The 115,343-nt window shown below is 46.7% G+C and carries 87 protein-coding genes and 3 tRNA genes (2 of these 90 cut by a window edge); 47 read left to right on the top strand and 43 right to left on the bottom strand.

Features of this window, described 5'->3' with window-relative positions; translation table 11 throughout:
• Positions 1–1,168 carry the 3' portion of a D-xylose transporter XylE gene (xylE, locus tag DWW91_RS12290; RefSeq protein WP_007653153.1) on the top strand. 380 nt of this gene lie to the left of the window's left edge, so the window shows 1,168 of its 1,548 coding nt (coding positions 381–1,548); its start codon lies off the left edge, out of view; its stop codon occupies positions 1,166–1,168.
• 92 nt (positions 1,169–1,260) lie between these two features.
• Positions 1,261–3,084 carry an AraC family transcriptional regulator gene (locus DWW91_RS12295; protein ID WP_122327981.1) on the top strand — a complete coding sequence of 608 codons (1,824 nt, stop codon included), beginning with the start codon at positions 1,261–1,263 and terminating at the stop codon, positions 3,082–3,084.
• Positions 3,085–3,312: 228 nt separating this feature from the next.
• On the opposite strand, the gene DWW91_RS12305 is transcribed toward DWW91_RS12295, so the two are convergent.
• Positions 3,313–3,627 (bottom strand): nucleotidyltransferase domain-containing protein, encoded by a 315-nt coding sequence (locus DWW91_RS12305; RefSeq protein WP_010803712.1) that lies wholly within the window; start codon positions 3,625–3,627, stop codon positions 3,313–3,315.
• Positions 3,628–3,685: 58 nt separating this feature from the next.
• Positions 3,686–5,236, bottom strand: a complete 1,551-nt coding sequence (locus DWW91_RS12310; protein WP_122327901.1) for an ATP-binding protein — start codon at positions 5,234–5,236, stop codon at positions 3,686–3,688.
• Between the two features lie 183 nt (positions 5,237–5,419).
• Here DWW91_RS12310 and DWW91_RS12315 point away from each other — a divergent pair, with 183 nt between their 5' ends.
• The 6 genes from DWW91_RS12315 (at position 5,420) to DWW91_RS12350 (ending at position 15,606) form a co-directional block, all read left to right on the top strand.
• A complete protein-coding gene (locus tag DWW91_RS12315; protein WP_007653156.1) occupies positions 5,420–5,617 on the top strand; it encodes a hypothetical protein in 198 nt (65 codons plus the stop codon).
• Between the two features lie 44 nt (positions 5,618–5,661).
• A complete protein-coding gene (locus tag DWW91_RS12320) occupies positions 5,662–6,450 on the top strand; it encodes a DUF4469 domain-containing protein (protein WP_122327902.1) in 789 nt (262 codons plus the stop codon).
• Positions 6,451–6,610: 160 nt separating this feature from the next.
• On the top strand, positions 6,611–9,883 hold the full coding sequence (locus DWW91_RS28060) for an InlB B-repeat-containing protein (protein WP_233584477.1): 3,273 nt from the start codon (positions 6,611–6,613) through the stop codon (positions 9,881–9,883).
• 100 nt (positions 9,884–9,983) lie between these two features.
• A complete protein-coding gene (locus DWW91_RS12335; RefSeq protein ID WP_122327903.1) occupies positions 9,984–11,387 on the top strand; it encodes a metallophosphoesterase in 1,404 nt (467 codons plus the stop codon).
• A 109-nt stretch (positions 11,388–11,496) separates the two neighbouring features.
• Complete coding sequence (locus DWW91_RS27640; protein WP_158599445.1) at positions 11,497–14,601, top strand: GLUG motif-containing protein; 3,105 nt, start codon at positions 11,497–11,499, stop codon at positions 14,599–14,601.
• Between the two features lie 66 nt (positions 14,602–14,667).
• Positions 14,668–15,606 carry a DUF1848 domain-containing protein gene (locus DWW91_RS12350; protein WP_122327904.1) on the top strand — a complete coding sequence of 313 codons (939 nt, stop codon included), beginning with the start codon at positions 14,668–14,670 and terminating at the stop codon, positions 15,604–15,606.
• A gap of 35 nt (positions 15,607–15,641) precedes the next feature.
• Here the strand turns inward: DWW91_RS12350 and DWW91_RS12355 are convergent, their stop codons facing one another.
• The gene (locus DWW91_RS12355; RefSeq protein ID WP_048316398.1) at positions 15,642–16,586 is read right to left on the bottom strand and encodes an NADP-dependent oxidoreductase; all 945 of its coding nucleotides are present in this window, start codon (positions 16,584–16,586) and stop codon (positions 15,642–15,644) included.
• Between the two features lie 184 nt (positions 16,587–16,770).
• Here DWW91_RS12355 and mtgA point away from each other — a divergent pair, with 184 nt between their 5' ends.
• Genes mtgA through DWW91_RS12370 form a run of 3 tightly spaced genes read left to right on the top strand, consistent with a single transcriptional unit; the run spans position 16,771 to position 19,111 of the window.
• Positions 16,771–17,565: a monofunctional biosynthetic peptidoglycan transglycosylase gene (gene mtgA, locus DWW91_RS12360; RefSeq protein WP_010803704.1), complete on the top strand. Its 795-nt coding sequence runs from the start codon at positions 16,771–16,773 to the stop codon at positions 17,563–17,565.
• The gene (gene lipB / locus DWW91_RS12365) at positions 17,511–18,176 is read left to right on the top strand and encodes a lipoyl(octanoyl) transferase LipB (protein ID WP_122327905.1); all 666 of its coding nucleotides are present in this window, start codon (positions 17,511–17,513) and stop codon (positions 18,174–18,176) included. Before mtgA ends, lipB begins: the two co-directional genes overlap by 55 nt.
• Positions 18,176–19,111 carry a tRNA-dihydrouridine synthase gene (locus tag DWW91_RS12370; protein WP_122327906.1) on the top strand — a complete coding sequence of 312 codons (936 nt, stop codon included), beginning with the start codon at positions 18,176–18,178 and terminating at the stop codon, positions 19,109–19,111. The genes lipB and DWW91_RS12370 overlap by 1 nt, the downstream gene beginning before the upstream one ends.
• On the opposite strand, the gene DWW91_RS12375 is transcribed toward DWW91_RS12370, so the two are convergent.
• On the bottom strand, positions 19,074–23,543 hold the full coding sequence (locus tag DWW91_RS12375) for a translocation/assembly module TamB domain-containing protein (RefSeq protein WP_199722577.1): 4,470 nt from the start codon (positions 23,541–23,543) through the stop codon (positions 19,074–19,076). The two genes, DWW91_RS12370 and DWW91_RS12375, sit on opposite strands and share 38 nt — an antisense overlap.
• Before the next feature lie 143 nt (positions 23,544–23,686).
• Between DWW91_RS12375 and tsaD the strand changes: the two genes are divergently transcribed.
• The 4 genes from tsaD (at position 23,687) to DWW91_RS12395 (ending at position 27,878) form a co-directional block, all read left to right on the top strand.
• The gene (tsaD, locus tag DWW91_RS12380; RefSeq protein ID WP_010803700.1) at positions 23,687–24,706 is read left to right on the top strand and encodes a tRNA (adenosine(37)-N6)-threonylcarbamoyltransferase complex transferase subunit TsaD; all 1,020 of its coding nucleotides are present in this window, start codon (positions 23,687–23,689) and stop codon (positions 24,704–24,706) included.
• 680 nt (positions 24,707–25,386) lie between these two features.
• Positions 25,387–25,878, top strand: coding sequence for a CinA family protein (locus DWW91_RS12385; RefSeq protein WP_010803699.1), 492 nt, complete (start codon positions 25,387–25,389; stop codon positions 25,876–25,878).
• Positions 25,871–26,425 carry a Crp/Fnr family transcriptional regulator gene (locus DWW91_RS12390; protein ID WP_007653179.1) on the top strand — a complete coding sequence of 185 codons (555 nt, stop codon included), beginning with the start codon at positions 25,871–25,873 and terminating at the stop codon, positions 26,423–26,425. The genes DWW91_RS12385 and DWW91_RS12390 overlap by 8 nt, the downstream gene beginning before the upstream one ends.
• Positions 26,426–26,513: 88 nt before the next feature.
• A complete protein-coding gene (locus DWW91_RS12395; RefSeq protein ID WP_122327907.1) occupies positions 26,514–27,878 on the top strand; it encodes an MATE family efflux transporter in 1,365 nt (454 codons plus the stop codon).
• Here DWW91_RS12395 and DWW91_RS12400 read toward each other — a convergent pair.
• Positions 27,855–29,585: an SGNH/GDSL hydrolase family protein gene (locus DWW91_RS12400; protein ID WP_122327908.1), complete on the bottom strand. Its 1,731-nt coding sequence runs from the start codon at positions 29,583–29,585 to the stop codon at positions 27,855–27,857. The two genes, DWW91_RS12395 and DWW91_RS12400, sit on opposite strands and share 24 nt — an antisense overlap.
• A gap of 123 nt (positions 29,586–29,708) precedes the next feature.
• Here DWW91_RS12400 and DWW91_RS12405 point away from each other — a divergent pair, with 123 nt between their 5' ends.
• Positions 29,709–31,697, top strand: a complete 1,989-nt coding sequence (locus DWW91_RS12405; protein WP_007653182.1) for a glycoside hydrolase family 97 protein — start codon at positions 29,709–29,711, stop codon at positions 31,695–31,697.
• On the opposite strand, the gene DWW91_RS12410 is transcribed toward DWW91_RS12405, so the two are convergent.
• On the bottom strand, positions 31,688–32,149 hold the full coding sequence (locus tag DWW91_RS12410) for an N-acetyltransferase (RefSeq protein ID WP_010803696.1): 462 nt from the start codon (positions 32,147–32,149) through the stop codon (positions 31,688–31,690). The genes DWW91_RS12405 and DWW91_RS12410 overlap by 10 nt on opposite strands.
• A gap of 3 nt (positions 32,150–32,152) precedes the next feature.
• Positions 32,153–33,625 (bottom strand): RimK family protein, encoded by a 1,473-nt coding sequence (locus tag DWW91_RS12415; protein WP_010803695.1) that lies wholly within the window; start codon positions 33,623–33,625, stop codon positions 32,153–32,155.
• Between the two features lie 837 nt (positions 33,626–34,462).
• Between DWW91_RS12415 and DWW91_RS12420 the strand changes: the two genes are divergently transcribed.
• Genes DWW91_RS12420 through DWW91_RS12430 form a run of 3 tightly spaced genes read left to right on the top strand, consistent with a single transcriptional unit; the run spans position 34,463 to position 35,985 of the window.
• The gene (locus tag DWW91_RS12420) at positions 34,463–34,876 is read left to right on the top strand and encodes a phage integrase SAM-like domain-containing protein (RefSeq protein ID WP_122327909.1); all 414 of its coding nucleotides are present in this window, start codon (positions 34,463–34,465) and stop codon (positions 34,874–34,876) included.
• Positions 34,779–35,141: a tyrosine-type recombinase/integrase gene (locus tag DWW91_RS27645; protein WP_122327910.1), complete on the top strand. Its 363-nt coding sequence runs from the start codon at positions 34,779–34,781 to the stop codon at positions 35,139–35,141. Before DWW91_RS12420 ends, DWW91_RS27645 begins: the two co-directional genes overlap by 98 nt.
• Positions 35,134–35,985 (top strand): D-Ala-D-Ala carboxypeptidase family metallohydrolase, encoded by an 852-nt coding sequence (locus DWW91_RS12430; RefSeq protein WP_122327911.1) that lies wholly within the window; start codon positions 35,134–35,136, stop codon positions 35,983–35,985. The genes DWW91_RS27645 and DWW91_RS12430 overlap by 8 nt, the downstream gene beginning before the upstream one ends.
• 87 nt (positions 35,986–36,072) lie before the next feature.
• Here the strand turns inward: DWW91_RS12430 and DWW91_RS12435 are convergent, their stop codons facing one another.
• The 7 genes from DWW91_RS12435 to DWW91_RS12465 all read right to left on the bottom strand — a co-directional run bounded on the left by DWW91_RS12435 (position 36,073) and on the right by DWW91_RS12465 (position 45,345).
• A complete protein-coding gene (locus DWW91_RS12435; RefSeq protein WP_122327912.1) occupies positions 36,073–39,363 on the bottom strand; it encodes a DUF4906 domain-containing protein in 3,291 nt (1,096 codons plus the stop codon).
• 12 nt (positions 39,364–39,375) lie between these two features.
• Positions 39,376–40,542: a BF2992 family fimbrillin-A clan protein gene (locus DWW91_RS12440; protein ID WP_122327913.1), complete on the bottom strand. Its 1,167-nt coding sequence runs from the start codon at positions 40,540–40,542 to the stop codon at positions 39,376–39,378.
• Positions 40,543–40,553: 11 nt separating this feature from the next.
• Positions 40,554–41,699, bottom strand: coding sequence for a fimbrillin family protein (locus tag DWW91_RS12445; protein WP_007653197.1), 1,146 nt, complete (start codon positions 41,697–41,699; stop codon positions 40,554–40,556).
• A gap of 15 nt (positions 41,700–41,714) precedes the next feature.
• The gene (locus DWW91_RS12450) at positions 41,715–42,656 is read right to left on the bottom strand and encodes a fimbrillin family protein (RefSeq protein ID WP_122327914.1); all 942 of its coding nucleotides are present in this window, start codon (positions 42,654–42,656) and stop codon (positions 41,715–41,717) included.
• A gap of 68 nt (positions 42,657–42,724) precedes the next feature.
• Positions 42,725–43,756, bottom strand: coding sequence for a hypothetical protein (locus DWW91_RS12455; RefSeq protein ID WP_122327915.1), 1,032 nt, complete (start codon positions 43,754–43,756; stop codon positions 42,725–42,727).
• A gap of 48 nt (positions 43,757–43,804) precedes the next feature.
• Positions 43,805–44,683, bottom strand: coding sequence for a DUF5119 domain-containing protein (locus tag DWW91_RS12460; protein ID WP_122327916.1), 879 nt, complete (start codon positions 44,681–44,683; stop codon positions 43,805–43,807).
• Positions 44,680–45,345: a DUF3575 domain-containing protein gene (locus tag DWW91_RS12465; RefSeq protein WP_052716727.1), complete on the bottom strand. Its 666-nt coding sequence runs from the start codon at positions 45,343–45,345 to the stop codon at positions 44,680–44,682. The genes DWW91_RS12460 and DWW91_RS12465 overlap by 4 nt, the downstream gene beginning before the upstream one ends.
• Before the next feature lie 292 nt (positions 45,346–45,637).
• Between DWW91_RS12465 and DWW91_RS12470 the strand changes: the two genes are divergently transcribed.
• Positions 45,638–46,615 carry a hypothetical protein gene (locus DWW91_RS12470; protein ID WP_007653209.1) on the top strand — a complete coding sequence of 326 codons (978 nt, stop codon included), beginning with the start codon at positions 45,638–45,640 and terminating at the stop codon, positions 46,613–46,615.
• A gap of 155 nt (positions 46,616–46,770) precedes the next feature.
• On the opposite strand, the gene DWW91_RS12475 is transcribed toward DWW91_RS12470, so the two are convergent.
• Together DWW91_RS12475 and DWW91_RS12480 are read right to left on the bottom strand one after the other, a co-directional pair.
• Positions 46,771–46,842, bottom strand: a tRNA-Cys gene (locus DWW91_RS12475).
• Between the two features lie 68 nt (positions 46,843–46,910).
• Positions 46,911–46,982: transfer RNA gene (locus DWW91_RS12480), tRNA-Cys, on the bottom strand.
• Between the two features lie 156 nt (positions 46,983–47,138).
• On the opposite strand from DWW91_RS12480, the gene rfbC reads away from it, so the two are divergent.
• Positions 47,139–47,699: a dTDP-4-dehydrorhamnose 3,5-epimerase gene (rfbC, locus tag DWW91_RS12485; protein WP_122327917.1), complete on the top strand. Its 561-nt coding sequence runs from the start codon at positions 47,139–47,141 to the stop codon at positions 47,697–47,699.
• A gap of 8 nt (positions 47,700–47,707) precedes the next feature.
• Complete coding sequence (gene rfbB / locus DWW91_RS12490) at positions 47,708–48,853, top strand: dTDP-glucose 4,6-dehydratase (RefSeq protein ID WP_122327918.1); 1,146 nt, start codon at positions 47,708–47,710, stop codon at positions 48,851–48,853.
• Here the strand turns inward: rfbB and DWW91_RS12495 are convergent.
• Positions 48,848–52,147, bottom strand: coding sequence for an AsmA-like C-terminal region-containing protein (locus DWW91_RS12495; RefSeq protein WP_122327919.1), 3,300 nt, complete (start codon positions 52,145–52,147; stop codon positions 48,848–48,850). The two genes, rfbB and DWW91_RS12495, sit on opposite strands and share 6 nt — an antisense overlap.
• 87 nt (positions 52,148–52,234) lie before the next feature.
• Here DWW91_RS12495 and DWW91_RS12500 point away from each other — a divergent pair, with 87 nt between their 5' ends.
• Positions 52,235–53,119 carry a LysR family transcriptional regulator gene (locus tag DWW91_RS12500; protein ID WP_010803658.1) on the top strand — a complete coding sequence of 295 codons (885 nt, stop codon included), beginning with the start codon at positions 52,235–52,237 and terminating at the stop codon, positions 53,117–53,119.
• 1 nt (position 53,120) lies between these two features.
• On the opposite strand, the gene DWW91_RS12505 is transcribed toward DWW91_RS12500, so the two are convergent.
• Complete coding sequence (locus tag DWW91_RS12505; protein WP_010803657.1) at positions 53,121–53,582, bottom strand: Lrp/AsnC family transcriptional regulator; 462 nt, start codon at positions 53,580–53,582, stop codon at positions 53,121–53,123.
• A gap of 179 nt (positions 53,583–53,761) precedes the next feature.
• Between DWW91_RS12505 and DWW91_RS12510 the strand changes: the two genes are divergently transcribed.
• The 8 genes from DWW91_RS12510 to DWW91_RS12545 all read left to right on the top strand — a co-directional run bounded on the left by DWW91_RS12510 (position 53,762) and on the right by DWW91_RS12545 (position 64,325).
• Positions 53,762–55,048 carry an O-acetylhomoserine aminocarboxypropyltransferase/cysteine synthase family protein gene (locus tag DWW91_RS12510; RefSeq protein ID WP_122327920.1) on the top strand — a complete coding sequence of 429 codons (1,287 nt, stop codon included), beginning with the start codon at positions 53,762–53,764 and terminating at the stop codon, positions 55,046–55,048.
• Positions 55,049–55,178: 130 nt separating this feature from the next.
• The gene (locus DWW91_RS12515) at positions 55,179–56,120 is read left to right on the top strand and encodes a YeiH family protein (protein ID WP_007653224.1); all 942 of its coding nucleotides are present in this window, start codon (positions 55,179–55,181) and stop codon (positions 56,118–56,120) included.
• 193 nt (positions 56,121–56,313) lie between these two features.
• Positions 56,314–58,659 carry a transglycosylase domain-containing protein gene (locus DWW91_RS12520; protein WP_122327921.1) on the top strand — a complete coding sequence of 782 codons (2,346 nt, stop codon included), beginning with the start codon at positions 56,314–56,316 and terminating at the stop codon, positions 58,657–58,659.
• 129 nt (positions 58,660–58,788) lie between these two features.
• The gene (glpK, locus tag DWW91_RS12525; protein ID WP_048316890.1) at positions 58,789–60,300 is read left to right on the top strand and encodes a glycerol kinase GlpK; all 1,512 of its coding nucleotides are present in this window, start codon (positions 58,789–58,791) and stop codon (positions 60,298–60,300) included.
• 175 nt (positions 60,301–60,475) lie between these two features.
• Positions 60,476–62,425 carry a hypothetical protein gene (locus tag DWW91_RS12530; protein ID WP_122327922.1) on the top strand — a complete coding sequence of 650 codons (1,950 nt, stop codon included), beginning with the start codon at positions 60,476–60,478 and terminating at the stop codon, positions 62,423–62,425.
• Positions 62,426–62,583: 158 nt separating this feature from the next.
• Positions 62,584–63,567, top strand: coding sequence for a substrate-binding domain-containing protein (locus tag DWW91_RS12535; protein ID WP_122327923.1), 984 nt, complete (start codon positions 62,584–62,586; stop codon positions 63,565–63,567).
• Between the two features lie 123 nt (positions 63,568–63,690).
• A complete protein-coding gene (locus DWW91_RS12540; protein WP_122327924.1) occupies positions 63,691–64,026 on the top strand; it encodes a hypothetical protein in 336 nt (111 codons plus the stop codon).
• Positions 64,011–64,325: a type II toxin-antitoxin system RelE/ParE family toxin gene (locus DWW91_RS12545; protein ID WP_007653236.1), complete on the top strand. Its 315-nt coding sequence runs from the start codon at positions 64,011–64,013 to the stop codon at positions 64,323–64,325. Before DWW91_RS12540 ends, DWW91_RS12545 begins: the two co-directional genes overlap by 16 nt.
• Here DWW91_RS12545 and DWW91_RS12550 read toward each other — a convergent pair whose 3' ends face one another.
• The 7 genes from DWW91_RS12550 to DWW91_RS12580 all read right to left on the bottom strand — a co-directional run bounded on the left by DWW91_RS12550 (position 64,326) and on the right by DWW91_RS12580 (position 70,995).
• Positions 64,326–64,772 carry a HyaD/HybD family hydrogenase maturation endopeptidase gene (locus DWW91_RS12550; RefSeq protein WP_007653237.1) on the bottom strand — a complete coding sequence of 149 codons (447 nt, stop codon included), beginning with the start codon at positions 64,770–64,772 and terminating at the stop codon, positions 64,326–64,328. It abuts the gene before it with no gap.
• Positions 64,772–65,512, bottom strand: coding sequence for a Ni/Fe-hydrogenase, b-type cytochrome subunit (gene cybH, locus DWW91_RS12555; protein ID WP_010803650.1), 741 nt, complete (start codon positions 65,510–65,512; stop codon positions 64,772–64,774). Before cybH ends, DWW91_RS12550 begins: the two co-directional genes overlap by 1 nt.
• Positions 65,513–65,523: 11 nt before the next feature.
• A complete protein-coding gene (locus DWW91_RS12560) occupies positions 65,524–67,245 on the bottom strand; it encodes a nickel-dependent hydrogenase large subunit (RefSeq protein ID WP_122327925.1) in 1,722 nt (573 codons plus the stop codon).
• Between the two features lie 16 nt (positions 67,246–67,261).
• Positions 67,262–68,359 carry a hydrogenase small subunit gene (locus DWW91_RS12565; protein ID WP_122327926.1) on the bottom strand — a complete coding sequence of 366 codons (1,098 nt, stop codon included), beginning with the start codon at positions 68,357–68,359 and terminating at the stop codon, positions 67,262–67,264.
• 141 nt (positions 68,360–68,500) lie between these two features.
• On the bottom strand, positions 68,501–69,547 hold the full coding sequence (gene hypE / locus DWW91_RS12570) for a hydrogenase expression/formation protein HypE (protein ID WP_122327927.1): 1,047 nt from the start codon (positions 69,545–69,547) through the stop codon (positions 68,501–68,503).
• A 138-nt stretch (positions 69,548–69,685) separates the two neighbouring features.
• Complete coding sequence (gene hypD / locus DWW91_RS12575) at positions 69,686–70,771, bottom strand: hydrogenase formation protein HypD (RefSeq protein ID WP_010803646.1); 1,086 nt, start codon at positions 70,769–70,771, stop codon at positions 69,686–69,688.
• Positions 70,768–70,995 (bottom strand): HypC/HybG/HupF family hydrogenase formation chaperone, encoded by a 228-nt coding sequence (locus tag DWW91_RS12580; protein WP_122327928.1) that lies wholly within the window; start codon positions 70,993–70,995, stop codon positions 70,768–70,770. The genes hypD and DWW91_RS12580 overlap by 4 nt, the downstream gene beginning before the upstream one ends.
• Positions 70,996–71,173: 178 nt before the next feature.
• Here DWW91_RS12580 and hypF point away from each other — a divergent pair, with 178 nt between their 5' ends.
• The 4 genes from hypF to DWW91_RS12600 all read left to right on the top strand — a co-directional run bounded on the left by hypF (position 71,174) and on the right by DWW91_RS12600 (position 76,682).
• Positions 71,174–73,441, top strand: coding sequence for a carbamoyltransferase HypF (gene hypF / locus DWW91_RS12585; RefSeq protein ID WP_122327929.1), 2,268 nt, complete (start codon positions 71,174–71,176; stop codon positions 73,439–73,441).
• A 2-nt stretch (positions 73,442–73,443) separates the two neighbouring features.
• Complete coding sequence (locus tag DWW91_RS12590; protein ID WP_007653250.1) at positions 73,444–73,785, top strand: hydrogenase maturation nickel metallochaperone HypA; 342 nt, start codon at positions 73,444–73,446, stop codon at positions 73,783–73,785.
• A 16-nt stretch (positions 73,786–73,801) separates the two neighbouring features.
• Entirely contained in the window at positions 73,802–74,542 is a 741-nt protein-coding gene (gene hypB, locus DWW91_RS12595) for a hydrogenase nickel incorporation protein HypB (protein WP_122327930.1), read from the top strand.
• Positions 74,543–74,621: 79 nt separating this feature from the next.
• Positions 74,622–76,682, top strand: a complete 2,061-nt coding sequence (locus DWW91_RS12600; protein ID WP_122327985.1) for an acetate--CoA ligase family protein — start codon at positions 74,622–74,624, stop codon at positions 76,680–76,682.
• An 81-nt stretch (positions 76,683–76,763) separates the two neighbouring features.
• On the opposite strand, the gene DWW91_RS12605 is transcribed toward DWW91_RS12600, so the two are convergent.
• Positions 76,764–77,402, bottom strand: a complete 639-nt coding sequence (locus DWW91_RS12605; protein ID WP_007653257.1) for a recombinase family protein — start codon at positions 77,400–77,402, stop codon at positions 76,764–76,766.
• 216 nt (positions 77,403–77,618) lie between these two features.
• On the opposite strand from DWW91_RS12605, the gene DWW91_RS12610 reads away from it, so the two are divergent.
• The 6 genes from DWW91_RS12610 (at position 77,619) to rho (ending at position 85,775) form a co-directional block, all read left to right on the top strand.
• Positions 77,619–77,693: transfer RNA gene (locus DWW91_RS12610), tRNA-Pro, on the top strand.
• A gap of 795 nt (positions 77,694–78,488) precedes the next feature.
• Positions 78,489–80,246: an aspartate--tRNA ligase gene (gene aspS, locus DWW91_RS12615; protein WP_010803569.1), complete on the top strand. Its 1,758-nt coding sequence runs from the start codon at positions 78,489–78,491 to the stop codon at positions 80,244–80,246.
• A 3-nt stretch (positions 80,247–80,249) separates the two neighbouring features.
• A complete protein-coding gene (locus DWW91_RS12620; RefSeq protein WP_046146809.1) occupies positions 80,250–81,347 on the top strand; it encodes a Nif3-like dinuclear metal center hexameric protein in 1,098 nt (365 codons plus the stop codon).
• A gap of 1 nt (position 81,348) precedes the next feature.
• Complete coding sequence (locus tag DWW91_RS12625; protein ID WP_007653268.1) at positions 81,349–82,113, top strand: zinc ribbon domain-containing protein; 765 nt, start codon at positions 81,349–81,351, stop codon at positions 82,111–82,113.
• Between the two features lie 104 nt (positions 82,114–82,217).
• The gene (gene tilS, locus DWW91_RS12630; protein ID WP_122327931.1) at positions 82,218–83,558 is read left to right on the top strand and encodes a tRNA lysidine(34) synthetase TilS; all 1,341 of its coding nucleotides are present in this window, start codon (positions 82,218–82,220) and stop codon (positions 83,556–83,558) included.
• Between the two features lie 189 nt (positions 83,559–83,747).
• Positions 83,748–85,775, top strand: coding sequence for a transcription termination factor Rho (rho, locus tag DWW91_RS12635; RefSeq protein WP_010803566.1), 2,028 nt, complete (start codon positions 83,748–83,750; stop codon positions 85,773–85,775).
• A 194-nt stretch (positions 85,776–85,969) separates the two neighbouring features.
• Here rho and DWW91_RS12640 read toward each other — a convergent pair whose 3' ends face one another.
• A complete protein-coding gene (locus tag DWW91_RS12640) occupies positions 85,970–87,265 on the bottom strand; it encodes a DEAD/DEAH box helicase (RefSeq protein ID WP_007653271.1) in 1,296 nt (431 codons plus the stop codon).
• Between the two features lie 183 nt (positions 87,266–87,448).
• On the opposite strand from DWW91_RS12640, the gene DWW91_RS12645 reads away from it, so the two are divergent.
• Positions 87,449–88,591 (top strand): ATP-binding protein, encoded by a 1,143-nt coding sequence (locus DWW91_RS12645; RefSeq protein ID WP_122327932.1) that lies wholly within the window; start codon positions 87,449–87,451, stop codon positions 88,589–88,591.
• A 10-nt stretch (positions 88,592–88,601) separates the two neighbouring features.
• On the opposite strand, the gene DWW91_RS12650 is transcribed toward DWW91_RS12645, so the two are convergent.
• The 10 genes from DWW91_RS12650 to DWW91_RS12690 form a co-directional block, all read right to left on the bottom strand.
• Positions 88,602–89,420, bottom strand: a complete 819-nt coding sequence (locus tag DWW91_RS12650) for a transporter substrate-binding domain-containing protein (protein ID WP_122327933.1) — start codon at positions 89,418–89,420, stop codon at positions 88,602–88,604.
• A gap of 5 nt (positions 89,421–89,425) precedes the next feature.
• The gene (locus tag DWW91_RS12655) at positions 89,426–91,561 is read right to left on the bottom strand and encodes a putative porin (protein ID WP_046146813.1); all 2,136 of its coding nucleotides are present in this window, start codon (positions 91,559–91,561) and stop codon (positions 89,426–89,428) included.
• A gap of 70 nt (positions 91,562–91,631) precedes the next feature.
• Positions 91,632–92,174: a 2-oxoacid:acceptor oxidoreductase family protein gene (locus tag DWW91_RS12660; RefSeq protein WP_122327934.1), complete on the bottom strand. Its 543-nt coding sequence runs from the start codon at positions 92,172–92,174 to the stop codon at positions 91,632–91,634.
• 17 nt (positions 92,175–92,191) lie between these two features.
• Positions 92,192–92,956 carry a thiamine pyrophosphate-dependent enzyme gene (locus DWW91_RS12665; protein WP_007653276.1) on the bottom strand — a complete coding sequence of 255 codons (765 nt, stop codon included), beginning with the start codon at positions 92,954–92,956 and terminating at the stop codon, positions 92,192–92,194.
• Positions 92,957–92,969: 13 nt separating this feature from the next.
• On the bottom strand, positions 92,970–93,140 hold the full coding sequence (locus DWW91_RS27845; RefSeq protein WP_016213001.1) for a hypothetical protein: 171 nt from the start codon (positions 93,138–93,140) through the stop codon (positions 92,970–92,972).
• Between the two features lie 16 nt (positions 93,141–93,156).
• Positions 93,157–94,242 carry a 3-methyl-2-oxobutanoate dehydrogenase subunit VorB gene (locus DWW91_RS12670; protein ID WP_007653279.1) on the bottom strand — a complete coding sequence of 362 codons (1,086 nt, stop codon included), beginning with the start codon at positions 94,240–94,242 and terminating at the stop codon, positions 93,157–93,159.
• Positions 94,243–94,249: 7 nt separating this feature from the next.
• The gene (locus DWW91_RS12675; protein WP_007653280.1) at positions 94,250–94,477 is read right to left on the bottom strand and encodes a ferredoxin family protein; all 228 of its coding nucleotides are present in this window, start codon (positions 94,475–94,477) and stop codon (positions 94,250–94,252) included.
• A gap of 139 nt (positions 94,478–94,616) precedes the next feature.
• Positions 94,617–95,984 carry a sigma-54 dependent transcriptional regulator gene (locus tag DWW91_RS12680; protein ID WP_122327986.1) on the bottom strand — a complete coding sequence of 456 codons (1,368 nt, stop codon included), beginning with the start codon at positions 95,982–95,984 and terminating at the stop codon, positions 94,617–94,619.
• Positions 95,981–97,225, bottom strand: a complete 1,245-nt coding sequence (locus DWW91_RS12685; RefSeq protein WP_122327935.1) for a GAF domain-containing sensor histidine kinase — start codon at positions 97,223–97,225, stop codon at positions 95,981–95,983. The genes DWW91_RS12680 and DWW91_RS12685 overlap by 4 nt, the downstream gene beginning before the upstream one ends.
• 40 nt (positions 97,226–97,265) lie before the next feature.
• Positions 97,266–99,563 (bottom strand): GH92 family glycosyl hydrolase, encoded by a 2,298-nt coding sequence (locus DWW91_RS12690; protein WP_122327936.1) that lies wholly within the window; start codon positions 99,561–99,563, stop codon positions 97,266–97,268.
• A 300-nt stretch (positions 99,564–99,863) separates the two neighbouring features.
• Here DWW91_RS12690 and DWW91_RS12695 point away from each other — a divergent pair, with 300 nt between their 5' ends.
• The 5 genes from DWW91_RS12695 (at position 99,864) to DWW91_RS12715 (ending at position 107,180) form a co-directional block, all read left to right on the top strand.
• Positions 99,864–101,381, top strand: coding sequence for a TolC family protein (locus DWW91_RS12695; protein ID WP_122327937.1), 1,518 nt, complete (start codon positions 99,864–99,866; stop codon positions 101,379–101,381).
• A 220-nt stretch (positions 101,382–101,601) separates the two neighbouring features.
• On the top strand, positions 101,602–103,017 hold the full coding sequence (locus tag DWW91_RS12700) for an NEW3 domain-containing protein (RefSeq protein WP_224264898.1): 1,416 nt from the start codon (positions 101,602–101,604) through the stop codon (positions 103,015–103,017).
• Between the two features lie 470 nt (positions 103,018–103,487).
• The gene (locus tag DWW91_RS12705) at positions 103,488–104,207 is read left to right on the top strand and encodes an ABC transporter ATP-binding protein (protein ID WP_122327938.1); all 720 of its coding nucleotides are present in this window, start codon (positions 103,488–103,490) and stop codon (positions 104,205–104,207) included.
• Between the two features lie 27 nt (positions 104,208–104,234).
• A complete protein-coding gene (locus DWW91_RS12710) occupies positions 104,235–105,770 on the top strand; it encodes an ABC transporter permease subunit (protein ID WP_122327939.1) in 1,536 nt (511 codons plus the stop codon).
• A 15-nt stretch (positions 105,771–105,785) separates the two neighbouring features.
• Positions 105,786–107,180 (top strand): ABC transporter permease, encoded by a 1,395-nt coding sequence (locus DWW91_RS12715; RefSeq protein ID WP_122327940.1) that lies wholly within the window; start codon positions 105,786–105,788, stop codon positions 107,178–107,180.
• Positions 107,181–107,590: 410 nt separating this feature from the next.
• Here the strand turns inward: DWW91_RS12715 and DWW91_RS12725 are convergent, their stop codons facing one another.
• The 6 genes from DWW91_RS12725 to DWW91_RS12750 all read right to left on the bottom strand — a co-directional run.
• The gene (locus DWW91_RS12725; RefSeq protein WP_010803556.1) at positions 107,591–108,502 is read right to left on the bottom strand and encodes a DUF368 domain-containing protein; all 912 of its coding nucleotides are present in this window, start codon (positions 108,500–108,502) and stop codon (positions 107,591–107,593) included.
• A 2-nt stretch (positions 108,503–108,504) separates the two neighbouring features.
• Positions 108,505–109,947: a tetratricopeptide repeat protein gene (locus DWW91_RS12730; RefSeq protein ID WP_048314702.1), complete on the bottom strand. Its 1,443-nt coding sequence runs from the start codon at positions 109,945–109,947 to the stop codon at positions 108,505–108,507.
• Positions 109,948–110,072: 125 nt separating this feature from the next.
• Complete coding sequence (locus DWW91_RS12735; protein WP_010803554.1) at positions 110,073–111,821, bottom strand: glutamine--tRNA ligase/YqeY domain fusion protein; 1,749 nt, start codon at positions 111,819–111,821, stop codon at positions 110,073–110,075.
• Positions 111,822–112,134: 313 nt separating this feature from the next.
• Positions 112,135–113,388, bottom strand: a complete 1,254-nt coding sequence (locus DWW91_RS12740) for an Nramp family divalent metal transporter (protein WP_007653312.1) — start codon at positions 113,386–113,388, stop codon at positions 112,135–112,137.
• Positions 113,389–113,569: 181 nt separating this feature from the next.
• A complete protein-coding gene (locus DWW91_RS12745) occupies positions 113,570–114,886 on the bottom strand; it encodes a PAS domain-containing sensor histidine kinase (RefSeq protein WP_010803553.1) in 1,317 nt (438 codons plus the stop codon).
• A gap of 103 nt (positions 114,887–114,989) precedes the next feature.
• Positions 114,990–115,343: the end of a sigma-54 dependent transcriptional regulator gene (locus DWW91_RS12750; RefSeq protein WP_010803552.1), read on the bottom strand. Its footprint extends 999 nt past the window's final position; only the last 354 of its 1,353 coding nucleotides appear in the window; its start codon lies off the right edge, out of view — the gene reads right to left on this strand; it ends in the stop codon at positions 114,990–114,992.

A 115,343-nucleotide genomic window follows, 5' to 3' on the forward strand; every position in this document is an offset into this window, starting at 1 on the left:
TGGCGGTATCGGGGTCGGTTTGGCTTCGATGGTTTCGCCGATGTACATTGCCGAGGTTGCTCCGGCAGACCGTCGTGGTAACCTGGTTTCGTGGAACCAGTTTGCGATCATCTTCGGTATGCTGGTCGTTTATTTTGTGAATTATACGATTGCGTTGCAGGGCGATGCTTCCTGGTTGCACACGGTTGGATGGAGATGGATGTTCGCTTCTGAAATTATTCCTGCCGTATTCTTCTTTACCCTGCTGATGTTTGTTCCTGAAACGCCCCGTTACCTGGTGATGCGCGGAAAGACGGAAAAAGCATTGACCATTCTCGATCGTCTGATGGGAAAAGACGAAGCGGCGAAAGAACTGGTCGACATAAAAGAAAGTTTCAAGGAAAAGGCACCCTCCATGCGTCCTTACTTCCGTTTTATGGGAGCATGGCTCGTTTTGTTCCTGTTGGCCTACGGAGCTTTGGAACTGGCGGGAAATACAAGTGCCCTGGAGATTGCCCTGATCGGCAGTTTCTTCGTTTCGCTGGCATTCCCGATTCGTTCTTACGGGGTACTTATTATTATGGTAGGTATTTTGCTGTCCGGATTCCAGCAGTTTGTCGGTATCAACGTGGTGCTTTATTATGCACCGGAGATATTTAAGACGATGGGAGCTGCTACAGATGCTGCTTTGTTGCAGCAGATCGTTGTCGGTGCCGTGAACCTGTCGTTTACCGTGCTCGCCATCTTTACGGTCGATAAGTTCGGCCGCCGTCCGTTGATGATTATCGGTGCGTTGGTGATGGCTGTTTCCATGATTATCCTGGGAACAACATTCTATACACACTCTGTCGGCATAGGCTCGTTGGTTTGTATGCTGGTGTATACTGCCGGTTTCGCTATGTCATGGGGACCTGTTTGCTGGGTATTGCTGGCGGAAATCTTCCCGAACTCGATCCGTTCGACGGTGATGAGTATTGCCGTTGCCGGACAGTGGATTGCCAACTTCCTCGTATCGTGGACTTTCCCGATGCTTGACAAGAACCAGTACCTGACGGAAACGTTTAATCACGGTGTCGCTTACTGGATTTACGGCCTGATGGGTATCTTGGCCGCTGCCTTTATCTGGAAATTCGTTCCCGAAACGAAAGGTAAGACATTGGAACAGATGGAACAATACTGGAAAAGGTAATAATAGAATGATTGATTTTCCGGCCTTCCATGTTTGTGCCTAACTAAAAAACCTTATATTTGCATTTCCAGTTAATCTTAAAAGAGAACGGAATGCATACAAGTAAAGCAATACATATACTAATTGGTATCGGCCTTTTACTTTCTGTTGCCCTCGGAGCAGTAGAGAGTAAGGCCGATACTCTTTTTCAGGATCAATTCGTTTCCGATCTGCGTTATATCCCTGAAATGAAGGCCCGTGCAGCCGACAGCATCTATCTTCCGGAAAACAACGAAACGAAAATCCCCGATCGCGATAGCCTCCTGGCCCTTTGTGCTAAAGTCGGCTACGAAGCGATAGCGGATATGATGCAACGCTATTACGAAGAAGCCATCGACGCCATCCCCGAAGATGCCGACCGCCATGATGAATTTCTCCGGATGCGCGAAACAGTCGAACGGATCGGAGGGAGCATCCTCCGACGCGAACTGGAATACGGCGAAGCGATTGCTCTTCCCGATAATACGCCGGAAAAGCGCGCTAAGAAAGTAAAGGTCTTTTATGCTCTTGCCGATAAATCTGTTGCCCGCAATGATCCTTCCATGGAAATGAGAGCGCTCATCTATATTCTTCGCAGACTGTATCTGCATGAACAATATTACGCCGCTTTCCTCTGTGCCGAACGTATTGCCAAACGCCTGGAAGTGGTCGGCGGTGATATCGATCCCGCGGAAGAGAAAAACATCTGGTACGACCTGGGTCGCCTTTATTTCGACTTTCGCGATTACGAGAACGCTATCCCTTACCTGAAATCCGCTTTACAGAATACCCCTGTTTCCCGCTATTACAATCTCTATAACCTTCAGGCACGCAACGCACTGGGGCTTTATTACCGTAGTATCGGCGAACTGGATACTTCCGACTACTATTTTCGCTCCATGCTCGAATGTAAAGACCGTGTCAAGCTGCGTCCCATGTTCGACTGCATCGCCTTGAGCAACCTGGCCTCCAACTATCGCAAACGTGGTTTGTACCGCGAAGCGTTGGAACTGCACAAAGGCGCCTTACCCTTTTCGCAGGCGGAGGGCGATCATAGCTTTACCTCGGGTATCTATGTCGGGCTGGCAGACTGTTATCTGGAAACAGGCAAGCCGGATAGTTGCAAGGCAATGATCGACAGTACCCTTTACCATATCGAACAATGGCCCTGGGTGATGTCGTACCGTTCGTGCGACCTTTATCCGGTGATGGCTCGCTATTATGCCCGCATCGGCGACCGGGAACGTTCGATCGCTTATATGGACTCGACGACGGTGGCAAATCGTCGGCAGGACGAAAAGTACAGTGGCCTGCTGGTTCTCCGCGCCAAACAGGAGTTATTCGAGTCGGAGCGTGCCCGTAAGGAGGCGCAGCTCGTTACCTTCTGGCACGTTTCGGTCAGTATGGGTGTGACGGCGGGGGTAATCTTTGTCGCCTTGCTTATCATCTCCGTTCTTTACCGGAAAAAGCATCAGGCTTACCGCAGGCTGGTTGCCCGTAGCCGTGAATGGGCGGAGCAGGTCCCGGCTGTCGTGCCTCCGGCAGAGGCAGATGCTACCGACAGGACCCTGATGGAAAATCTCGGCCGCCTGACCGACGAAGAGCATATCTACCTCGACCCGGATCTCGATCTCGAAACCCTGTCGCAACGCATGGGTGTTCACCGTAACATGATCTCGAAAGCTGTAAATACCGTCCACGGCAAACCATTCTCCGCATATATCAACGAATGCCGGGTTCGTCAGGCCATCCTGCTGCTTTCCGATCCGGCCAACGACAACCTTTCGCTCGAAACCATCGCCTTCGACTCCGGCTTCTCCACCCGCCAAACCTTCTACCGCGCCTTCAAGGCACAAACAGGGCTTAGCCCGGCTTCTTTCAGGAAGAATAGGGGGTAGGGAGGAAATTATTGTTTGATAAGTTTTTCAATAGCATCTATGAAAGACACTGCCTGAGGATACAGAAAATCGATATCTTCTGAAGTGTAGTTGACAAAATCTTCGTAGTCGCTGTTCTGCCGTTTATTGAAAATATCAGTATAAAACTTGCTTAATTCACGTGGTAACAGGCCGGGAAGTACAAATTCCTTACCCAGTATATGACGAACGCCATTGTGTGTATGTGCTTCATAATACGATCCCTTCTTTCATTACATTATAATAAAACATAGACCGTGCTTTGAGTTCTTCCCATTTTTTACGGGTGACAACCATCGGGTTGATCATTACCCCGGTATTGAATTCTACATCATAAAGAGGATAAGTAATTTCCCGTTCCTCTTTTAGTGTCAGACTCTCTTTATCGACCAGGATTAACAGATCGATATCACTGTCGGAACGTGCATCGCCACGCGCTTCGCTTCCGTATAGGATGGCAGTCGCAGTCGGGGCAATACGATGTATAATCTCTTTCAACGTTTTTACTACTTCAGGTCGTTTCATCTGTAACTCCTTTCTTTAATTTTGATTCTTAATATTTCTCTTTCTGCTCGCGTTTCTCTTATTTTTCTACCACCCACTGCTCGATATTCCGCATCTCATTGCTAAAATTGATACCGATCTTGAACAGCTTGCGCGGGTCGGAGGCGAAGGGGAGGGCATAATTCTTTTCATTGATCTGCCGGAGAGCTTCCTCGGCGGTTCCCTCGAATTTGAACTCCATTACATAGATGAACTTGTCCGTTTGCAGCAGCAGGTCGATACGCCCTTGCGAAGTATGGTATTCCGCCTTTACATAGAAACCGATCAGCTTGTAGACGATGAACAGCACGTTCTGGTAATGCAGTTCCAGGTCGCGCACCAACTCGTAAGGCGTGTCGGCAAAGAAGGATTGCAGGCGGCGGAAGAAAGCGTCGTAATCGCCGCTGCGCACTTCGCGAACGAATTTGTTGATATGGAAAGCAACGTTCACCTTGTCGGTATCGGTGTAGAAAGGCAGCAGGAACTTCATAAACCCTTCATCCACTTCGCGGTTGGGGAAACCCAGGTAGTACGTGCCGAACTCGCGGTCGTAGTCCTTGATCGTCAGGTAGCCGCTCTGGTAAATCACCGGTATCGGGTTGGTCGAAGACGAGTCGATGCTGTTGAGCGTATCTTCGTCGGTTTCTACATTCTCTATGTTGTGGAGGTCGTAATTATGCATTTTCAGCAGCTCCACCAGATAGGTCGGCGTACCGGTTTCGAACCAGTAGTTGCCGAATTTTTGCTTGGCAAAAGTGTTCAGCAGGCTGAAAGGATTGTAGATGCCAATGGAGTTTTCCACAAAATGATAGCCGTCGTAGCACTCTTTCAGTTCGGAGCATACTTCATCGTAAGTCATGCCTTGTGCCTGTGCCAACTTGTTGATACCCTCTTCAAAGTTGTCGTGCAACTCCTGTTCGGTGATGCCGCAGAGCGCAACGTATTCATCCCACATCGACAGGTCGTTCAGGTTATTGAGTGCGCTGAACACGCTTATCTTACCGAACTTGGTGACGCCCGTTAAGAAAGCGAATTTGATGCTCCCGTCCATCGTTTTGATCACGGAATAAAAAGCCTGCAAGATGCTGCGGAACGACTTTTGCAATTCTTCATTGCCGATAGCCTGCAACATCGGTTTGTCGTATTCGTCGACCAGGATAGCCACGCGATGTCCTGTTTGTTCATGGGCACGTCGGATGATACCTTTGAAGCGAAGCGGCAGGGACGTTTCCGAAGGTTCCGTTCCGTAGATTCTTTCCCAGTAGCAGAGCGTGTCATTCAGTATATTTTCGAGGCTTTCCGGGTCTTCATACTTTTCGGTGTTCAGATCCAGATGCAACACCGGCCGTTTCACCCAGTCTTTTTCCAGCTTTTCTACCGCCAGCCCTTCGAACAGTTCGCGCTTGCCTTCGAAGTAGGCTTCGAGGGTGGAGATCAGCAGGCTTTTGCCGAAACGGCGCGGGCGGCTGAGGAAGTAGTAACTGCCACGATCTACCAACTGATACATTAAAGCCGTTTTGTCGACATAGATATATCCGTCTTTGCGGAGTTTCTCGAAGTTCTGTATTCCGATAGGATATTTTACGCTCATGATCTTTGACGGGTTTTTAGGATTTCACAGTTACAAAGATACATTTTCCCCTCGTAATCCCCTTCAGTCTTCCCGCATATTCTTCCCCCGGCACGTTTTTTCCCCCACTATTTTGTCGCATTTTGCAAAATGTTACAACATTCTCCCCTTTTTTCTTCACCTTGCGGCATAAAAATAAAGCATATGATAGGAATGCAACACATCGATGAGAGGAATACCGCCGTGCCCGACTGGTTCGTCGGTTATTACGATTCAGGGTATTTTTGGGTAGGTGTGGCGGTGCTGAGCCTGCTGACGGTCGTGCTGATCGTGCTGGCGTGCCGGCTCTATTACGAGATGAAAGAAGCGCAACGCATCCTCGACGAACACGAAAAGGAATAAACAAACAGAATGATCGCTAGTAATAATATTTAAAACAAATTACCATGGCAACAAAAAAGTACGTGTGGAAATTCGATCTCGAAGAGTACCTGATGACAAAAGACGTGAAGGAAGACTTCGCCGCTAAGGTGAAACCCATCCAAACCTTCTACATGGCCGATGTGGCGCGTTTGATCGCTGAAGAACGCACCGAATACCGCATCGACACGATCGTGAACATCACCAAGCTCGTGGAAGCGAAAATCCGCCAGCTTGCCTGTGGCAACAACATTGTAGTAACCGACAACGTGCAGTATTCACCCGGCATCCTCGGCCTCTTCCTCGGAAAGACAGGCGTGGTAGACCCGGCGAAGAATAAGGCAGTTATCAACATGATCGCCACTGCCGCCCTGCGTGCCGAAACGGATCAGGTGGCGCTCGAATTTTCGGGTGTCGTGCGCGACATGGGCGGCGCCAACATCAGCCTGGTGAAAGACGTCACCACGGGCAAGACCGACGGAACCGTCACCCCCGGCGGCATCCTCGATGTCACAGGCTCGAAGATACGCAGTGTCAATGCCGACGGCACGGGGCTGGGCTTGCTCACGCTGGTCAACACCACCGACCAGAGCGTGGCCGCCACCATCACGCTGCTGGCTATCAACGATCCCAAACGACTGATGTTCAACATTCCTGCCGACCTGGCCAAGGGCAGCTACCAGCTTACGCTCGAAACCTGGTTCAGCACCAACAGCACCCAGCTCAAGCAATCGCGTACCCTTACGTATGCCATTCCGCTGGTGGTGGGCGGCACGAGCGGCGGCGGCGGTGACGACCGTCCGGAGATCGAGTAAACCTCTTTCGCAGGGCAAGGATCTGTTCGATGCTGTCGAACCGCCCGATTCGATGGCGTCGAAGCGTCCTTTTCGATGGCGTCGAACCGACCGCTTCGATTTCACCCGGTAGGCAAACGGCTCTTCCGGTATTCACAAACAAGCTAAAATGATATCACTTATGAAACATGTTACATCTTATATATTTCTGATTATAGCCTTCCTGCTTTTCGGAGTAAACGGGGCGGCGGCACAAAAGGACGACTGTCCTTTTAAGGTTACCGATAGGATTAATGCTAATATTTCCTACGATAAAGAAAATAAAGTACTTTCCATTGAAGGTAGTGATAAGGTAACCATTGAGGGGGATGGAACTTCTACCGGCTGGGGGATTGAAATAGAATCTCAAAGCATCCATTTCCAAGTGACAATAAAAGACCTGAGTATCGAAAGAGAAGGGGTGCCTCTGAAAATAAAGGGGGTGTTTAACTGTTCTATCACAATAGAAGGAACGAACCGGTTTGTTTCGACAGGCTCGTCGGGAACTGCCGGGATAGAGGTCAAAGGCCCTCTCTCCTTACGAGGAAGCGGCTCCCTGACTGCCATAGGGGCAAAAGGAACCGGCGATACTCCCGGAGGGGCAGGGATCGGTGGTGGTGGAGGATATCTGACCATAGATGGTGGCATCATCCGTGCCGAAGGCGGGGCAGGTGCGCCCGGTATCGGTGTAAGCGATCCTCAAGAGGGCATGACGATTCAGATCTTTGGAGGCACGGTAACCGCCATCGGCAGTGGCGGCAAAAATCCGGCTCCCGGCATATATGGCGGTACCTCCTCCAATTCTACTACCATCGCAGGAAACGCCTTTGTCATAGCCATCGACGGGACGGATGATGATGAGGTCATTGCGACGACTACCCAGATAGAGAATCATACGAAAGGCCTGTTTATCCGGGGCGAGCAAGAGTCCGATGGCTCCATCGTGTGGGCCTCTTCCGACCTGGTAGGCGACATCACATTGGAGAGCAACGCCGAAATCCCCGATTGGGCAACGGTCACTATTGCCGACAACCAAACCTTTACCATCGTCGATGGCATCACTCTGACTAACAACGGCGTCCTCACCAACAAGGGAACCCTCACCAACAACGGCACGTTCAGCGGTACCGGCACCGTTGAAAGCAACACATCCCTTAATATAGGGGGGAAAGATGGGTTCGATGTAATTAATACCGATGGTGGAGCAACTTTTAGCTATAATGGCACGGAGAAATTGCTTACCATTAGCGGAAGTGACAGAGTCTTAATCAAAGGCAGAAATAAGGATAAAGCTGTCGGATGCGGGATTGTAATTGCGCAGGGTGCGAGCCCCACACTGACCATTGAAGACTTGAATATTGAAGCTGCTGAAGCTTTGGTGTATAGGGGTAGAAGTGACGGGATTCTGTTGCAGTATAATCTTACCTTGCAAGGAACAAATAGACTAACGTCTACCAGTGGGGGTGGGATAAACTTAAACGGTAATAATATAACCTTTGCCGGCTCCGGCTCCCTGACAGTTACAGGAGGAAACGGTTGTGCCGGTATACAAGGTCTGGAAAGTTTGTGTATCAATGAAAATGTCTTCGTTGTCGCCATCGATGGCAAAGGTGCAACAAGCGGCATAAGCGGCTCTCTCCAGCACGATAGTGGCCTCCTTATCTACGGCTCGCAAGACGATACCGGTAACTTCTCGCAGGAATACTCCAAACTGATAGGCAGCGACTTTACCCTGGGCGGCGACGCCGAAATCCCCAAGGGGGCAACGGTCACTATTGCCGCCGGGCAAACCTTTACCATCGCCCCGGGTGTAACTCTTACGAACAACGGCACTCTCGAAAACAACGGCGCCCTCACCAACGAAGGCACCTTCACCAACAACGGCACGTTAAGCGGCACCGGCACCGTTGAAAGCAACACATCCCTTAATATAGGGGGAAATGAGGGGTTCGATGTTTCCAATTTCGGTGGTGGTGTAACTTTTAGCTATGATGGCACGGAGAAATTGCTAACCATTAGCGGAACAATTGGCGATGTCTTAATCAAAGGCAGAAATAAGGATAACGCTGTCGGATGCGGGATTGTAATTGCGCAGTATGCGAGCTTCTATCTGACTATTGAAGACTTGAATATTGTGACTGATGAAGCTTTGGTGTTTAGGGGTATAAGTGACGGGCAGCTGGCTAATTATAATCTTACCTTGCAAGGAACAAATAGACTAACGTCTACCAGTGGGGGTGGGATAAACTTAAACGGTAATAATATAACCTTTGCCGGCTCCGGCTCCCTGACAGTTACAGGAGGAAACGGTTGTGCCGGTATACAAGGTCTGGAAAGTTTGTCTATCTATAAAAATGCCTTCGTTGTCGCCATCGATGGCAAAGGTGCAGCAAGCGGCATAAGCGGCAATCTCCACCACGATAGTGGCTTCCTTATCTACGGCTCGCAAGACGATGCCGGTAACTTCTCGCAGGAATACTCCAAACTGGTAGGCAGCGACTTTACCCTGGGCGGCGACGCCGAAATCCCTAAGGGGGCAGAGGTCATTATTGCCGAAGGCCAAACCTTTATCATCGACGCGGGTGTAACTCTTACGAATAGCGGCACTATCGATAACGAAGGCACTATCAATAACGAAGGCATTATCTACAACAAAGGAACCCTTACAGGCAATCCCGTCAAGGGTCATTTTCCGTACCATTACATCACTTTCGATGCCAACTATCCGGCATCCCCTGCTGTTGATGAAAGATATATCCTTCAAGGCGAAACGCTCCCTAGCGATATCTTCACCCGTTCGGGCTACACCTTCCAGGGTTGGTACGACGCTCCCTCTGGCGAAACAAAAGTAGAAACCAGCGCCGAGCCGCAAACTCTCTATGCCCGGTGGGAGGCGGTGCCAGTGCCCGAACCCGAGCCAACGGTCTACTACACAGTCACCTTGCCCTTTGTAGAGGGCAAGGTGACCGACCCCGTGGCAGGCGATTACGACGTAGAATCGGGGAGCACCTTCCGCTTCTACCTCACGCTTGACACGGCTTACAGCCAGTCGCAACCCGTAGTCACCACCAGCCGCGGCGAAACGCTTACGCCCCGCACCTCCGACGGTGCCTACCTGCTGAAGTACGTGTGCACCGACGTGGAAGTCTACATCGACGGCATCGAGAAGAACAACCCGGTAGCCAACGAACCGATCCGTGCCGCCGCCCCCGAGCCTGAGATATGGAGCGAAGACGCCTGCCTCTGCATCCGCCTGTCCGAAGGCCTGCCGACGTCGCTCGTCCGCATCTTTACGCCCGAAGGCCGCCTGCTCGACAGCTTCCGTTCAACCCCGGGGTTGAACCGTCGGCAATTGCCGACGGGGATCTATATCGTACAGGTGGGGGCGACGGTGCGAAAAGTGGCAATACGCTAAAAGAATATATTTATTAATCTTGCCCGTCAATAAAGGAGGATATACGAAAACGGGCCAATTGGATAGAATAGTTTTATTAATAACTTAAATTTTAGAAATCATGAGTCAAGGAGCATATTTGGAATTTGCTAACAGAGCATTCGACAAAGTTGATGTAACTGTTGATTTTTGTAATAAAAAGGACTGGGAACATGGGAAATATCCTCAATGGGTAAATCCTGTGTTGACCGAGAAGTGTTATTTGAGTAGTACTCGACTGGAAATGGCGAGTGGAAAAGTTCATGGATATTTCAGAGTAACTATCACGATTGATGGCAAAAGTGAAAACTTTGGTTCAAAGGAATTCGATTTGAACGATGCTACTAATGGTACACGAAATTGGTCCTATTATTATTCGGGAGGTATAAACGATTGTGTCATTCTGGTAACTTATGGAAGAGGTTTGGATACGCTTGGCGGTGAGAAAATGAAAGATAAGAGAAGCTGCTACCGCTTTGAAATGTTCAGAACCTCTAAACGCCGTATCGGCGTTATGACTGATTATCACTACGGATGCGAAGAAAATGGCAATACCGGCAATCAGGTTAATGTGGTAAATGAAATAAACAGACTGCGCAACCGTCCCGAATTTCTTGTCATGACGGGCGACTTGCTTCACAATCCGACCGAATCGAAAGACAATGATATATGGAAAAACTTCATAGACCCGTTGGAGTTGAAGAATATCCCGGTGGCTGATGGATTTGGCAACCATGACCTTTGGACGGGTGTCGGAGCGAAAGATGTGAAGAAGGAGATCAAAAAGCGCAATGACATGAGAAGAAAGGAATGGAATGCGTTCGGATACTGTGATAAATACAACTCGGACAAAGCAGAGAATAAGGGATATCACTATGCATGGAAAGTATTCCTGCAGAAAAGAATGTCGAACGGAGAGTTGAAGCAAAAGTCTGTTGAATGTATTATGCTCAACAATGTGCCCGGAAGTGACAATGTAAAAGATGCCGTAGATACTAGCGGTAGTCATAAAAAAGGTACTTACTGCTATGACTCGGTGGGTTTTCTGGGTGTTTATCTTGCTTCATTAGGAATGCAATCTTCCTGCAATGACAGAATAGTTTTGTTGTTCTTCCATATCAATTATGAGAGTGAAAGGCTCGAAACATCGAATAACTTTTACAGATGGTGGCCTAAAGATGCGAGATATCAATTAAACTATTTGATTAATAATAAATATAAGTGTCCTACACATGCTTTCTTCGGTCATATTCACGAAAGTAGAATGGTTAAAGAAGAATTACATTTCTCTCCCCAGGATGCTTCCGGTTTGGAAGGGTATAGATGCGCGGTGTCCAAAACCAACCGCTATCTGAATGTAATCGACCTGGAGCTGGTGGAAGAAAACGGAGAATGCAAATTAAGAATGACCACCTCGTATGGCAAAACAGCCGATCTCACCGTCGACGACGGCGGACTGAGAGAATTTGAAACAAAAGACTTTTGATTGGCTCCGGCCGTGTCGTTATTGGGCGGGAAAGCCTAATAACGACAATGGCTGTTCGATAATGAAAGCGATAGCCCTGTAAGGCGTAACAAAAAAGAAAATTACATGTATGGAAACAACAACAAAGACAAAACAGCAATCCGTTTTCCGCCTTCTGGCGGCTCTGTTCTTCCTCTGCCTCTTTGCCCCGATGGCGGCAGGGCAGGATAACTGGAACGACCATTGTGCAAACCGGATAGCAAACAAAGACGGTGGCAACGGCTCATTCTGGGACAACGCCATCGAGATAGCCACCGCCGAAGAGCTTGCCTACTTTGCGCAGCAGGTGAATAGCAACCAGTCTATCAGTTATGGTGACGGCAATTCGATCGGTCCGGCCGATAAATATCAAGCAGGAGGCTTTATATCCTATTACTTCGCCCTCTCCGCCGACATCGACCTGTCGGATTATGATTGGACGCCGATAGGGAACGCTACTTATCCTTTCAAAGGTAATTTCGATGGCCGGGGGCATTGTGTGAACGGCCTGAAGGTGATGAAGATCGAAACCGTTAGTGGGGCTGCCTATGCCGGCTTGTTCGGTTATGCGTCTGTCGGAATCCTCCGTAACCTCGGTGTCCGTCTGGCGGATGCGGGGATACAGGCAAATTCGACGGGTGGTTCTGCTTATGCCGGTGGAATAGCCGGGTACGCTCATAATATCTTTAACTGCTATGTAGTGGGAGAGGGCACTATTGGGGCAAGCATTTCAGGAATGGGTAATAATATCTATGCCGGTGGGATCGTAGGATATCTTGACGATAATGGTTCGCTTATTAATTGTTATGCTACTGTAAATGTAAAGGTAGAACCAGGTGTGGTTTATGTTGGTGGTATTGTCGGGTTTGGTAGTTATAAATCAACGATCTCCCACACCTATGCCACGGGAGATGTTGAAACGGAAACAGGAGATTATAACCGTTACGTCGGCGGTATCTGCGGATATTTGCTGAACGAGGGCACTCTCACAAACAGTTTGGCCGTCAATGGACGGATAATAGGAGGCGACTCATTCAGTAACCGGATAGTTGGGGAAAAGGGGAGTAAGGCCACTCTCGACGCCAACTACGCCTCCCCCGAGATACAGGTGAACGGCAGCGTTGTCAACGATGGAGCCGGGGACGACGTGAATGGCAATCCAAGTGTCAATCTTGGTAACTTTGGTTCTGTATTGACTTGGGGTGATGGTTGGGATACAAGCGATAACACGCACCTGCCGCAATTGAAGATGCAGACAGGCGATGGCTCTAATTACTCTGACTGGCCTACCGGTGAAGGCTTCACCCCCCAATCCCCGCCCGTAGCCTCCGATTACCTGATAGCCGTAAAGTTCGCCTCTGCCAATGACCCCTACCTGATAACCAACCGGGCCGAACTGGCCTATTTGGCGAAGCAGGTGAATAGTGGAGAAGACTACAACGGCAAGAACTTCGCTCTCACCGCCGACATTGACCTGTCGGCCTATTATTGGACGCCGATAGGGAGCGATACTAATCCTTTCAATGGTAATTTCGACGGCCGGGGGCATTGTGTGAGCGGGCTGAAGGTGATGAAGGGCGAAACCGTTAGTGGGAGTGCCTATGCCGGCTTGTTTGGTTGTGCGCCTGTCGGAATCCTCCGTAACCTCGGTGTCCGTCTGGCGGATGCGGGGATACAGGCAAATTCGACGGGTGGTCCTGCTTATGCTGGTGGAATAGCCGGGTACGCTCATAACATCTTTAACTGCTATGTAGTGGGAGAGGGCACTATTGGGGTAAGCTCTTCAGGAGAGGGTAATAATATCTATGCCGGTGGGATCGTAGGATATCTTGCCCCTGATGGTTCGCTTACTAATTGCTATGCTACTGTAAATGTAAATGTAAAGGTAGAACCTAAAGGTATAGTTAATGTTGGTGGTATTGTTGGGTATGGTAGTTCTAATTCAACGATCTCCCACACCTATGCCACGGGAGATGTTGAAACGGGAACAGGAGCGAAATACTATTACGCCGGCGGTATCTGCGGATATTTGCAGAACAATGGCACACTCACAAACAGTTTGGCCGTCAATGGACAGATAACAGGAGGCGACTCATATAGTAACCGGATAGTTGGTAATAAGGAAAGTAATTCCACTCTCACCGGCAACTACGCCTCCCCCGGGATACAGGTGAACGGCAGCGTTGTCAACGATGGAGCCGGGGACGACGTGAACGGCGATCCGGATGTCGATCTTGATAATTTTAGTACTATATTTTCCTGGGGCGATGGTTGGGATACAAGCGATAACACCCACCTGCCGCAGTTGAAGATGCAGACAGGCGATGGCCCCTCTTACTCTTACACCGCCTGGCCTACCGGCGAAGGCTACACCCTGCAACCCTTGCTCGATGCCGCCACCTATTTCCTTCCGAAGCATATCCTTCACATCGTTTCTCCCACCGGAGGAACCCTGAAGGTAACAGGCAAAGACGGAAACGAACTATCTGACGGCAGCAAGATAGTTTCCGGCACCCTCTTGACGCTTTCGTATACGGAAAGCCCTAATTACCGTTTCTCGGAGTACCTTTCCGGCAGCAGTGCCGACAATCTGCGTACTCTTTCCGGCAACACGATTCAGATCTCCGATGCCGACCTCTACCTGAGTGCCCGCTTCAATTACGAGGATCCCACGCCTCCACCGCCACCTGCCCCGATTTACTACTCCGTCTTCCTTCCCAGCGTGGAAGGTGCCGTAACTGATCCCGTAGCCGGAACTTACGACGTAGAGTCGTGGAGCACCTTCCGCTTCTACCTCACGCTTGACACGGCCTACAGCCAGTCGCAACCCATAGTCACCACCAGCCGCGGCGAAACGCTTCAGCCCCGCACCTCCGACGGTGCCTATCTGCTGAAGTACGTGCGCACCGACGTGGAAGTCTACATCGACGGCATCCTGCTGAACCCGCCGCCCGTCGCCAACGAGCCGATCCGTGCCGCCACCCCCGAGCCGGAGATATGGAGCGAAAACGCCTGTCTCTGCATCCGCCTGCCCGAAGGCCTGCCGACGTCGCCCGTCCGCATCTTTACGCCCGAAGGCCGCTTGCTCGACAGCTTCCGATCAACCCCGGGGTTGATCCGTCGGCAATTGCCGACGGGGATCTATATCGTACAGGTTGGGGCGACGGTACGAAAGGTGGCGGTAAAAGTTAAATGATTGTGTCGTACCTGCGGGTACCTATGGGAGCAACAAACGTGGCACGTTTTTTGTTCCTATAGGTATATGATTATAAGTGCAAGTAGACGAACCGATATTCCCGCTTTCTATTCGGAATGGTTCTTCAATAGGATTAAAGAGAAATATGTATTGGTACCCAATCCGTACAATCCCAAAATGATCAGCAGGATCGATTTGAGCCCTGCGGTAGTGGATTGTTTTGTGTTCTGGACGAAGAATCCGAACCGGATGATCGACAAGCTGGAGGGGATAAAGGATTACAACTATTATTTTCAGTTTACCCTCAATCCTTATAGCGAAGATGTGGAAAATCATTTACCGGCGGTGAAGGAACGTATCGAAATATTCAAACGGCTTTCCGATAAGATAGGCCGGGAAAAGGTCGTTTGGCGATACGATCCCTTATTGACTAATAAGAAATACGACACCTCTTTTCATAAAGAAGCATTTGCCGGGATAGCATATGGCCTCCAAGATCATACGGAGCGGTGTATGCTCGGCTTTATCGACCATTATCAGCATATTCGCGGCGAAGTGAGCAAATTCGACATACAGCCTCTGAAGCAGGAAGAGATCGAAGAAATGGCCGTTTCTTTCAAACAAACTATGGATCAGTATCCGTCTATCGAGTTCGATACGTGCACAAGGAAAGTGGACTTGACCCATCTGGGAATACCCAGTGGCCTGTGTGTGGATAAAAAACTGATCGAAAAGATCATTGGCTATCCTATCTCCGCCAGGAAGGACAAGAACCAGCGGGATATCTGCAATTGTATCGAAAGCATCGATATAGGCACTTACGAAAGTTGTCTGAACGGCTGCATTTATTGCTATGCTATCAAGGGTAACTACAATACCGCCGGGTTCAACAATCGGAAGCACGATAAAAACTCTCCCATGCTGATCGGTAATGTTGTAGCGGGGGATGTGATAAAAGACAGGCTGATGAAGAGCCTGAGGGATGATCAGCTTTCGCTGTTTTAGAGTTTATATTTTATCAGACACAGATTGTTTTCTTACTATACCGTTATCACAATCTTCCCTTTCACCTTGCCATTTTCCATCTCCTGATGAGCTTGTGGTATCTGCTTGAAGGGGAAGGTTTTGTCGATATGGACTTTCAAACTGCCGTCGGTCAGCATGGCGGCGATATGTTGCATATCTTCTCCATCGGAATGCATCAGTATATGCCGGTAGTTTTTGATGTGATGTTCCCGGGCGGCCTTGTCGGCCTCTTCTTTCTTGTTGGAAGGTAACAAAACGATTATGCCGTCGGGTTTGAGTACCTGGAGCGACCGGACGAAGTTTTCGCCGCCTACCGTGTCGAGTATGAAATCGAGGTCTTTCACCATCTCTTCAAACTTCTGGTTTTTGTAATCGATTACCTCATCCGCACCGATACTTTTTACGAAATCCATATCTCCTGTCCCCGCCGTTGTTATGACATGGCAGCCTATGTGCCTGGCTATCTGGATGGCATAATTACCTACGCCGCCAGCTCCTCCGTGAATCAAAACCTGATCTCCTTTCTTGATATGTCCCGTATCGACCAGCGCCTGCCAGGCCGTAAGTGCAGATAAAGTAGATGCGGCAGCCTCTTCAAAAGAGATATTAGCCGGCTTTTTGGCAATCTGAGCGGCCGGACAGAGGGCGTATTGCGCATAGGCGCCGCCCGTCCCCGGAAAGTTGATTGTTCCGAACACTTCGTCGCCTACAGCAAAGCCGGTGACATCATCCGCCGCCTTGGTGACGATGCCGGCCACGTCCCAGCCGATTACGATCGGTTGGTTTTCCTTGTATTGCGCTGCCTGTCCGCCTCCGGCACGTGTTTTTACATCTACCGGATTGATGCCGATAGCCTTTACTTGTATCAGGACTTCCCCTTTACCTACCTGAGGTTCGGAAATCTCTTCCATAGAGAAATTCTCCGTGCCGCCGAACTGTTTCAATACTAATGCTTTCATATTAATGATTTTATTTCATTTACCACTGTTTTAATAACATGCCTGCCTTAGAAAGGGTTTTGAATTTGTTCAGTAATCTTTAAACGGTGTTGAATGGAACTAACGGAATGGTTTTTGTTTATATTGGACGGTTTATTAATCCGGATTTTTATGTAAGTTTGTCCGGATTAAAAAGATTTCGGATATGCCTATTATAAAACGGATATTGATCTGGTGCAGGAACATACTTATCTTTCTGTTCATATCCAGCATTCTGGCGGTGGTGGTGTATAAGTTCATCCCCGTTTACTATACGCCTTTGATGCTGACACGTCTGTATGACCAGCATAAGGCCGGCAAACCCTTTAAGCTCGATCATACATGGGTGCCATTGTCGGAGATCGCCCAGCCGTTGGTGCAGGCGGTGGTCGCTTCGGAGGACAACCTGTTCCTCGACCATAACGGCTTCGATATCGAGCAGATACAGAAGGCCCGCGACGAAGCCGAGAAAGGGAAACGTGTCCGTGGTGCCAGCACGATCTCACAGCAGACAGCCAAGAACGTATTCCTTCTCCCCGCTAAAAGCTATATCCGGAAAGGGATCGAAGCCTATTTCACCCTGCTGATCGAATGGATATGGGGAAAAGAACGGATCATGGAAGTCTATCTCAACTCCATAGAGATGGGGGATGGTATCTACGGGGCCGAGGCGGTGGCACAGGCTCATTTCAAGAAGCCGGCAGCCAGGTTGAGTGCGGGCGAGGCGGCGTTGATAGCTGCTTCACTACCCAATCCGCGGAAATTCAATTCCGGCAAACCTTCTCCCTATATGCTGAAACGGCAGGGGCAGATCCTTTCCCTGATGGGTAAGCTGATAAAGATACAGATGGGCCACGGTGCCGGAGAGATAGAAAATAAAGATGGTAAAATAAAAAAGAGAAAGAAATGGAGAGCTTCACTTTTCACGACCTCGGACGTATCGCTTATGCCGACGCTTTAAAGGTTCAGACGGAAGCGTTTGAGACACTGTTGCATGCTAAGGTTTGGGGCGGACAGGGAGAGAATAAACTGTTTTTCTGCGAACATGAACCCGTGCTGACGATCGGCAAGAGCGGGAAAGACGCTAACCTGCTGATCCCTGCCGAGCTGCTGAAACAGCGGGGCATTTCCTTCTTCCATACGAACCGGGGAGGGGATATCACCTATCACGGTCCTGGACAGATCACTGGCTATCCGATATTTGACCTCGGACACTGGCAGTTGGGGCTGAAGCAGTATATCCATACCCTGGAAGAGGTCATTATGCGCTTCCTGTCTCTCTACGGGATAAAAGGGGAACGGTTGGAAGGAGCGACCGGTGTCTGGATCGACCCATTGGTAAAAGGCCGTGCCCGTAAGATATGTGCCATCGGGGTGAAGAGCAGCCGGTACGTCACCATGCACGGTTTTGCGCTGAACATCAATACCGACCTGAGCTATTTTTCCCTGATCAATCCTTGTGGCTTCACTGATAAAGGTGTCACTTCGCTGGAAAAGGAATTAGGTGGAAAGCAGGACTTCGAACTGGCTAAAACACAACTTCATTCATTATTCTCAGAACTGTTTCCCTGATGGATTATAAAATACATTTCGCTCCCTTGCAAGGATATACCGATGCCGTGTACCGGGAAGTCCACCACCGTATATTCGGTGGGGTGGAGAATTATTACACCCCTTTTGTGCGTGTGGAGAAAGACGGTTTCCGTAACAAAGATATCCGTGATATCGCTCCGGACAGAAATTCGGAAACACCTGTGATTCCCCAACTGATTGCTGCTACTCCCGATGAGTTCCGCCGTCTGGCAGCATTGTTTCGGGAAAAGGGATACCGGCAGGCGGATATCAATATGGGTTGTCCTTACCCTATGCAGGCGCGTTTGCACCGGGGGGCGGGGATTCTTCCTTTTGTTGAAGAGGCGGAGGCTTTGTTACAGACGATCCGGGAGTTCCCGGAGATGAACTTTTCGGTTAAACTCCGGTTGGGCTGGAATGCTCCGGATGAGGTCTTTGCCTTGCTTCCGGTAATGAACTCCTTGCGGCTGGCTCATGTTACTTTGCATCCCCGGATAGGTACGCAACAATACAAAGGAAATGTGGATACAGATAGTTTCGCCCGTTTCTATGAGGCATGCAGGCATCCGCTTTTCTATAACGGAGATTTGAACAGCCTGGAAGATATAGACCGGATTCTCTGCCGGTTTCCCCGTCTGGCGGGTGTGATGTTGGGGCGTGGTTTGTTATCCTCTCCCTGGCTGGCTGCGGAATATGCAGTAGTAGGCAATGGTTTTACGGATGAAGAAAAGAAAGCGAAACTGCTACATTTCCACACGTTGTTGTTTGAAAAATATAGCAGTGCGCTTGAAGGAGGCGACCATCAGATACTGGCCAAAATGAAAACCCTTTGGGATTACCTGTTGCCGGAGGCGGAGAAACGTCTGCGGAAGAAGATACTGAAAAGCAACCAACTGCCTACTTATCTTCAGGCCGTGAAGGAACTGTTACAATAGTTGAATCAGCCTTTGCCGGTGCGATTGTATCGGCTGGGGCAAGCGGGATAATCGGTACTAATTTCCTTCTCCGGCGGAAAAACTCGGAGAGATGGGAGAAGTCTTTCTTGAACATGACACCTACGCCCTGAGTTGTTAACGCCCCGTTGAGGTATTTGTACATATCATTTGCATGATTGTATGCTTTCAGGCGGATTTCTCCGCTGGGAGTTAACTTGTATTCCAGGTCGAACTCACCGACAAAGTCATTCTTTTGCTGATACGTATTGTTCCTGTATCCGAAACTGCCGTTGAACAGCAGGCGGTTGTCGAGCAATTGGCTGGAAAGCAACATTTCCACTTCCGTATCCTGTATGCCGTCTTCGCTGGTACGGATATTCGTTCCGATCTGTACCTTGTCGGTCAGGCTGTTCAGAATGCTTGAAATCTGGGAAGAGATGGCAGAAGAAGCTACTGCGCTGAATTCGCTCGAACGATACGCATTCTGAGAATAGTCGGGTGTGTAGAACTTATTCAATACCAGCAGATAGATGATCTGGCGCGTCATCATATCTTCGGTATCGACCAATGCCTTCATCTGTCGTTCTATCTCTTCGTTGGTGCCGGGCAGCTCCAGGTCGAATGAGATTGCCGGACTGCGCAACATACCATCCAGGTTAAGCACGCAGTTGACGGGGACGTTGGTTCGTGGACTTTCCCTGGCAAGTCCGTCATCCAGATCACGCAAGTTGGCGGTCAGGTTATAAATAGCATTTATATGCATCGTCGCGTCGAAAGGATCGCCACGGAAGTCGATTGCACTGCCTTCACGTATCTTAAAGTCTTTATGGATAATCTGCTGTAAGCTGAAATTATAGTTACCGCTGACGATTCCCATGTTGCCATACATGCGTAAGTCTGTTTTCGTCCCGTATTCTATCTGCATGCTTCCGCTGCAATTACCGGTTATTTTGTCGCCGGCAATCGGGTCCATAATCAGTTCGATTTTGGCATCGGGGGTGATATCGAGCAGGAAGTTCATGCGCATTTCGGCCCCTTCCTCTTCTTCATTGTTTACAATCTTCAGGGAATCCCGCGATAATGTACCGTTGGCCAGATCTTTCAATTGTTTTTTATCCACAAAAGTGATAAAGTCATAGTCGGCAGCAGTAGTATTATTGATGAAGTCGAGGGTAATGGACGTCTTGGGATCGCTCCGCATATTGATATCGAAGTTGATCAGCTTGTCATTTCCTTTGATGGAGGCCGAACCGCTACCGAAAACGGTACCGTAGATCAGTGGATTCAGTTTGCGGGTAGCGTTGAATACCAGCATATTCTTTGTCTTGACATTCACGTCGAAGCTGACATCTTTGAAGTGGTTATGGTAGACGCTCATGTTGACGGTACCCGGATTGCCGAACTCGTCGTGAACTGTCAGGTCGCGCATATTTATGGAACCGGCATCCATGTAGATGGAGTCGGAGAATGTATAATACGTATTGGTATATTCGATACCCAGGCCGCCGTCCAGCACGTATGCGTCGCCCTCTACGGTCAGCGCTTTGAACGGGCCGTGCAGGTGGACGTTTCCGAATCCCCGTCCTTTCATGTTTTTGGCCACCTTTTCCACAAAAGGATGGAGGAATCCCAGGTTGATATCGTTGGCATCGAAGAACAGGGAGAGTCCGGCATTTTGTCCGACCGGGAAGATATAGCCGCTTACGTCGGTCCATGTCGTATCGTTTTTATAGATGCTGCCCAGCATCAGGATACCTTTTTGGGCATCGTCCCACTCGCTGAACAGATTTAGCCGGCCAAGGGGAGTCTGGTTGAATGAAAAGTCATTTATTTCAAGGTCGGTGTTCAGCATGCGGCTTCCGTAAAGGTCGCAGATGTTGAATGTACCCGTTGCTTTCCCGGCAAACTGTAATACCGGAATGTTCAGTATATCGAATATATAACTGAGTTCAACCTGTTTCAGATCCATTAAAAGGGTATCTGCCGGATTTTTGGAGATGCTTCCGTCCAGCAACAACGATTGTTTTTCGTTGCCTACCCTGAATTTATGGATATCTATTTTACCGTCGGCTATTCTGATATCCGACGGGTGGATGATCCATAGAGAATCGTTCAGCACCAGCTGGCTCTCTTTCACGGCAATATCGGTTCGTAGCACGGCAGGCTTTTTCTCCTGTTCCTCTTCCGTAAAGAGGGCGGAAGCCGAAAGTTCGGCACGAAATTCTTTTTCCTTGTTGTTTGCCCATCCGATCAGCGTATTGATCCGGTTATCCTTGGCATCCACTTTCAGATCGAGGTAGTTGCGAAGTCCTTTCTGGTTGTAGTTGATCGCTTTTAATAGCAGGTTGATGTTTTCCTGCGGGTTGTCGCATGTCAGATAACCGGATTCGAACATGGATTTGCCCAGTCTGAACTTGGGGAGGAAGGCTTCGATGCGGAATTTGTTATACAGGTTGTTGTAATGTCCCGTGATACGTGCCTGGTTTACTATTGTTACCGGCAATTTGAGTGTTTCGGATATCTTCTCCGTGTTTTCCACAGTCAGCAACAGCGAGAAATTGTTTTCTTCTACTTTCTGCTTTTTCTGCGTGGCATTGATAAGCGCCGGAATATATCCTTTGAAGGTATTCATGAAACTCGGGATGATCGTTTTGAACGAGTAAGCACCCGTCACTTCCCCGTTCAGAATGTCGGACGAGATCGTCAGATGGCGATCCAGCGAATGACCGGAGGCCGTTACCTGAAACTTTTTCAGGAAAAAGCTGCTGGGTGCTGTGATGAAGGACAAACTGTCTATCGTGATGTTCCCCTCCAGGTTATCTATATTGTTGCCGGTGAAGTCGGCGTTCAGGGATAACGAGATATCCGGCGATTCGTATTTATCGATCAGGTGGAGGCTGTCCGGGCGGAAATGCTCCAGATTGGCGGTGAAGTTGAACATGGAGTTCTTTCCTTCGTGGCGGAACATACCCTCTGCATACAACTTACCGTTCGGATCGTTTACCTGTACCATCCCGTCAAAGCTGTTTTTCTTGAAATTTCCGGATAACTGAATATCTTCGTATTTGTATTTCCTGTATTCGAATTCGTCGATATTTGCTTTGATATTACCAAAGAAACTGCTGTTTTTATGCCGTTTGGCATCGACCGATATGTTCAGCTTGGCGTTACCGTAAGGGTTGCCTTCGTCGAAAAGTTCGTTCAGAAGCAGGCCGGAGGTGGAAACATGTCCTTTCAGGTAGGCTGCGATATTATTTTCTTTATCACTACCGAATATCATATCGGTTTGTACGGAGCCGATAGCCGAAGAGAACTTGCCGAAAGCCACCAGGTTATCGAAGAAGCCGGATATCTCTCCGGTAAAGTTGATCGTACCCAACCGGATAACCGGATCGGGCAGGACGACCGGTTTTTTATTGAAATTGTTTATCAGTCCGCTCAGTCCGTCGGTGGTAATATACATTTTGTTCACCTGTCCGAAGATATAGGCGTCTTCCGGGTGGTTGATTCCTTTTAGGTCCATTTTTCCGATAAACAGCATCTTGTCGCTGTATCGTAATGTCAACTGTTTCAGGTTGATATTGTTGATGGCTCCGGAGGCTTCGGCCGAAAGTTCGATGGTTTCGGTGAAATTACTAAAGGCCGGAACGAAGGACGAAAGGTCTTTCAGGCAGATTTGCGACGGAGATATGTTCAGTGCCAGCGGCGCATGGTTCAGCAGCTCGGAAGCATTGCTGATTTCGCGCATGTCTATCCTGGCCTTGCTGATTTTCAAATCGGTTTCCGGCAACTTGATTTCGAAGTTATTGATAAATGTGCTGTCGCGGTTGCCGATGATATTCATCGAGAGTTTATTCAACGTAAAGCCGGAAGCCTCGTCGAAACTCATCTTTTTGATGTTCGCGTTGAGACTGTCCTTATTGAACGCTTTCATGGAAATCTTGGCACTCAGGTTCTTGATGTCCACATGTTTGGCGTTGAACTTACCGGGCGTTTGCGCCTCGCTCTCCACATCAAACCGAAAATTACCGCGGCGTATCAGGATGGAGTTGAAGCGCAGGTCGATATTCGGATTCTTCTTCATCGTATCTTTGCTGGCGAAAGCGTCGATAACGAACTGGAGGTTCAGCGGACTGTCGGGAGTCTTTTTATTGAGATTGACCGAAAAGCCGAATAACCGGACCGTAGAGAATACGAATTTGCCTTTGAGCAATGGGAGGACTTCGAAACCGGCAGCCACATGATTTGCCTCGAATAAGGTCTTACCTGTCTCGTCTTCCAGGTATAAGTTGTCGAGTACCACGCGGTTGAACCACTCGATATTTACATTTCCTATCTTTACGGGCACACCGAGATGGCTGGATAATTCTGTCGATGCAATGCCGGAAACCTGAGATTGGATATAAGGTATCTTCAATAAAATGAAAGGCATTGCATAGAATATCCAGAACAAAACAAGTAGGGTAATGATTATGTATTTTAGTCCTCTGATATCTTTACTATATTTTAAACGCAAATCTACAACAATATCGCGATAGATTTCATTAAATTTGCACAAAAAAACGAGAGAAGAGTATGAGTGTAACAATATTGGGGATAGAATCATCCTGTGATGATACTTCCTCTTCTGTAATACGCGACGGCGTGATGCTGTCGAACGTGATAGCCAGCCAGGCCGTTCACGAGGCTTATGGCGGTGTCGTTCCCGAACTGGCTTCGCGGGCACATCAGCAGAATATTATCCCGGTGGTTGCCGAAGCCATCAAACGGGCCGGTATCGATAAATCGGAACTGAGCGCCGTCGCTTTCACACGAGGACCGGGACTGATGGGTTCCTTGCTCGTCGGGACCTCTTTTGCCAAAGGATTTGCCGCCTCTCTGGATATTCCGATGATCGAGATCAACCATTTGCAGGCCCATGTGCTTGCCCATTTCATCAAGGAAACGCCGGAAGACGATCATGCGCCTTCTTTCCCTTTCCTTTGCTTGCTGGTGTCGGGTGGCAATTCGCAAATCATCAAGGTGAACGCATATAACGATATGGAGGTGATAGGCCAGACAATAGACGACGCGGCCGGCGAAGCCTTCGACAAATGTGCCAAGGTGATGGGATTGGGTTATCCCGGCGGTCCGGTGGTGAACCGTCTGGCCAACGAAGGAAATCCGAAAGCCTTCGCTTTCAGTAAACCGCATATTCCGGGGTACGATTACAGTTTCAGCGGGTTGAAAACCTCTTTCCTTTATACGTTGAGGGATCGGTTGCAGGAAGATCCCGATTTTATCGAAAAGAACAAACAAGACCTCTGTGCTTCCTTACAGTCTACAGTGGTTGATATCCTGATGAATAAGTTGCGTAAAGCAGCGAAAGGCCTGAATATAAAAGAGGTAGCAGTGGCCGGAGGTGTATCGGCAAACTCCGGTTTGCGTGATGCTTTCCTGGATCATGCCAAGCGGTATGGTTGGAAGGTACATATCCCGAAGTTTGCGTTTACAACAGACAACGCAGCGATGGTCGCCATTACAGGTTATTATAAATACCTCGATAAGGATTTCTGCCCGATGGATGCAGTTCCTTTCTCTAGGGTTGTTATTTAAAGAAGAATACAAAGGTTGGAAGAAATATACTATCATACTATCATATTTCGATATAAGTAGTTGTATACATGTTTGTTATAGTATGATAGTAGCTGTTTTCAACGATCATTTATCTATCATACTACTATCATTTCCTACTTAAAAAATGGGACAGACAGTATGCTGTTTTCACTAAGTATATGGCTAAAAGACAAGCAGATAGTGACAAAAGTTGCTCGACACCCGGGTCTTGAAACCTTTGACACCCGGGTGTAGGCATCGTCGAGATGGGGGTGTAAAAAGGGGTGAAACGGGCATCCCGGCAACAAAAAGTCTGTGTTCGAGTGAAATTAAGTCATAGTTTTGGGATAAAAAGGAAGTAATCTGACGAATTATAAGATGCCGTAGGCGGTTGTAACAAACGTCTTTATCAGTCTTAAAAAGACTGTCCGTTGGTTAAAATAGAGTTAAAATGATGGTTGCATGATAGGTAAATGATAGTATAAAAGACGTACTGTCATAGTTTAAATGATTGCTATATAGTTATTTACATGTCGTAATGACAGTATGATAGTATATTCCGTGAAAACCTCTTATATTGAGGGGGCTATTCACAATTAGTCCTTTCAGGACAAGCTAAGACAATTAATTAGTTTAAATCTGATAATTATTAAAACATTTAAACCTGATAATAAAACGATATGAATAATAATAATTCGCTCAGCGAACAACTTGGCGGACTTCTCCGTTCGAAAGGATTGTTAATGGGTACGGCGGAAAGCTGTACGGGCGGACGTATTGCCAATATGGTTACCCTGGTGGCTGGTAGTTCCGATTATTTTGTCGGGGGCGTTGTTTCTTATAGCAACGAGGTGAAACATAATGTGCTCGGAGTTTCGGAAGACAGTTTGCGTCTTCATGGTGCCGTGAGCCGTGAAGTGGTGGAACAGATGGCGCAGGGAGCTATCCGTACGTTGGGATGCGATTGCTCGGTGGCGACGTCGGGAGTTGCCGGACCGGGCGGGGGAAGTCCCGAAAAACCGGTAGGAACGGTCTGGATCGCTGCCGCTTTGAAGGAACAGGTCGTTTCACATTGTTATCATTTCGGTACGGTGCGGGCCGAAAACATACAGTCGGCAGCCGATACCGCTTTGACAATGTTACTGGAACTTTTACAGAAGTCCGATGGATAAATTCATAGAACAACAGCGATTGATCTATCCGATGTCGGACGAAGCCATCCGGCTTCTGATCGATGAGATGGACGAGGTTTCTTTCCCGAAGGGCGATCTTCTTATCAGGGAGGGCGACCGTGACCCGTTCGTGTGGTTCGTCAGGAAGGGATTGATCCGTTCTTATGTCGAAAGGGAAACGAAAGACATCACGTTATGGTTCGCTTCGGATGGCGAAATGATAAATTTCGTCTACCGGGATATTGCCGCTTATAATATCGAGATGGTGGAGGATTCGGACTTGCTCCGTATCCCTGCCCGCAGACTGGAAGAGCTTTTCGAGCAGTCGCACGACATAGCTGTCTGGGGACTCAAACTGCTTGATTATTACCTCCGGGAATATGAAAATTATTTTATTAATGATAGTTGGAGTGATGCCCGCGAGCAATACGAAGCCTTGTTGCGCAGCAATCCCGAACTTTTCCAGCGAGTGCCTCTCAAGCATATCGCTTCTTATCTCCAGATCACTCCTCAATCGTTGAGCCGTATTCGTTCTTCTTCTAAATAAAAAGAGCAGACCGAAATTATCCTATGGTAATTTTTCTCTGAAAAGACCTCCCTACCTTTGCAGCCGGAAACCAAAAGTGAGTTGATTTATGAATAAAGACAAAGCTCTCTTCCGCCTGGAAAGGGAGAAATTATTGTTGACAGGTGAGATTCCCCGCTTATTTATGAAGTATGCACTTCCCGGTGTTGCGGGATTGTTGTTCCTGGGTATACAATCCGTGATCGACGGGATTGTGTTGGGACGTTTTGTAGGAGCCAATGCGCTTGCCAGTGTGAATCTGGTTTTGCCGTGTTACAGTCTGATTTCGGCATTTGCAATCGTGATGGGTATCGGGGGGCAAACCCTCGTCAGTATCAGCCTCGGAAGAGGGGATAAGCAGGAGGCTAATAACGCTTTGCGCTCGGTATTCGTGTTTTTGCTGGGGATGTCCGTGGTGGTGAGCCTGGTTATTTTTCTGTCAGCAGGAAAGATTGCTTCTTTTTTGGGGGCGAACGAAGTGTTGTTACCCGATGCGGTACATTATATACGGGCACTCGTTCCTTTCTTCCCGCTGCTGTGTGCGATATTTTTCGGCGACTACATAATCAAGGCGATGGGGCATCCGTTGTATGCGACTTCTGTTATGGGGATGACTGTGGTTCTGAATATTGTTCTGGACCTCGTGTTTGTTGCCGTTCTGGGGTGGGGCGTTATGGGAGCCGGACTGGCTACCGGTATTGCTTTTACGATGGGAGCCTGTTTCAATGTGCCCCGTCTGTTTTCACGTCATGAAGTGGTTGCCGTGCAGCGTGGACGCTATGACCGGCGGCTGGTGTGGAATGCTTTCTATAACGGTTCGTCCGAAGGTATGTCGGAGTTGTCGGTGGCGATTACGGTATTTCTTTTCAATATTACCATGATGAGGTATCTGGGAGAGAGTGGGGTGGCTGCATTTACGGCAATCAATTATATATTGTTTATCGGAACGACCGTATTCCTTGGCATATCGGATGGGATCATTCCTATTATCGGGTATAATTACGGGGCCAGACAACAGGAACGTATCAAATCTATCCTGAAATTGGCGGCGCGGACGAATTCGCTGATCGGGATCGGTTTGTTTTTGCTGTTGTTGCTGTTTGGCGAGCAGGTGATCGGACTCTTTTTTAAGGATCATGGGAGCGAGGCTTTTGAGATTGCTTCGAGGGGTGTTTCGATTTACTGTTTCGCCTTCTTGTTGTGCGGGTTGAATATATTGGCTTCCAGTTATTTTACGGCGATAGGGAATGCTAAGATATCTATTATTATCTCAGCTTTGAGAGGACTCGTATTTGTGGGAATCGGCATACTTGTCCTCCCTGCCGTGTTCGGTATCGATGCCATCTGGTATGATGTACCGATCGCTGAGATATGTACCTTGTCCGTTTCTTTCTGGCTGGTACGTAGGTCGTTATTTAATAATCGGAGCAATTAACCGGTATCCTTTTTCATTCGGATGCAATCCGTCGGAGAAGAGGGATTCGTCTATCTTTCCGTTGGGAAGGAGCAAGGCTGGCCCTGCATCGCCGAACAGGCAGTTTTCCTCCTCGGCCATCGTCCGGATATTCCGGTTGATGTTTTTCACCCAGTCCTCATGTTCGCGACGGGGAAGGATACCCATTACCTGGATCGTTGCTTTCGGCTGGCGGTTACGAACGGCTATGATAAGGAATCGTAGACCTTCTACAATGTCTTCGTCCGTACTGGAACCCATGTTGTTTGTTCCGATCATCAGGACGACCTTCTTTGCTTCGTAACCGTCCAGTTCATCGTGGTAGATACGCCAGAGTGCGTTTTCGATGCGGTCGTAACCATATCCCAGGTTCTGGAAACCGGCGGCTGCCATGTATTTCTTCCAGCTTTCCGGACCTCTGTTTAATGGGCCGGCAGGTTCGCCTCCCCAGAAATGCGTAATCGAATTGCCTATGATAACGGCTTTGGGAGGGTGCTGTTTGATATGGCTTATTATTTCGCGATGGCGTTTTTGCCATTCGTAATTGTTCGGTTCGCGGCGTTGGGTTACCGGCTGGCAGGTTGGGCGGTTACCTTCCGGGATACGGAGTATTTCACGTACTTTCTTTTCTACGGCTGTTGCCTGAGCCTGTGCACCCAGGTCGGAGGGGTGTACGTAATCAACCCAGGCATCCGGCGAGTAATCGAGCTCGTCGTGTGTCAGGTAGTAGAGGTCTTTCACTCCTTCCGATTGTAGTATTTCGAAGCCTTTTTGTGAACCTCTGTTGAGGCGGGTATATAGTTCATATTGTCCCTTGTCGGTCGGTGCATTGCTGTATCCGGCGTGTTCGACAAGCAGGATGGGAGCGTTGCGGGTCGCCCTGATTTGTTTTACGGCGGCAACGACCAGGTTTGTAACTTCCTGTTCGGTATTTGGTGTCAGGTTAGGCAGGCAATCCAGGATATATATACGTGCATCCTGCTCTATGATGTAGTTCAGCACTTCCTTTTCCAGTTTCCCGTTTCCGGAAAATCCCAGGTTGATAAGCGGATAGCCCAGCGAACGTTGCAGGATATTGGCCCAGGCCATAGCCGGACGGGAGGAACAGGCTCCTTGTGCGATGGAGGTTCCATAGAGTACGACCGGCTTTTCCGGCGATTGCGGGATAAAGGTCAGTTCGCTGTCTTCGGGAGTGCCGATCTCCATCCATTCTACCGTATTATATAAAGGTAAGTAAAGACGGTATTCAAATCCACGGTTATGATAGCTGTCCTGACCTAAATTTCTGTAACTGTATGTAATGGTATCTCCGAAAGAATAGTTTCCGAAGCAAAAGCCCCATTTCCCGTCGCTGTCGATACTGTACAGGTCGACGCCGGATACACCGGTACTTTGCATGTGCGGCATATTCAATCCGCCACTCACTTTGTAGCGGACGGTGATCTGTGGGGCATTACTATAAAAGTGGATCGCTAACCCGGCCGAGTTGCGGGAGAGGTTCCATACGGCGGGTCTTATTTCCTTCTCTGCCCGGTCAGGCAGGCGGACATATTTGTAACCTATTTCATCAGGCCAGCCCTGGTTTTGTACTACAGGAAAACCTGCATCCATCGGATTCTGCCATTTCCATTGTGCCCCGGCAGAAAGGCATGCCATACAGAAAAATAGTAGGCAAAAGAGTCTTTTCATGGTCGTTATTATGTGTTTATGTTACTTTTTGATACGATATTGACAAAGATAAAACAATTTCAGGAATTCTATTTTTATTTATTCATGTATATTTGCCACTGTTAAACAAAAAGTAAAAATACCATGAAAGTACAAGCACTGCTCGTATTCCTTCTGGCCGGAAGCATGTCGTTGATGGCTCAGAAGAGTTATCAGTTACAATCGCCGGACAGAAAACTGCAAACGGTAGTTACCGTAGGTGATAATGTAGAATTTTCCCTGACTCATGACGGAACAGAGGTCCTGGCCCCATCCGCAATCTCCATGACTTTACAGAATGGAGAAGTTTTGGGAGCAAAACCGAAAGTATCGAAAGTAACCAAAGGGTCGGTAGACAAAGTGATTCCTTCTCCTTTCTATAAGAAGGCGGAAGTAAGCGATATCTATAATGAAATGACGATTTCTTTCCGTGGAGATTACAGTATCGCCTTCCGCTTATATAACGATGGACTGGCTTATCGTTTCATTACCCGTAAGAAAGGGGAGATTGTCGTTGCAGACGAAGCGGCAACCTACAACTTCTCGACAGACCATAAGACATTTTCTGCTTATGTAAACAGTACGAAGCCGACATTCGAAGAACAGTTCTCCAACTCGTTTGAGCAACCTTATGTGAATGAAGCTATCACCAAACTGAACGACAAACGTTTGATGATCCTCCCTTATCTGGTGGATCTGGGCAATGGAAAGAAACTATGTATCACCGAAGCCGATTTGGAAGACTATCCGGGTATGTTCCTGAACAATGCAACAGATAAACCCTCTCTGAAATCTGTGCATGCCCCTTATCCGAAGGTAAAACAGCAGGGGGGACATAACCGCCTTCAGATGCTGGTCAAGGAACGTGAAGATTTTATAGCTAAAACGAAAGGAAACCGTTCGTTCCCGTGGCGTGTGTTTGTCGTTTCTGAAAATGACAAGCAGCTGGTCGATTGCGATATGGTGTATCGCCTGGCTTCTCCTTCCCGTGTAAGTGATGTTTCCTGGATCAAACCGGGTAAGGTTGCCTGGGACTGGTGGAACGATTGGAACATTTACGGAGTGGACTTCCGTGCCGGTATCAATAACGATACTTATAAATATTATATCGACTTCGCTTCCGAACATGGCATCGAATATGTAATTCTGGATGAGGGTTGGGCTGTTAACCTGGAAGCAGATTTGTTGAAAGTCATCCCGGAAATCGATCTTCCAACCATCGTATCGTACGCCAAATCGAAGAATGTGGATATTATTTTGTGGGCAGGTTTTTATGCTTTCGACCGTGATATGGAGAATGTTGTGAAGCATTATGCGGATATGGGTGTCAAAGGTTTCAAGGTTGACTTTATGGACCGTGACGATCAGGAACTTATTAATTTCTTGTACCGCTCGGCAGAAACTTGTGCCAGATATAAGATGTTGGTCGATTTTCACGGCATATGTAAACCGACCGGTTTGCAGCGTACTTATCCGAACGTGATCAATTATGAAGGGGTGAATGGTTTGGAACAGTTGAAATGGTCGCCTGCCTCTTACGATATGGTTACTTACGACGTAACATTCCCGTTCATTCGTATGGTTGCCGGTCCGGTAGATTATACACAGGGTGCCATGCGGAATGCAACCCGTGCCAACTATCGTCCGGTCAACTCCGAACCGATGAGCCAGGGTACCCGTTGCCGCCAGCTGGCTACTTATGTGATTTTCGAATCGCCTCTGAATATGCTTTGCGATAATCCGACCAATTATATGCGTGAAAAAGAATGTACCGAATTTATCGCAAACATCCCGACCGTTTGGAACGAAACACAGGTGCTCGATGCAAAAGTATCCGAATATATTGCTATGGCCCGCCAGCACGATGATATCTGGTATCTGGGTGCCCTGACCAATTGGGAGCCGCGCGAGATGGAACTGGATCTTTCTTTCCTGGGTGACGGCGATTACAAACTGGAACTTTTCAAAGACGGTATCAATGCCGACCGTGCCGCCTGCGATTATAAAAAAGAAATCATCCCGGTTCCCGCCGACCGTAAGCTGAAGATCAAAATGGCTCCGGGCGGCGGATATGCTGCAAAGATCTATAAATAACCGACTTCCAGGTGCATGGAATAAGCGTTCGAACCGTCCGCATAATAATTGTTTATTGTGCGGACCGGTTCGAATTTGTTTTTTTGGTAAAGACGGAGCGCTGCCGGGTTTGATACGTTTACTTCGAGCGTAATCTTTGGATGATTATGCTGTCTGGCAAATTCGATCGTTTTGTCTATCAGGTGTTGCCCTAACTTCTGCTTTCTGAAACCGGGATGTACGGCTAAAGAATAGATGCGCAGATTAGGGGTATGATCGTTTTGCAAGAGAGAAACGTAAGCGACTATTCTCTCTTGGTATTCAACGACATAAAACATTCCTTTGGCTTTTGTGATCAGATAGACGAATTGTTTTTTGGAAAAGCTGTCCGGACCGAAACAGGATGTCTCTATTCTCATAATCCCGTCCAGGTCTGCCCGGGTTGCCTGCCTGGTTATAATCTCCTGTTCCATCTTTTAGAAGTGTTTCATATCCAACATACGCCCGAAATGATTCAGTATCCTGTAATACAGGTCATCGCCCAGTACAGCGTCTTCGATACCGTGGTCGATACTCGGATTGTCGTTGATCTCGATAACCATGGCGCGGTCGTTGACCATTTTCATATCGACTCCGTATAATCCTTTTCCGATAAATGAAGTCGCTTTGACTGCCGTGTCGAGCACTTTGCGGGGAACCTGATAAATAGGAATGGTATCGACCAGTCCGCACCGGCTTCTTCCCGAATCATAATGACAGTAGATTTGCCAGTGTCCTTTGGCCATATAATACTTGCAGGCAAACAACGGCTCACCGTTCAGGATACCGATCCGCCAGTCGAACTCAGTCGGAGTAAATTCCTGGGCGAGGAGGATGGATGATTTTTCAAACAGCAGGTCGAGTGCTGCTTCCAGCTCCGTTTCGTTGGTCACCTTCTTCATCCCGAAAGAGAAAGAACCATCCGGAATCTTCAGGATGAACGGTGATCCCAACTGGCTGCTGATCTGTTCGAATGTGTTTTCGTTTGACTTGAATATCAGCATCGAGAGGGGAGCCGGTATCTTTTCCTTTTCAAATAATTCATTCAGGAATACTTTATTTGTGCACCGGATGATGGATAACGGATCGTCTATCACGACCATTCCGTTCTGCCTTGCCAATTGCGAAAGCCGGAAGGTGTAATGGTTCAGTGAAGTCGTCGTACGTATAAATAAAGCATCGAACTCCATCAGACGGGTGGCATCTTCTTCCGTGATCAGTTCGGCATGTATATCCATCTTTTTGGCTACTTCCAACAGTTTGTTTATGGCCTGTTTGTTGCTGGGGGGGAACTTTTCCTCCGGATCGTATAATACAGCCAGGCTATAGCGGGCGGATTTAACGGTTTGGGGTGCACGCCATACCTTTTTGTTGAAACGGTCGAGCGCTTCAGCGAAGAAACTTTGTTCTTCATCGTTCAGTTGTTCCAATGACAAGAGTTGAATGGATTCAATCTGGTTCTTAGCCCGGGTATTAAAACTGATCCTAAGGAGGGGAGCAGGATAGTTTTCGAAGATGAATCGGGCAATTTTCTCCAGCCCTTTTTCCTGGCAAGTCCCGAAATAGAGGTTCAGATACCAGATATCATCGGTAATATTGTTTTTCTGTATCCATTGATAACAGAGCTTCTGTAAGTTCCGGTCCATGCGGACACCCGCCCCGGCTTCCAGCTTATTGATGATATCTACTCCGGGAATCACCTTGTGTCCTCGGGGTTGAGCCAGTAATGAACAGTAATATCCTTCGGAATTATAACTGTAGTCATTACTGAGGTTGATGACAAACTTACTCCCCTTTTCTTTTTGGAGAGATTTGTTTTTTAAATAATCGGAAACAGTTAAGATACTGCTTGTCTTATAATACGGTTTCCAATCATTCAGACTGTCTAAAAGAATCAGCACATTATTCATATTGAATATTAAAATGAGTGCGCAAAAATAGACAAATAAATCAATCTGTAATGCGAATAATCATTAATTATTAAAAGTACTCTTTGCTGATTGAGTCTCAGGGTGTTGTTTCCTGTCACATATTATCTCCAATCTCGTTGTTTGTGTTGTTAAACATCTTGATTTTTACGGTTTGGGTGTAGAAATGTTTACTTTTGTTGAAACATAAATATTATAATATCACTTTACAGTCAAAATGTCATTTTGTTATTTTACCTTCTGTATCTTTGCTTTGTAAGTATCCGGTTCCGGTTTGCCTGTAAAATATGGAACTGTACGGAAGTTAAGGATTATCTTTTTGGATGGTAGTTTTCTAATAATATGGAAAAATGATTTTCGGACTGCATTTATCTGTACGGATAGGTGTAGTCCGGTTTGTTTTTATATTGTTTTGTATAACATTTAGTAAAGTGAAAGTTAGACTGTCTGGTAGATACTTTTAGAAGAAAAATAGCTGCTATTTAAAAAAATATTCACTTTGTATACCTCAGATCAGGTCATGTCCTTTCTTTTCTGATTCCCTTTTTATCTATCTGTGCAGATCGTTTCCACTGACTGCCCGGATTGTTTTGACTATCCGCACTGTTTGTTGCAATGATCCGTACGGATGGTAGTGATTACCTGCCGGATAACGGCAGCGATCTGCGCAGGTAGTGAATGCTATCCGGAAGGAAAGGAATACATACTTTTCTGTTTATACGGATTTCTTTGATTCGCTTGTTAGTAGAAAGCCTGTTTATGTGTTATTTTGTTTACTAAATTCCTTTAATATTTATCAATTAGTAAATAATTAAGTATATGAGAACAGACAAAAGCCGGGCTACAGGCAGGCGGCAGAAAGTGGAAATGTTGCAGTTTATGCAGCAGAAAATAGACCGCTTGGAAGATAGTGGTAAAAAGAGTACGGCACATAATTACAGGAGTACGCTCAATTCGTTCCGGCGTTTTTTAGGATCGAAGAGAGTGTATGCGGAAAAGATGGACGGGGAGTTGATGGTGGCGTATGAACATTGGTTGATGGAAGATAAGCCGGAAGGAAAAGGTTGTGACGCGATTACCCGAAAAGCTGGAATTTGCCCTTTCGATATTTCTTTTTTCTTATTATACGCGGGGAATGTCGTTTGTGGATTTGGCACATTTAAAGAAAAAGGATATCCAAGGGGGAGTCTTGACTTATGTGAGGCGCAAAACTGGAAAGGTGTTACATATTGAATTACTCCCGGAAATGATCATGATTATCCGGCGGTATGCATCTGAAGTAAAAGACAGCCCTTATCTGTTCCCACTCCTGACAAAAGATAGAGCAGGCTATGAAAGTGCGCTTAGGTTACAAAATAAACGATTGAAACGGGTTGCAAAGATTCTCGGCTTGAATGTAAAATTGACGACTCATGTGGCAAGGCATTCCTGGGCGACAATAGCTCGTGATAAAGGAGTGGATTATTCGTATAAATTTAAAATCAACAATCATGAGTAACAAAAAGCATAAAGCCATGTTGAGTGAACATTTCAGTCTGGAAGAGTTGACTTATAGCCGTATAGCGGTAGAGAACGGATTGGATAATGAACCGCCTCCTGCTGTCCGTCAGTCACTTTGTTATCTGGCCGTTCATCTGTTGGAACCATTGAGAGGGCTCTATAATAGTCCGATTGCCGTACTGAGTGGTTATCGTAGTGACTCTGTTAACCGTCTAGCTGGTGGTGTCGTTAACAGCCAGCACCGGAAAGGGGAGGCTGCCGATTGCTATATCCCGGAAGGACCGTGCCGTTTACTGGATATCCTGAAGAAATCAGGATTGCTTTTCGACCAGGCCATTCTGTACAAGAAACGGAATTTTCTTCATCTCTCCCTGAAAGAGAAAGGTACCAATAGAATACAGATATTATTTTATATTTTATGTCTGGTATTTCTGTTGCCGTCTTGCCAGATACGACGGGGCAGCACGAGAGAAGAACATGCTTTCTATATTGACTCATTAGTTGCCTCCGGCAAAGACTCTTCCCTTTTTAACCGTAAAACATTCACTATAGATTCTATTAACTGGAATATAACCCGGGTGGTCTTTTCGCCACCCGATAGTACCGGCCGACAATATCCGGCAGAGATAGCTTTATTGCAAGGGAAAAAACATCACAGCATAACCGACATAAGTAGTAAGACCGCTAATTCGTCAGTAGAATTGACCCGCCATCAAACCGCTGTTTCTTCTTTTTTTTCCGAAAATCAGTACAAACACTCATCGTCTGTGAGTATTTGGATAGTAGTTTTTGTCCTGTTAGCCGGGGTATGCCTGGGGTTCGGAAACTCATCGCAAACATGAGATTATTAGTCACTTCATTAGGGGTGGAGTGGCTTTGATATTAATTCAATGAGTATATTATATCTTTTTATTTACACTGCATCATTCTTACATATCCCTTACACAACGGACGTAAACAGAAGACGTATTCCAATCCATGGCACTACCGCTGATTGCATTGTCCCATCTATTGGTTACATTGAAATATACAGCACGATTATCATTCGGATATTTTCGGTTTACCCAATAATAACGTCCGTTAGTTTGCTCTCCTCCGAGATGGTCGAAACCGAGATCAGTAAAATCATTAAAAGTCATCCCTCCTTTTTGTAATTCCGGAATCTGCGCAGGACTACCCGATTTAGAACCGACACCACCGCCCAGCAAAAGAATCTGCCTCATCTCCAATTCCGACGGAAGACGCCATCCTGATTCACTGCCCTCTTCACTGTAAGCAGCACAACCAGTAAGAGGTGTTGCAAGATCAACCGCATTCGAATTACTCCATCCTGAAGCTTCCACCCAAGTGCCGTTTGACAAAGAATTAACTATAACAGCATCCTTTTTCGCTACACGGAATCGGGGGGAAAGGTAACTCCAGTTTGGGTCTGCCGGACCTTCTCCCGACACGTCAGATACCTGATCTTTTTCAGTGAAACGCAAAGGCAATCCCAATCTGTAATAACTATACGTTCCTGTGGTCATGGGATTAACATCAACATATCCTTTTTCTACACCATTCACTTTTTCGTATGATACGATTACCGGATTACCGCTTATATTCGTGAGGTATGGATACGTCTTTTCCACATTTTTATTATCCCGCACACAGCGCACAATACCGGTTGAGCTATAATTGGCACTTACATCCACGGTAGTTCCGGCAAAGTATGCCGAATTCCGTACTGACGAGGGAGTAGTCTTCGGCACCGTGCTCGTCCAGTAATGTCCACGACTATTAAGTGCAATGCCTTTCACTCCTAACATAACGGTAGTAGCCCCCATCAATCCGTGGTAGCGTGCAGGCAGATACCATTCCAAACGGGGATCATCCGCACTGTTTATATCCCACCATTCTTCATTCATCATCATACAAAAACCTGCCGGTGAAAAGACCGGTGGAGCCGTCATTCCCTGAGCGGCATAATTAATCTGTTCAGCCACATATCCTTCCAATGCTTTGAAAATCTTTAACGTGTTCTCTTTTCCGTCACTCGTACTCGTAGCCTCGTACTTGGATTCATCTTTGTCGTAGTCAGTACCTTCATCAACAAGATTTATCCCCATCGGCAAACTACCCTCAAAGGCAAACATTGTTTCATACAAAGGATCGGTAGTATAATCATAAACATACCTTCCGGACGCTAATGCTTTAGTTTTTATAAGATTCTCTGCAGAGGCCATTTGATTTATGTATACCGTTTTATCAGCATATCCGGGTTGAATTTCACCATTGGGATTTCCATCAAATGTTCTCACTACGATTCTCTTGCGTTTATTAGCAACACCGTCAAATCTTGTTACTTTAAAGAGAATTGTACCATGTCCGCTGACATAACCATCCCCTACAGTGTTTTGAACTTTGTCTCCATCAAGATCTATCACCCCCTCAAATACAGGTCCCGCATCCGTTATTTCCTGAAGTCTCCAATAGGATCCTTCTTTAGCCCGAACCATCACACCATACGTACCGGCTTCAGAAGGAAAAAAGTTATTGTCGAGAATCGTAATCTTATCGGTAGCATACTGGGTAACCCGCCAAGCTCGGCTCATATCCGGTTCATTATCATTAAAATACCGTAATTCTACAGTACGCGTCACAGGCATAACGTTTACTCCGACATTTATTCTGATACGTGCTCCCGAAGGCAATCCATTCTTCTTCATACCTACATTTATCCAGTTTGCTTCATCATCTTCTACCCACTTGGAACGAATCTCTCCAATTCCCATATTTGCATTTGTTCCGGGATTCGATGCACCATCTTTAAGAGGAAGATACGAAAGCGATAGCCCCTGCCAGTTGGTGATAGCATTGCCATAAATATCGACCAGTTCAAATCCCCAGGTATCTTCGCCTGCATCCATATACAGATAAGAATTAGTGTTTGCGACAGGAACAGGTCTTACCTGATTACCCCAATTCGTATCATTCGGATCCAGATAAGAGGTTTCGGGCGAACGGTTGGAAGCATACCGACCATTCAGATAACGCAATTCACGCACATGCAGATTTTCTTTATCTACACGGATATCGGAAGTTACGATACCGGCTCCGTCAATTTTCACGGTAACGGTATAATGAGTGTTGCGTTTGATATTGAAATTGTCTATATTGTTTTCACCCAAATATATTTTCCAGGTCACCTTTCCCACATTACGTCCATCATTCATTACTCCCTCGACCAGCAGATATGTAGCCAGATTGTCGATTTCATTATCGGCTGCCGCATTGTTTTTAAACTGTTCCTTTCCCCTTTCAGATGTATTATTCGGATATAGAGCCTCATCATCACCATGCATTCTGTTCTCCAGTATATAATATGACTCGGAAGTGCTGTAATTTTTAACCAGATCTCCTCCATTATCTGTCAAACCGGCTTTAATAGATGACAGATTCTCCGGAACAGTAATTTTGTCTCCATCAGTAGCAAAAGCGGCGTGCTTGGGAACATTCACTATTTGAAGTCCGGTTATAGAAAGGGTTGCACCAATGAAAGGATGAGAGGGAGAACTGATCGACTGGGAAGCTTCTATCATCACATCCAGTTTTGCTGTAAGTTTATCCACATAAACCAGTATACTTGATATAGGTGTTTCCTCCAGGCTAACCTCCATATTTATAGAACCAACCATCACCAGTTTATCCCCGGATGAGATACTTGCATTATCCGTACTGTCCGGCGTATAAACGAGTGTTTTAAATTCGTCCAGATTTACAGCAAAAGTACCTGTGGCTGGATTAATAAAAGGATTATTCCCTGACACTCCCATATCACCATTGGCTTCACCGTAATTGGTAATGAAATAAATAAGGTTATTTGTACCATCACTATTGGCTAGAATGACATTAAAATTACCACTTTCATCGGGAACGTATTGTTTAACGGACGCATCAATCAGTTCATTATTCGCATCGAACTGTCCGACAACAACATGTGTCCAATTATGCTCCTGCTGACTGGTTAATGACTTAGTTTGTACAGTTTCAAAGCCGGATGCTATCATATTGACATGTGCCCGTACGAATCCTTCGGGTACACCGGTCTGGTCGACCGGCTTACGTTTGTTTGGCTCGAATGCATCATCCGTACATCCGATCAGCATAACTGCTCCGAATATTACAGATAAGATTAATTGCAAAATTATATTCCCGTTCTCTATTCTCTTTCTTTTCATAATTATCCTTATTTATCGGGGTATGGTAACTGTCCATTGGGCATTGCGCCATCCTCTTACAAAAATACCTCCGGCATTCACCGTCACTTCATACGTGTATTCGCTTCCACGTTCAAATCGTTGATTCCTTAATACGGATTCGTAAGATTTGTAGTTATCTCCGTTTATCAGCAAGTGGAACGTCAGTTTGACATCCCTGCTTCTGAGGGTCACTGTTTCGGTATTGGTATCGGGATTAGGGATAACCTCGGAAATCAACTCCCAAGTATCAGTTTTCTCATGTATTCCATCTTCATAGCCTTTCGGTTGTTGATAAACATTACGCGCATTCCGGATAGAAACAGTTCCGAAGACAGCACCTTCTTCAGTCAGGATCGTTTCTCTCAGTTTTTGCTCGCCAATAAAGAAGTTAGTACTAAAAGCATTGTAAGTCATATTACTCATCTCGATACCTCTATTTTCTATCCGCATACTCTCAACATCACTTCCCCGAATAACAATAAATCTGATCCGTGAGGAAAGCAAAGTGAACGGCTCGAGCTGAATATTGTAGACACCCGGTGTTCCTTCGGTTACTTGTCCGGCATCCTGACTGATTTGTATTCCTTTAAGAGGACTAGAGGTATATAAAGTGACCGGTATATCCCCTTCCTGAGCAACGACACCGCCATGCCGGAATCGGTATCCCGGTACGTCATACCCATCTATCGCCGATGTATTCAGTTGAACAGCCGGCGAAATTGCAAAAAAATCATAGAGAGCCCCGGGAAGATGCAGGTCGGTATGGGTTATTTCTCCATCCTCCAAGGCCTCTCCGGTTACAGGATCGACACGCCACGGAACGAGTGCTCGTTTATCGGAGGAATTATTTCTTTCTTCCTGACTTCGCACCTTGAATGTCATTTCCTTTTCCTGCAACCTATTATTTGAATACGGATTATTTTCTCCTTCGCTGGTATTGGCATCATAGACATACAACCGTATGGTCGATCCGGCAGGCATCGCTTCCGTAACCATGGAACGCGTAAGCTGATCATCAGTTGTTGCAATGCGAGGTGGCAGGATATTGATCAGTACCTCCCCGTCACCGCCACCGTTTATGTCCGGTTCCGGAATCTGCTCACTACATGCTGTAAACAAGCAGACTATTAAAATCGGTATGTAAAATTTTCTTTTCATATATACTTCTGTTAAGTGCCACCAACTCCAATTGTAATATCTTCTTTATCTTCCGTTTTCCACCGTTCGCGCTGAATCTCGTCCAGTTCAATGTAAATATCCGCCTCATTCACCTTTATAGTATAGGTATAACGTTCTCCAGGTTTCCATCCCTCCCAATCGAGATCAGTACAGGTAGGCAGCATAAATGAATACCGCCTTTCATTAAGCCAGATATCGAAGAAATAACGTTCCAATTCGTCGAGCTCGGTAGAAGCAGTGGAGGCTACGGGAAACAAAAATATTTCCCGAATCAGTGCCGGTTCATCTTTCGCCGCCGGCACAAGAAACGTGCTGTCCCTGTTATAACCGGGAATAAGGATAGAAGCGCCCGAAGTTGCATCCGTCAGACTGGGATCCGTACCTGTTTTCACAGGAGGTTCGAACTTTTCCTTGATTATATCATAGGTACCCCGTGTCACACCCGAAACGGTCATACGATTGATAAAGATATCCTGTTCCGGTACATCCGGTGCTTCATCTGTTTTAATTATTTTCAGGACAACACTGGTTAACAGATGCTCGAATTGGGTTTCTAGTGGCTGATCGGTTTTCTGTTTGTCTGTCAGCGTAGCCTTCAGCAGATCCGGGCGGCGATATAAATTCACACGCAAACCGAGCGGACGTTCAGAAGTGGGCGGAAGAATGGTTACTCCCGACGAATCACCTCCCGCGGAAGATGCCAATGGGGCCGGGAAAAACAGTTTAAAATCGTATTGTTCATCATCTTCCGGATAATAGTATTTCAGTGGTGAATAATCAATTTTGTAGCCGTCAACTACTTTCTTTACCGAACCGGTCAACCCATTCATAAACGGATTTAACCAATCAGCGCTTCCATTATTATAACGGGTACCATAGATCAGAACTTCTCTACCGCTGGTCACCAAAGAATCCATATTCTCCATACCCGGATTCGACTCTTCGATTCCGGCACGCGTAACATCTCCGTTCTCTACTATCACTGTTCCTACCGCTGCATTAAACAAGACAGGAACAGGTGAGGAAGAAGAGTCGTCCTTGATTTCCGTTTCATTACTACAACTGCCCAAAAAGAACAGACCGGCAAGTAATAAAAAACCAATGTTACGACTATATTTATATATTAATTCGATCATAGATATTCTCCTTTATTATAAAGATTCACCGGGTTTACCCAGCCCAACCTCGTTACCGTTATCCGGTTCGGTTGCATCCTCCCAAGGTTCAAGACTAATAACATCGAAAAGTACGGTATGTCCCTTTACTGTAGCTATAACAACTGTTTTATGTCCTGCTTGCAGCGTCACACCACTGAACGGGTATGATTTGGTTTTTCTGTTTTCAAACTCCAAGGTGATTTCAGTCAGGCCGGCGGCATCCGGGTAAACCAACACCCCTTGCGAAGTAACCGTATCTGTTCGCAGCTCCATCTCTCCAAAATCAAATTCACCCATATGACTATCGTCCGGTTGGGTTATTTTATTCAGAGCAGTCTCCCCGATATTGGATATGGTCAGTTCGAACTGAGTGGGGACATTTATTTTTGCTGAAAGCAGATCGCCGTATAACTCAGCTACATGATCATCTTCAGCAACCAGTTTTAATACGACCTGTGCCAGACTGTGCTCAAATTCAAACGCAATTTCACGTCCATCTTGATAAACCGCGGTAACCGGCTTAGTCACCATAATATCTTGTGTTCCGTCGATTGTCCACGACGCCTTTCCAGCTTCATAGTTATTATGTTCCGGATAAAATGCCATGAAGTGAGCATTATTGTTAGCCTCATCGAAATATTGACGTATATCCAGATCTATCGTTCCGCTGCCTGCTGCAATGGAAGCGGAAGAAGCTATATTGGAAGTAAGAAAGCCTTGCTGCGTATCTCCATCAGTACCTCGTATCACCTGTATGCCAATCATTTCCTGTTGAGGGATATGATTTTCATCGGATTCTATACCCCCACGGGTTAAAACGACACCCGTATTGAATTTGATTTCATTCTTAACAGGCACCTCAGCTATCGGGTCTTCATTACATGCTGTTAACAGAAAGAGTACGATTGTGATAATATATACAGGCCAATATTTCATTCTAATTCTTTTTCATTTGGTGACCGGAAAAGAAACTAATCCTGTCCGGTCTGTGTAAGTTGTTGCTATTATTGTATGGTACCTGATCCTGTACCGCCATCTTCCCACGGTTTTACTTTAATAGAAGGTAAAATCTCACCGGATTTAAATGTCAAAGTAATCTCATGATCCATACCAGGTTTAGCACCACCATCAGAAATCACTATCCCATTAAGTTCCGCATCATCACCACCAGAAGTCTTCACTACTAAATTATAGTTCGCTTCGGGATAAACCATTGCTTTACCAAAAGTAAGAGTATCTGTTGTTAACGTAAGGTTGTCAGCCTGTGTATCGAGAACCTGATCGCCACTCGCATTTAATACAGGGATCTCTTTTGTTGATACAGTACTGGTTGATTGATACTGATTAGCTTCATTACCATCAAACGTGTGAGTTACCGTAGATTTCGTACCTGTGATTATCACCTCGGTAACATCGCCCCAACTTCTTGCTGCAGCATCGCTATCGGCAATGACCTTGATTGTTATTTTCGAAAGCAAATGTTGGAATGTTACAGGATTCGAGGAACCCGATACTTCTTTATTGTCATGAAAATAATTGGTTACCATCACGTCAGTCTTACCGTCTATCATCCATGTGGCACTAACATGGGTATCCTTTACTAAGTTAACTTTCGGGTAAAAACCTTTCAAGTGAGAGTATATAGTACCATCGATATTATAATACTGCGAATTAGTAAATTCAAGCACATTTTCATCGCTTACATTTTTCAATGTAGCATCAACAACTCCAGGTCCTGTCCCCTCTACTGTCTGAACCGTAGCTATTGCATCAGCCCATACCGTAGATGTAGCAGTAGAAGATGAATGATCCGGAGCTCTAAGAAAAGCAACATTCAGTGAGGTTGGTGTTGTGATAATACCACTGCTGTTAGATTCCACCGACGTACGGGTCATAACTGTCGTTCTCAGTAAAATTTCACTTTTATCTTCTCCAGCCTGCCCTCCATTGACCGGGTCGTCCCCATTGGAGCAGGCTGTTGCCAACAATGCCAGCATAAAGATCGATGTAATTTTTGTTTTCGTTTTCATTTTCATTCACTTAATGGTTTATTTACTCTTTTATCTATTTAAACTCTCATTTCCTTATTCTATGACAGCACCTCCGCTACCTCCCCAACTCCAGGGACGAACCACCATCGTGAGGTTAAACTCGCCTCCATCGGGGAATTTCAATGGCACAATTACCATCCCGCCTTCTTCGGGTAGAGCAGCCAGATCATCGGTTATATCAGACGGCAGAGTTGTCACCGTTTCTCCACCAGAGAAGGTCACATCCGCAGTAACTTCGTTTTTATCTATAAAACCGAAAACGGAAACAGTGGTACTGAAATCCTTCTCTCCGTCCTTCCGGGAAGCTTCGGCCCGTACAACAGCTGTTTCCATGCTAGCGGCTTCGCCGCTAAAAGCCTTTACCGAATAGATAATCCCATCCACATCCACCGACAATGCCGAAACATTATCCAGCGCATCCGATTGTAATATAAAGGTAATATAACGTGTGTAGCTCTGAGGATAAGCATCTACCACGACAGGTATCTCCGAACGGGGAACTTCTATTTCTTCCAGCCCGGTGCCAAACACTCTTTCTACACTACCGATATATCCGGGACCTGCCCGATGGAATACCTCCCCGGCCAGTATAATATCATTTTCGTGACTACCATTCACTTGATAAGACGCACCGCTCATTTCCTTGTTCGAGATTATCACATGATAAGTTTCGGCCGGCAGCCAACCTTCGAAGCCAGAGGATGTTCCTTCAGCAACAATGGGTTCACCACCGCGACTGTTATAGAAATAATAGGTAGTAACTCCCGGCACAGAAGACTGTTTCCAATGCAGGTTTATCTTCAGATATCCATTATCAGGCCTCATCTCCAGATCACGGCGTGTGCATCCGAACATTAGCATAGCTATCAGAACGATGCTCAATATGATATATATATTTACCTTATTTTTCATTTTATAAATCGGTACACAATCGAGATATTAATCCCTGTTATTCCAAACTTATTACGCTTCTTATCGTAATCAAAATAATAATGCTCATTTTCCGGCGTATAATAATCGATTGTGCGACGGCTATATCCGGCACGCAACCCTAATTCGACTCCCAGACGGTCGGTTATAGGAATATGCCCTCCTACGGATAAACCAAGACCGGCAAACTTTCCTGTCCGATTGTCGTCAATATGCATTCGTTGATTATCGAAATCGCCGGCTTCACCATAAAACCCGGCAAACAGCCAGCGGTAAGTACCGTCGGCATTCAACCAGATACGGGGTTCAAGGCTCCAGGCCGAAACTCCGAAATACTGATCTCCACCGACCTTCCTTTTGGCGTATGCTCCAGTAGCGTTAATCGACCATCGGTCGGCAAAAAAATATTCAAGACTTAAATTCGGCATCCAACTATAATGTTTAAAATCAGGCATAATACCAACCCAATATATGAGATTAGTCTTTACTGCCAGCAAAGGAGAAAAACTCTTCTGCGGTGTTTGGATATCCTCTAATTGTTTGGTAGTATTAGAAAATACAGTAGTTACAATACAAACCGATAACCCGACAATAAACAGAAGCTTTATTACTATTGTATGTACAATGCTATTATTATGTTTCATTATGATCTTCCTCGTGAAAAACACTCTATTTATCCAATTGTAAAATTACTGAGTGTACGTGAACCGGATGATAGGATTTCATACAATTATCAATTAATTATCCGGTTATTCGAAACTGCAATAAACAATAAACCTACAAATTGTCATTTTATCATAATCGATATGCAACAGTGTCATTTATTAAAAATAAACAACTGTTTCGTGTCAATATTTGACACAAACCCTTCACTCCAGACATTCTTCACACAGCATTTTATATCTAATTTAGCCATGTTAAATAATTGGTTTACTTATGAATAATAATTTAAACAAATCTGTTTTAGATAAAATACTGAACTGTATACCAGAAAATATCAAACCTGTTAATTACTTGATGGATATTTTAGATCTGGGAAAAGAGTCGGCTTACCGGAGATTGAGAGGAGAGAAAGCATTATCATTGGAAGAGATACATAAACTATCTGTTGAATTAAGTTTTTCACTTGATGAAATATTAGGAAACAAGAATACAAACACCTTTACTTTTAATTACATAGGCTCTTCCGATAAGAATCCGGATAACAACTTTCTGGAATTTCTTCTCTTTTATGAGAACTATCTGAAGAATATTCTAAACGCTGAAAATACAGAGGTTATAAACACGATAAATAACATGTTGAGTACTATGTTTGTCGGTTTTGACGAGTTATTCAAATTCGTCTACTACCATTGGATGCATCAAATGAAAGAGGTACCTTTGAATTATCATTATTCAAACTTGGTTATCCCTCCCCAGATAAAAGATATATGCAAAAATATCAACAACTTACATAAAAACTTAAAGAAAGTGACCATGATCATAGATAAAAATATACATCTGAACCTGATAAAAGAAATACAATATTTCTACATACGGGGACTTATAGATGAATCGGAACTCATCAGGCTTAAAGAACAGTATCTACGCTATATGGATTTTACGGAAAAGATCATAACAAAAGGAACTGATCCTAATGGAAGCAGTTATGATATTTATCTATCCATGCTCGGTATCAGCAGCAGTACATCTTATATATCTTGGGAAGATAATGAAGAATCGGCTTTCTGGCATAACGTCTGTTATCCTATGCACACAAGAAACCGAAATATAATTGACAGGCATAAACACTGGATAGATTCACTAAAGAAATATTCGACGCTCATAACTCAATCCAACGAATTACAGCAGGCTGATTTCTTTAACGAGCAAAAAAACTACGTAAACAATATGGCCGATAAGATATTGTTGTAAGGGTAATACCGACTTATGCAATTCACCTCTCAAATAATGAAATGCAAGGAGTTATGGAGTATTAAGTTTTCAGTTCTTTCATGACAGATAGCGTAAGTGCTTAAAAAAAAGAAGAAGGAACAGAAATTTTCATTCTGTTCCTTCACTAATTTCGGAGGTACCTGGCAGATTCGAACTGCCGTACATGGTTTTGCAGACCACTGACTAAGCCACTCATCCAAGGTACCAATGTGGCTAAAAATCAATTGATTAATAAAATTGTAATTGTTAATTATCAATTGTTATTTTCTCTTCGAGGTTCCTGGCGGATTCGAACCGCCGTACACGGTTTTGCAGACCGCTGACTAAGCCACTCATCCAAGGAACCATCTATTTCAAATAACGTCTTATCGTTTTGCGAGTGCAAAGAAAGGCATTATGTTTGATATATGCAAATCTTTTTCATTCTTTTTGCAGGCTTTGATTGTTGCAGAACTAAGGAAAAAGAAGTTACTTTGTCCCCTGTTAGTATAAATATAAAGGAATGAATTATATAGAAACGGAAATATCCGGTGTCTGGATCATTGAACCTAAGGTGTTTAATGACGCGCGGGGATATTTTATGGAAGCATTTAAACAATCTGAGTTTGAACAACACATCGGTAAAGTGAATTTTATTCAGGATAATGAGTCCTGTTCTTCCAAGGGAGTACTTAGAGGATTACATTATCAATTGGCTCCTTATTCGCAGTCGAAGTTGGTGCGGGTGATCACAGGACGTGTTCTGGATGTTGCCGTCGATTTGCGTGCCGGATCTCCGACATTCGGAAAATATGTATCGGTTGAACTTTCGGCAGAGAATAAACGACAGTTCTTTATTCCGCAGGGATTTGCCCATGGATTCCACGTGTTGAGCGACGAAGCGATTTTTACTTATAAAGTGGATAACCCTTATATGCCCAGCCATGAAAAAGGACTTCGTTTTGATGATCCGGCGATAGGTGTGGATTGGGGAATTACAGATATCAATGCTGTAAATTTATCAGAGAAAGATACAAAAGCGCCTCTGTTCAGTGAGGCGGAATATAATTTTACATTTAAATAATACGGACGATGAAGACTTATCTGGTTACCGGTGCTGCCGGTTTTATTGGTGCTAACTTTATCAAATATATGCTGGCAGAGCATCAGGATATAAAGATTGTAGTGCTCGATTTGCTGACTTATGCAGGAAATCTGGGTACGATAGCAGGAGATATCGATGGCGAACGTTGTGAGTTTGTGAAAGGCGATATCTGTGATCGTACGTTGGCTGATGAACTTTTTGCTAAGTATAATTTTGATTATGTAGTTAATTTTGCTGCAGAAAGTCATGTGGATCGTAGTATTGAGAATCCGCAGTTATTCCTTGTAACTAATATTCTGGGAACACAAAATTTACTGGATGCAGCCCGCAGAGCCTGGGTGACAGGGAAAGACGAGGCCGGTTATCCTCAGTGGCGTGAAGGCGTACGTTTCCATCAGGTTTCTACAGATGAAGTTTACGGTAGCCTGGGTGCGGAAGGTTATTTCCATGAAACGACTCCGCTGGATCCGAGAAGTCCGTACAGCGCCTCCAAAACAAGTGCCGATTTATTTGTAAAAGCGTATTTCGATACTTATAAAATGCCGGTAAGCATTACCCGTTGTTCCAATAATTATGGTCCTTATCATTTTCCGGAAAAACTGATTCCTCTTATTATAAAGAATATCCTGGAAGGAAAATCCCTGCCGGTGTATGGTGACGGAAAGAATGTAAGAGACTGGTTGTATGTGGAAGATCATTGCAAGGCTATCGATGCTGTTATTCATCGTGGACGGGTAGGAGAAGTCTATAATGTAGGTGGCCATAACGAAAAGCAAAACATTGAGATTGTAAAACTGACGATCAGTACAATCCATCGCTTAATGACCGAACAGCCTGAATATCGCCAGGTGCTGAAAAAGAAAGAGATTGGTCCGGACGGGGAAATTGCTGTCGACTGGATTAATGAAAGCCTGATTACTTTTGTGAAGGACCGCCTCGGACATGACATGCGTTATGCTATTGACCCGACGAAAATCTCTGAAGAGCTTGGCTGGACTCCTGAAACGACATTTGAAGTCGGCATCGTAAAAACAATCCGCTGGTATCTGGAAAACCAACAGTGGGTAGAAGACATCACGGGTGGCGATTATATGAAATATTACGACCGGATGTACTCCGGCCGTGAATTATAAAGCATTGGTTTCTCCTTCCGGAGGAGTTACCGTATGATTAGGAGAGAGGCTGCTCACCAGTTCGGGAGCAGTCTCTTTTATTTGGTTACGTATCGATTCCCGTATTTCTTTCCGGACATTTGTCCGAGTACTGTCCAGCTCCGCTTCTTTAGCCGGTTTAAAAAGGTCTTTGTAGCGGCACTTTACAATTTTATATTTGAAATCATCCAAATTACCGGTGATGTCGATTCCGAGTTTAAACGGAACCGGCGATTTGAGTACAGACAGATGATAGTTGAAAGTCATATCCAGGTTATGAGTTCCTCCGACGGCTACTTTATATCTGTCCATTTCCACCAGGAAGGGGAATACTTCTATTTTATTGTCTTTGATGGCCAGATCGACCGATATACTGTCTATTACATTCCGCTTCTTGTTTTTGAACATAAGCGTCTTGGATATTTCAGTAAAAGTTTCACCGTCCAGCAGCACCATGTTTTCCCCATGCAGATAGCAGGCTGAGTGCAGGGAAGGAAGTTCCAGCGACATGGTGGAATCCATCTTGCAGGTTGCCGTCACCTGGCAGTCGACTACTCCTTCGAAAGAACGTAACATCGGGACGAGTGTGTCGATGGCCGGATACAATCCGATCAGTTTCTCAACCATTACATCTTCCATATCGAGATCGAAACCGGCGGATGCCCCGCTATAGTCTTTAGCCGTGTAGAACATGGTCATGTTTCCGCGGCCGATATTTGAATCCATCTTAAGGTTACTAAGATTGATGCTTTGATCGCGGATAATCACTTCACCGAGTACATTGGTAAGTTCGGCATCCTTGAAGTCGATCTTTTGAGCGTTTGTGTGAAGCGTTATGTCCAGATAAGCCGGGATGACAAATACCCGGTCTGTTGTATCCAGTGTCGCTGTTGCAATGGAATCCTGCAGAGTATGGGTATCCATGGTAACAAAACTTTCCTCGTCCATTACTGATTGACCGGTTGTAGCGAGGTGTTGTTCCGAATATTGCATGCCGGAGTTCATCGCTTTCATTAGCTGGTTACAATCGATATAATCGGATGTCAGTGAGAAGTTACCCCGTAGTTTCCCTCCCCGAAGCATGGCCTGGCGGATACGGTTTATTTCTCCGTTCAGCATAAAATCACTTTTTCCCAGATGCAGGTGGGCATTGGTCAATGTGATATCGTTAGTATTGAATTTCATGGTGGTCTGGTCTATTCGCATAGGGATGGGTAGCAGGCGGCTGAACCCTCTCATTTTGTTAAAGGAGAGGCTGCCTCGGATTTCCCAGCGACGTAATAATTGTGTTGTCACGTCGGTGGTATCCGTTTGGATTTGACCGGGTGTCCTTGGGCGGCGTGTACGTGCCTGCCTGGTTGTATTGGCCTGTGATGTTGTATCGGTCCGGGCAAGTCTTCGCTGGCGCACGGCATCCCGATAGGGGAGTGCTTCTAGATTGAATGTGTTTCCGGCAAGTATCATTCCGGTATGCATCGGCAGGATGAAGTATCGCAGGGTATCGACAGAAATGGTGGCACCTGCGGTGGGTATCCGTTTATTGGAGGCTGACGATTTGATGCCACCTTTCATGACGGTTTGTCCGGCTACCAGCCATACGGAATCGGGCAGGCGGGTACGCAGATAGTCAAACTTCAGTTGTGCAGTCATGGGGATAACGGCTGTCGTATCTATGACAGGCGATGTTTTTGCCTGTATGGCCAGTCGGCTGATATTTGTATTGATGTCATCCTGGTATTTGATGTTCAGGCTGTCTACCGACAAAGACATGCTTAACAGGTCTTTATTTTCCAGATAAGAACTGCCCTGTTGGGTGGAGTCGACCGAGAAACCGGCATTTGTTATAAAGACGTCCATACCCAACGGTTTGCTATAAGCCTTCAGCGTATCTATTTTTAACTGGCCTGAAGCGTGAACTTTGCCGTATTGGCTGTCCAGTAAGTCATCCACATTAAATGAAGCGGAAAGATCGGCATCCATTACTCCCTGGAGGAAGAGGGTGTCCGGATTCAGAAATTCCTGTGCAAGCCGTGTGAAGTCGATCTTACCTTTTATATTGGCGTCGACATTCGGTGAAGTCAGCAGGTTGGTTACTTTTCCACGCATATCCAAAGAGGTTGTCAGTCCTTTTAATCTCAGTTGTTCCAATGAGACAAAAGAAGAATCCGGATACATGCCGTTCAGATGGAGGTCCATATCCATCTGTATGGTGTCGATTCCTTGTTTGAGGCCTTTGACGTGGTAGGAACCGTTTTCTATTTTACAACACAGGTTGACGGATGGAACAATGCTGTCTCCCAGGTAACCGTGTATGTTCCCTTCCATGATGATAGCTCCTTTTGCTAGTGTTTTATCCCTGTTTTGGAAATAGGCATCGGGAATGAATTTCAATAAATCGTTCATGTCGGATATTTTGAGTCCGACTTCCATGTCTATTTTAGTTTGTTTCAGCGGCGGTAAACTGCTGACAGAGCCGTGGGCTGTAAAAGGAAGATTGTTAACGAGTAGTTCGGCATCGTTCAACGTGATCGTGTTGAAGTTGTCAGAAAGTAAAAGCTGGCTTTTCAGTTTCAGGGCCAGTTTGTTTTCCAGTGTATAAGTCGGACTGCTGAACAGGATGGAAGTTGAGCCTGTTTCAATATCCAGTTTATTCTTTCCGTCGGTCAGTGAACCGTCTAGGTTGAGGAAGAAGCCGTTTATTTCAGCAAACAGATCGGCTTCGCGGTCATCATAAGTGAAACGGCCGTTTGTGATGTGTACTTTTTGCAGATCGATGGGAGGTAACGGCTTTTTGCCGGTGTCGGCAGAGTCGGTCTCTGTGGAATAGATATCCCAGTTGGCAGCACCTTTCTTATTCACATAGCCATAGAAACGGGGTTCTTCGATACTGATTTCGCCTATTGTTATCTTGCCGTTAAAAAGATAATCGGTTGGCCGGAAAGAGATAACGGCGGATTTGAAAGCGATCAGGGAATCGGACGGAATGGCCAGTTCTTCCTTGTGTACCGTTGAATCTTCGGCTGTATGTGAGATTAGATGGCCGTTCGTGAGCCGGATGCCCAGATGCGGGTATGTTTCAAAATAAGTCAGTTCGATCCGCTCGCAATCCAGATGGGCGTCAAGAAACTTATTCGTTTGTTCGATGACGAGCGGGGTCAGTTTCTCCGGAGGAAGAACACCCCAGTTCAGAATACTGAACCCTATGCCCGGAAGGATAAAGAACAGGGTAACAGTGATAACGACGATTGTCGTAATTAATTTTTTATTGATCTTCATATTGCCTTCATGTATTGGTTATACAAAAGTATGTAAATAAACCCATATCTTTGTACCTGATAAGTTTATTTAAAAGATTATAGGCATATGGATTTTCGTCTGAAGGTATTTTATAGCGTAGCGACTAACCTGAGTTTTACAAAGGCTTCGAAGGAATTGTATATCAGTCAACCGGCTATAAGTAAGCATATTCATGAGCTGGAGATGCAGTATAAGACGCCGTTGTTCGACCGTACCGGTAGCCGTATTGTGCTGACCCGGGCCGGCGAATTGTTGTTGTCGCATACCAATACGCTGCTGGCTGCTTACCGGCAACTGGACTTCGAGATGAATCTGCTGACCGATAATATCTGTGGCGACCTGCGCCTGGGGGCTAGTACGACGATTGCCCAGTATGTATTGCCTCCCATCTTGTCTTCCTTTATCCGAAAATTTCCTGACATTCGGGCTTCCCTGCTGAATGGCAATAGTCATGATATTGAAAAAGCCTTGTGTGAAGGTAAGATCACTTTGGGACTGGTGGAAGGAAATGCCCGGCAGAGTTCTCTTCATTATACGCCTTTTATGAAAGATGAACTGGTCGTTATTACACATACCGGGAGTAAACTGGCCCGGTATGAAGAACTGACGTTGGACCAACTTTGCACACTTCCGCTGGTGCTGCGTGAAAATGGTTCAGGGACGTTGGCCGTCTTGGAATCTACATTGGCCGAACATCAGGTCAAGCTATCCCAACTGAAAGTACTGATGCAGTTAGGAAGTACTGAAAGTATTAAATTGTTTCTGGAAAATTCGGATGCACTGGCAATCGTGTCGGTACGTGCCGTTACTCGTGAACTGATGTCGGGAGTGCTGAAAGTGATCGATATCACAGATTTTTCTGCCGAACGTATGTTTTCCTTTGTACAGCTACAGGGACAGAGCGGGGGACTGGAAGAGAGTTTCATCCGGTATATGCAAGCCTATAAGTAAATCAGATGTGGATGCCGTAATCGTGTTTCACTTCATCCATCACAAAAGTACTTTCCAGTGAACCGAGGCTGTCTATTGTTCCCAGAACATTGAGGATAAACTCCTGGTAGTATTTCATGTTTGGGGCATGGATCTTTAATAGATAGTCGTAACTGCCTGATATGTTATAACATTCAGTTACTTCGGGGATATCTTGTATGATCCGTGTGAACTCGGTCGCAATCTCCCTGTTCAGTTTGCTGAGTTTGACGCGGCAGAAGACGACAAAACCCAGATTCAGTTTTTCTGCATCCAATACGGCTATATACTTCTTTATATATCCTCCGTTTTCCAAACGTCTGAGGCGTTCGAAGACCGGGGTTGATGAAAGATTCACCCGGGCGGCAAGTTCTTTTGTTGTCAGCCGGGCATTTTCCTGTAGCGTGCGGAGGATCTGCAAATCCTTTTTGTCTAAAGTCTCCATAGAATAAAATTCTTTTATCTGATTCTTTTTAACTGTTGTATAGTTGACTCTGTCTGTATGACGGTGTAAAAATAGTATTATTTTCTATATCTATATGATTTCTTGTTTGATATTTCTTTGTATGATACTTTTGCTGGAAAATAATACAGTAATAAGTCAAATAAAAAAAGAATAAAATCATGGCAAAAAGAGAATTACATTTCGAGACTTTACAGCTTCATGTAGGACAGGAACAGGCGGATCCGGCAACAGATGCTCGTGCAGTACCCATTTATCAGACGACTTCCTATGTGTTTCATAACTCGGCGCATGCGGCAGCTCGTTTCGGTTTGCAGGATCCGGGAAATATTTACGGTCGTTTGACTAATTCAACGCAAGGTGTTTTTGAACAGCGTGTGGCGGCTCTTGAAGGAGGCGTTGCCGGGTTGGCTGTCGCTTCGGGCGCAGCTGCCATTACCTATGCATTCGAGAATATTACACGTGCCGGCGACCATATCGTAGCGGCAAAGACAATTTATGGAGGTAGCTATAATCTGCTGGCACATACCTTGCCGGTTTATGGGGTAACTGCCACTTTTGTTGATCCGGCTGACTTGTCTAATTTTGAAAAGGCTATCCGGGAAAATACGAAAGCGATCTTTATCGAAACTCTGGGTAATCCGAATTCAAATATTATATCTATAGAAGAGGTGGCAGCCATTGCCCATCGTCATAAGATTCCCCTGATTGTGGATAATACTTTCGGAACACCTTATCTGATACGTCCGATCGAACATGGTGCGGATATTGTAGTGCACTCGGCAACAAAATTCATCGGTGGACACGGTTCGTCGTTAGGAGGTGTCATTGTCGATTCCGGCAAATTCGACTGGGTGGCTTCCGGTAAGTTCCCGCAACTGACAGAACCTGATCCGAGTTATCATGGGGTACGTTTTGTGGAGGCTGCCGGACCTGCGGCTTATGTGACCCGTGTTCGTGCTGTCTTGTTACGCGATACGGGGGCTTGTATCAGTCCGTTCAATGCATTTATCTTGTTACAGGGATTGGAAACTCTCTCATTGCGTGTGGAACGTCATGTTGAAAATGCTCTGAAAGTAGTTGACTTCCTGCAAAATCATCCGAAGGTGAAAAAGGTGAATCACCCGTCTTTGCCGGAGCATCCCGATCATGCGTTGTATAAACGTTACTTCCCGAAAGGCGCCGGTTCAATCTTTACTTTCGAGATAAAAGGAGGGCAGGAAGAAGCACATCGTTTTATCGACAGCCTGGAGATCTTTTCCCTGCTGGCAAATGTAGCCGATGTAAAATCTTTGGTTATTCATCCGGCCAGTACTACACATTCGCAGTTGAATGCAGAAGAACTGGCGGAACAGGAGATTTATCCGGGAACAGTGCGCCTTTCGATAGGAACGGAGCACATAGAAGATTTGCTTGTAGATCTGGAGCAGGCACTGGCTAAAATCTGAACAATCGGAATGAAAAGGGTGTTATAACTTCAAGTTATCAGCTATTCCATAATGTGATTGGTTCGATATCTTTTTAAAGCCTATCTTTGCGCCGTCAAAAACAAAGGATAACTAAATGATATTATAAGAAATGAACACAATTGAACAAGTGCTGACGAAGTACAACAAACCCCTTTTCATTCTCCTATTCGTTCTTTGTCTGATGCCTTTTATTTCTCCGGCTATAGCTCTGTTTCTGGGTCTTGCGCTGGGAATGACAGCCGGACAACCCTTCCCGAAATTCAGTAAGAAAACGTCTAAATATTTATTGCAGTTCTCTGTAGTAGGCTTGGGATTCGGTATGAATCTGCATGAATCGCTGAGAACCGGAAAAGAAGGGATGCTCTTTACGGTCGTATCGGTTGTTGCCGTGTTGGCTTTAGGTATGTATCTGGGTAAGAGATTGATGATGGACCGGAAAACGGCTTATCTGATTTCCGCCGGAACTGCGATTTGCGGAGGAAGTGCCATAGCAGCCGTTGCCCCGGTAGTAAAAGCCAACGACAATGAGATGTCGATGTCGCTCGGAACAATCTTTATTCTGAATGCGATCGCATTGTTTATTTTCCCGCCTATCGGACATTTGCTGGGAATGAGCCAGGAGCAGTTCGGTATGTGGGCGGCTATTGCCATACATGATACGAGTTCTGTCGTGGGGGCCGGTGCCGCTTACGGTGAGCAAGCGCTTGAAATAGCTACAATGGTCAAGTTGACACGTGCTTTATGGATTATCCCGGTAACGATTGCTACCATGTTTATATTCAAACAGAAAGGTGCAAAGATCAGCATACCCTGGTTTATTTTCTTCTTTATTCTGGCTATGGTTGCAAATACTTTCCTGACAATTCCTGAAACGATAACAGGTTCACTGGTTTGGTTGGCAAAGAAAGGTTTAACGGTTACCCTGTTTTTGATCGGCGCCGGATTATCCCGGAAAGTAATCAAACAGGTAGGCGTACGCCCGATGGTGCAAGGTGTTGTCCTTTGGATATTTATCGGGTTGATCAGTTTAGGAGTAATAATGTTGGTTTAAAATGAGCAAAATCTTGTTTAAAACGGGGGTAAAGTTCGTTTAAAACGAGATTTTGCCCGTTTTAAACAAGAATAACTGTACTTCTCCTTTTTATGGAATGTAATCAATCCTGAAAAATATGAAACCCATATCTCTTACTTCCCTCTTATTGAATTAATTTCCTATCTTTGCGATTTCTAAGTGAATAATAAAGATGGCATCTAAGATTACAAAAGGCATTATAATTTCATTTTGGGTACTGTTCGTTGCAGCAGTGGGAGCTGTGTTTCTGATATTTACAGCTATTGCAAATGGTTCAATCGGGTATGTCCCCCCCGTAGAACAGCTAGAAAATCCAATCGATAAATATGCATCCCAGGTTATTTCGGCAGATGGAAAGACGCTGGGTAGTTATGCGCATAGTAAAGATAACCGTATTTTTGTGAATTATCGGGACCTTTCGCCCGATTTGGTGAAGGCTTTGATTGCAACTGAAGATGTTCGTTTCACCGAACATAGTGGTATTGATGCTCAGGGACTTTTCCGTGCTGTTGTAAAACGCGGTATCCTGATGCAGAAAAGTGGTGGTGGCGGTAGTACTATCACTCAACAGCTGGCAAAACAGCTTTTCTCACCGAATGCAGATAATTTGATGGAACGTCTTTTCCAGAAGCCGATTGAATGGGTGATTGCTGTTCAGTTGGAACGTTATTATACAAAGGAAGAGATCATTAATATGTATCTGAATAAGTTTGACTTCCTGTATAATGCGGTAGGAATCCAGTCGGCTGCTCGGGTTTATTTCGGGACTACTCCGAAGAATCTGAAGATAGAGGAAGCTGCTACTTTGGTCGGTATGTGTAAGAACCCTTCTTATTTTAATCCGAAGCGTCAGAATGAACGTACACGCGGACGCCGTAATACGGTACTGGAACAAATGCAGAAAGCTGGTTATATCACTCGTGCTGAATGTGATTCGTTGAAGGCTTTGCCGCTGGTTCTTCATTTCACCCGTATGGACCATAAGGAAGGTCCGGCTCCTTACTTCCGTGAATATCTGCGTATCCTGATGACCCGTCCTAAACCGGATCGCAGTACGTACAGAGGTTGGCAGAAACAGCAGTTTTATGAAGATTCTCTGGCTTGGGAAACCAATCCTCTCTATGGTTGGTGCAACAAGAATAAGAAAGCTGACGGCGAGTATTATAATCTTTATACCGACGGTCTGAAAATATATACGACGATCGACTCCCGTATGCAGCAGTATGCGGAAGAATCTGTCCGTGAGCATTTCAGTAAAGATTTGCAGCCTGCTTTTGTTCAGGCTAACAGAAAGAAGAAACAGGCTCCTTTCTCAATTGATCTTCGTTCGGGTGAAGTGGATACAATTATGATGCGTGCCATGCATCAGACCGACCGTTACCGGGCTATGAAAAAGGCAGGGGAGAAGGAAGATGAGATACGCAAAGTGTTCAATACACCTGTCGATATGCGTGTATTCTCCTGGAACGGACCTGTCGATACGATCATGTCGCCGATGGACTCTATCCGTTACCATAAAAGCTTCCTGCGTACCGGCTTTATGTCGATGGATCCGCGTAATGGTTATGTGAAGGCTTATGTGGGTGGTATCGATTATAATGACTTCCAGTATGATATGGTGAATGGCGGACGCCGTCAGATCGGTTCTACTATCAAGCCGTTCCTCTATTCTCTGGCGATGATTGAAGGTTTCAGTCCATGCGACGAAATGATGCATGTACAAAATACATATTTTGACGAGAATGGTATCCCCTGGACTCCGCGTAATGCCAGCGCCAAGCGGGTTGGTGAACGTGTTTCTATTCAATGGGGATTGCAAAATTCGGATAACTGGGTGACGGCATGGCTGATGAGCCAGATGTCTCCGTATACTTTCGTGCGTCTGCTTCATTCTTTTGGTTTGAAGAATCAGATGGATCCTGTAATTTCGATATGTCTCGGTACTCCTGACGTTTCGGTAGGCGAGATGGTAAGCGGTTATACTGTTTTTGCAAATAAAGGTATCCGTGCTGAACCGATCTATGTAACCCATATCGAGGATCCGTATGGAAATACGATTGCCTCCTTTAATTCACAGATGAGTGAAGTGCTGACGGAAGATGCTTCTTATAAGATGCTTCACATGTTGAAGAATGTGATCGATGGCGGAACAGGTAGCCGCGTCCGTTTCCGTTATGGAATCAAGGCTCCGATGGGTGGTAAGACCGGTACGACGCAAAATAATTCCGACGGTTGGTTCATGGCCTTTACACCTAGTCTGGTGTCGGGTTGCTGGGTTGGAGGCGAAGAACGTTCCATCCATTTCGACCGTTTGTCTGAAGGTCAGGGGGCCAGTATGGCGTTGCCGATCTATGGTTTATTCATGCAGAAAGTATATGCTGATAAGACGCTCGGCTATTCGGAAGAGGAAGATTTCGATATTCCGGAACAATATGCAAATCCTTGTAAAACCATCACGGAGGAAGAACGCAAGCATATCCCGGCAGATACCGGTGGCATTGATAAAATGTTTGAATAGTAAACAAGATTGATTATATGAAACTCCCGCAAATCTGAATAATTTATTAGATTTGCGGGAGTTCATTTTTTTAGAAGATCTGAACTTATTTCAAAGGAAAGTGGTTTACAGATTATAAAGTGATATAACATGAATTTCAGACATAAATATGTATTGGCTATCGATCAGGGAACAACTACTTCCCGGGCCATCCTGTTTAATCGTCAGGGACAGGTCATCACACTCTCTCAGAAAACGTTCCAGCAATATTTTCCTAAGCCGGGTTGGGTAGAGCATGACCCGAACGAGATATGGTATACACAGTCGCTTGCGATCAAGGAAGCGATGGCGAAAGCCGATGTGACGGATGACCATATTGCCTGTATCGGTATAGCCAATCAGCGTGAGACGACGATTGTGTGGGACCGTGAGACGGGTTTTCCTGTTTACAATGCGATTGTGTGGCAGGATCGCCGCACAGCTGATTATTGTGAGGAGTTGAAATCGGAAGGTTATTCCGATTTTATTCAGCAAAAGACCGGACTGGTCATCGATGCCTACTTCTCGGCAACTAAAGTAAAATGGATACTGGATCATGTAAAAGGTATCCGTGAACGGGCGGAACGGGGTGAACTTTGCTTTGGAACAGTCGATTCCTGGCTGATCTGGAAGCTGACACGGGGTACACAATTCATTACGGATATTACAAATGCCTCCCGGACCATGTTGTTCAATATAAATACCATGCAATGGGATCAGGAGTTGCTCGATCTGTTTACAATCCCGGCCTCCATGTTGCCGGAGGTGAAGAGCAGCAGCGAGGTTTATTGTGAGACTTCTACCCCGATATTTAAAGCCGGTATTCCTGTTTCGGGAATGGCGGGTGACCAGCAGGCGGCTCTGTTCGGACAGCTGTGTCTGGAAGAAGGTATGATGAAGACGACCTATGGTACGGGCTGTTTTATGATCGTAAATACCGGGGACAAACCGGTGCTTTCACAAAACAACCTGCTGACGACCATTGCCTGGAAGCTGGGTGATAAAGTAACTTATGCATTGGAAGGCAGTGTGTTTGTCGGTGGTGCGGCTATCCAGTGGCTCCGTGACGGTATCGGGTTGATACCGAATGCTCCGGTCACGGAACAGATGGCGAAGTCGGTTCCGGACAATGGCGGTGTCTATTTCGTACCTGCGTTGACCGGTTTGGGAGCTCCTTATTGGGACCAGTATGCACGGGGAGCTATTATTGGCATTACCCGCGGTACGACAGCTGCGCATCTGACACGTGCTGCGTTGGAAGGTATTTGTTACCAGGTATATGATGTACTGATCGCGATGGAGAATGATATTCACGCCAAGCCGAAGGAGATTCGGGTGGATGGCGGTGCGATTGCTAATAATTTCCTGATGCAGTTTCAGGCGGATATCAGCCGCTGTCCGGTAGTCCGTCCCAGTATAATTGAGACAACTGCTTTAGGAGCTGCTTATCTGGCCGGGTTGGCAGTGAACTACTGGAAAGATATGGATGAGTTGAAAGAGCAGTGGTCGCTGGATACCATCTTCACTGCCAAGATGAAACCGGAAACAGCTTTGGCTTTACTTTCCGATTGGCATAAGGCGGTCGGACGGACAATGAACTGGGCGATGGATAGCGAAATATAAAGAGTATGCCTGGATACCCGGAATTGCACCGCTTGCAGGCTTTGCGCTGGCAGCGATGCTTTATTATATTCTGAAATAGAGCATTTAAACGTTTTTTATCTAATCTAAAAAGTGGTATATTCGTGGTATTATTCTGGAGAGAAAGAATAGCCAGAATCAATTTAAGCCTATTGAAATGAGTAGAATAACCACTTTACTTTTAGTATTTTGTTTGATATTGTCCGGATGCGGAAACCATAAATCTCGAAATAATCAGGTTACATTGGAACCGGATTCATTATCCGGACCTTACAGCCATGCACAAGAGTTGTTTGACAAAGCCCGTGAACTGCAAAAAGGGGAGGATTATCCTGCCGCCATATCGGTTTATCAACAATTAATATCCCTGGAACCAACGGATGATGACATAAAATCTGTCGCCACCCTAATGGATGAAGGATTCCTGCAATTGGTCTATTGCTATATCTTTGGCGGGCAACGGAAAGACGGGGCAGACTATTTCAGCCATATATATAAAGAAAATAAACTTTGGTTTGTACGGAATTATCCCCGTAGTGTGGAAATCAGTACAGCTTATTCCCTCTATGAAGCTACGCGCCTGGAAGAAGCCGTTGCTCTGATAGACTGTGCCTTGTCGCGGCAAGAGGAAGGCAGGGAGAATGAGCAACTTTACGTGGACAATGGCATTGCATCCGTCATTTATAACCAGGCTGGCGAAATACGCAAGGCGATTGCCTGTGGCGAACGGAGCCTTGAGATTATAAAAACACTGGAAGACCAGTCGAAGATCGTGTTTGTGCTGGGTAACTTGATTTTTCAGTATCAGCAGGTAGGAGAATTTGAACAGGCCCTTGCTGCTTATGATGCTCTGCTGGCTTCCGGTGAAGGGGAAAAGAACCCGTATGGATTGTGTGCTGCCGAGACAAATGTTGTCCAGCTCTACGATGAATGGGGTTTGGAAGAGGAAGTAATGCTCCATCTTAATAAAGCCCGTGAAGCTGCCGACCGGAGCGGTGTTCCTGATGCCTTTCTCCGGGTAGATAATTTATCCGTTTATTATGCTCTTCAATGTAAAGAATATGAAAAGGCTGCCGTTTTGCTGGACAGTATGCAGGTTCGTATGCCGGACCGTTCACAAAATTCGTTCTATCATGAATTTTATGATAATTACACCTGTATTCTGGCTGTAAGCGAGACGAAAGGGCAGGGCGGAATGGCTATTGCTTCGGCTCTCCAATTAATCGGGCAGTTGAAAGATAGGCCGTTGAATAACTTGTCGGTCCTGACATACCGCCTGTTGGGGGATGTGTTGGCAGAGGTAGGGGAGACGGCCTTATCCATAGAAGCGTATCAGGCCTGTTGCGACTATATAGAGAAGAACCAATTGGTGAATCAGCAGCGTCTGGTCTATTATGCGTTGGGAAAACTGTATGCAGAAACAATGCGCCCAGCCGAATCGTCCCGCTATCTGCTGATGGCTCATCAGGCTAACCAACAGTTTACCGAACGCCGGAATGCCGGATTAATTTCGCAATTCCGGGTTAAATATGAAACAAGGGAAAAGGAGCAGGATAACCGGTTGTTGCGTTCCGAGTTGCAGTTGCAGAAACGTACCCTGCAATATTATATCCTGATTGGCATCTTATCCTTTTTATTGGGCGTTGCTTTTTTGCTTTGGCTGAGTATGCGTCATAAGAAATCTCTCCGGCTGATTGAGGAAAAGGAAGGTCAGCTCCGGCAGATGCTGACCGAGCGGCAGAACCTGAACCGTAAAAACGAAGAACTACGTATGCAGATTGAAACGGCAGATGCCCTGCATACAATGCAGGAGGTGATAAACAGTCTTTCTCCCCGTTTGCTGACTGCGGAAGAGGAGCAGGAGTTCCGTCGCCAGTTCTGCCTTCTCTATCCGTCGTTCCTGTCGGGGTTGCGGAAGGCTTGTTCGGCTGTGACTCGTAATGATGAGTTGCTGGCTATGCTGATTCGTCTGAATCTTTCGTCGGAAGAAATAGCTTTTGCCCTCGGAAATAACCGGGCAAGTGTGAATACCTCCCGCTTCCGTTTGCGGAAAAAGTTGGAGCTGGACAAAGACGTATCGTTGGAAGATTACATGAGTCGATTTTAAATGATTTGTAAATCAATAGATAGAAGTCTGTTATAGTAATTGTCTATTGAATTGTCTATTGCCGTTTTTAGGAAATGGCACCGGTATTGCATAGTTTCGCTTTCGTTGTAAGGCTTTTGATTGAAGTTATCATATAATATGAATTAAAATTAGCTAACATGAAAACGATTACATTATCAAGATTGAACAGACCATTTTTATTAAGGAGATTATTAACTATTACCTGTACTATCCTTTCTGTACTAATCCTGTTTGCGGCTTGCAGCGATGATGACGAGCCGTGTCCGTCACAACATCCGCAGGTGGCAGTTTGTTTGAAAAGCCAGACAAACAGTTGGCGTACAGCCCTGAGTTATTATGCCACAAATCAGTTGGAATCGAAAGGGCTGAGTTATGCGACTTATGTAGCCAAAGACAAAGTACAGCAGGCGAACCAGATTCGTATGGCAGTGGAATCAGGCTGTCAGATACTGGTGGTCGCTCCCGAAGGTATTGCCAAGGATGCACTTGATGTCGCTTTCTCGGCAGGGATTCCGGTCATTATGTTTGAATACGGAGTGACTGATGGCTATACCGCGTTGGTACAGGGGGACAATGCGGCTGCCGGTAAAAATGCCGCAGAGTATGTCGCCTCGAAAGGAGCCGGTCATGCAGTGGCTTTTAAGATTACACAAGACCCAGCGTCGAGTGATGCCCGTGTAGATGCTTTTACAGAGGAACTGAAATCCAAATCACCTTCAACGCAGGTGACTACACAGACTCTTTCATTATATACCAGCGCTGACGGCAAGGAAGCCGCAGACCGTATCCTGGCCGATGATCCGTCGGTGGATGCTTTTTATGCCCAGGATGACGAGGTGGCATCGGGTGTAATCGAGGCCATCAATGAATCCGGCCGCAATGATATCAAGGTCGTTGTCGGTTGTGGCGGGTCGCAGGCTTTCTTCTCATTGATACTTTCTACAACGGTCACGGATGTTGCGACTACGCTTTATTCGCCGTCCATGATTACCAAATGCATAGACTTGGCTGATGATGTGCTGAAAGGCAAAACGATTGAGGAAAAACAGATTGTAATGCCGGCGACAGTCGTAAACAAGGATAATGTCCGGGAATATCAGGATAGCAACTCTCCTTATTGAGTTGCTTGGGTTTCCGGTTCGGGCGCAGGATTAGCAGATTCTTTCTGTTAATTCTGCGCTTGAGTAACAGGGTTTCTCTATAAATCCTTATATTTGCCCATCACCAATAAAAAGACAATCGATATGACGACAAAGCCTTATAGCACAGACGAAACTCTACAGTCTCAGCCCGTCTCCGAACCTGCTGTTTCTTATGGTCTGCCACAGGATACCGCCAGCCTGAAGCTGGCAGCAATCAATGAATTGATGAATATCTTCGACCCGGAGCGCCTTTCGCAGGCGGTTGATTATTTGCGGTCGCTGGGAAGGGAAGAGGTTAAGGAGTCTGTTCCGCCCTGTCAGTTTACCTCTCAGGAATTAAAAGCCGGTATAAGAATCGCTATGGAGCAGTCCCGTCAAGGACAGGGACTTACAAACGAAGAAATGCGTAATAGAAAACGGCCATGGAGAAGGGGATAAAATGGATGCCCTTTGCAATAGATTGCATAGACAGAATTTGCCTCTTTCTGGCAGAGAAGAGTCCTTCTGCTGCTGATAGATTGGACACCGCTTTTTATGAGGCCGTTACACCTCTTCTTACTTTTCCCGAGGCAGGTCAGCCGGAACCTGTTTTAGAAAAAGAAGAGGAAGAGTATCGTTATTTAGTTGTAGAACATCACTATAAACTAATCTACTGTGTGAAGAGTGATTGTATAGAAATTGTTGCAGCCTGGGATTGTCGGCGTGACCCTTATTTCCTGGAGCATCTGTTTCTTTAATCAAATCAATCCCCATATAACCTTTATCACCTCCGGAATAGAAGCCTCTACTTCCGGAGTCAGTTCCATATTGACCTCGTTCAGGTTGGCGGCGGAGACGACAATCAGATGTACTTCCGGCAGGTCGCCGGTCAGAATCATTGTTTCAATCATGTCGCGGAGACCTATTTCGTGTGCACTCATCAACGGAGGATAATCGCTGGCGTATTTCGGACAGATGAGACGGACGGTGCCCGGAGGATTGCTGTCGAGGGTGGCGTCTACCATGATGATATGGTCGTAACCAGTGAGCCAGCTGATAAGATGCAAACCTCCCGTCCCGCCATCCATCAGGGTGACGTGGGCGGGAAGCGTTTCTTTCTCCAGGGCGCGGATGACGTGTATACCGACCCCTTCATCTTTCAGCAACAAGTTGCCGACACCTAATATAAGAGTTTTCTTTTCCATTATTTGCTTTTCTTTGCCGCCTTTGTGATTGTTTCGGCTGTCTCTGTTATTTCTTCCTTGTCGGCTATCTCTTCTTCGATGAACTTCCAGCCACCGATGATGGAGGAGGTTTCACCGCGCTGTTCGATGTAGTCGTGGTAGAATACCAGATATACATGGACGATGGCGAACAGGATGAAGAACCACATCAGGAAATGATGTATCTGCCGCGCCATCAGGTCGCCGCCCATCAACGGGACGGTCCAGGCAAACAGCTGGGGGAAGGCAGACTGGCTCATTTTGGCATACAGCCCGAAACCCGTAATGCTTTGCAGCAGGAAGGCCCAGAACGTGCCGAAATAGATTAAGCTCGCCAGCGCATTATGCCCGATACTGTCGACCGGCTTGTTCTTTATCATCAGTATATCGACTTTGATTACCTCCAATACTTCCTGCCATTGCGATTTCTTCAACGGGATGAAGTTGTTCCAGCGGGCAAAGCGGTTTCCCACGAATCCCCAATACAGGCGGAACACGAAGTTGAAGAAAAACACGAATGCCGTTACAAAGTGGATGAAACGGACCACGCCGAACCAATAGCTGAAATAGGCTTCCGAAGCATTCAGCATGGCCGGAGGGTCGGCAATGATAAACCCGGTAATGCAAAGTATGACGATGCACAATGCATTCACCCAGTGGTAAATACGTACGGGCAACTCCCATACGTATACTTCTCTCAGACGTTTCTTACGACTTTTCATAGCAATACTTTTTAAAACGTATCCATTTGGTGCACATACTTCCCTTCCTCGTCATACAGGTGTACGGCACAGGCCAAGCACGGGTCGAAGGAATGGATGGTCCGGAGGATTTCAAGCGGTTGATTGGCATCGTGTATCGGTGTGCCTATCAAGGCTGATTCGTAGGGTGACAGGTTGCCGTTCTCGTCTCTCGGCGAAGCGTTCCAGGTGGTCGGGACTACCATCTGATAGTTCTTCATCCGGTTGTTCTCGATGACGGCGAAATGAGCCAGTGCGCCGCGCGGAGCTTCGCAGAGGCCGACCCCTTGCGCCTGTTTCGGCCAGTTCTCGTTTTCCCACATGACCGGGTTGGCCATGCGCGAGTCGCCATTTTCCAGGTTCTTCATCAACTGGTCGAAAAACTCGAGCGACCATTGAGCGACCAACTGGGTTTCGATGCCGCGGGCAGCGGTGCGGCCCAGGGTGGAGAAGAGGGCGGAGGCGGGGAGGTCGAGTGCCTTCAGCACATTGTCGACAGCCGTTTTCTGCGGTTCCTTTCCGGCGGCATAGGCTACGACGAGACGGGCCAGCGGGCCGACTTCCATAGCATGCCCTTTCCAGCGGGGCGTTTTAATCCAGCTATATTTATCGTCTACGTTCAGATGCTTGTAGGGCGGTTTCGGACCGGTATATTCGAGGTTCGTTTCTCCTTCGTACGGATGGAGACCGGCTTTATCGCCTTCGGTGTATTTGTACCAGGAGTGGTAGATATATTCTTTGATTTCCTCCGGCGAGTTAGCGTCTACCGGATGAACCTTGCTCAGGTCGCGGTCGAGGACGATGCCGCGCGGACTCATGTAATCTTCTACACTGGCGTATCCATGCAGGGGGAAATCACCGTAGGAAAGGTAATTGCTTACACCGCCGCCTATCTTGCTCCATTCGTCTTTATATACGCCGGCAATCATCAGGAGGTCGGGGATATACACCTGGTCGATGAAATCCTTGCCTTCCTGCAACTTCTGTTTCACCAGTGTGAGACGTTCGGCATTGATGGCGTTCGCCTCGTTCAGGTCGATGCTGCACGGCATACCGCCGACCAGGAAGTTGGGATGCGGGTTCTTTCCGCCGAAGACGGCATGTACTTTGACAATCTCTTTTTGCCATTCCAATGCTTCGAGGTAATGGATGGTGGCAATCAGGTTTTGCTCCGGCGTCAGTTTGTAGGCCGGGTGCCCCCAATACCCGTTGGCGAAGATGCCCAGTTGACCGCTGGCGACGAACTTCTTGAGCTTGTTTTGCATTTCGGTAAAATAGCCTTCCGTGTTTTTGGGCCACGGCGACAGCTGCTGGGCGAGGAGGGCGGCCGCTTTCGGGTCTGCCTTGAGGCCGGAAACAATGTCGACCCAGTCGAGGGCATGCAACTGGTAGAAATGCACCGTATGGTCGTGCATGTAGAGCACCGCTTCCATGATGTTGCGCACCATTTCGGCATTGGGCGGAACACTGATGCCGAGCGTATTCTCAACGGCGCGAACCGAGCAAAGCGAGTGGATGGAGGTACACACGCCGCAAACACGGCCTACGAACACCCAGGCATCGCGCGGGTCGCGGTCGCGTACTATGTTTTCGATTCCACGTACCATCGTACCGGAACTGTATGCATCTTTTATTTTGCCATTTTCGATGGCTGCCTCTACCCGGAGATGACCTTCGATACGGGTAATAGGGTCTATAACGATTCTTTCAGACATGGTGTTGCTAATTTAGTTAGATGGTAGATTTGCTTTCCGGTTCTTCGTTGTCGATCAGTTTCTTCTTCCGGATGTTGGTGGCTACGGCATGGACGGCGATGCCGGCTGCTGTCGCGGCTCCCAGGGCAAGGCCAATCTGGTCGGCCGTCGCTTCGATGCCGAACCCGTGTACGTCGGGCATCCGTTTATAGAACGGGCTGTTGTCCCAGAAGTTTTCTTCGCTGCAACCGAGGCAGGGGTGCCCGCTCTGGATAGGGTAGCTTGTCCCTTCGTTCCATTTGATGATACCGCAGGAGTTGTAGGTGCTCGGCCCTTTGCATCCCACTTTGTAAAGGCAATACCCATGCTTGGCGTTCTCGTCGTCGAAGCTCTCCACGAAGAGGCCGGCGTCGAAGTTGGCACGGCGGTAGCAGGTGTCGTGCACGCGGCGTGAATAGAACATCTTCGGACGTCCCAACCCGTCGAGTTGCGGCATACGCTCGAATGTCAACATATAGATGATTACACCTGCCATGACGTCGGCGATAGGCGGGCAGCCTTGTACGTTGATGATTGGTTTCCCCTTGATAACCTTATGGATCGCTTTTGCGCCGGTCGGGTTCGGGTTGGCCGCCTGCACGCAACCGGCACATGCGCAGTTTCCCCAGGCGATGATGGCTTTGGCGCCTTCGGCAGCCTCGCGGGTGATTTGCAGGGCACTTTTGCCGCCGACACAGCAATAACCTTCGTCTTTCGTCGGAATCGAACCTTCAATCATAAGCAGGTATTCACCTTTATATTTCTTCATGGTCTCTTCCTTGGCAGCTTCGGCCTGTTCGCCGGCGGCAGCCATCAGGGTTTCCGTATAATCGAGTGAGATTTTGTCGAGAAGCAGGGTCGCCACGATAGGGTGGGCGGCACGGATGAACGATTCCGTACAGCAGGTGCATTCTTGCAGGTGAAGCCAGATGACCGGCAGGCGCGGCTTGGTTTCGAGCGCGTTGACAACCTGGGCAACACCGGAGGCTTCCAATCCCATAAAGGCGGCCATGGTGGTACAGAATTTCAGGAAATCCCTTCGGGAGATGCCTTTCTGCCGGCATTCCTCGTAGACGGTTGGTCTTTTGTTATCCATATTTTCGTAATTTATTGGTTTCTTTGTTTTCTTCCGATGACTGGAACAGTACTCTTCCGATAGTCGGAACAACACTCTTCCGATGGTAGGAACAGTGCTTTTCCGATAGTCGGAATAACGCTCTTCCGATAGTCGGAAATTTCAGCAGATACGCGGCAGCTGTTCGCCGCTCAGCATATCGACTATCCGGTAGTTGCCGTAAAGTGTCCTCATCTTCACCACTGCGTTGCCTTTCTTTTCCACCCGTCCGATGACGGTAGCCTTTTCTCCCTCCGGGAAACTGCGCATGACGACCAGTGCTTCTTCCGCCAGTGCTTCGGGGAGGATGACCAGCACCAGCCCTTCGTTGGCGACATACAGCGGGTCGAGTCCCAGTATCTCCGAAGCGCCTCTTACGGCATCGGGGATGGGGAGGGCCGCTTCGTCCAGTATGATTTCAACGTTGGCCGCTTTCGCAATTTCGTTCAGTGTTCCGCTCACCCCGCCACGTGTCGGGTCGCGGAGCACATGGACTTCCTCTATATTTTTTAACAACCGGGAGAGCATATTGTTTAACGAAACGGTATCACTTTTCAGATTTGTTTCGAATCCGAGGCTTTCGCGGGCGGAAAGGATGGTGATGCCATGCGCTCCGATAGGACCGCTGCAAATCACTGCGTCTCCGGGTTGTACGCGGTCGGGGGCGATGCGGATGCTTTCGGCGACGACTCCGATGCCGCTGGTATTGATAAAGAGTTTGTCGCATTTGCCACGTTCCACCACCTTGGTATCACCGGCGACAATCTGCACGCCGGCTTTGTTGGCCGCCTTCCTCATGGACTGCACGATGCGTTGCAGGTCGGCAAGCGGCAGGCCCTCTTCGAGTATGAACCCGGCAGTGAGGTAAAGCGGACGGGCACCGCAGCAGGCAAGGTCGTTCACCGTCCCGTTCACCGCCAGGTCGCCGATATCGCCTCCGGGAAAGAAAATCGGGTCGACCACGAAAGAGTCGGTCGAACATGCCATACGCCCTTCCTGAACGGGAAATACGCAGCCATCGTGGTCCTGTTCCAGCAACGGGTTGCGGAAGGCGGGGTAGAAGATGTTGCTTATCAGTTGATGCGTCATCCTCCCGCCACCGCCATGCGCCATCAGCACACAGTCGGCATCGTTCAACGGTATCGGGCAGTTAAAATCTTCGTTCTTCATAATCATTATTATCATATTTGAACTATCTTGTCCCCGTGCTTGACACGGGGCCGCAAAGGAGCAGGCTGTATCAAAAGATACATATAGGAAACGGTCTATGCCTCTGCGATCCCGTGTCAAGCACGGGAACGGGATAGTTCATATTTTTCTATATTTATAGTAAGCCGCACAAACTCCTTCCGACGAAACCATCGGTGCACCTTTCGGGCGTTCCGGCGAACAACCCTTTCCGAAGAAAGGGCAGTCGGCGGGTTGCTTCACGCCCCGCATGATGTCTCCGGCAATACATTCGGATGGGATTTCTGTTCCATTCGGATGGAATGGGAATTTCTCCCGGGAGGAATAGGCTGCATATGTTTTCTTTAATCGTAAACCGCTGTGGGGAATGACGCCGATGCCCCGCCACTCCTGGTCGCATGCCTCGAGCGTTTCGTCCATCAACGCGCGGGCGGCCGGGTTACCCGTTTCGGGGACGGCACGCCGGTAGGCATTCTCGACAATGTGGCTTCCGCCTTCCAACTGGAGCAGGCAACGATAAATGCCGTATAGCAGGTCGACCGGCTCGAAGCCTGTGACGACCATCGGTGTTTTATATTGTTCGGCCAGCTTGTGGTAAGCAGAGTTTCCGGTGATGGCACAGACGTGTCCGGCGGTCAAAAATCCGTCTACCTTACTTCCCGGGTCCGAAAGAATCGCGTCTATGGCCGGAGGAACTGTGAACAGCGACGTGAGCAACGAGAAATTGCTTAACTTTCGCCGTTGTGCCTCTTTTAACGCCATCATATGAACAGGGGCGGTTGTTTCAAAGCCAATGGCGAAAAAGACAACTTCTTTCTTCGGATTTGTTTCCGCCAGTTCGATCGCATCGAGCGGGGAATAAAGCATTCGAACATCTGCACCGTGTGCTTTTGCCTGTAATAAATCTTCTTTTGTGCCCGGCACACGCATCATGTCACCAAACGAAGCCAGAATAATATCGGATTGTCCCGCCAATTCAAGTGCCTGGTCAATCAGACTAACCGGAGTCACACAAACCGGGCATCCCGGCCCGTGAAGTAGCCGGATTTCCTGTGGCAGCATCTCTTCCAGGCGGTAACGGGCAATGGCATGGGTTTGCCCGCCGCATATCTCCATGATGTGCCACGGCCGGGTCGTTACCTTTCGGATAGCCCGCAGGAGTGCCTGTACCTGTTCGTTATTTCTATATTCATCGACGTACTTCATAAGCGTTGGAGTTTCTTTAAATCTTCCAGTGTTTCTTCTGCCTCTTGTGCATTCACTACGGAGATCGCCATTCCGGCATGGGCAAGGATATAATCGCCTTCCGTCACATCGACCCATTGGATGCAAATGTTTTTGGTGATGCCGCTAAAGTCAACTCTGGCCATGGCCAGCTCAGGCTCGGAACGGTCTATGCTTATAATTTTACCAGGTATTGCCAGACACATAAGCTGATTTGTTTTTTATTAACAACTCCAAAAGTAGGCAATATGTTTGGGAAAAGGTGTGTTAAATGATACATATTATCTATTAATTTATAGATAAAAGTTATCTCTATTGTTGCCGGGTTCGGTTGTTTGTTAAACTTAAACCCTCTATATTTGTGAGCATAGTAAAACAAACAGTGTGAGAATATCGATATTGACAATCCGTGGGTTAGTGCAAGGCGTTGGCTTTCGTCCTTTTATCTATCGTATAGCAAATGAGATGAAGATAAAAGGTGAGGTCGGTAACCGGAATAACGGAGTGTCGATCCGTGCGATCCTGACTCCGGAGCAGCGGGAACTTTTTATTTCCCGGATCAGAAATGAGCATCCGGCAGTTGCTTCGATCCATAGTGTTCAATGGGAAGAAGCCGATGTTGCAGATACGGATTATCCGGATTTTATGATTACACCCAGCCGTTCCGATTCGGAGGAGGTGACGCAGGTGGCGCCCGATATCGCTGTTTGTCCCGAATGCCTTTCCGACCGGATGAGGCAGCCGCATCGCCTGCGTTATCCTTTTATCAACTGTACGCATTGCGGTCCCCGTTTCTCCATCATCCGCGATTTGCCTTACGACCGGAAGCAGACCACGATGACCGCCTTTGCCATGTGTCCCGACTGCCGGAGGGAATACACGACGGTAAGCGATCGCCGTTTCCATGCACAGCCTGTGGCCTGCAATCATTGCGGGCCTTTCTATTATGCCATATATAGTAATGTAAAGATAAAGGAGTACGATAAGTTGCTGGACCTGTCCGTCCGCCTGCTTCGTGAAGGCGAAGTGATAGCGGCGAAAGGCATTGGTGGCTATCATCTGATATGCGATGCCCTGAACGGGGAGGCGGTGGCACGTTTGCGGGCGATAAAGCAGCGTGACAGCAAGCCTTTTGCCGTTATGTTCCGCGATATGGAACATTTGCGGCATTATGCGGAGGCGGGTCCGGTCGAAGAAGACTGTCTGTCTTCCTGGCGCCGCCCGATTGTCTTGCTGAAACAAAAGAAAGCACTGGCGGACGATATAAACCGCGGCATGCGGACCTTGGGCTGTATGTTGCCTTATATGCCGTTACATGAGGATTGGTTTGCCGCCCTCGACACACCGGCCCTGGTGATGACGAGCGGCAACCTGAGCGATTACCCTATTGCCATAACTCCGGACGAAGCCGCGGAGCAGTTGTCCGGAAAAGTTGCTCTCCTGCTTCATCATAACAGGGATATTCATAACCGGGTGGACGATTCAGTCCTTCAGGTTTGCGGCGGGCAACCTTGCCTGGTGCGCCGTTCGCGCGGCTATGTACCGGAGCCATTCTTTGCCGACATTCCCGTGGAAGGTATCCTGGCTTTCGGTGCGGAGAAAGTAAATACGTTTGCCCTGGGAAAAGGGGATACCATTCTGCAAAGCCAGTATATCGGTGACCTGAAGAACTGGGAGACATTCAGCTTCTACACGGAATCGCTGGACCGCTTCCGGCATCTTTTTCGTTTTACCCCTTCTGTACTGGCTTGCGATATGCATCCTGATTATCTCTCATCGCAGGAAGCGGAGCGCGTCGCCGCACGTACCGGATTGCCTCTGCTGAAAATACAACATCATCACGCCCATGCGGCAGCCTGCATGTTGGAATATGGCTTGCATGAGAAAGTGGTTGCCATCGTCCTGGACGGGACGGGGCTGGGTGACGACGGAAAGGTCTGGGGAGGTGAGTTCTTCCTCTGCGACCGCAAAGAGTACCGCCGCCTCTCGCATTTTGAATATGTCCCGCTGCCCGGTGGCGATAAGGCGGCAGTGGAACCCTGGCGGATGGCCGTCGCTTATCTGTGGCATTATTGGGGAGATTCCGCCTGTTTCCCGGAAGGCTTTTCCGAACGGGTAGGTGCGGATAAAATCCGCCTGCTGATGACGATGATGGAGAGAGGAGTCAATACGCCCTATACCTCGGGTGCCGGCCGGCTGTTTGATGCCGTCGCCTCCCTCTTGGGGTTGTGCGACGTGTCGACCCATCAGGCCGAGGCTCCTGTAAAACTGGAGCAGGCAGCCGGCAGTGAACAGTCGGCGCGTTATCCGGTTATAATAAAGGAAGGTGTTATATCCTTCCGCCCCTTGTTTGAGGGACTGTTGAACGATTGGGCTTCCGGAGTCTCCGTCGGTGACCTGGCTGCCCGGTTCCATAATACGATGGCTTTCCTGCTGCTCGACGAGGCCGCACGCCATCTGCAACAGACCGGAGCGACCCGCGTGGTTATCTCCGGCGGCTGTTTTCAAAATAAAAGGTTGACGGAACAGTTGCAACGTTTATTTGCCGCAAAAGGTATCCCGTTGTATGTCCCGGGCCGTATACCATGTAATGACGGGGGAGTTGCCGTCGGCCAGCTGGCCATTGCCGCTTCCCGGAATAAAAAAGACTGATTATGCACGAAATGTCTATTGCACAGAGTATCGTAGAACTGGCCGAAGAACAGGCGCGAAGCCGTCATTCGGAAGCCGTCGAGGAACTGGAACTGGAAATCGGCCGCCTGGCGGGTGTGGAATTGCATACGCTTGATTTCGCACTGGAAAGCGCGGTGAAAGGTTCCCTGCTCGAACATGCTTCGATTGTTCGCCATATCATTGACGGCGAGGGCATGTGTACCGGTTGCGGGCAGACTTTCCCGATGGAGACTCTGTTCACGCCTTGCCCGGCATGCGGTTCCTATTGTGTTAAAATCATTAAAGGAAAAGAACTTCGTGTAAAATCTATTGTTATTAAATAATAAATACAAAACGCTTATGTGTGGAACTTGCGGGTGTGGAGAACACCATCATCATGAACACGACCATCATCATGAACATCATCATCACCATCACGATGAGGATAAGGTAATAACTCTTGAACAGGATATACTCCGGCGGAACAATCTGCTGGCGGAGCGCAACCGCGGTTATTTTGAGGCAAAGGAAATCTTCTGCCTGAACCTGATGAGTTCGCCCGGTTCCGGAAAGACTACGTTGCTGGAGGAAACCGTGTGCCGCCTGAAAGGCAAACTCCCTTTGTATGTCGTCGAGGGAGACCAACAGACTTCTAATGATGCCGACCGCATTGCCGCACTGGATATTCCCGTTTTCCAGGTCAACACCGGGACCGGCTGCCATCTGGAAGCCGATATGGTGAACCACGCTGTCAAACATCTGGCGCCGGCCAATCACTCGATACTTTTTATAGAGAACGTCGGCAACCTTGTTTGTCCTGCCATGTTCGACCTGGGCGAAGCAAAGAAAGTCGTTATCGTTAGCACGACCGAAGGTGACGATAAGCCGTTGAAATATCCGCATATCTTTGCAGAAGCCGATGTTTGCGTAATCAATAAGACAGACCTGGCACCTTATCTGAATACCGATATAGAGACCTTGAAGAGTAATGCTTTAAAGGTGAATCATCATTTGCAGGTGTTTGAAGTGTCGGCAACAAAAGGGGACGGCATGGATGCCTGGTGCGACTGGTTGTGCTCAGAATGTGCAAAATGTAAATAAATAACCCCTGTTTCGATGGATAAATGGATAAAAAAGCTATATTTGTTCCAGTTCAATGAATCAAAATAATCAAAGTGTTATGATTAACCGAGAATTAATCGACCCGAAGAGCATAGTCGTAGTAGGCGGCTCGAATAATGTACACAAGCCGGGTGGGCGTTTGGTACGAAATCTCCTTGATGGTAAATATAAAGGAGAACTGTATGTCGTGAATGCCAGGGAAGACGACGTGCAAGGTCTGAAATCGTATCATTCCGTGCAGGATATTCCGGATACGGAAATGGCTATCATATCGATTCCCGGTCCTTCATGTCCCGAAGCTGTTGATATCCTGGCTAAACAGAAGAATGTAAAAGCATTTATTGTGGTTTCCGCCGGTTTTGGCGAAGAGACTCACGAGGGGGCTATCCTCGAAAATCAGATGCTGGATAGTGTGAACGAAGCAGGTGCCTCCATGATTGGTCCAAACTGTATCGGACTGATGAATATGAATTTTCATGGAGTGTTTACACAGCCTATCCCCGAATTTCATCCCGACGGAGTCGACTTTGTCTCCAGTTCCGGCGGTACGGCGCTTTTCATCATTGAATCGGCATTGACAAAAGGCTTGCGTTTCTCCTCTGTATGGTCGGTTGGCAACTCCAGGCAGATTGGGGTAGAAGAGGTGATTGAGTATATGGACCGTAACTTTGACCCTGTGCTCGATTCCAAAATCAAGATGCTTTATATCGAACAAATTAAGAATCCTGATAAATTATTGTATCATGCCGCTTCGCTGATTCGCAAAGGCTGTCATATCGCAGCCATCAAAGCAGGAAGCACCGAATCGGGCAAGCGTGCTGCTTCCTCGCATACCGGTGCAATTGCCAGTTCGGATTCGGCGGTGGAGGCTCTGTTCCGTAAAGCCGGTATCGTACGTTGTTTCAGCCGTGAAGAGCTAACGACGGTTGCTTGTATTTTCACCTTGAAAGAGGTAAAAGGAAAAAACTGTGCAATCATTACACACGCCGGAGGTCCTGCCGTCATGTTGGCGGATGCTCTTTCCAAAGGCCGTCTGAATGTTCCCAACCTGGAAGGTCCGATAGCGACCGAGTTGAAATCCAAGTTATATCCCGGAGCAGCCGTTAGCAATCCGATTGATATTATCGGAACGGGAACACCGGAGCATCTGGCTACGGCAATAGACTTCTGTGAGAATAAGTTTGAGGAAGTCGATTTGATGATGGTTATTTTCGGAAGTCCCGGCCTGGTGAAACTATATGATACATACGAAGTGCTTCATAAAAAGATGGAAGAGTGTAAGAAACCAATCTTCCCGGTATTGCCTTCTATCGTAACTGCCGGCCCGGAAGTGCGCAGCTTTGTGAAAAAGGGACATGTGAATTTCTCGGACGAGGTGACTTTGGGTACGGCTCTTTCCCGTGTGATCAATACGCCGAAGCCGATGAGTACCGATATACAATTATATGGTGTCAATGTGCCCGAAGTGCGTCGTATCATTGACCAGTTGCCATCCAACGGTTATCTGGCTCCCGAACAGGTTCGCACACTGTTGGGTGCTGCCAATATCCCATTGGTGGAAGAGTTTACATCGACCGACAAAGACGAGTTGATTGCTTTTGCCAAACGTGTAAAATTCCCTGTTGTGGCAAAGGTGGTCGGTCCTGTACATAAAAGTGATATTGGCGGTGTAGCCCTGAATATCCGCAGTGAGGAGCACTTGTTGTTTGAGTTTGAACGTATGATGCGCCTGCCGGATGTGACGGCAATTATGGTACAGCCTATGCTGAAAGGGCAGGAGTTGTTCCTCGGGGCGAAGTATGAGGAAGGTTTCGGGCATGTAATCCTTTGCGGTCTGGGAGGTATTTTTGTCGAAGTACTGAAAGATGTTTCTTACGGTCTGGCTCCGTTATCCTATGACGAGACCTTTTCAATGATTCGTTCTTTACGCGGTTATCCGATTATTAAAGGTACACGCGGGCAGAAAGGTATCGACGAGCAACAATATGCAGATATTATAGTCCGTCTTTCTACTTTGCTCCGTTTTGCTTCTGAAATAAAAGAAATGGATATTAACCCGCTGGTTGCAACCGACCGGGGATTATTTGCGGTAGACGCCCGTATCCGGATAGAAAAATAATATCTCTGACAGATATTAATAAAAAGGGGAATTGAAACGTAAGCCTGTCGATTTGTTTCAATTCCCCTTCGTTTATTTGTACTACTCAGCCTGTTTTCTTCCTCTTCTTTTTCGTCCGGGAAGTGACGGCGGAATATTATCTCTGACAAATTTTTTAAAGCTACTGAGCGATACCTGGTAATACTCGGCCAGTTCGGCGTACGTAGCATTTTCTTCGTTGAGTTCCTTTTCTATCTGTTCTTTCTGTGCAAGTAGGTGGTCCATTTTGGGAGTACCTTTCGGGCGTCCGAGGGTTGTGCCCCGACTTCTGGTAATTTCCAGCGATTCTTTTGTCCGTGTCGAGATTAGTTTGCTTTCAATTTCCGAGACGAGCCCAAAAGTAAATGCTAACGTTTTGCTGTCGACATTGTTTTCAAAAGTATACCCTTCTTTGAGACAGTAAAGAGTGATCTTTTTTTCAATACATAATAATATCAAATGCATAATTTCCATCAACCTCCGGCTCAGGCGTGTGACATCGGCTACAATTAATGTATCGCCGGCCTCCATATTTTTTATAATATCTTCAAGCCTGTTCTTATGTCGTGAGGATGTTGTTCGTGTATCTTTATGCCATTTGTCTATAGTCATGTTATTGTTCGCGGCAAACTGCTCAATCGCGTTTTTTTGATTGTCACTTTGTTGCTTGTTTGAATATGTTCGTGTATAGGCAATTATCATACTATTTTTAATGTTGATACGTTTATATTATAACATATTGGCTAGCAATATGTTCATGTCTGCTTGTCCTTCTTTCTGCTGTTTCACCTCCTTTCCTTTAAATCTTGTAATTAAACAGATGCGAAAATAAACAATTAAAAAAGAACACGAAATATTTGGTGGATAAAAATAAATGCTTACCTTTGCACCGCAATCGACAATAAAGGGGTTGCAAAACGGGGTGTAGCGCAGTCCGGTTAGCGCACCTGCTTTGGGAGCAGGGGGTCCCAGGTTCGAATCCTGGTACCCCGACAAGAAAGAGAACCAACCAATTCGTTGGTTCTCTTTCTGTTTTTTTAATCTATATGATATATTATCCAAACTTTTCTTTCCTGGTTAGTTTTTTACAAATAAACTGTCATACTCTCATTTTTTTTCTTTTATATTGATTGAATCTCAATGCGTATGTCTATGATAGTTGTTTGAAATAACTATCATGGCAACTGTCATAATCCTCATTTAACTATCATATCTTCCTGTTTATCGAAAATATAAGGTGCCTGAATGTATTGTCGGTGAGCTATTTTGCATTATATATGCTTCTTTTTTTAGTGATATTATGGCTTTTTTTGCGAAGAATAAGCGGATTATTTCTCTGAGACCCCTATTTGAGTACCTTTTACACCCGGGTTTGAACTGTGCTGAGACCCGGGTGTAAAGGGAAAACAGACCCGGGTCTCAGCGTAAATGGGTCGTTATGTTGTTGAAAATAAACAATATACTGCGTGATAAAATGTAGGTGTGTTTATGATAGTATGATGGTTGTGTCGATCCGTATCATCTAAACTATCATACGATGCATGGCTTTGAATATCAATTGATGAGGTTTGTGTTATGATAGTATGACAGTTGTTTTATGTTGAGTAATTACAAGTATCTTTAGTTTGGTTATCCTGTTTTTCTTTTAATTTCAATGAAAATATTACAGTTAATGAATATAGTATTATCTTTGCAGACCGGCTGCGCGTAGAGTACAATAGTATTTTACAGATACATTGTATGTATACTTTTGATTCATGGAATTAAAACAAATAAATCTTTAAAAAGATGTATAGAACAAGAACATGTGGAAACTTGCGCCTGGCAGACGAAGGTCTGGTGGTTACTTTAGCCGGATGGGTGCAGAGAACTCGTAAGATGGGCGGTATGACGTTTGTCGATCTTCGTGACCGTTATGGTATAACCCAGCTGGTATTCAATCAGGAAGTAGATGCTGATCTTTGTGAAAAAGCAAACAAACTGGGCCGTGAGTATGTGATTCAGGTAACGGGAACTGTCAGAGAACGTTCCAGCAAGAACAAAAATATTCCGACAGGGGATATCGAACTGATTGTTTCGGAACTGAATGTTCTGAATGCCGCAGTAACTCCTCCTTTCACGATCGAAGATGAAACGGATGGCGGCGACGACCTGCGTATGAAATACCGTTATCTGGACTTGCGTCGTAATGCCGTTCGTAAGAATCTGGAACTGCGCCACCGCATGGCTTTCGAAGTTCGTAACTATCTGGATAAACAGGGATTCCTGGAAGTGGAAACTCCGGTGTTGGTAAATTCAACTCCCGAAGGTGCACGCGACTTCGTTGTTCCTTCACGTATGAATCCGGGACAGTTCTATGCATTACCGCAGTCACCGCAGACCTTGAAGCAGTTGCTGATGGTTTCCGGTTTCGACCGTTATTTCCAGATCGTGAAATGTTTTCGCGACGAAGACCTGCGTGCCGACCGTCAACCGGAATTTACACAGATTGACTGCGAAATGAGTTTCGTTGAGCAGGAAGATGTGTTGAATATCTTTGAAGGTATGGCAAAGCACCTGTTCAAGGTAATCCGTGGCATCGAAATTAAAGAGCCGTTCCAGCGCATGACCTGGCACGATGCAATGAAATATTATGGTAGCGACAAACCCGACCTGCGTTTCGGCATGAAGTTTGTCGAATTGATGGATATCATGAAAGGTCATGGTTTCTCTGTATTCGATGATGCTGCTTATGTTGGCGGTATCTGTGCAGAAGGGGCAGCAACTTATACACGTAAACAACTGGATGCGTTGACTGAATTCGTTAAACGTCCGCAGGTAGGAGCGAAGGGTATGGTATATGCCCGCGTAGAAGCCGATGGCAGCGTGAAGTCGAGCGTAGACAAATTCTATACACAGGAAACATTGCAACAGATGAAGGAAGCCTTCGGGGCAAAACCGGGCGACCTGATCCTGATCCTTTCAGGCGATAATGCGATGAAGACCCGCAAACAGCTTTGCGAATTGCGTCTTGAAGTGGCGAGCCAGTTGGGATTGCGCGATAAGAACAAGTTTGCTTGTCTGTGGGTGGTTGACTTCCCTCTGTTCGAGTGGAGCGAAGAAGATCAGCGTTTCTATGCTATGCACCATCCGTTCACCTCTCCGAAGCCGGAAGATATTCCGTTGCTGGATAGCGATACGGGTGCCGTACGTGCTAATGCTTACGATATGGTTATCAATGGTGTTGAAGTGGGTGGAGGTTCTATCCGTATCCATGACAGCAAATTGCAGGATAAGATGTTTCAGTTGTTGGGATTTACCGAAGAAAGAGCACAGTCTCAGTTCGGCTTCCTGATGAATGCTTTCAAGTATGGTGCGCCGCCTCATGGAGGTCTGGCTTATGGTCTGGACCGTTGGGTGTCTTTATTTGCCGGTCTCGATTCAATCCGCGACTGTATCGCTTTCCCGAAAAACAATTCCGGTCGCGATGTCATGCTCGATGCTCCGTCTGTTATCGACGACGTGCAGCTGGATGAATTGTGTCTGAAAGTAGACGTAAAAGAATAAATTATGATACGGATAAAGGATGTTCTGAAAGAATTGGAGCAATACGCTCCGTTGCCATTGCAGGAAAGCTTTGACAATGCGGGTGTGCAGGTAGGTGATGTGAACCAGCTTGCCACCGGTGCGCTTCTTTGCCTGGACGTTACCGAAGAGGTGGTCGACGAGGCGATAGAAATGGGGTGTAACCTGATTATTTCACATCATCCTTTAGCCTTTAAAGCATTCAAGTCGTTGACCGGTTCCACTTATATCGAGCGATGTATGATAAAGGCATGCAAGTATGACCTGGTGATCTATGCCGCCCATACCAACCTCGATAATGCTGCCGGAGGTGTTAACTTCCGTTTGGCGGAACTGATCGGATTGGAAAATGTACGTGTGCTGAGTCCTCAGAAAGGAGCCTTGCTGAAACTGGTTACTTTCGTGCCTGAGGTGTATGCGGAGTTGGTACGGACTACCTTGTTCAATGCCGGTGCCGGTACTGTCGGGGCCTATGATTCATGTAGTTTCAATCTGGCAGGCAAGGGGACTTTCCGTGCTGGAGAAGGTACAAATCCGTTTTGTGGTGAAGTGGGAGAGTTGCATGTGGAGCGCGAAATCCGCATCGAGACGATATTACCTGCTTTTCGTAAATCGACGATTACACGCGCCCTGCTTTCGGTCCATCCGTACGAAGAACCTGTGTTCGATTTCTATCCTTTGAATAATACCTGGGACCAGGTCGGTTCGGGGATAGTGGGAGAGTTGCCCGAAGAAGAGGACGAGTTGGTTTTTCTGCAACGGATAAAAGACCTCTTTCAGGTCGGTTGCGTGAAGCATTCGGCTTTTACAGGCAAGCCGATACGTGAAGTGGCCTTGTGTGGCGGCAGTGGTGCATTCCTGATAAAAGATGCGATAGCCTACGGTGCGGACGTGTTCATTACAGGTGAGGCCAAATACAATGACTTTTATGATGTAGAGGATCGTATTCTGCTGGCTGTAATAGGCCATTATGAATCCGAAGTATGTACAAAAGACATCTTTTATAACATAATATCGAAAAAATTCCCTACCTTTGCCGTACATTTTTCGAATGTTAATTCAAACCCGGTAAAATATTTATAGAATGGCTACAGATAAACAATCAGCTGAAAAAGAGTATACAGTTGAAGAAAAGCTTTCTACGCTTTATCAACTTCAGACGATGATGACTGAAATTGATAAGATCAAAACGCTTCGTGGAGAGCTTCCCCTGGAAGTTCAGGACCTGGAAGATGAGATTGCAGGATTGGAAACCCGTCTTCAGAACTATCAGTCGGAGATCCAGGATTATGAGAGTGCTGTTGTTGAACAGAAACACAGAATTACAGAATCTACCGGACTGATCGAGAGATATAAATCGCAACTGGATAACGTGCGCAACAACCGCGAATTTGATAATCTGTCAAAGGAAATCGAATTCCAGGGACTTGAAATCGAATTTTCTGAAAAGAAGATCCGCGAATTCGGCGAAGCGATTAACCATAAGAAAGAAGAGATTGCCCAGCTTACCGAAAGACTGGACGGCCGTAAGGCTGACCTGGTTCAGAAAAAAAGTGAACTGGAAGAAATCATTTCTGAAACAAAGCAGGAAGAAGAAAGACTGCGCGAAAAGGCTAAAAAACTGGAAACAACAATCGAACCCCGTTTGCTGACTGCATTCAAGCGTATCCGTAAAGGTGCCCGCAACGGTTTGGCTGTCGTTTATATCCAGCGTGATGCCTGCGGCGGTTGCTTCAACAAGATTCCGCCTCAGAAACAGATGGATATCAAGTTGCGTAAGAAAGTGATCGTTTGCGAATATTGCGGACGTATCATGATCGACCCGGAACTGGCAGGTATAGAAGATTAAAATTACATCTATAATTTTTAAGGCACGGATTACACGGATTAACACGGTTCTTATTTGATTAGACTGTGGAATCTGCGTAATCCGTGCCTGATTTTTTTGTACCAATGAGGAATATTGTCCGTACATACATAGAGAAACAACAGTTGTTGTCCGGTGACGGGCCTGTGCTGGTTGGTTTGAGTGGGGGAGCCGATTCGGTAGCCTTGCTTGCTTTGCTTGTGCAGCTCGATTATCCTTGTGTCGCCCTGCATTGTAATTTTCATCTGCGCGGCGACGAGTCTGTCCGCGATGAACAGTTTGCCCGGGAGATGGCACGTACACTGGATGTTCCTTTCTATAAAATAGACTTTGATACTACGGCTTATGGAGTCGAACATCATCTTTCTATCGAGATGGCGGCCCGCGAACTGCGTTATAACTGGTTTGAAGAGATGAGGCTGCGTTTGGGTGCACAAGCGATTGCCGTGGCCCATCATCGCGACGACAGTGTGGAAACCGTATTGATGAACCTGGTCCGTGGCACAGGAATCCGTGGGTTGGGAGGGATCCGGCCTAAAAACGGTTATGTGGTGCGTCCTTTGCTGGCTGTCAGCCGTAGCGAGATACTGGACTGGCTTGCTGAACAGCAGCTATCTTATGTAACCGACAGCACGAACTTGTCGGATGCCTATACACGTAACTTTATCCGTCTGCGTGTACTTCCTTTGCTGGAAGAGTTGAATCCTTCTGTAAAAGCGGCTATTGCGCGTACAGCCGATCATCTGGCCGAAACAGAGGCTATCTATCTGCATGTGGTGGAAAAGGCGCGCCGGGAATTGGTGAAAGAAGATCTCCGTATCCCGATTGCCTGCCTGATGGATTATCCTTCTCCGGCAACGATCCTGTATGAATTGCTGAAACCTTACGGTTTTATCCGGCAGGTGGCCGACGATGTGTTCCGTTCGCTGACGGGAGAATCGGGCAAAATGTTCTACTCGACCGACTATCGCTTGCTGAAAGACCGTGAATATTTGCTGCTTTCGCCTGTAAAGAAAGAAGAAGAGCAGGAATATACTTTTACCGCAGATGATATCGTAGAAGAGGTCTGGCGGGGTCCGGTTGAACTTTCTTTCTTTAAATCTGTTATTACTACTGACTTCTGTTTCCGAAAGGATAAACGTATCGCCTATTTTGATTACGACAAACTCTCGTTTCCCCTGACACTTCGTAAATGGAAAGAAGGTGATTGGTTTATTCCCTTTGGAATGAAAGGCCGTAAGAAACTGAGCGATTATTTCTCAGATCATAAATTCAGCCGCATGGACAAAGAGCAGACATGGCTCCTTTGTAGCGGTGAAAACATCCTCTGGATTGTGGGAGAGCGCTCTGACAATCGTTTTTGTATCGACAAAACGACTAAGAGTGTGCTGGTTGTGAATTTTTTTTCGACAAAAATAATAGAATAATTAAAAATGTTCTTACATTTGCAAAGATTTGCTCCGCAGATGTGTTACTAATGATTCAAATTAGCTAAACAATCCGGTTTTTTACATTGAAATTTTTATTATCAAAAACTATTAAGATACAATGATAGCGGTAATGCACGTATTGTATAATCTTTTATCGTGTACCGTTTTATTTACTCACTTCTCAATATGCAGAAATATAACATTCTAGAACTAAATGAAAAACTCCTTCCTGAATTGCAGAGTATAGCGGAAGAGTTGGGAATTAAGAAAATAAGTTCTTTGAAAAAAGAAGAACTTGTTTATCGCATTCTTGATGAACAGGCTATCTCATACGCAGGTCAACAGGCAGAAAAGGAGAAAGAAAAAGAAGCTAAGAAGGCTGAAAAGCAGACAAAAGCAAAGAAACCTTCTAAAACGGCTGCTGCAAAAGCGCCGAAGGCTGAAAGCAAACCGAAAGCTGTAAAAGCTGAAGCTGCTGAGGTTGCCGCCCCTAAAGCCACGCAACCCGTTGAAGAAAAGCAGGCAGCTGTAGTTGCAGAAAAAAAGGAACAACCCGAACGTAAGAAAAGAGTACGTATTGAAAAGAAGGAAAAAGTAGCTGGTGCAGTTGCTCCGGCTAATCAGACGGACGAAGTGAAAGTTTCGAAAACTCCTCAGACTGTCACAACGGAAGTGGTTGTAGAAAAGCCTTTATTACCTCCGGTTGTAGTTGAAGGCGCTCCCGAAGAGTTGCCGGTAGTCGAAACGGCTCCCGTAGCTCCGGCGTCCCCCGCAGAACCGGTCGTTGAAAAGGCTTCGGAAGTACCGGCAGCAGAGGCTCCGGCAGCGAACGAACCTAAAAGGGTTGTATTCAGACACCCGGACACCAAGTCGGTTCTCGACCAACTCTTCCCGTTCTCTCCTTCACCTGCCAAACAGGAAAAAGCTGCACCGCAGCAACCTGAACCGCAGGCCGCTCCGCAACCGCAGCAACAGAACACGCCCCGTCAGAATAACAACAACAGACAGAACAACCAGAATAACAACCACAATAATCAGCGCAACAATAACAATAATAATGCATCGCAGGAAAAGCAATACGAGTTTGACGGTATCCTGATCGGTACAGGCGTATTGGAAATGATGCAGGATGGTTATGGTTTTCTGCGTTCTTCCGATTATAACTATCTGACTTCACCGGACGATATTTATGTATCGCAGTCGCAGATCAAACTGTTCGGACTGAAGACTGGTGACGTGGTGGAAGGTGCTATCCGTCCGCCGAAGGAAGGTGAAAAATATTTCCCGCTGGTAAAAGTGGACAAGATCAACGGCCGTTCGCCGGAAGAAGTGCGCGACCGCGTTCCTTTCGATCATCTGACACCGCTTTTCCCGGATGAAAAATTCATGCTTACAGCACGCAAGGCTCCGAAAGTATACGACAATATCGCTGTTCGCGTAGTCGACCTGTTCTCGCCGATCGGTAAAGGACAGCGTGGTCTGATCGTTGCACAGCCTAAGACCGGTAAAACCATGTTGCTGAAAGATATCGCCAATGCGATTGCAGCAAACCATCCGGAAGTCTATATGATCATTCTGTTGATCGACGAACGTCCGGAGGAAGTAACCGATATGGCTCGTAGTGTCGATGCGGAAGTGATCGCTTCTACTTTCGATGAACCGGCAGAACGCCACGTAAAGATTGCCGAAATCGTTTTGAACAAGGCAAAACGTATGGTTGAATGCGGTCACGATGTAGTGATCCTGTTAGATTCCATTACTCGTCTGGCACGTGCTTACAACACAGTTCAGCCGGCTTCCGGTAAGGTTCTTTCCGGTGGTGTGGATGCGAACGCGTTGCAGAAACCGAAACGTTTCTTTGGTGCAGCCCGTAATATCGAAAACGGCGGTAGCCTGACGATTCTGGCAACAGCATTGACCGAGACTGGTTCTAAGATGGACGATGTGATCTTTGAAGAGTTCAAGGGTACAGGTAATATGGAATTGCAGTTGGATCGCAAGCTGTCCAACAAACGTATTTATCCGGCTGTCGACATTACTGCTTCAAGTACTCGTCGCGACGACCTGTTGCAGGATGAAAGTACATTGAACCGTATGTGGATCCTTCGTAAATATCTGTCGGATATGAACTCGATCGAAGCGATGGAGTTTGTAAAGAAACGTATGGAACAGACTTATGACAATATGGAGTTCCTGGCTTCCATGAACGGATAATTCATTCGGAATCAAAGAAAATATATCGAAAGTCCCATAGGATTTTTTAATTAGCCCGGAGTTTTCTTGACTCCGGGTTTTTTATGCTGAAGGGGAATATGCGGATAAATAAAAACCCCAAGCATGGCTCGGGGCTATTTTCAGAAGTCTCTATGAGGCTATTCTATTTGTCTGTATTGTATTTCGATAGATTATTAAGATTCTTTCCGGGGCCTTCCGCGGCGGTTGCCGCTTTTGGGGTTGCCTCCCGGACGTTTGTTTCCGGGGTTTCTTCCTCCGTTATTACCATCTTTCCGGGGACGTCCGCGTCCGCGGCGCATGTTTCCGTACTTTTCAGGTTCGTATAGCGGGGTTTCGCCGAACTTCGGGTCGATAGGAATCTTATAAACTTCTTTTTCCAGGAAGTCTTCAATACGTTTGAATTGTGCCTGCTCTTCAATGCTGATGAATGTGATGGCTAATCCTTCGCCTCCGGTACCACGGGCGGTACGGCCGATGCGGTGTACGTAATCTTCCGGGTCGTGGGGGATATCGTAGTTAATCACCAGTTTGATGTCGTTGATGTCGATACCGCGCGAAACAACATCGGTTGCCACCAGTATATCGATATGTCCGTTCTTGAATTCTTTCATTACTTCCTCGCGCTGCGACTGCTCCAGGTCGGAGTGCATGGCAGCTACATTGAACTTCATCCGTTTCAGGGTGGAGGCAAGTTCTTTCACTTTCATTTTGGAGGAAGAGAAAATAATGACACGCTGCGGGCGGCTTTGCAGGAACAGGTCTTCGAGTATCTTTAGCTTCTGAGGATCATAGCAGATATAGGCCGTCTGCATAATTGTTTCGGGAGGACGTGAGATGGCGATTTTGACTTCTTCGGGATTCTTCAGGATTGTTTTTGCTAACGTCCGGATTTTGGGAGGCATGGTAGCCGAGAACATGATAGTCTGACAAGTAGGAGGCAGTTGTTTGTATACCTGCATGATGTCGTCGTAAAATCCCATATCCAGCATACGGTCTGCTTCATCCAGTACAAAATAGGAAACCTGTGAAAGGTCTACCGTTCCCAGTTTCAGGTGGGACAACAAACGTCCCGGAGTGGCGATAACAATATCGGCCCCCATTTCCATACCACGCTTCTGTTGCTCCCAGGCAACTCCGTCGGTACCACCGTATACGGCCACAGCCGATACCGGAACAAAATATGTAAAACCTTCGATCTGCTGGTCTATCTGCTGGGCCAACTCGCGGGTTGGAGCCATGATAACTGCATTGACCGCATTGTCAGGATGATTGCCTTTACTTAATTGATTAATTAATGGCAGCACGTAGGCTGCTGTTTTCCCTGTACCGGTTTGTGCGCAGGCAATAATATCCTTCCCTTCTAAAATAACAGGAATCGTTAATTCCTGTACAGGAGTTGTATCCTGAAAATTCATAGCATCGAGTCCGTCCAATACGGCCTCTTCTAAATCCAATTCGTCAAATCTCATCTTCTATCATTAAATTCTCCGTAAAGGTAAATAATATTTGTCAAATTCTACAATAGTAACACCGGCTCTTGTAACAATTGTCCTGTAAATTTCTGTAAGCGTTGAAAATTGATATATCTATATAGTGGGGTAACATAAAAAATTAATATCTTTGCCCACATTGGAAAAATAGCGAGTTATATTATGGGAACAGATGATAGCTGTAACAGCTCTCAAAAGAAAGTAACCTTAAATGAGCCGGATACTGTTCATGAGTTACTGAATACGATATTAGATCATTTGCCACTGGGTGTATTTGTAAAAGATCCGGAAGATCATTTCAATTATCTTTACTGGAATAAATTTATGGAAGAGATAACGGGGATCGATACTTCCCAGATCGAGGGACATGATGACTCTGAAGTGTATTATAATGCCTTGATGTCGGTAGAGGAACGACTGGAGGTAGATAAGAAGGTCATCAGTTCGGGAAAGGTGGCCGAATTTCACGGCTGGCTCAAGGATGCTTCCGGCGCGATGAAATATCTTGAAGTAGAAAAGTATCCGATTTCTTTAAGCAATGGAAAACCTTTGTTGTTGGCTTTGTGGAGTGATGCCACTGTTAAGCGGGCAATAGAAAAACGTCTCGAAGATGAGCGTGATAAGGCGGAAATGGCTGATAAGTTGAAATCAAAATATCTGGCAGACATGAGTCATGAGATCCGTACGCCGTTGAATGCAATAACCGGTTTTTCAGAAATGATGGCGTTTGCGGATACGGACGAGGAGCGTATGTCTTATTACGAGATCATCAAGGCGAATAATCAATTGCTTATGCAGCTTATCAACGATATTCTGGACTTGTCGAAGATTGAGGCGGATGCGATAAAGATTAGTTATGCTCCGATCGACCTGAACGAGATGATGGATACGACCTATGCTTCCGTAAAGCCCCGTATGCCGAAAGATGTGAAGTTGATTCTGGAAAAAGGATTGGACAGCTGTACCTTTGGAACCGATTATATCCGCTTACTCCAATTAGTGAATAACCTGGTCAATAATGCGATCAAGAATACTAAAAAGGGAAGTATTACGATGGGGTATAAGGCGCTGGAAGATGGCCGGCTGAATTTCTATGTGAAGGATACCGGACAGGGGATAGCCGAGGAGCAGCTACAAAACCTCTTTAACCGCTTTGTTAAAGTCAATGACTATGTGGAAGGTATCGGCCTGGGACTTGCTATATGCAAAGGACTCGTTACTAAAATGGGAGGCTCGATCCGTGTAGAATCGCAACTAGGGGAAGGTTCCACTTTTTCGTTTATCCTGCCTTCACGAGAAGAATGAGGATATACTTTTATTTATAGTAGCGTTTGTAAATCTGATCGTATAACCCGCTTTCTTTGATTTGTGACAGCCAGCTGTTCAGGCTGTCGAGCAGGATAGGGGAGTCTTTGCGTACCGCCCACGACTGGAGTTGGGTGAAACTGATATCCGTGTCGATATCTATTTCCGGTAAATTTCCTTTAGATACGCGGGCTATTTGCTGGTCGCATACGGCATAGTCGATGTCGCCTTTGGCAACCATAATAGCCAGCTGTTCGCTGGAATAAAGTTCATCTTCTTTCACATAGATTGTATCTCCTATTTCGTGTGCCAGATTTTGCAGGCGCAGTAAGGCGGGGGAGTTTTTCGGAATATACAAGGTCTTTTGTGCCAGGTCGAGTTGATTACGGATCGGTTTGATGCCGTTATTGGCTTCTTCCGTGCGTTGCACTAGTACTTGTTTATTGAAGACGATCGGATCGGTGAACAGATAGTCCTCTTTGATGTCGCTGGTGATAGGAATATTGCGGGCGATTACGTCGCATTGGTTATTGGATAATTGTTTGAAACTTTCGGCCAGGCTCATCTCCAGCTGAGTCTGTACTTCCAGTCCGGATAAAGCGGAGATGGCCTGGCTCAGTTCGTATTGGAAACCTTCGATCGTATCGCCGGCTACATAATAGCCGGACTGGTTATATTCGGTAACCAGTCGCAGAATACCTTCTGACTTAATTTCCGGATAATCCCTGGGTGGGACAGGTTCCTGCTTGTACGGCCATAAACGGAACATGGCTATCAGTACGCATGCCAAGAGGGCAATATAGACTACCAGTAACTTCCGGGATTTCATACGGCTTAGTTATTGAATGTAACGGCAATACCCATTTTCAACACCATCGGATTCAACGGATAGTGTGCCAGGGAGAAATAGTTCGGATCAGCAAACTTACTGCTCAGGTTGTAAGCCATCACAAAGAACCGGGCCTGTTTCAGGTGGAAGTTTACGTAGGCGTTAACCAGTGGATAATTACCGACTTTTACTTCATCCTGAACCTGGAACTGCTGTGTTGCCGGTTCGTAGTAAGGTGCATAATAAGCTGTATTATAATATACATTGGCACCTAGCTGTACGGTCAGTACTTTCGCCACCTTGACGGCCAGATACATATTTGAATAGGCACTTAATGACGGAAGCGGGAGTACGCTTTCATCGCTGCTTAACTGCCAGCATGCTTCATTTTCCCAGCCGAAAGCACGGAAGCGGAAGTCTTGTTTGATGCGTGCACTGACTACCTGTAAGTTGCTGCCATGCTGTACCGGGAATCCCTGTTTATTGAAATAGATATAATTCTGAATACTTTCCACTCCGGCTTTCAAAGTAGTCTTTGAAGATTCCAGATACACTTCACCGCCCGCATAGATTTGCTGCGTCATGTTAAAGTTGGGGTTATCCCACCAGTAATAACGGGAATGGTTATGGCGCATGTAAAAGGCCGGCGTTACATTCTTTATATAGGCGTCTGCTTTGATCACAGCATCTTTATTGAACAACTTGAAACGGGTTTGCAAATCCCCGGTAACACGGAACTCACCGACGTCGCTACCTACCATACAAAGTTCTCCGCGTGCATTATAGGTCAGGATGCTACCCTGGCGTTTGGAAAGTTCGGCTCCAACGTAAGTAGAAAACTCGTCGTAAAGCTTTGCCGTAGGCAGGTTCTTCAGGTCGATATTATCAACAGAGAAGTATGGACCCCGGCCATATTCGCCATAATCGAGCCCTTCTATTCTGGGTTCCAGTTTGAACCGGCGTTTTTCGAGTCTGACGAAAGCTGTCAAACCAAACTTAACCCAGTCCTGGAAACCTTCACGCAGGGAAAGTCCGATCGTATTTTTCAGATTCCATGAAGATGTCTGGTCGTTGAGTGTAGCTCCTAGTCCATAAATACGTGGGAAACGCAGGCCGTTGTCGTCGACTATATAGGACGAATCCATCAGCGCCGTATTGTCGGCGATGAACCGGCGACGGTTATCTTCATAATCGATCGTATGGATAATGCTGGATACCGGGACGAACATTTCTTTGGGATTCCCTTCTTCATCCTCTTCCTCCAACTCACGTGTGAAACCGAGGTTATAACGCTGGGTCAGGAAATACCGTTTCCCGCGAACACGGTTCCAGGCATTGGTCAGATAACGTATGTCGTACGATTTTGTATCGGAGGGACGTCCTTCCGGGAAATACTCGTCGGGATGACTGATGGTTGAGTCGTTTGCCATTCCTCCGTTTTCGTAGTTTACGAAGTTGAAGTTGCTCAGGTAGGCATGCATTTCGTACCGGTCGGTCTGGTAGCTGCCGAAGAAACGGTAGCTTAACAGTTTATTACCGTTGTTTTTATAATGTCCGCGGCCATAAATATAGTCGATATCGGCACCCACATTGATCTTTTTACCGAAATTCATGGTCATGGTTCCTTTCAACTGTTCTTCTTTGTTTGTACTACCGCCGGCGGTGGTGTACAGAACGTTGGTATAAGGAATCTTTGTGTTGTAGAAATAAGCGTTTTCCGGCGTTGTGATATAGTAATCGTAGGCATCGGCGAAGATAAAATCGCGTGCTTCCTGCCGTTCGGAGAATATTTTCGTCTGTGCCGGTGCTCCCAGGTTAGCCAGGTAACCGATGGCGAGCGATTTACTTTCCACCAGTGTCGAGTTGCTGAAATTCAGCTTGTTCGTATCCAGTGGCGCCACATATGCCTCACCCAGGGAAGGGGTAAGCCGATAGGCGGTTATACGCTTTGAATTTAAGGCGGCACTATCCGCTACCAGCAGACTGTCCGGTATATCTTTCTGAGAAGAAGTCAGGTTTGACAAGGAGAAGCCGCCACGTTTTCCTCCACCTTTCTGATCTGCCCTGCTGGCTCCACGTTGGGCCTGAACGGTTGTGGCAGATACTATCAGCAATAATAATATGTATAAGCAATGCTTCATGGGTTGCAAAGATAAAACAAAAGGGCATTTCTACGAAAGAAACGCCCTTCTTTATATTCTTTTTGCAAGATTACATTTTCTGTATAATTTCCATCCCCTTCTTGATGGCGGCTTCGTTCATCGGGATTAACTTGTGGTGACGTTCGGGCAGGGACTTCTTCAGACCCAGCAATACGTTTTCAAGTTTCACCATCGGAACGATCTTCAGCAGACCACCCAGGATAAGCATATTGAATGCTTTTTCATTCTTCATTTCGGTAGCTGCGTCCATAGCATCCACACGATAAACGCTGATATCCGTACGTTTCACCGGAGTATGGATTCCATATCCGTCATAGATCAGGATACCACCCGATTTTACTTTGCTTTCGAACTTGTCCATGGAAGGCTGGTTCAGGATGATCGCGATATCGTATTCGTTCAGGATCGGAGAACTGATCGGGTCGTCGCTCAGGATAACGGTCACGTTAGCCGTACCGCCACGCTGTTCAGGCCCGTATGAAGGCATCCAGCTAACCTCTTTGCCTTCCATCAGTCCGGAATAAGCAAGTATCTTACCCATCGACAGAACACCTTGTCCACCAAAGCCTGCTATAATTATTTCTTGTTTCATGTCGTTTTTGTATTTACTTATTCTTTATTTTTTAGATCACCCAGCGGATAGAACGGGAACATGTTTTCCTCCATCCATTTGTTTGCTTTTTCAGGTGTCATCTTCCAACCGGATGAACAGGTGGAAACGAATTCGACAACTGACGTGCCTTTGCCTGCCATAGAGTTTTCGAAGGCTTTGCGAAGCATCTTCTTGGCTTTACGAACGGCGGCGGCTGTCTGTACGCTCTGGCGGGTAACCAGACAGGTTCCTTCCAGCTGAGCCAGCAGATCACCGATCTTCAATGGGTAACCGTTCAGGGCGATGTTACGGCCGTATGGGCAAGTGGCTGTCGGCATACCTTCCAGTGTGGTAGGAGCCATCTGTCCGCCGGTCATACCATAGATGGCATTGTTCACGAATACGATCACAATGTTCTCACCGCGGTTGGCAGCATGGATGGTTTCGGCTGTACCGATAGCGGCCAGGTCGCCGTCACCCTGATAGGTGAAGACCATCTTTTCCGGATTCAGACGTTTGATGGCAGTAGCAATCGCCGGAGCACGTCCGTGAGCTGCTTCTTCCCAGTCTATATCCAGATAGTTATATGCGAAAACGGCGCAACCCACCGGGGAGACACCGATTGTTTTTTCTTCCATTCCCATTTCGGCGATCACTTCGGCGATCAGCTTATGTATCACACCGTGGCTGCAACCGGGACAGTAGTGCATGGGATTGTCGTTCATCAATTCCGGTTTTGTATAGACCAGATTCTCCGGTTTAATTATTTCGTTGAGTTCCATAATTGTTACTAAATTAACTAATAAATCTCAGTAGATATTGAACAAGTCTGAAGCATATGGCTGCTCCGCCGCAATAGAGAAATACGTGACGGTCGTCGACGGCAAAGTAGCAGATAATCGCTGCTGCCGCCAATACCATGAACAGGATTGTCAATATGCTGTCTGTTTTACTTCCGCGTGTCATCGATAATTCTTAATTTTCAATTCTCAATTATCAATTCCTTAAGCGCGTTCAGTACTTCATCCGGAGTGAACACGATACCACCCAGGCGGCCGAAGTGTTCAACCTTTACTTTTCCGTTTACAGCCAGGCGGATATCTTCCACCATCTGGCCGGCATTCAGTTCGACGGAAAGCATGCCTTTTACCTTTTCGGCATAATCGGCAATGGCTTTTTTCGGGAACGGCCACAGCGTGATCGGGCGCAACAGGCCGAGTTTGATACCTTCGGCACGTGCGATCTCCACAACTTTCTGACAAATACGTGCGGAAGAACCGAAGGCAACCAGCAGATATTCCGCATCGTCGCAATGGAACTCTTCGTAGCGTACTTCGTTTTCTTCAATCTTACGGTATTTAGCCTGGAAGCGGAGGTTGTTCTCTTCCATTTTGGCCGGGTCGAGCTCCAGTGAAGTGATCACGTTCGCTTTGCGGCTTTTCAGTTTGCCCTGTGCGGCCCACGGACATTCGGCGATGATTTCAGCTTCTGTCTTACGCGGACGGAAAGGAGGCATCACCACTTTTTCCATCATCTGGCCGATGATACCGTCGGCAAGGATAATAGCCGGATTGCAATATTTGAAGGCAAGGTCGAAACCCAGTCCGACAAAGTCTGCCATCTCCTGTACGGAAGAAGGGGCCAGGGTAATCAGGCGATAGTCACCGTGTCCGCCACCTTTCACAGTCTGGAAGTAGTCTGCCTGGCTTGGCTGGATTGTTCCCAGGCCGGGACCGCCACGCATGACGTTTACAATCAGACAAGGAAGTTCCGCCCCTGCAATATAGGAAACACCTTCCTGTTTCAGGCTGACGCCGGGGCTGGAAGATGAAGTCAATACACGTTTACCTGTTCCGGCACCGCCATACACCATATTGATCGCTGCCACTTCGCTTTCAGCTTGCAGTACTACCATACCGGTAGTTTCCCAGGGCATTTCAGCCATCAGGGTTTCCAGGATCTCCGATTGCGGAGTGATAGGGTATCCGAAGTATCCGTCGGCACCGTAGCGGATAGCTGCGTGGGCGATGGCTTCGTTCCCTTTCATTAATTTTATCTCTTCTGCCATATCTGTTTTATATTTTTACTTTGTAAATGGTTAGACAGCCGTCGGGACAAACCAATCCGCAACTGGCGCAACCGATGCAAGCATCCGGGTTTTTCATGTACACATAATGGTACCCTTTGTTGTTCACTTCACGCGGGTGTAATTCCAGAACATCGCTGGGGCAGGCAACCACACATAAGTTGCACCCTTTGCAGCGTTCCTGGTTTACAACGACCGCTCCTTTTATCTTTGCCATAGTATAACTAATTATGTTTTATGTCGTGTAGGTCGGCAAAGTTAAGAACTAATGTTGTAAAAACAAGGATTGTTTAGTTTTTTAATAGTCGTTAGCCTCTAATGATGACAGATAGCCAATGAATAGTAATGGCTGTCTGTCAAATTTCATCTGTAGACAGTCCGTAACGCTTCATTTTGTTAAACAACGTTTTCCGGCTGATAGCAAGAGCCTCGGCTGTCAGTGTCCGGTTGAAGTTGTGCTTCTTTAGGGCTTCCAGAATCAGTTCCTTTTCCATTTGCGCATTGATTTCGCGGATGCTTCCTCCGCTTCCGGCGATGGTTGCTTCTTCCGTCGAATCATATCCTTTTACCCGGTCGGGCAAATGTTCGGGGCGGATCGTACCGTCCGTACATAAGATCATCGCGCTTTGCAGGGCATTCTCCAGGTCACGCACATTGCCGGGCCAGTCGTAGGAAGAGAGTAGCTTTACCGCTTCGGGAGTGATAGACTGCACATCGAGGCTCAATGCCTGGTTGTATTTACGGATAAAGAAATTAGCCAGCAGGGGAATATCTTCTTTCCTTTCCCTGAGCGGGGGAAGGATCAGGGTAAATACATTCAGACGATACAACAGGTCGAGACGGAAATGTCCGTCTTTTACTTCATCGTCCAGATTACGGTTGGTGGCGGCTACGATACGCACATCTACCGGTATCGCCTTCTTTCCGCCGATTCGGGTGATCTTCCGCTCTTCCAGCACACGGAGCAATTTAACCTGTGCATCCAGGGGAAGTTCTCCCACTTCGTCGAGAAACAATGTCCCGCCGTTTGCCCGCTCGAAAGTGCCTGCCTTTGCTTCTTTGGCATCGGTAAAGGCACCGCGTTCATGGCCGAATAGTTCGCTTTCCATCAATGTCAGGGGAATGGCGCCGCAGTTGATGGCAACGAAAGGGCCGTTCGCCCGCAGGCTGTTGTGGTGGACGGCACGGGCGATCAGTTCTTTTCCCGTACCGCTCTCGCCGTGGATCAGGACGGTCGCATTGGTTTCCGCTACCCTCAGGACCTGTGCCATCACTTGTTTCAGTCCTGTGTTCTCGCCGATCACGTTACTTCGTTTTTCCCCCAGTGTCTTTTTCAGGGTGGAGATTTCACCTTTCATGCGGCTGTGTTCGACGGCACGTTTGACGATGAGTAATAATTTATCGTTGTCGAAAGGCTTTTCTATAAAGTCGTAAGCCCCTTTCTTCACAGCGTCGACGGCGAGGGAGATGGAACCGAAGGCGGTCACAAAAAGGACAACCTGGGTTGGGGAGATACGCCTGATCTCCTCCAATGCTTCCACACCGGTCAGTACCGGCATCTGCTGGTCCAGCAGAATAACGTCGGGCTGGAAGGAGAGGAGAGCCTCTACCGCCTCCCGTCCGTTTTCGACGGGCATTACATCATATCCTTCATCGGTCAGCAAACGGGCGATCATCTTGCGGATGCGCGGTTCGTCGTCGGCAACTACTATTTTTGCTTTCATATGCGTTGCGGTAATTTTATATTCATACAAGTGCCCTTGTCCGGCACGCTTTTTACTTCGATCTCGCCTTCATGGCGGTTGATGATACCGTAGCAGATGGCGAGCCCGAGTCCGGTTCCTTCTTCCTTGGTCGTGAAGAAGGGGTTGAATACATTCTCGATGTTCTTCTGTTCGATCCCCTTGCCGCTATCTTCAAATGAGATGATCAGGTAACGGGAATGGGTATTGATGGGAGTTCCCTTTTCTATACTTATTATTAATGTACGCGAGCGTTCCGGCGGATTCTTCCCCATCGCTTCGACGGCATTCAGGATGATATTCAGGAAAACCTGTTTCAGCTGTTCCGCATCCCCCTGGATGGTCGTGTTGTCGGTGAAATATTCGAATTCCACCTCTACGTTTTGTTTGCGTAATGTATTGGTCACCAGCAGGAGCGTCTGGTTGATCAGCTGTTCAATATTTATATCGGACGTGTTCAGGTCGGACGGACGGGCGAAAGACAACAGACCTTGTACGATCTTGTTGATACGTTCCACTTCCGAGATCAGCTCCGTCACCATTTCGCTTTTTACTGGGTCGGCGCTGAAGTCTTTGCTCAGATATTGTATCGTGCTCCGGATGGCTGTCAGCGGGTTACGTATCTCATGGGCCGCCCCGGCTGCCAGTTCGCCGAGTGTTGCCAGGCGGTCGGTACGGTACATCTTTTTCAGACGTTCGGTCTGCTGCTCGTAAAGCGAAGCATGTTCGATGGCGAATGTAGCCTGGTTGATCAGGATGGAAAGCAGGTTCAGTTCCTGTTCGGTGAATGGGGCGCCATCGGTTTTCTTCCCTAAAAAGATCGTACCGTTGATCTGGTTCATGATCTTGAGGGGGAAGATCAGTTCGGCACCCAGTTGCCTGATTATTTCCTGTTCTTCGGGAGGAAAATAGGAGACGATATCCGGATGCCTGGAGATGATCAGGTGCTTTTCGTTGACAGACAGCCAGCTAATCAGCCGGCTGCGGTTGGTCAGCGTCACAGGCTTGTTCTTCGCTTCGTTCTGCAGTTTGAATTTGCCTGTGTTTTCATCCAGCAGGAAGATATAAACACTTTCTACCGGGCATATTTGCTTTACCTTGGCAACGATATTGCCGATCAGCAGTGACTTGTCGACGATCAGAGTGAGCGACCGGTTAAACTCCGAGAGCAGCTGCTCCAGGTTCGGTTGCCTGGGTTGTTCGTCCTTCTTGAATAGTGGCATACTTTTTCTTGATCTTTGTGCAAAAGTACGCAAAATCGTATTAATTGAAACAATCGAACTTCGGTTTATCTCCCATCTCGAGCAACAACGTCCCTCCGGATACGATGGCAACGAATGGTATTCGGGGTTGTTTCAGTTCTTTTCCGTTCAGATAAGCCTTTTGGATATAGATGTTTTCTTTTGAGTTGTTGCGGGCTTCGATCGTGAAAGTCTTCCCTTTATAATAACCGGGGTCCAGACGGATCGTTATTTTGTTGAATAGCGGGCTGCTCAGTTCCAGTTCCGGCTTCAGGGAAACTCCTCCGTTCATTTCGAACAGACCCAGTGCGCTCATCACGTACCAACCGCCCATCTGACCTTCATCCTCGTCGCCTTCCCAACCATGATAAGGGGTTGAGCCGTAGAAACTGTCCAGGATGGCACGCGACCATTTCTGGGCCAGCCAGGGTTTACCGGAATAGTTGAACAGGAACGGGGTACACATATTTACTTCGTTTCCCTGATTGATGTAAAACTCAGCCGACTGTCCTGTGGTACGGTCGAATACATGGGCGGCAAACTTATGCTTTTCCGATTTGATAAATCCCTCTTCCAGCCGGCTGTTGAAGAGGTCTTTCCCCAGGAAGTCTACCAGTCCGGGAATATCGTGCGGCACGTACCAGGAGTATTGCCAGCTGTTGCCTTCTATGAATCCCTTATTGGAGAACACATCGAAATCCGGGTCCCAGTTACCCAGGCTGTCACGCCGCATGACGAACTTTTTCTCCGGGTGGAATACGTTCTTATAATTCATCGAACGTGCCAGCAGCGCTTTTCCTTCTTTTTTCTTTCCGAGTGCCAGGGCCAGTTGGGAGACGCACCAGTCGTCGTACGCATAATCGAGTGTTTTGGAAACCACTCCCTTTTCCATCGGCATATAACCTTGTTTGATATAAACGTCCAGCAGAGGGTTGCCGCAGCTGCCTCCGCAGGGATGGTCGATACCTGTTTCCGTGACGTTTTTCAGCACGGCTTCATAGATTGCTTCACCGTCTTTGCGTATGCCTTTTTGATAGGCGGCAACCATCAGGGCTGTTTCGTGCGAACCTTCCATGATGCCGGAGTATTCCAGTCCGGCCGGCCCTTTGCTTGTCCATCCGGTATGTTTGAACATCTCCAGCTGGGTGGTTACCCAATCGTCCACGATGCGGGGGGAGATGATCGACCAGAGGCCGTTTAGATTCCAGAAACTGTTCCAGAAGGCATCGCCGCCATACATATTCCCGTGATCCAGTTGCTGTATGTTTTCACAAGCGTCTCTATATTGGCCGTTCACATCGTTCCATGTTTGTTTGCCGGCATAGGCACGATACAAGTTGGTGTAGAATTTTGTTTTGTCCACCTCGTTCGTTCCTTCTACTTCTATCCTGCCGAGCAGTTCGTTCCATTTGTTGCGGGTTTGGGCGACTACCCGGTCGAAGTCATACTGCAAGGGGGCGAGTTCGGTGTCCATATTCAGCCGTGCCTGTTTGATACTTACCAGCGATAAACCGGTTGAGACGGTTATGCTTTCTCCTTCGGTTGTGGAATAGATTGCGTAGGCTCCGATATCGTTCTTGCCGGCAATGGATTGTATGTCGTCTTTTTCTATCCCTTCGTTCCATCCGTTCAGTTGCGAGAAAGGTTTGCTGAAACGGATGACGAAATGCAGTTTGTTGTTGTTCCAGTTACTCCACGGACCGGACTGGCAGTCGGCATATCCTTCGAGTTCGGTATTGCTGACTTTGGTGATGCAGGCATCTTTCACATTGAAGCCATAGTCCCATTCGGTCGGGAATAGGAGGTCTATCAGTATCCTGGATTCTTTTCTTTCGGGAAAAGTGTACCGGTGAATGCCGCAACGGGTGGTGGCCGATAGTTCCGCTTTTACCTCATGATCGTATAAATAGACGGAATAGTAACCGGGTGAGGCCTTTTCCGTTTCTTTCAGTATGCGTGAATGATAGCCGGCGTTTGCTCCTTTATAGGGAGAATCGGCTGAAGGGTTTGTCAGGGCCAGGTCGGCTGTGGTCGGCATGATCATCAGGCCACCCATCGTCCAGGCATGCAGATGGCTGAAACCGGAAACGCTGTTGATGGCGTATTCGTATCCTCCCATCCAGACATTTCCTTGGTTATCCGGTCCGAGTTGCACCATGCCGAACGGTTCTTGTGCGTAAGGCCCCAACATCCACCGGGAGTTGGAAGTACCGATAAACATATCCACATAATCGACGGGTTCTTTCGGTTTTGCCGAAATGAGGGTGAAAGGGAGAGAGAGGAGAATTAAGATGTAACTGCTTATTTGTTTGCTATTCATGGTGTTGATCTATTAATTATTGTAAGGCAAAGATATGTGTTTTCTTCTGTGCGGGTATATAACTTTCTGCTGATTCGGTTGCATTATCTTATGATGGCGTGCAATTGGGTAAAATATTACCCACTTTGGGTAACGGCTTTCCCTTTTACCCAAGGGAGAAATAATTACCCATCCGGGTAACCGATGGAAATACAACCGGTTGCAGTTTTGGCACGCCATTTGCCTTACTATAGGCAGGTAAAACAATAAATAATGACAATTGGGTAACCTGTTACCCGAAAGAACTTAATTCGATATAGTATGAAAAGAAATTTACTGGTATCACTGTTGATGGGATTCGCTTTGGCAGGGTATGCGGAGACGGAGAATCTCCGGCAGATCACCTATGATGAAGCGATTCACATTGCTTTGGGGGAAAGCTATACGGTGAAATATTACAAGGAAGATATGGACGCAACCCGTTACTCTTACCTTTACACAAAAGCACAATTCAAGCCGTTGCTGAACTTTGACTTCTTTACTCCTTCATGGACGGAAAGCCTGACGGAGATTTCGCAGGCCGACGGTCTGCCGGTCTACAACTCTACCGGTTCGTTACAAGTGGGCGGTAACCTGAACTTTACGTATGTCTTGCCTACCGGCGGTAATTTCGCCCTGAGCTCCAAGATGTACTGGGAGAATTACCGGACTACACTTTCGCAGCGGGATTATGAAGAACTGGAACGTGACCAGGTGTACAGCCGTTTTGCCCTCTCTTTCAACCAACCCATCTTTACCGCCAATAAACTGAAGGAAAACATGAAAGTGGCCGAACTCGATTATAAGAAGAGTACCTGCTATTTCACCCGTATCCAGATGGATATCGTCTATAATGTAACAGAGAGTTTTTATACTGTATATAAACTGGCCTACGAACATAAAATCAATCAGGACCGCCTTGTCAACTCCCGCGAAGCATACCGTATCACCAAGTTGAAACAGGAGACAGGCAACCTTCCCGAAGGTGAAATGCTGATCGCCGAGATTACCGTCGCACAAGACGAAGCCCGTGTGATGGAAAGCGAAGGCAAGCTCGCCGCCGCCAAAGACCAGTTCAAGCTACTTATCGGCCTTGACCTCAAAGAAGAGATCGACCTGAAAGCAGATATGGAGTTCGAAGCCTTCATCGTCGACATGCAACTGGCCATCGACGAGGCTTTGCGTAACCGCATGGAAATAAAGGAAGACAACCTCGATATCGAACTTCAGGCCATCGAAGTGAAGCGTGCCAAACGGGAACGGGAATTTAAAGGAAACATTTCCGCCTATTATGATTTCACCGGATTGAGTACACGCGGAGATGGAACAGTCGGTCAACTGGTCGGTTCATCCTTTGATAACATGCGCGACCGTCCGGCTAACCGGGGTATCGCCCTGACCGTCTCTTATCCGCTTCTGGACTGGGGACGTGCCAAAAACCAGGTACGCCGCGAGCAAGTCCGCCTGAAACAGCGCGAATTGAATCTCGACAATACCAAGCGGACTATCGAACAGGAGATTCGCGAGATTGTCCGTAGTGTGTATGAAGCGGAGAAGCGTTACCGCATCAATCGCCGGAACCAGGAAGTAGCGATACAGAGTTACCGTATCAGCCAGATGCGTTTTGAGAACGGCGATATGACGAGCCAGGAACTTTCTATCGAACAGGAGCGCCTTTCACAGGTGCAGCTTGCCTACATCGACAGTTATATCACCTATCGTCTCTCGGTGGCCGACCTGAACCGGAAGACCATGTATGACTTCGAACATAACCGCAGTTTTCTGCCGGAGAAAGGATAGAAACCAGATTTGCTTAGTATTCTGGTTCATAGCAGATTGCAGTTTCATTGCTGTTTCTGCTTGTGAAACAAAAGTTTCTCCTGCATGAAACTTTAGTTTCTTCGGTACAAAACTTTAGTTTCCTCTTGACAAAACTAAAGTTTTCATAGCAGGAAACTGAAACGCCTCCGGGAGCAAATTAGAATGATAACATAATAAATAAGAACAGATGAACAAACACATGAAAAGTTTTATTGCGGTATTGCTGGCCATCCTTCTGATGCCCTTTACCGTCCGGGCACAGGAAGACAGCGAGGCAGCCTTGTTGCTCGACCTGAAAAAGACCCGTGCCGATTACGAAGTGGCCAAACAGAAGTATGAGAACGACACGAAGCTGTATAATGAAAAAGCCATCTCAGCCAACGATTTCAACCGTTCGAAAAACGAGTTGCTGAGTAAGGAAGTCGATTATCAGAAACTGATCCTGAAGCTGATCTCCCAGCAGAGTTACATAACGGTGGAACGTGCGGTGAAATATCAGGACCAACGGGGCGAACGCAAGGTGAAGATCACCCTGAAAAGTGCCCTCGAAGGGAACGAAGAGTATCTGAGCCAGTTCAAGGAACACTTCGATGTGTTCACGCCTGAGATGCGTTCCGGTAAGATATATAATATATATGTATCTTTGGTGGATAATGAGTCGAAAACGATCATCGGCTCGCCGTATGAGTTTCGTGTCCCTTCCATCGAGTTGGGTAAGGTGGCGACGGCCGATTTCGAATTGCTGAAAGATGCGGAGAACCTGACCGTCTCGCTGAACTACAACAACCGGAAGGATGAAAAGAATATCTATCTGAAAAAAGATGCCAGTGTGAACGTGATCGACATATCCTCCATGCAGTTCAGCCAGGAAGCCGACCTGAGCAGCAAAGCGACTTATGATCTGACACTTGAGCGTTTCTCCACTTCGGATGATGTCTACCGCCTGGAAGTGCTCGACCTGCCGCGCCAGATCAGTTACGACTTTACCGACGGAGAAAGTAAGGTGACGCAGATCAAATTTGCGCAGGGTGTAAACATAAAGAAGTTATCTTTGCAGGTCTATTTGCCGGATCGCGACGACCAGCAGGTAGTGATCGATAAGCCGATAAAGTTCCAGGTGCAGACCGTAACGGCGTCGAACGGCGAGAAGGCCGGAAGCGAGAACCTGGAGATTATCCCCCGCGGAAAAGGAAAGATCGAAGTGCGTGCAAACAACCTCTACCATGAAACGACCGTCGGCAAAGAAGTGGTTATGGATGTAACAGTCCGTAACGGTGGAACCCGCCGTCTGGATAACATCAAGCTGACAACAGAGAAGCCTCTCGGATGGGATACCCGTATCGAACCGGATGTAATCAGCAGTCTTGAACCGGAAAAGGAATTAACGGTAAAAGTAACCATCATCCCGCCGTCGGACGGTGGAGTAGGTGCCCAGGAAGTGAAGATCAAAACGGAAGCAATGGCCGACAACCGCAAGGTAGATACGGAAGACAAGACAGTCCGCATCCAGGTAAATGCTTCGACTTCTGTCTTCGGCACCATCTTCCTGATCCTGTTGCTGGTCGGCTTCATTGGGGGAATCGTTTGGTTCGGAATGAAGCTTAGCAAAAGATAGTTACTTTTCCCTTGATGGAAAAGTAACCAAAAGATCAAGGCTGCACCGGCTTCACTGCTACGGAAGAAGACTACGCTGTCGCATCTGAACTCGCTTCGCTCAAACAGCAGATGCTCCTGACGCTTCGTCTTCTTCCTTCGCGGACGTTCATCCGCTGATGCCTTTCATAGAACGCGTTGCGTTCTTTGGGGATTGCCGACACCGGCACCTATATAACAGGCAGTGTCGGCCATCCCCGGAGGAAGTGAAACTTCCTAAAAAGGCATCAGCTGGCGAGCGTAAAGCGCAGCAGCCGGAGTGAGCGTCCGGAGCATCCGCTGTTTGAGCGAAGCGAGTTCGGAGGCGACAGCGAACGCAGGATGCGGAGTAGCGAGGCAGATGTAGCCTTGAACTTTTGATTACTTTTCTTTCAAGAGAAAAGTAATAACGAAAATAAGAATAATAACAATTGAAATTAAAACATAAACACCATGTTACAAGCAATCGATTTGACAAAGAGATACGAAGATGGCAATCTGGCCCTTGATGCCTTGAACCTAGAGATCAAGCCGGGCGAAATATTTTTCCTGCTGGGAGCAAACGGGGCAGGGAAGACCACTTCCATTAATATCTTCCTCAACTTCATCGAACCCACTTCGGGCCATGCCCTGATCGACGGTATCGACGTTATGGAAAAACCGCTGGAAACAAAGAAGCATGTCGCTTTCGTTTCCGAGAATGTTATGCTCTACGGCAACTTCACCGCCCGTCAGAACCTCGACTTCTTTGCCCGCCTGAGCGGTAAGACGAACCTGACGAAAGACGATTATTACAACGTCATGCGCCGTGTCGGCCTGCAGGAAGAAGCCTTCGAACGCAAACTGAAAACCTTCTCCAAAGGTATGCGGCAGAAGGTCGGACTTGCCATCGCCATTATCAAAGATGCCGACAACATCGTCATGGACGAGCCGACCACCGGACTCGACCCCAAGAGTGCAGCCGAACTGATGCAGATATTGATTAACCTCCGTAACGCCGGCAAGAGTATCCTGATGTGTACCCACGACCTGTTCCGTGCCAAGGCAGTGGCCGACCGTGTCGGCATCATGAAGGAAGGACGTCTGGTGATGCTCCGTAGCCGTGAAGAGTTCCTCCAGGACGACCTCGAGCGTATCTATCTGGATTATATGCAGGAAGCTATTTTGGAATAAGAGTATAAACCATTAATAATAAGTAATATGATTTGGTTAATAGCAAAGAAAGATTTCCTGCTGAACTTGTTGTCGGTCAGGTTTATTATAGGGTTTGTACTGTGCCTGCTGGTGATACCGTTCACGGTGATCGTCAGTGTGGAGAATTATCAGAACCAGGTGCGTGTCTTTAAGATCGAACAGGCAAAGGCGGATAAGGAAATGAAAGAGAGCCGCGTTTGGTCACATGTTCGTCCTACTGTTATACAGGTGCCGGAGCCGCTGAGTATCTTTAGTACGGGTATTATCGGTGATGTCGGCAATAAGGTGAAGGTTTCTTTCTGGGAACATCCGCTGTTTCCCGAAGGGCATACTCTTACCCGCGACAATCCGTCGCTGAATGCCTTCTTTTCGATAGACTTTTCGAAAGTGGTCGCTATTCTTATCTCGTTGCTGGCACTCGTCTTTTCGTATGATGCCATTACCCGTGAACGGGAAGACGGGACGATGAAACTGACCTTTACCGGACAGGTGAGCCGTATCTCCTTCCTGATGGGTAAGTTATTGGGACTGTTGCTGACGTTACTGCCTATTTTGCTGTTCTGTTATCTGCTGGCCTGCCTGATCATTGTGGTTAATCCGGCGATTTCCCTTTCAGCATCCGACTGGGGCGGCTTGTCGCTGCTTTTCCTGACTTCCGTCATTTATATGATGGTATTCCTTTTGTTGGGAATGTTTATTTCCAGTCGGGTGACGCATTCGTCTTCGTCCATTATTATCAGCTTGCTGTGCTGGATATGGTTCCTTTTCCTGATGCCTAATATTGCGACTTATCTGGCACAAAGTATTTCGAAAGCGCCTTTATACGATAATGTACAGGCAACCATGAGAAATTATGACGAGGCTTTTCATAAAGAATATATGGAGGAATGGCCGCGTGCGTCCCAAAGGGTCAATATGAAATATTTGAGTTATAATAATTGTACCGGTGACGGACCTGAATATCTTGAATTGGCCGGAGGCCCGAAAGAGACCCCTTTATTCCATCAGCAGATGCAGATTTGGGCAACTCCTGTCATGCTGAATAATGCGGATAAGAAATGGGCTTTGCAGCGGAACTATCTGGACGGACTGGTGCGTCAGCAACGGTTGCAACAAGCCATCGCCTGGTTGTCGCCCTCCGAATTGTTCGACCAGACAACGGATGCTTTATGCCGTACCGATGCGGGCAGCTTCCTTAAATATATGGAAAGTTTGCGTAAATACCGGGAGAACGTCATTACCTATTTCAAGGATCATAAGCTGTTTGAGTCTACTGCTTACTTTACTGCCCAATCTTTGGATGAATTCCCTACACAGGCGGAAATGGAATCGGGGGATGAAGTTGCAATGAGGAAATATGACAGAAGTAATTCTGAATTTCCGTATTTGGATACCAGCGGTGTTCCCCGCTATGTTCCTCAACCGATCACACTTTCGGCTACGCTGGGTGCTGCACTGGGACGTTTATGTGCCCTGCTGGGATTGGTGATCGTATTGTTGGTCGGGACAATCGTGTCGTTTATGAAATATGATGTCAGATAATAAATAATTACAGTTATGTTTACAACTTTATATATACGTGAATTGCAGAACTATCTGTATAGCCTGCGCTTTCAGGTTTCTTTTGTAATTGTTGTGCTGGTGTTTACCTTGGGTAGTGTTTCATTCGCTTCTTCTTTTAAGGATATGCATGATAACTATACCAAATATAGCGTAGCACAGCAGGAAGCAATAGGCAAACAAGCCGAAAATATCTCAAAAGTAGCGACAGCAAGGAATAGCTTTATCATCTCTCCGCGCGAAAACAGTGTGATTGCGGATTGCAAGGAAAGCTATTTGCCTAACCGTATTACCTACAGTGCTTATAATGTGTTTGATTATTCGGTACGCCATGATAGCAATAATCCTCTTCTGATCCGTACGGATAGTTTGAGTTGGTCGTTTATCGTTTCCATGTTCCTTAGTTTTATTACGCTGCTTTTTGCTTTTGATGCCATTTCAGGGGAAAAGGAGGAGAGGACGCTGGCTTTGGTCTTTTCAAATGCCGTGCCCCGGCGCACCTTCTTGTGCAGTAAGCTTTTGAGTATTATAACAGTGATAGGAGTCATGGAGCTGGTCGGTATCATAATCAGTCTGATTATCCTGGCTGTTTCCGGTCAGGTGCAGTTGAACAGTAGCTTTCTGATAGAGACTGCCGGGTTTATACTGATCAGCCTTTTGTTCATCACTACGTTTGCCGTATTCGGTTTGCTGTCGTCGGTGGTGACGCGCTACTCCAATATCAGTTTGCTTATCTCGCTTTGTTTCTGGTTGTTTGCTGCGGTGGTCATTCCTAATACGTCTGTATTCTGGGCAAAGACGCTGTTCAGCATACCGACATCGGACGAAGTGGCTCAGAAGCGCCAGGAGGCATCCAATGATATTAACCGGAATGCACCGGAAGGAAGCTGGTCGTCCAATGGTATGGATGCATTTTATCCCCGGCATGAGTTGCGTGCACGAAACCAGAGCAATCTGATGAATAGCGATAAGAAGTATAATGATGCCTATTACCTGCAACAGTTCCGTCAGTTTGAGCAGACCCGTAATTTCACGCTGTTGTCACCGATCGCGCAGTTCGATTATATGAATGAAGCGTTTCTGGGAGGTGGTTACCTGCGTTTTCAGAAGAACTGGAATGACCTGCATGCTTTCCAGGAACAGTTCTTACAGTGGTTCAAAGACGTCGATGCCAAGGATGACGGTAGCCCTCACTGGTATAATCCTTATGAAGATTATTCCACCAGTAAGAAACCTGTAGCCGTCGATCAGATTCCGCAATACCAGGAACAGATCGCCTCTTTCGGGCAACGCATCGAATTCATCGGCGGTTATATGATTGCTATGATAGTTATGATTGCTGTTTTGTTTATGGCTTGCTTTTATTTCTTTACAAGATACGATGTACGGTGATAACTGTCTAAATTTTGTACATCACTGTCTAATTATTGGACAGAATGGGATTTTAGTGATAAATATATATGTTTGATAAATAGATGTTTGTGTGTTTTGGCACGCTGTTTGCACTATAAACGGCGTTGCCGGACATACTGTAAAGTAAAACCGGGCAGCTGTCCGTTATTGGACAGGTTATTATTTATAAAATAGGTAGTTATCAGATAGATACACTTATGGCATGCTATTTGCCATGAATTAGGTAAAAAGATAAACAATACTAATAAGATGTGTGTTTTCAACATGAAGGGAGCAACTCTGGCGAACTGCTCCCTTTTATAACCTAAAAAGGTTAACATAATTGATGAGGTTCTCTTTGGCGAGAGAACAAGCTCTTCCTTGTGCGTGAGCATAGGGGAGAGATTTTTTTATGCTTTAGCTCCTTTCATGGATAACTTTTCAAGGAAATATACGATAGCGAAGCCAAATATCATTAATCCTACGGCTTCCCACAACAACTGGTCCGGCAAAATATTTGCTTCAACCAACGGCTTGATCACTCCATGGCTGTCGGTATATGTCTCGATCGTTTCTTTCCAGGGCCATACTTTGTTGAGCGAACCCAGCATAAAACCGGCCAATACTGCGATTGTCGTATCATGGAACCGGCGCAGGGCATAAGAGAGTACTCGTGAAAATGAAGTGATACCTATTGCCGCGCCACAGATAAATACGAGCATGACCGGGATATTGAGTGTCTTTACCGCTTCCATGATATAGAAATATTTTCCGAGCAATACCAGAATGAAACTACCCGAAATACCCGGCAAGATCATCGCGCAGATCGCAATGGCTCCGCAAAGGAAGATAAAGAACAGATTTGTCGGTGTCTCCGCCGGTGTGGCAACGGTAATGTAATAAGCAATGATAGCCCCGATGATAAAACTCAGTATCGATTTCCAGTTCCATTGTTTGATATCTTTCGATACGAACCAGGTGGAAGCCAGTACCAACCCGAAAAAGAAGGCCCACACCAGGATCGGATGGGTAACCAACAGCCAGGTAATGAGCTTTGCCAGCGAGAAAATACTGATCCCGATGCCGGCAACGATAGCCAGCAGGAAGTTGGCATTTATCGCTTTCCAGAAAGCGGCGATCTTACCGGTGAAGAGTAGCTTCAGGCTTGCTCCGTTAATACTCTTGATCGAATCGATCAGTTCTTCATAAATACCAACAATAAAGGCAATTGTGCCGCCCGATACGCCGGGAACAACATCGGCTGCGCCCATACCCATGCCTTTCAAAAGTAGGAGACCGTAGTCTTTTAGATTTCTGTCCATTATTAGTTATTATTGTCCTTATTATTGAGGAATTCCTTTGTCAGATCTTCCGGCGGGATATGTTTGCCCAGCAACTGCTGCTCCACATCGCTGAAGTCGATACCTGAGTTTTCCAGGTACTCGATCAGTTCTTTCGGGGTAGTCTTGCTGAAGTGCTCGCCGAAATGCTTCATATCTCCTTTAGCCAGATAAGCCATAGCCATATGGAGATGGATAAAAGGCAGATTCGGATTAACGGCATATACCTTATTATAATATTTGATCGCCTTGTCGATATCGCCTTTCATGTAGAGATACTGTCCGGCATGGAAAAGGCTTTCAAAATCCTCCGGTTGATAGTAGTCTCCTTTATCCAATACTTCGAACAGACGTTCGGTGGTCTCGACTGCCTGCTTGTCTTCTCCGTTTTCTACGTAGGTCAAAGCCAGCAGAGAGAGTATCCTGACATTGTTGGGGAATAGTTCGACCGCCTTTGTCAATGTCTTGGAAGCCTCCCGGTGACGTTCCGTTTCTGCACAGCAACGGATGAAGTTGATGTATGCAGCCGGTTCGTTGTCAGTCACCTTTTTGCCGATAATATCTTTCAGCAGATTATAGGCTCCTTCAAAATTCTCAAGTTTGATATAACACTCAGCCATGAGCGGTTTGATGCGCTCCGCCATCTCAAAGTCGCCATTGATATCCTGATATACTTCCAGTGCCTTTTCATAATTTTCGTTCATGTAGAGGCAGTAGGCTTTCAGTATCTTCAACTCCGGGTCCGAATCATCGCAGGTCAGTGCAAAGTCGAATGCTTCGATTGCCTTTTCGAACTCCAGTTTAATCGAATATAACCGTCCGAGTGTGAACCAGTATTCGTGGGAGTAAGGGTTTTTGTCGATCAGTTCGTTGCAGATGCTGATCGCCCCGTCGATGTCTCCTTCTATTTCCCGGTTGTAGCATAACTCATCTTTCAATACCAGATTCTGAGGGAATAAATCAATGCCGCGGTTTATGAAATCGCGGGCTTCATTGTTCATTTCCATATCACTTAAAAGGGGAGCGGTATATTCGAAAACGGTTTCCAGATAATCGCAATCCTCTTCGATCAATTTTTCTGTGTACTCGATCAGTTTATCATACCGGTCGAGCATGCAATAACATTCTAACCGTAATAAGTCAAGGTCCTGGTTGTCTGTTTCAGCGATTGAATCGATCAGAGCCAGTGCACTGTTATAATCTTCATTATAAACGAAGAGTTTGCATTGTCTGATCTGTAAGTCTGTATTACCCGGATGAAGTTTTAGTCCTAAAGCTAAAACTTCATCAAAGTAGTCATAATTATCCGATTCTTCAAAGCTGCCCAACAGTTCATCTACTTCATCTGCATCGAAATAGGGTTCTTTTCCCATTTCGCGGGCAGACAGATAACGTTGTAGCAGGCGTGAAATATCATCTTTTTTCATAGGGAATAATTTTAATGTGCCAATATGCCAATTTGTTAATATGCCAATAACCGGAATGATTAGTATATCCTGTCTGGTACATTATTAAAATCGGCGCATTGGCATATTGTTTAATTGGCAAATTATCAAGCCTTGTCCTTCACCTTGCTCCACGTATCTTTCAGGGATACGGTGCGGTTGAAGACGAGCTTTTCGGGCGTAGAGTCTTTGTCTACGTTAAAATAACCGATACGCTGGAATTGTAAATAATCTAACGGCTTGGCGTTTGCCAGATATTTTTCCACGTAACAGTTCGTTAATATTTTCAGAGAATCCGGATTGATGATCTCTTTCATCGCATCCAGCACGGAGCAATTCTTGGCTTCGCGGATAGCGGCCAGTTCATCACGCGGATTTTCTACTTTCCAGAGTCGGTCGTACAAGCGGACTTCTGCCGGTAGACTATGCGCACAACTCAGCCAATGTAGCGTTCCTTTTACTTTGCGGTTGCTGTCCGGCATGCCGCTCTTGGTATTCGGATCGTACTCGCAATAGACTTCCACCACTTCGCCTGCATCGTTTTTCTTGCAACCGGTACACTTCACGATGTAAGCATTCTTCAGACGTACTTCCTGTCCGGGAGTCATACGGAAGAACTTCTTCGGTGCATCTTCCATAAAGTCGTCTCTTTCCATCCACAGTTCGCGGCTGAATTCGATCAGGTGGCTGCCTGCTTCCGGGTCTTCCGGGTTGTTTATAGCTTCCATCTCTTCCACCTGTCCTTCCGGATAATTGGTGATGATCAGTTTGACCGGATCGAGAACGGCCGATACACGGGTGGCACGGGCATTCAGGTCTTCACGAACGGCACTTTCCAACAAGGCGAATTCGTTCAGGGCGTCGTAAGTGGTATATCCGATCTTATCGACGAACTTGCGGATAGACTCGGGAGAATAACCACGGCGGCGGAATGCACAGATAGTCGGCATACGGGGATCGTCCCAACCGTCGACCAGCTTTTCTTTTACCAGTGTAAGCAGGTTGCGTTTGCTCATCAGCGTATAACTCAGGTTCAGTTTGTTGAACTCAGTCTGACGCGGACGGTTGTCGTCGAGGTCTTTACCCTCTTTCAACCAGTCGATGAACAGGTCGTATAACGGACGGTGTACCACAAACTCGAGTGTACAAAGCGAGTGTGTAACGCCTTCAAAGAAGTCGCTCTGTCCGTGGGCAAAGTCGTACATCGGATACACTTTCCATGTATCGCCGGTGCGGTGATGGTGTGCCGACGTCACTACGCGGTAGATGATCGGGTCGCGGAAGTGCATGTTCGAGTTTGCCATATCTATTTTGGCACGCAATACCATAGCACCTTCTTCCACTTCGCCGTCGCTCATCTTTTGGAACAACGCCAGGTTTTCTTCGATAGGACGGTCGCGATACGGACTATTGATACCCGGTTGGGTAGGGGTTCCTTTCTGCTGGGCGATAACTTCCGAACTTTGTTCGTCGATATAGGCTTTTCCTTCTTTGATCAGACGGATGGCAAAATCCCACAATTGCTGGAAATAGTCGGATGCGTAATAGATGTTACCCCAATGGAATCCGAGCCATTCTATATCTTCTTTGATTGCATCGACGTACTCTACATCTTCTTTTACAGGGTTCGTGTCGTCGAAACGAAGGTTACAAACTCCGTTGTAACGTTCTGCAATACCGAAATCCAGACAGATTGCTTTGGCGTGTCCTATATGCAGATAGCCGTTTGGTTCGGGTGGGAAACGGGTTTGTATACGTCCGCCATTTTTACCTTCTGCCAGGTCTTTTTCAACATTTGCTTCAATAAAATTCAGGCTTTTTTTGCCTTCTTCTTCGTTCGTTCTGATATCGCTCATATCTGTTATAAATATGTTATTTCTTTATTAACGGAACAAAGGTAGCGATTTCTTTATTTGCTGCATAGCAATACAAGTTTTTTCCTGTATTTGTGGCTTAATTTTATCGAACAGAGTATAATACATGGATAAGGAAAAAGTTGTTTTACCGGCTTTTCTTAATTGGGTTACTATAGTCTCACTATAGCACACAGGTGACGTAGAACTGGCGGATTTACACAGAGAAGATGTTTATTTTATTAAATAAGAATCTGTGCCCATCCGTTCAATCTGTGTCACCTGTGTGCTATGGTGAAACGTAGAATGTAATGCGTCAGAACAAGCTGATTAACAGAGCTATGTTCAATACCGTAACCATGGTTCCCAATAATACGAGAAGGATGGTGGTTGAACGGGAGTTGACATATTGTCCCATTACTTTCTTGCTGGAGGTTAGATATACCTGGGTAAAGACCGTGATAGGAAGCTGCACGCTCAGCAGCATCTGCGAGAGGATCAGTCCTTTGAACGGGTCGCCGATCAGGAAGATGATGAGCAAGGCCGGAACGAATGAAAGAATGACTCCCAGCTTGGAGTGTAAGTCTTTATGATTGTAGGCTTCCCCATAGAAACCGGCAAAGATGGAGGCTCCCGCAATACCCGATGTGATCGTTGATGAAATACCGGCCAGCAGCAGTGCGGCGGCAAAGATCACGCCGGCGTTGTTTCCAACCAGGGGAACCAGTAATTGTTGCGCCTGGTCCAGTTCGTCTACGGTAATCTTTTCTTTAAAGAATGTTGCTGCCGCCAGGATAATCATGGCTGAGTTGATCGCCCAGCCGATAACCATCGACAGGAGCGTATCATAGAATTCGTATTTCAGCTGCTTCTTGATGACGGATTCATCTTCCAGGTTCCATTCGCGGCTTTGTATCACTTCCGAGTGGAGGAAGAGGTTGTGGGGCATCACTACGGCACCGAGTACGCTCATGATGATCAGCATAGAGTTGGGAGGAAACGACGGTTTTACCCATCCGGTGACGGCCTGTCCCCAATTGACATCGACCAAAGCCAGTTCATACAGGAAAGAGAGGCCGATAATGGAAACGAACATGATGATCCAGCGTTCTATCTTGCTGTAGGTATTGCTGAGAAGCATGATCAGGCAGGCAATCGTAACGATTACGGCACCAATCTTTATCGGTATGCTGAACAGCATCCGTAGCGCAATGGCTCCACCTAATATCTCGGCAAGCGAAGTCGAAATGCTGGCAAGCATGGCCGAACCCAGAATAGGACGGCTAAGCATCCGGGGCATATATTTATTGGTCGCTTCCGATAAGCACAAACCGGTTACGATTCCGAGGTGGGCAACGTTGTGCTGGATAATGATCAACATGATGGAAGAGAAAGTAACCACCCATAGCAGTGCATATCCGAATTCGGAACCGGCTGCCAGGTTGGTTGCCCAGTTTCCGGGGTCGATGAATCCAACGGTGACTAATAATCCAGGGCCTATGTATTTTAAAAGGTCTAATCCTCCGGAACGAGGTTTGTGATTGATCTTGAGTTTGTCTAGCAGTTTCATGTTTTTATTACTTGTTATATCAAAATGTTAGTTACTTTCTTTTTATTCTTTCCTGTAGTCTTTTGAAACAGACCTACCTCTAAATTCATTTAGACGTACGTGTAAATCGATTTAGACCTAGGTGTAAATAAAATTAGACGTACCTCTAATAGAAATAACAAAGGGAACGTTTTATTGTTTTCTACGGGAACGTCAGAATAAACGACGTTTTGTTTATCGCCGGATTGCTCTTTAAGGCAATGCTACCCCCCGAGAGCCGCATGATCTGCCGCGAGATGGACAATCCGATGCCGCTTCCGCCTTCTTTGGTCGTGAAGAACGGCACAAAAATATGTTCCGCTTCTTCCGGTGGAATGGTAGGACCATTGTTGCTCACCTCGATAATCACGGACTCGTCCGGATTACAATAGGCTTTCAGCTCGATTAGCCCGTCCGGTTGTCCGCTGCCGATGGCCTGCATGGCGTTTTTCAGCAGGTTCAGTACAACCTGGGTGATTAGTTTTTCATCCGCATAAACGATCAGGTCGGCCGGTTCTATATTTATATTAATCGTTATATTGGGGAAATTGTTGTGGTGACGGGCCAGGTTTGTCATCCGCTCCGCAAACTTTTGCACATAGAATAACGAAGGTTCCGGTGTCGGGATATGGGTAAACTTGCGGTATGACTCGACAAATGAGATCAGGCTCTTTCCCGTTGTACTGATCACTTCCAGTCCGTTACGTATTTCGCTGTCGGCGTCTTCGTGGATGGAAAGTAATGTATCGCTCAGTGAGGTGATCGGGGTGACGGAATTCATAATCTCATGTGTCAGCACACGGGTCAGACGTATCCAGGAGTCGATTTCCTTATCGTCCAGTTCGCTGTTGATATCGTTGATAGCCAGGATACGCACATGTTTTTCCTGCAAGGTCATTTCGGATACGCGGATGGAAAGGTTTACCGTTCCGCGTTCGTTTACGAATGATATCTGATGTTTGTCGCCCGGGAGGATATTGGCAATCGTAGTCTGTAGTTTTTCATCGATGCGCGCCAGCTGTTTGACATGGGTGAAAACGGAAAGGCCTAACAGACGAAGGGCTTCGTTGTTGGTCTGGTAGATGTTGCCTATGTCGTCCAATACGATTATGCCGGTATTGACCGAGTTCATGATCAGCTCGTAATATTTTTCTTTCTGCACAGCTTCCGCTTTCGCCTGGAAAAGTATCTGGGTGATGCGGTTTAATGATTCGCTCACCAGCTTATCGTTGGACGAACGTCCCCGAGTGGCATATTGGAATGCATAGTCGCTGTTGTCGATGGCATCGAACATGAAGGCTACCTTCTGGGCGTTGCGTTTGTATAACTGGCTCATCATCCGTATGGAATACAGCCAGCCTATGAAAACGAGGATAAACCATTCCCATTGCCGCGTCATGGCGAAATAGGTTCCTGCAACGGTTAATACTCCGAATAACCCCAGCCGGAAAGTCAGACTATGATAGATACCTTTTAACATAAGAATAATGTGTCAATGTGCTAATATGCCAATGTGCCAATTACGGATACAACCTACGCTGTGTTGTGTTGTGCTGTGCCCTTTTCATTGGCATATCAGCACATTATAATTCATAACGTTTGATTTTATTGTACAGCGTCTGACGTGAAATACCCAATTGGCTGGCGACGAGCGAGAGATTGCCGTTGTACTTGTCCATGGCATTCTTAATCATGTTGTACTCCATCTCTTCCAGCGTGGTTGCCTCTTTCAGTGGCGATTCTTTCTTGCGGGGGAAGTCGAAGTCGGAGCTGTCGAGGGTTTCGCCTTCGGAAATAATCACGGCCTTTTCGATGGTATGTTCCAGTTCGCGGATATTACCGAACCAGGGTTGCTGCTTCAATTTATCCTTTGCATCCGCGCTGAGGCGCATGGAGGATTTACCGTAGATATTGCAATATTTTGCCAGGAATATTTC

The sequence above is a fragment of the Parabacteroides sp. AF17-3 genome, from assembly GCF_003635445.1.
In the GTDB taxonomy this organism is placed as follows: domain Bacteria; phylum Bacteroidota; class Bacteroidia; order Bacteroidales; family Tannerellaceae; genus Parabacteroides; species Parabacteroides goldsteinii.

Coding starts and splice junctions, on each gene's coding strand:
- DWW91_RS12700 (WP_224264898.1), top strand. CDS start 101,602: ATGAAAAGTTTTATTGCGGTATTGCTGGCCATCCTTCTGATGCCCTTT.
- DWW91_RS12745 (WP_010803553.1), bottom strand. CDS start 114,886: ATGTTAAAAGGTATCTATCATAGTCTGACTTTCCGGCTGGGGTTATTC.
- DWW91_RS12670 (WP_007653279.1), bottom strand. CDS start 94,242: ATGGCAGAAGAGATAAAATTAATGAAAGGGAACGAAGCCATCGCCCAC.
- DWW91_RS12690 (WP_122327936.1), bottom strand. CDS start 99,563: ATGAATAGCAAACAAATAAGCAGTTACATCTTAATTCTCCTCTCTCTC.
- DWW91_RS12410 (WP_010803696.1), bottom strand. CDS start 32,149: ATGGAACAGGAGATTATAACCAGGCAGGCAACCCGGGCAGACCTGGAC.
- DWW91_RS12715 (WP_122327940.1), top strand. CDS start 105,786: ATGTTTACAACTTTATATATACGTGAATTGCAGAACTATCTGTATAGC.
- DWW91_RS12515 (WP_007653224.1), top strand. CDS start 55,179: ATGAACACAATTGAACAAGTGCTGACGAAGTACAACAAACCCCTTTTC.
- DWW91_RS12400 (WP_122327908.1), bottom strand. CDS start 29,585: ATGAAAAGACTCTTTTGCCTACTATTTTTCTGTATGGCATGCCTTTCT.
- DWW91_RS12500 (WP_010803658.1), top strand. CDS start 52,235: ATGGATTTTCGTCTGAAGGTATTTTATAGCGTAGCGACTAACCTGAGT.
- hypD (WP_010803646.1), bottom strand. CDS start 70,771: ATGAAGTACGTCGATGAATATAGAAATAACGAACAGGTACAGGCACTC.
- DWW91_RS12685 (WP_122327935.1), bottom strand. CDS start 97,225: ATGCCACTATTCAAGAAGGACGAACAACCCAGGCAACCGAACCTGGAG.
- hypE (WP_122327927.1), bottom strand. CDS start 69,547: ATGAAGAACGAAGATTTTAACTGCCCGATACCGTTGAACGATGCCGAC.
- DWW91_RS12565 (WP_122327926.1), bottom strand. CDS start 68,359: ATGGATAACAAAAGACCAACCGTCTACGAGGAATGCCGGCAGAAAGGC.
- DWW91_RS12335 (WP_122327903.1), top strand. CDS start 9,984: ATGAGTCAAGGAGCATATTTGGAATTTGCTAACAGAGCATTCGACAAA.
- DWW91_RS12460 (WP_122327916.1), bottom strand. CDS start 44,683: ATGAAAAATAAGGTAAATATATATATCATATTGAGCATCGTTCTGATA.
- lipB (WP_122327905.1), top strand. CDS start 17,511: ATGGAGAGCTTCACTTTTCACGACCTCGGACGTATCGCTTATGCCGAC.
- DWW91_RS12350 (WP_122327904.1), top strand. CDS start 14,668: ATGATTATAAGTGCAAGTAGACGAACCGATATTCCCGCTTTCTATTCG.
- DWW91_RS12385 (WP_010803699.1), top strand. CDS start 25,387: ATGAATAATAATAATTCGCTCAGCGAACAACTTGGCGGACTTCTCCGT.
- DWW91_RS12675 (WP_007653280.1), bottom strand. CDS start 94,477: ATGGCAAAGATAAAAGGAGCGGTCGTTGTAAACCAGGAACGCTGCAAA.
- DWW91_RS12695 (WP_122327937.1), top strand. CDS start 99,864: ATGAAAAGAAATTTACTGGTATCACTGTTGATGGGATTCGCTTTGGCA.
- DWW91_RS12450 (WP_122327914.1), bottom strand. CDS start 42,656: ATGAAATATTGGCCTGTATATATTATCACAATCGTACTCTTTCTGTTA.
- DWW91_RS12665 (WP_007653276.1), bottom strand. CDS start 92,956: ATGGAACTCAACGAAATAATTAAACCGGAGAATCTGGTCTATACAAAA.
- DWW91_RS12305 (WP_010803712.1), bottom strand. CDS start 3,627: ATGAAACGACCTGAAGTAGTAAAAACGTTGAAAGAGATTATACATCGT.
- DWW91_RS12740 (WP_007653312.1), bottom strand. CDS start 113,388: ATGAAACTGCTAGACAAACTCAAGATCAATCACAAACCTCGTTCCGGA.
- rfbB (WP_122327918.1), top strand. CDS start 47,708: ATGAAGACTTATCTGGTTACCGGTGCTGCCGGTTTTATTGGTGCTAAC.
- DWW91_RS28060 (WP_233584477.1), top strand. CDS start 6,611: ATGAAACATGTTACATCTTATATATTTCTGATTATAGCCTTCCTGCTT.
- DWW91_RS12465 (WP_052716727.1), bottom strand. CDS start 45,345: ATGAAACATAATAATAGCATTGTACATACAATAGTAATAAAGCTTCTG.
- DWW91_RS12440 (WP_122327913.1), bottom strand. CDS start 40,542: ATGAAAAGAAAATTTTACATACCGATTTTAATAGTCTGCTTGTTTACA.
- DWW91_RS12705 (WP_122327938.1), top strand. CDS start 103,488: ATGTTACAAGCAATCGATTTGACAAAGAGATACGAAGATGGCAATCTG.
- aspS (WP_010803569.1), top strand. CDS start 78,489: ATGTATAGAACAAGAACATGTGGAAACTTGCGCCTGGCAGACGAAGGT.
- DWW91_RS27640 (WP_158599445.1), top strand. CDS start 11,497: ATGGAAACAACAACAAAGACAAAACAGCAATCCGTTTTCCGCCTTCTG.
- DWW91_RS12605 (WP_007653257.1), bottom strand. CDS start 77,402: ATGATAATTGCCTATACACGAACATATTCAAACAAGCAACAAAGTGAC.
- DWW91_RS12505 (WP_010803657.1), bottom strand. CDS start 53,582: ATGGAGACTTTAGACAAAAAGGATTTGCAGATCCTCCGCACGCTACAG.
- DWW91_RS12435 (WP_122327912.1), bottom strand. CDS start 39,363: ATGAAAAGAAAGAGAATAGAGAACGGGAATATAATTTTGCAATTAATC.
- DWW91_RS12600 (WP_122327985.1), top strand. CDS start 74,622: ATGATTAACCGAGAATTAATCGACCCGAAGAGCATAGTCGTAGTAGGC.
- DWW91_RS12645 (WP_122327932.1), top strand. CDS start 87,449: ATGGGAACAGATGATAGCTGTAACAGCTCTCAAAAGAAAGTAACCTTA.
- DWW91_RS12420 (WP_122327909.1), top strand. CDS start 34,463: ATGAGAACAGACAAAAGCCGGGCTACAGGCAGGCGGCAGAAAGTGGAA.
- DWW91_RS12415 (WP_010803695.1), bottom strand. CDS start 33,625: ATGAATAATGTGCTGATTCTTTTAGACAGTCTGAATGATTGGAAACCG.
- DWW91_RS12430 (WP_122327911.1), top strand. CDS start 35,134: ATGAGTAACAAAAAGCATAAAGCCATGTTGAGTGAACATTTCAGTCTG.
- DWW91_RS12735 (WP_010803554.1), bottom strand. CDS start 111,821: ATGAGCGATATCAGAACGAACGAAGAAGAAGGCAAAAAAAGCCTGAAT.
- mtgA (WP_010803704.1), top strand. CDS start 16,771: ATGCCTATTATAAAACGGATATTGATCTGGTGCAGGAACATACTTATC.
- DWW91_RS12640 (WP_007653271.1), bottom strand. CDS start 87,265: ATGAGATTTGACGAATTGGATTTAGAAGAGGCCGTATTGGACGGACTC.
- DWW91_RS12375 (WP_199722577.1), bottom strand. CDS start 23,543: ATGCCTTTCATTTTATTGAAGATACCTTATATCCAATCTCAGGTTTCC.
- DWW91_RS12625 (WP_007653268.1), top strand. CDS start 81,349: ATGGCTACAGATAAACAATCAGCTGAAAAAGAGTATACAGTTGAAGAA.
- DWW91_RS12510 (WP_122327920.1), top strand. CDS start 53,762: ATGGCAAAAAGAGAATTACATTTCGAGACTTTACAGCTTCATGTAGGA.
- tilS (WP_122327931.1), top strand. CDS start 82,218: ATGAGGAATATTGTCCGTACATACATAGAGAAACAACAGTTGTTGTCC.
- DWW91_RS12590 (WP_007653250.1), top strand. CDS start 73,444: ATGCACGAAATGTCTATTGCACAGAGTATCGTAGAACTGGCCGAAGAA.
- DWW91_RS12310 (WP_122327901.1), bottom strand. CDS start 5,236: ATGAGCGTAAAATATCCTATCGGAATACAGAACTTCGAGAAACTCCGC.
- DWW91_RS12710 (WP_122327939.1), top strand. CDS start 104,235: ATGATTTGGTTAATAGCAAAGAAAGATTTCCTGCTGAACTTGTTGTCG.
- DWW91_RS12520 (WP_122327921.1), top strand. CDS start 56,314: ATGGCATCTAAGATTACAAAAGGCATTATAATTTCATTTTGGGTACTG.
- DWW91_RS12545 (WP_007653236.1), top strand. CDS start 64,011: ATGGAGAAGGGGATAAAATGGATGCCCTTTGCAATAGATTGCATAGAC.
- DWW91_RS12580 (WP_122327928.1), bottom strand. CDS start 70,995: ATGTGTCTGGCAATACCTGGTAAAATTATAAGCATAGACCGTTCCGAG.
- hypB (WP_122327930.1), top strand. CDS start 73,802: ATGTGTGGAACTTGCGGGTGTGGAGAACACCATCATCATGAACACGAC.
- DWW91_RS12470 (WP_007653209.1), top strand. CDS start 45,638: ATGAATAATAATTTAAACAAATCTGTTTTAGATAAAATACTGAACTGT.
- cybH (WP_010803650.1), bottom strand. CDS start 65,512: ATGAAAAGTCGTAAGAAACGTCTGAGAGAAGTATACGTATGGGAGTTG.
- tsaD (WP_010803700.1), top strand. CDS start 23,687: ATGAGTGTAACAATATTGGGGATAGAATCATCCTGTGATGATACTTCC.
- DWW91_RS12495 (WP_122327919.1), bottom strand. CDS start 52,147: ATGAAGATCAATAAAAAATTAATTACGACAATCGTCGTTATCACTGTT.
- DWW91_RS12660 (WP_122327934.1), bottom strand. CDS start 92,174: ATGAAACAAGAAATAATTATAGCAGGCTTTGGTGGACAAGGTGTTCTG.
- DWW91_RS12355 (WP_048316398.1), bottom strand. CDS start 16,586: ATGAAAGCATTAGTATTGAAACAGTTCGGCGGCACGGAGAATTTCTCT.
- glpK (WP_048316890.1), top strand. CDS start 58,789: ATGAATTTCAGACATAAATATGTATTGGCTATCGATCAGGGAACAACT.
- DWW91_RS12620 (WP_046146809.1), top strand. CDS start 80,250: ATGATACGGATAAAGGATGTTCTGAAAGAATTGGAGCAATACGCTCCG.
- DWW91_RS12650 (WP_122327933.1), bottom strand. CDS start 89,420: ATGAAATCCCGGAAGTTACTGGTAGTCTATATTGCCCTCTTGGCATGC.
- DWW91_RS27845 (WP_016213001.1), bottom strand. CDS start 93,140: ATGACACGCGGAAGTAAAACAGACAGCATATTGACAATCCTGTTCATG.
- DWW91_RS12540 (WP_122327924.1), top strand. CDS start 63,691: ATGACGACAAAGCCTTATAGCACAGACGAAACTCTACAGTCTCAGCCC.
- DWW91_RS12550 (WP_007653237.1), bottom strand. CDS start 64,772: ATGGAAAAGAAAACTCTTATATTAGGTGTCGGCAACTTGTTGCTGAAA.
- DWW91_RS12315 (WP_007653156.1), top strand. CDS start 5,420: ATGATAGGAATGCAACACATCGATGAGAGGAATACCGCCGTGCCCGAC.
- DWW91_RS12405 (WP_007653182.1), top strand. CDS start 29,709: ATGAAAGTACAAGCACTGCTCGTATTCCTTCTGGCCGGAAGCATGTCG.
- DWW91_RS12370 (WP_122327906.1), top strand. CDS start 18,176: ATGGATTATAAAATACATTTCGCTCCCTTGCAAGGATATACCGATGCC.
- DWW91_RS12655 (WP_046146813.1), bottom strand. CDS start 91,561: ATGAAGCATTGCTTATACATATTATTATTGCTGATAGTATCTGCCACA.
- DWW91_RS12680 (WP_122327986.1), bottom strand. CDS start 95,984: ATGAAAGCAAAAATAGTAGTTGCCGACGACGAACCGCGCATCCGCAAG.
- DWW91_RS12445 (WP_007653197.1), bottom strand. CDS start 41,699: ATGATCGAATTAATATATAAATATAGTCGTAACATTGGTTTTTTATTA.
- DWW91_RS12730 (WP_048314702.1), bottom strand. CDS start 109,947: ATGAAAAAAGATGATATTTCACGCCTGCTACAACGTTATCTGTCTGCC.
- DWW91_RS12390 (WP_007653179.1), top strand. CDS start 25,871: ATGGATAAATTCATAGAACAACAGCGATTGATCTATCCGATGTCGGAC.
- rho (WP_010803566.1), top strand. CDS start 83,748: ATGCAGAAATATAACATTCTAGAACTAAATGAAAAACTCCTTCCTGAA.
- DWW91_RS12455 (WP_122327915.1), bottom strand. CDS start 43,756: ATGAAAATGAAAACGAAAACAAAAATTACATCGATCTTTATGCTGGCA.
- rfbC (WP_122327917.1), top strand. CDS start 47,139: ATGAATTATATAGAAACGGAAATATCCGGTGTCTGGATCATTGAACCT.
- DWW91_RS12535 (WP_122327923.1), top strand. CDS start 62,584: ATGAAAACGATTACATTATCAAGATTGAACAGACCATTTTTATTAAGG.
- DWW91_RS12725 (WP_010803556.1), bottom strand. CDS start 108,502: ATGGACAGAAATCTAAAAGACTACGGTCTCCTACTTTTGAAAGGCATG.
- DWW91_RS12530 (WP_122327922.1), top strand. CDS start 60,476: ATGAGTAGAATAACCACTTTACTTTTAGTATTTTGTTTGATATTGTCC.
- DWW91_RS12560 (WP_122327925.1), bottom strand. CDS start 67,245: ATGTCTGAAAGAATCGTTATAGACCCTATTACCCGTATCGAAGGTCAT.
- DWW91_RS12320 (WP_122327902.1), top strand. CDS start 5,662: ATGGCAACAAAAAAGTACGTGTGGAAATTCGATCTCGAAGAGTACCTG.
- DWW91_RS27645 (WP_122327910.1), top strand. CDS start 34,779: ATGTCGTTTGTGGATTTGGCACATTTAAAGAAAAAGGATATCCAAGGG.
- DWW91_RS12395 (WP_122327907.1), top strand. CDS start 26,514: ATGAATAAAGACAAAGCTCTCTTCCGCCTGGAAAGGGAGAAATTATTG.
- DWW91_RS12295 (WP_122327981.1), top strand. CDS start 1,261: ATGCATACAAGTAAAGCAATACATATACTAATTGGTATCGGCCTTTTA.